The 115343-nt window shown below is 49.1% G+C and carries 110 protein-coding genes and 17 tRNA genes (2 of these 127 cut by a window edge); 41 read left to right on the forward strand and 86 right to left on the reverse strand.

Annotation, left to right across the window (positions count from 1 at the left end):
* The 3 genes from fadB to ACJJIR_RS13635 all read right to left on the reverse strand — a co-directional run.
* Positions 1-922, reverse strand: partial view of a fatty acid oxidation complex subunit alpha FadB gene (gene fadB / locus ACJJIR_RS13625; RefSeq protein WP_444905768.1) — the 5' end (the start) only. The gene continues 1235 nt to the left of window position 1, outside the view; 922 of the gene's 2157 nt are visible here — the first part of the coding sequence; it begins with the start codon at positions 920-922; the stop codon falls past the left edge of the window.
* 299 nt (positions 923-1221) lie between these two features.
* On the reverse strand, positions 1222-1806 hold the full coding sequence (locus ACJJIR_RS13630; RefSeq protein WP_444905769.1) for a type II toxin-antitoxin system RelB family anti-toxin: 585 nt from the start codon (positions 1804-1806) through the stop codon (positions 1222-1224).
* A gap of 76 nt (positions 1807-1882) precedes the next feature.
* The gene (locus ACJJIR_RS13635; RefSeq protein WP_444905770.1) at positions 1883-3739 is read right to left on the reverse strand and encodes a beta-ketoacyl synthase; all 1857 of its coding nucleotides are present in this window, start codon (positions 3737-3739) and stop codon (positions 1883-1885) included.
* A gap of 139 nt (positions 3740-3878) precedes the next feature.
* On the opposite strand from ACJJIR_RS13635, the gene ACJJIR_RS13640 reads away from it, so the two are divergent.
* Positions 3879-4865, forward strand: coding sequence for a GlxA family transcriptional regulator (locus tag ACJJIR_RS13640; protein WP_413665170.1), 987 nt, complete (start codon positions 3879-3881; stop codon positions 4863-4865).
* Here the strand turns inward: ACJJIR_RS13640 and ACJJIR_RS13645 are convergent.
* Positions 4845-5498: a class I SAM-dependent methyltransferase gene (locus tag ACJJIR_RS13645; RefSeq protein ID WP_444905771.1), complete on the reverse strand. Its 654-nt coding sequence runs from the start codon at positions 5496-5498 to the stop codon at positions 4845-4847. The two genes, ACJJIR_RS13640 and ACJJIR_RS13645, sit on opposite strands and share 21 nt — an antisense overlap.
* Before the next feature lies 1 nt (position 5499).
* The gene (locus tag ACJJIR_RS13650; RefSeq protein ID WP_444905772.1) at positions 5500-5976 is read right to left on the reverse strand and encodes an Hsp20 family protein; all 477 of its coding nucleotides are present in this window, start codon (positions 5974-5976) and stop codon (positions 5500-5502) included.
* Positions 5977-6122: 146 nt separating this feature from the next.
* Here ACJJIR_RS13650 and thpR point away from each other — a divergent pair, with 146 nt between their 5' ends.
* The gene (gene thpR / locus ACJJIR_RS13655; RefSeq protein ID WP_444905773.1) at positions 6123-6707 is read left to right on the forward strand and encodes an RNA 2',3'-cyclic phosphodiesterase; all 585 of its coding nucleotides are present in this window, start codon (positions 6123-6125) and stop codon (positions 6705-6707) included.
* Positions 6708-6799: 92 nt separating this feature from the next.
* On the opposite strand, the gene ACJJIR_RS13660 is transcribed toward thpR, so the two are convergent.
* Positions 6800-7732: a hypothetical protein gene (locus ACJJIR_RS13660; RefSeq protein WP_444905774.1), complete on the reverse strand. Its 933-nt coding sequence runs from the start codon at positions 7730-7732 to the stop codon at positions 6800-6802.
* Between the two features lie 539 nt (positions 7733-8271).
* Here ACJJIR_RS13660 and ACJJIR_RS13665 point away from each other — a divergent pair.
* Positions 8272-8628, forward strand: coding sequence for an HPF/RaiA family ribosome-associated protein (locus tag ACJJIR_RS13665; protein WP_413665165.1), 357 nt, complete (start codon positions 8272-8274; stop codon positions 8626-8628).
* 87 nt (positions 8629-8715) lie between these two features.
* Here the strand turns inward: ACJJIR_RS13665 and gorA are convergent, their stop codons facing one another.
* Positions 8716-10074 carry a glutathione-disulfide reductase gene (gorA, locus tag ACJJIR_RS13670; RefSeq protein WP_444905775.1) on the reverse strand — a complete coding sequence of 453 codons (1359 nt, stop codon included), beginning with the start codon at positions 10072-10074 and terminating at the stop codon, positions 8716-8718.
* 241 nt (positions 10075-10315) lie between these two features.
* Here gorA and ACJJIR_RS13675 point away from each other — a divergent pair, with 241 nt between their 5' ends.
* A complete protein-coding gene (locus tag ACJJIR_RS13675; protein ID WP_444905776.1) occupies positions 10316-10816 on the forward strand; it encodes a hypothetical protein in 501 nt (166 codons plus the stop codon).
* A 78-nt stretch (positions 10817-10894) separates the two neighbouring features.
* Here the strand turns inward: ACJJIR_RS13675 and ACJJIR_RS13680 are convergent, their stop codons facing one another.
* The 4 genes from ACJJIR_RS13680 to ACJJIR_RS13695 all read right to left on the reverse strand — a co-directional run bounded on the left by ACJJIR_RS13680 (position 10895) and on the right by ACJJIR_RS13695 (position 14976).
* Positions 10895-12019 (reverse strand): TIGR01620 family protein, encoded by a 1125-nt coding sequence (locus ACJJIR_RS13680; protein ID WP_444905777.1) that lies wholly within the window; start codon positions 12017-12019, stop codon positions 10895-10897.
* Positions 12016-13485 carry a YcjX family protein gene (locus ACJJIR_RS13685; protein ID WP_444905778.1) on the reverse strand — a complete coding sequence of 490 codons (1470 nt, stop codon included), beginning with the start codon at positions 13483-13485 and terminating at the stop codon, positions 12016-12018. The genes ACJJIR_RS13680 and ACJJIR_RS13685 overlap by 4 nt, the downstream gene beginning before the upstream one ends.
* Before the next feature lie 127 nt (positions 13486-13612).
* Entirely contained in the window at positions 13613-14422 is an 810-nt protein-coding gene (locus ACJJIR_RS13690; RefSeq protein ID WP_444905779.1) for a GIN domain-containing protein, read from the reverse strand.
* A gap of 131 nt (positions 14423-14553) precedes the next feature.
* A complete protein-coding gene (locus tag ACJJIR_RS13695) occupies positions 14554-14976 on the reverse strand; it encodes an HIT family protein (RefSeq protein ID WP_413665159.1) in 423 nt (140 codons plus the stop codon).
* Positions 14977-15312: 336 nt separating this feature from the next.
* Between ACJJIR_RS13695 and ACJJIR_RS13700 the strand changes: the two genes are divergently transcribed.
* From ACJJIR_RS13700 to tcdA, 4 genes are all read left to right on the forward strand, one after another.
* Positions 15313-15672, forward strand: coding sequence for a hypothetical protein (locus tag ACJJIR_RS13700; RefSeq protein ID WP_444896694.1), 360 nt, complete (start codon positions 15313-15315; stop codon positions 15670-15672).
* Between the two features lie 138 nt (positions 15673-15810).
* On the forward strand, positions 15811-16275 hold the full coding sequence (locus ACJJIR_RS13705) for an FKBP-type peptidyl-prolyl cis-trans isomerase (protein WP_413665157.1): 465 nt from the start codon (positions 15811-15813) through the stop codon (positions 16273-16275).
* 49 nt (positions 16276-16324) lie between these two features.
* Entirely contained in the window at positions 16325-16774 is a 450-nt protein-coding gene (locus ACJJIR_RS13710; protein ID WP_444905780.1) for a thiol-disulfide oxidoreductase DCC family protein, read from the forward strand.
* Positions 16761-17561 (forward strand): tRNA cyclic N6-threonylcarbamoyladenosine(37) synthase TcdA, encoded by an 801-nt coding sequence (gene tcdA / locus ACJJIR_RS13715; RefSeq protein WP_282933452.1) that lies wholly within the window; start codon positions 16761-16763, stop codon positions 17559-17561. The genes ACJJIR_RS13710 and tcdA overlap by 14 nt, the downstream gene beginning before the upstream one ends.
* On the opposite strand, the gene ACJJIR_RS13720 is transcribed toward tcdA, so the two are convergent.
* On the reverse strand, positions 17558-18442 hold the full coding sequence (locus tag ACJJIR_RS13720) for a LytR/AlgR family response regulator transcription factor (protein WP_444905781.1): 885 nt from the start codon (positions 18440-18442) through the stop codon (positions 17558-17560). The two genes, tcdA and ACJJIR_RS13720, sit on opposite strands and share 4 nt — an antisense overlap.
* Before the next feature lie 138 nt (positions 18443-18580).
* Here ACJJIR_RS13720 and ACJJIR_RS13725 point away from each other — a divergent pair, with 138 nt between their 5' ends.
* Positions 18581-19777: an acyltransferase family protein gene (locus ACJJIR_RS13725; RefSeq protein WP_444905782.1), complete on the forward strand. Its 1197-nt coding sequence runs from the start codon at positions 18581-18583 to the stop codon at positions 19775-19777.
* A 1-nt stretch (position 19778) separates the two neighbouring features.
* On the opposite strand, the gene ACJJIR_RS13730 is transcribed toward ACJJIR_RS13725, so the two are convergent.
* Together ACJJIR_RS13730 and ACJJIR_RS13735 are read right to left on the reverse strand one after the other, a co-directional pair.
* Entirely contained in the window at positions 19779-21437 is a 1659-nt protein-coding gene (locus ACJJIR_RS13730; protein ID WP_444905783.1) for an aminotransferase class V-fold PLP-dependent enzyme, read from the reverse strand.
* Entirely contained in the window at positions 21434-22222 is a 789-nt protein-coding gene (locus ACJJIR_RS13735; protein WP_444905784.1) for a TatD family hydrolase, read from the reverse strand. The genes ACJJIR_RS13730 and ACJJIR_RS13735 overlap by 4 nt, the downstream gene beginning before the upstream one ends.
* A 61-nt stretch (positions 22223-22283) precedes the next feature.
* Between ACJJIR_RS13735 and ACJJIR_RS13740 the strand changes: the two genes are divergently transcribed.
* Positions 22284-22904, forward strand: coding sequence for a LysE family translocator (locus tag ACJJIR_RS13740; protein WP_444905785.1), 621 nt, complete (start codon positions 22284-22286; stop codon positions 22902-22904).
* A gap of 65 nt (positions 22905-22969) precedes the next feature.
* Here ACJJIR_RS13740 and ACJJIR_RS13745 read toward each other — a convergent pair whose 3' ends face one another.
* A complete protein-coding gene (locus ACJJIR_RS13745; protein ID WP_444905786.1) occupies positions 22970-23449 on the reverse strand; it encodes a hypothetical protein in 480 nt (159 codons plus the stop codon).
* Between the two features lie 507 nt (positions 23450-23956).
* On the opposite strand from ACJJIR_RS13745, the gene ACJJIR_RS13750 reads away from it, so the two are divergent.
* Positions 23957-25081, forward strand: coding sequence for a M14 family metallopeptidase (locus ACJJIR_RS13750; protein ID WP_444905787.1), 1125 nt, complete (start codon positions 23957-23959; stop codon positions 25079-25081).
* 205 nt (positions 25082-25286) lie between these two features.
* On the opposite strand, the gene ACJJIR_RS13755 is transcribed toward ACJJIR_RS13750, so the two are convergent.
* A complete protein-coding gene (locus ACJJIR_RS13755) occupies positions 25287-26807 on the reverse strand; it encodes an MFS transporter (protein WP_444905788.1) in 1521 nt (506 codons plus the stop codon).
* A 298-nt stretch (positions 26808-27105) separates the two neighbouring features.
* On the opposite strand from ACJJIR_RS13755, the gene ACJJIR_RS13760 reads away from it, so the two are divergent.
* Both ACJJIR_RS13760 and ACJJIR_RS13765 read left to right on the forward strand, forming a co-directional pair.
* Positions 27106-28305 (forward strand): phosphatidylinositol-specific phospholipase C domain-containing protein, encoded by a 1200-nt coding sequence (locus ACJJIR_RS13760; RefSeq protein ID WP_444905789.1) that lies wholly within the window; start codon positions 27106-27108, stop codon positions 28303-28305.
* A 244-nt stretch (positions 28306-28549) separates the two neighbouring features.
* Positions 28550-30301 (forward strand): M28 family metallopeptidase, encoded by a 1752-nt coding sequence (locus tag ACJJIR_RS13765; protein WP_444905790.1) that lies wholly within the window; start codon positions 28550-28552, stop codon positions 30299-30301.
* Positions 30302-30484: 183 nt separating this feature from the next.
* Here ACJJIR_RS13765 and ACJJIR_RS13770 read toward each other — a convergent pair whose 3' ends face one another.
* The 13 genes from ACJJIR_RS13770 to ACJJIR_RS13830 form a co-directional block, all read right to left on the reverse strand.
* The gene (locus ACJJIR_RS13770) at positions 30485-32122 is read right to left on the reverse strand and encodes an AMP-binding protein (protein ID WP_413665144.1); all 1638 of its coding nucleotides are present in this window, start codon (positions 32120-32122) and stop codon (positions 30485-30487) included.
* A 150-nt stretch (positions 32123-32272) separates the two neighbouring features.
* Complete coding sequence (locus ACJJIR_RS13775) at positions 32273-32608, reverse strand: SCP2 sterol-binding domain-containing protein (protein WP_282933465.1); 336 nt, start codon at positions 32606-32608, stop codon at positions 32273-32275.
* Positions 32609-32689: 81 nt separating this feature from the next.
* The gene (locus ACJJIR_RS13780) at positions 32690-34483 is read right to left on the reverse strand and encodes an acyl-CoA dehydrogenase C-terminal domain-containing protein (RefSeq protein ID WP_413665143.1); all 1794 of its coding nucleotides are present in this window, start codon (positions 34481-34483) and stop codon (positions 32690-32692) included.
* Positions 34484-34661: 178 nt separating this feature from the next.
* On the reverse strand, positions 34662-35732 hold the full coding sequence (locus ACJJIR_RS13785; protein WP_282933467.1) for an AraC family transcriptional regulator: 1071 nt from the start codon (positions 35730-35732) through the stop codon (positions 34662-34664).
* Between the two features lie 3 nt (positions 35733-35735).
* Positions 35736-35936, reverse strand: coding sequence for a hypothetical protein (locus ACJJIR_RS13790; protein ID WP_282933468.1), 201 nt, complete (start codon positions 35934-35936; stop codon positions 35736-35738).
* A 261-nt stretch (positions 35937-36197) separates the two neighbouring features.
* Positions 36198-37583 (reverse strand): class II fumarate hydratase, encoded by a 1386-nt coding sequence (locus ACJJIR_RS13795; RefSeq protein ID WP_444905791.1) that lies wholly within the window; start codon positions 37581-37583, stop codon positions 36198-36200.
* 58 nt (positions 37584-37641) lie between these two features.
* Complete coding sequence (locus tag ACJJIR_RS13800) at positions 37642-38088, reverse strand: DUF4399 domain-containing protein (protein ID WP_282933470.1); 447 nt, start codon at positions 38086-38088, stop codon at positions 37642-37644.
* Between the two features lie 252 nt (positions 38089-38340).
* Entirely contained in the window at positions 38341-38775 is a 435-nt protein-coding gene (locus ACJJIR_RS13805) for a hypothetical protein (protein WP_282933471.1), read from the reverse strand.
* 177 nt (positions 38776-38952) lie between these two features.
* Positions 38953-41004: an NAD-dependent DNA ligase LigA gene (gene ligA, locus ACJJIR_RS13810; RefSeq protein ID WP_444905792.1), complete on the reverse strand. Its 2052-nt coding sequence runs from the start codon at positions 41002-41004 to the stop codon at positions 38953-38955.
* A gap of 151 nt (positions 41005-41155) precedes the next feature.
* Entirely contained in the window at positions 41156-42172 is a 1017-nt protein-coding gene (gene zipA / locus ACJJIR_RS13815) for a cell division protein ZipA (protein WP_444905793.1), read from the reverse strand.
* A gap of 26 nt (positions 42173-42198) precedes the next feature.
* Entirely contained in the window at positions 42199-45702 is a 3504-nt protein-coding gene (gene smc / locus ACJJIR_RS13820) for a chromosome segregation protein SMC (protein WP_444905794.1), read from the reverse strand.
* 303 nt (positions 45703-46005) lie between these two features.
* Complete coding sequence (gene ccmI / locus ACJJIR_RS13825; RefSeq protein ID WP_444905795.1) at positions 46006-47235, reverse strand: c-type cytochrome biogenesis protein CcmI; 1230 nt, start codon at positions 47233-47235, stop codon at positions 46006-46008.
* On the reverse strand, positions 47232-47759 hold the full coding sequence (locus ACJJIR_RS13830; protein WP_444896674.1) for a cytochrome c-type biogenesis protein: 528 nt from the start codon (positions 47757-47759) through the stop codon (positions 47232-47234). The genes ccmI and ACJJIR_RS13830 overlap by 4 nt, the downstream gene beginning before the upstream one ends.
* A 176-nt stretch (positions 47760-47935) precedes the next feature.
* On the opposite strand from ACJJIR_RS13830, the gene ACJJIR_RS13835 reads away from it, so the two are divergent.
* The 6 genes from ACJJIR_RS13835 to ACJJIR_RS13860 all read left to right on the forward strand — a co-directional run bounded on the left by ACJJIR_RS13835 (position 47936) and on the right by ACJJIR_RS13860 (position 49271).
* Positions 47936-48011, forward strand: a tRNA-Val gene (locus tag ACJJIR_RS13835).
* Between the two features lie 49 nt (positions 48012-48060).
* Positions 48061-48137: transfer RNA gene (locus ACJJIR_RS13840), tRNA-Asp, on the forward strand.
* A gap of 397 nt (positions 48138-48534) precedes the next feature.
* Positions 48535-48610 (forward strand) — tRNA-Val (locus ACJJIR_RS13845).
* A 48-nt stretch (positions 48611-48658) separates the two neighbouring features.
* Positions 48659-48735 (forward strand) — tRNA-Asp (locus tag ACJJIR_RS13850).
* A 335-nt stretch (positions 48736-49070) separates the two neighbouring features.
* Positions 49071-49146: transfer RNA gene (locus ACJJIR_RS13855), tRNA-Val, on the forward strand.
* A gap of 48 nt (positions 49147-49194) precedes the next feature.
* Positions 49195-49271 (forward strand) — tRNA-Asp (locus ACJJIR_RS13860).
* Positions 49272-49341: 70 nt separating this feature from the next.
* Here ACJJIR_RS13860 and ACJJIR_RS13865 read toward each other — a convergent pair.
* The 3 genes from ACJJIR_RS13865 to ACJJIR_RS13875 form a co-directional block, all read right to left on the reverse strand.
* Positions 49342-49821, reverse strand: coding sequence for a GFA family protein (locus ACJJIR_RS13865; protein WP_444896673.1), 480 nt, complete (start codon positions 49819-49821; stop codon positions 49342-49344).
* A 142-nt stretch (positions 49822-49963) separates the two neighbouring features.
* The gene (locus ACJJIR_RS13870) at positions 49964-50473 is read right to left on the reverse strand and encodes a GNAT family N-acetyltransferase (protein WP_444905796.1); all 510 of its coding nucleotides are present in this window, start codon (positions 50471-50473) and stop codon (positions 49964-49966) included.
* Between the two features lie 63 nt (positions 50474-50536).
* Positions 50537-51427, reverse strand: a complete 891-nt coding sequence (locus ACJJIR_RS13875; protein ID WP_444894357.1) for a patatin-like phospholipase family protein — start codon at positions 51425-51427, stop codon at positions 50537-50539.
* A gap of 101 nt (positions 51428-51528) precedes the next feature.
* On the opposite strand from ACJJIR_RS13875, the gene ACJJIR_RS13880 reads away from it, so the two are divergent.
* From ACJJIR_RS13880 to ACJJIR_RS13890, 3 genes are all read left to right on the forward strand, one after another.
* Positions 51529-52044 (forward strand): PH domain-containing protein, encoded by a 516-nt coding sequence (locus ACJJIR_RS13880; protein ID WP_444905797.1) that lies wholly within the window; start codon positions 51529-51531, stop codon positions 52042-52044.
* 59 nt (positions 52045-52103) lie between these two features.
* The gene (locus ACJJIR_RS13885; protein ID WP_444896671.1) at positions 52104-52820 is read left to right on the forward strand and encodes an esterase/lipase family protein; all 717 of its coding nucleotides are present in this window, start codon (positions 52104-52106) and stop codon (positions 52818-52820) included.
* An 84-nt stretch (positions 52821-52904) separates the two neighbouring features.
* Positions 52905-53363, forward strand: coding sequence for a GNAT family N-acetyltransferase (locus tag ACJJIR_RS13890; RefSeq protein WP_413665131.1), 459 nt, complete (start codon positions 52905-52907; stop codon positions 53361-53363).
* A 72-nt stretch (positions 53364-53435) separates the two neighbouring features.
* On the opposite strand, the gene ACJJIR_RS13895 is transcribed toward ACJJIR_RS13890, so the two are convergent.
* The 6 genes from ACJJIR_RS13895 to ACJJIR_RS13920 form a co-directional block, all read right to left on the reverse strand.
* Entirely contained in the window at positions 53436-54944 is a 1509-nt protein-coding gene (locus ACJJIR_RS13895) for a PepSY-associated TM helix domain-containing protein (RefSeq protein WP_444905798.1), read from the reverse strand.
* 27 nt (positions 54945-54971) lie between these two features.
* Positions 54972-55550 (reverse strand): hypothetical protein, encoded by a 579-nt coding sequence (locus ACJJIR_RS13900; protein ID WP_444905799.1) that lies wholly within the window; start codon positions 55548-55550, stop codon positions 54972-54974.
* Positions 55551-55660: 110 nt separating this feature from the next.
* Complete coding sequence (locus ACJJIR_RS13905) at positions 55661-57796, reverse strand: TonB-dependent siderophore receptor (protein WP_444905800.1); 2136 nt, start codon at positions 57794-57796, stop codon at positions 55661-55663.
* A 347-nt stretch (positions 57797-58143) separates the two neighbouring features.
* Positions 58144-59712: an AbgT family transporter gene (locus ACJJIR_RS13910; protein ID WP_444896666.1), complete on the reverse strand. Its 1569-nt coding sequence runs from the start codon at positions 59710-59712 to the stop codon at positions 58144-58146.
* Positions 59713-59792: 80 nt separating this feature from the next.
* Positions 59793-60800 carry a tryptophan--tRNA ligase gene (locus ACJJIR_RS13915; protein ID WP_444905801.1) on the reverse strand — a complete coding sequence of 336 codons (1008 nt, stop codon included), beginning with the start codon at positions 60798-60800 and terminating at the stop codon, positions 59793-59795.
* Positions 60801-60921: 121 nt separating this feature from the next.
* Positions 60922-61920 carry a helix-turn-helix domain-containing protein gene (locus tag ACJJIR_RS13920; RefSeq protein WP_444905802.1) on the reverse strand — a complete coding sequence of 333 codons (999 nt, stop codon included), beginning with the start codon at positions 61918-61920 and terminating at the stop codon, positions 60922-60924.
* A gap of 324 nt (positions 61921-62244) precedes the next feature.
* On the opposite strand from ACJJIR_RS13920, the gene ACJJIR_RS13925 reads away from it, so the two are divergent.
* Together ACJJIR_RS13925 and ACJJIR_RS13930 are read left to right on the forward strand one after the other, a co-directional pair.
* Entirely contained in the window at positions 62245-62655 is a 411-nt protein-coding gene (locus ACJJIR_RS13925; RefSeq protein ID WP_444905803.1) for a rhodanese-like domain-containing protein, read from the forward strand.
* Positions 62656-62689: 34 nt separating this feature from the next.
* Positions 62690-63136: a GNAT family N-acetyltransferase gene (locus ACJJIR_RS13930; RefSeq protein WP_444905804.1), complete on the forward strand. Its 447-nt coding sequence runs from the start codon at positions 62690-62692 to the stop codon at positions 63134-63136.
* Between the two features lie 256 nt (positions 63137-63392).
* Here the strand turns inward: ACJJIR_RS13930 and csrA are convergent, their stop codons facing one another.
* The 5 genes from csrA to ACJJIR_RS13955 all read right to left on the reverse strand — a co-directional run bounded on the left by csrA (position 63393) and on the right by ACJJIR_RS13955 (position 68880).
* A complete protein-coding gene (gene csrA, locus ACJJIR_RS13935) occupies positions 63393-63572 on the reverse strand; it encodes a carbon storage regulator CsrA (protein WP_444905805.1) in 180 nt (59 codons plus the stop codon).
* A 1367-nt stretch (positions 63573-64939) separates the two neighbouring features.
* Positions 64940-65494, reverse strand: coding sequence for a hypothetical protein (locus ACJJIR_RS13940; RefSeq protein ID WP_444905806.1), 555 nt, complete (start codon positions 65492-65494; stop codon positions 64940-64942).
* Between the two features lie 419 nt (positions 65495-65913).
* On the reverse strand, positions 65914-66081 hold the full coding sequence (locus tag ACJJIR_RS13945) for a hypothetical protein (protein WP_444905807.1): 168 nt from the start codon (positions 66079-66081) through the stop codon (positions 65914-65916).
* Positions 66082-66597: 516 nt separating this feature from the next.
* On the reverse strand, positions 66598-68307 hold the full coding sequence (locus ACJJIR_RS13950; protein ID WP_444905808.1) for a histidine kinase: 1710 nt from the start codon (positions 68305-68307) through the stop codon (positions 66598-66600).
* 372 nt (positions 68308-68679) lie between these two features.
* Positions 68680-68880, reverse strand: a complete 201-nt coding sequence (locus ACJJIR_RS13955; protein WP_444905809.1) for a hypothetical protein — start codon at positions 68878-68880, stop codon at positions 68680-68682.
* Positions 68881-69321: 441 nt separating this feature from the next.
* On the opposite strand from ACJJIR_RS13955, the gene ACJJIR_RS13960 reads away from it, so the two are divergent.
* The 3 genes from ACJJIR_RS13960 to ACJJIR_RS13970 are packed head-to-tail and all read left to right on the forward strand — an operon-like array spanning position 69322 to position 71650.
* The gene (locus ACJJIR_RS13960) at positions 69322-69756 is read left to right on the forward strand and encodes a hypothetical protein (RefSeq protein ID WP_444905810.1); all 435 of its coding nucleotides are present in this window, start codon (positions 69322-69324) and stop codon (positions 69754-69756) included.
* Between the two features lie 15 nt (positions 69757-69771).
* Positions 69772-70494 (forward strand): 4'-phosphopantetheinyl transferase family protein, encoded by a 723-nt coding sequence (locus ACJJIR_RS13965; RefSeq protein WP_444905811.1) that lies wholly within the window; start codon positions 69772-69774, stop codon positions 70492-70494.
* 52 nt (positions 70495-70546) lie between these two features.
* A complete protein-coding gene (locus tag ACJJIR_RS13970; protein WP_444905812.1) occupies positions 70547-71650 on the forward strand; it encodes a 3-deoxy-7-phosphoheptulonate synthase in 1104 nt (367 codons plus the stop codon).
* A gap of 188 nt (positions 71651-71838) precedes the next feature.
* Here ACJJIR_RS13970 and ACJJIR_RS13975 read toward each other — a convergent pair whose 3' ends face one another.
* The 7 genes from ACJJIR_RS13975 to ACJJIR_RS14005 all read right to left on the reverse strand — a co-directional run bounded on the left by ACJJIR_RS13975 (position 71839) and on the right by ACJJIR_RS14005 (position 77526).
* The gene (locus tag ACJJIR_RS13975) at positions 71839-72330 is read right to left on the reverse strand and encodes a GNAT family N-acetyltransferase (RefSeq protein WP_444905813.1); all 492 of its coding nucleotides are present in this window, start codon (positions 72328-72330) and stop codon (positions 71839-71841) included.
* A 94-nt stretch (positions 72331-72424) separates the two neighbouring features.
* On the reverse strand, positions 72425-72913 hold the full coding sequence (locus tag ACJJIR_RS13980) for a GNAT family N-acetyltransferase (RefSeq protein ID WP_444905814.1): 489 nt from the start codon (positions 72911-72913) through the stop codon (positions 72425-72427).
* Positions 72914-73155: 242 nt separating this feature from the next.
* Complete coding sequence (locus ACJJIR_RS13985) at positions 73156-73662, reverse strand: GNAT family N-acetyltransferase (RefSeq protein ID WP_444905815.1); 507 nt, start codon at positions 73660-73662, stop codon at positions 73156-73158.
* A gap of 152 nt (positions 73663-73814) precedes the next feature.
* A complete protein-coding gene (locus ACJJIR_RS13990; RefSeq protein WP_444905816.1) occupies positions 73815-74426 on the reverse strand; it encodes a DUF998 domain-containing protein in 612 nt (203 codons plus the stop codon).
* A gap of 1115 nt (positions 74427-75541) precedes the next feature.
* The gene (locus ACJJIR_RS13995) at positions 75542-76060 is read right to left on the reverse strand and encodes a MaoC family dehydratase (RefSeq protein WP_444905817.1); all 519 of its coding nucleotides are present in this window, start codon (positions 76058-76060) and stop codon (positions 75542-75544) included.
* A gap of 30 nt (positions 76061-76090) precedes the next feature.
* Positions 76091-76618 carry a MaoC family dehydratase gene (locus ACJJIR_RS14000; RefSeq protein WP_444905818.1) on the reverse strand — a complete coding sequence of 176 codons (528 nt, stop codon included), beginning with the start codon at positions 76616-76618 and terminating at the stop codon, positions 76091-76093.
* A gap of 56 nt (positions 76619-76674) precedes the next feature.
* Positions 76675-77526: an HpcH/HpaI aldolase/citrate lyase family protein gene (locus ACJJIR_RS14005; RefSeq protein WP_444905819.1), complete on the reverse strand. Its 852-nt coding sequence runs from the start codon at positions 77524-77526 to the stop codon at positions 76675-76677.
* A gap of 279 nt (positions 77527-77805) precedes the next feature.
* On the opposite strand from ACJJIR_RS14005, the gene ACJJIR_RS14010 reads away from it, so the two are divergent.
* Positions 77806-79005 carry a CaiB/BaiF CoA transferase family protein gene (locus tag ACJJIR_RS14010; protein WP_444905820.1) on the forward strand — a complete coding sequence of 400 codons (1200 nt, stop codon included), beginning with the start codon at positions 77806-77808 and terminating at the stop codon, positions 79003-79005.
* 5 nt (positions 79006-79010) lie between these two features.
* On the opposite strand, the gene ACJJIR_RS14015 is transcribed toward ACJJIR_RS14010, so the two are convergent.
* The 8 genes from ACJJIR_RS14015 to ccmA all read right to left on the reverse strand — a co-directional run bounded on the left by ACJJIR_RS14015 (position 79011) and on the right by ccmA (position 85068).
* Positions 79011-79610, reverse strand: coding sequence for an IMPACT family protein (locus ACJJIR_RS14015; RefSeq protein ID WP_413665109.1), 600 nt, complete (start codon positions 79608-79610; stop codon positions 79011-79013).
* The gene (locus ACJJIR_RS14020; RefSeq protein WP_413665108.1) at positions 79573-80157 is read right to left on the reverse strand and encodes a DsbE family thiol:disulfide interchange protein; all 585 of its coding nucleotides are present in this window, start codon (positions 80155-80157) and stop codon (positions 79573-79575) included. Before ACJJIR_RS14020 ends, ACJJIR_RS14015 begins: the two co-directional genes overlap by 38 nt.
* A 15-nt stretch (positions 80158-80172) precedes the next feature.
* Entirely contained in the window at positions 80173-82164 is a 1992-nt protein-coding gene (locus ACJJIR_RS14025; protein ID WP_444905821.1) for a heme lyase CcmF/NrfE family subunit, read from the reverse strand.
* A complete protein-coding gene (locus ACJJIR_RS14030) occupies positions 82161-82610 on the reverse strand; it encodes a cytochrome c maturation protein CcmE (protein ID WP_413665106.1) in 450 nt (149 codons plus the stop codon). The genes ACJJIR_RS14025 and ACJJIR_RS14030 overlap by 4 nt, the downstream gene beginning before the upstream one ends.
* Positions 82611-82697: 87 nt before the next feature.
* Positions 82698-82940, reverse strand: a complete 243-nt coding sequence (gene ccmD, locus ACJJIR_RS14035) for a heme exporter protein CcmD (RefSeq protein WP_444905822.1) — start codon at positions 82938-82940, stop codon at positions 82698-82700.
* Position 82941: 1 nt separating this feature from the next.
* The gene (locus tag ACJJIR_RS14040) at positions 82942-83685 is read right to left on the reverse strand and encodes a heme ABC transporter permease (RefSeq protein ID WP_444905823.1); all 744 of its coding nucleotides are present in this window, start codon (positions 83683-83685) and stop codon (positions 82942-82944) included.
* Between the two features lie 14 nt (positions 83686-83699).
* Positions 83700-84413, reverse strand: coding sequence for a heme exporter protein CcmB (ccmB, locus tag ACJJIR_RS14045; protein ID WP_444905824.1), 714 nt, complete (start codon positions 84411-84413; stop codon positions 83700-83702).
* On the reverse strand, positions 84400-85068 hold the full coding sequence (gene ccmA / locus ACJJIR_RS14050; RefSeq protein ID WP_444905825.1) for a cytochrome c biogenesis heme-transporting ATPase CcmA: 669 nt from the start codon (positions 85066-85068) through the stop codon (positions 84400-84402). The genes ccmB and ccmA overlap by 14 nt, the downstream gene beginning before the upstream one ends.
* A 304-nt stretch (positions 85069-85372) precedes the next feature.
* On the opposite strand from ccmA, the gene ACJJIR_RS14055 reads away from it, so the two are divergent.
* The gene (locus tag ACJJIR_RS14055) at positions 85373-86065 is read left to right on the forward strand and encodes a 2OG-Fe(II) oxygenase (protein WP_413665103.1); all 693 of its coding nucleotides are present in this window, start codon (positions 85373-85375) and stop codon (positions 86063-86065) included.
* 339 nt (positions 86066-86404) lie between these two features.
* Here ACJJIR_RS14055 and ACJJIR_RS14060 read toward each other — a convergent pair whose 3' ends face one another.
* Positions 86405-86584, reverse strand: coding sequence for a PA3496 family putative envelope integrity protein (locus ACJJIR_RS14060; protein WP_108735213.1), 180 nt, complete (start codon positions 86582-86584; stop codon positions 86405-86407).
* A gap of 410 nt (positions 86585-86994) precedes the next feature.
* On the opposite strand from ACJJIR_RS14060, the gene ACJJIR_RS14065 reads away from it, so the two are divergent.
* A tRNA-Arg gene (locus ACJJIR_RS14065) sits at positions 86995-87070 on the forward strand.
* Positions 87071-87371: 301 nt separating this feature from the next.
* Here ACJJIR_RS14065 and hdeA read toward each other — a convergent pair.
* The 3 genes from hdeA to ACJJIR_RS14080 all read right to left on the reverse strand — a co-directional run bounded on the left by hdeA (position 87372) and on the right by ACJJIR_RS14080 (position 89699).
* Positions 87372-87800, reverse strand: coding sequence for an acid-activated periplasmic chaperone HdeA (gene hdeA / locus ACJJIR_RS14070; protein ID WP_282933522.1), 429 nt, complete (start codon positions 87798-87800; stop codon positions 87372-87374).
* A 338-nt stretch (positions 87801-88138) separates the two neighbouring features.
* On the reverse strand, positions 88139-88819 hold the full coding sequence (locus ACJJIR_RS14075; RefSeq protein WP_444896640.1) for a hypothetical protein: 681 nt from the start codon (positions 88817-88819) through the stop codon (positions 88139-88141).
* A gap of 379 nt (positions 88820-89198) precedes the next feature.
* Positions 89199-89699 (reverse strand): HNH endonuclease family protein, encoded by a 501-nt coding sequence (locus tag ACJJIR_RS14080; protein WP_444896639.1) that lies wholly within the window; start codon positions 89697-89699, stop codon positions 89199-89201.
* A gap of 263 nt (positions 89700-89962) precedes the next feature.
* Between ACJJIR_RS14080 and ACJJIR_RS14085 the strand changes: the two genes are divergently transcribed.
* The 8 genes from ACJJIR_RS14085 (at position 89963) to ACJJIR_RS14120 (ending at position 95252) form a co-directional block, all read left to right on the forward strand.
* On the forward strand, positions 89963-90661 hold the full coding sequence (locus ACJJIR_RS14085) for a hypothetical protein (RefSeq protein WP_444905826.1): 699 nt from the start codon (positions 89963-89965) through the stop codon (positions 90659-90661).
* Between the two features lie 678 nt (positions 90662-91339).
* Complete coding sequence (locus tag ACJJIR_RS14090; RefSeq protein WP_444905827.1) at positions 91340-91636, forward strand: hypothetical protein; 297 nt, start codon at positions 91340-91342, stop codon at positions 91634-91636.
* Between the two features lie 102 nt (positions 91637-91738).
* On the forward strand, positions 91739-92218 hold the full coding sequence (locus ACJJIR_RS14095) for a CPBP family intramembrane glutamic endopeptidase (protein ID WP_444905828.1): 480 nt from the start codon (positions 91739-91741) through the stop codon (positions 92216-92218).
* A gap of 88 nt (positions 92219-92306) precedes the next feature.
* A complete protein-coding gene (locus tag ACJJIR_RS14100) occupies positions 92307-92804 on the forward strand; it encodes a T6SS immunity protein Tdi1 domain-containing protein (protein WP_444905829.1) in 498 nt (165 codons plus the stop codon).
* 73 nt (positions 92805-92877) lie between these two features.
* On the forward strand, positions 92878-93495 hold the full coding sequence (locus ACJJIR_RS14105; protein WP_444905830.1) for a LysE family translocator: 618 nt from the start codon (positions 92878-92880) through the stop codon (positions 93493-93495).
* Between the two features lies 1 nt (position 93496).
* On the forward strand, positions 93497-93805 hold the full coding sequence (locus ACJJIR_RS14110; protein WP_444905831.1) for a hypothetical protein: 309 nt from the start codon (positions 93497-93499) through the stop codon (positions 93803-93805).
* A gap of 24 nt (positions 93806-93829) precedes the next feature.
* Positions 93830-94459 (forward strand): HAD-IA family hydrolase, encoded by a 630-nt coding sequence (locus ACJJIR_RS14115; RefSeq protein ID WP_444905832.1) that lies wholly within the window; start codon positions 93830-93832, stop codon positions 94457-94459.
* A 277-nt stretch (positions 94460-94736) separates the two neighbouring features.
* Positions 94737-95252 (forward strand): hypothetical protein, encoded by a 516-nt coding sequence (locus ACJJIR_RS14120; protein ID WP_444905833.1) that lies wholly within the window; start codon positions 94737-94739, stop codon positions 95250-95252.
* Positions 95253-95949: 697 nt separating this feature from the next.
* On the opposite strand, the gene ACJJIR_RS14125 is transcribed toward ACJJIR_RS14120, so the two are convergent.
* Positions 95950-96037 (reverse strand) — tRNA-Ser (locus ACJJIR_RS14125).
* An 885-nt stretch (positions 96038-96922) separates the two neighbouring features.
* Positions 96923-97010: transfer RNA gene (locus ACJJIR_RS14130), tRNA-Ser, on the reverse strand.
* 889 nt (positions 97011-97899) lie between these two features.
* Here ACJJIR_RS14130 and ACJJIR_RS14135 point away from each other — a divergent pair.
* A complete protein-coding gene (locus tag ACJJIR_RS14135; RefSeq protein WP_282933535.1) occupies positions 97900-99297 on the forward strand; it encodes an adenylate/guanylate cyclase domain-containing protein in 1398 nt (465 codons plus the stop codon).
* Positions 99298-99326: 29 nt separating this feature from the next.
* Here the strand turns inward: ACJJIR_RS14135 and cyoD are convergent, their stop codons facing one another.
* The 19 genes from cyoD to msrB form a co-directional block, all read right to left on the reverse strand.
* Positions 99327-99647 carry a cytochrome o ubiquinol oxidase subunit IV gene (gene cyoD, locus ACJJIR_RS14140; protein WP_413665090.1) on the reverse strand — a complete coding sequence of 107 codons (321 nt, stop codon included), beginning with the start codon at positions 99645-99647 and terminating at the stop codon, positions 99327-99329.
* Positions 99640-100266: a cytochrome c oxidase subunit 3 gene (locus ACJJIR_RS14145; RefSeq protein ID WP_444894403.1), complete on the reverse strand. Its 627-nt coding sequence runs from the start codon at positions 100264-100266 to the stop codon at positions 99640-99642. Before ACJJIR_RS14145 ends, cyoD begins: the two co-directional genes overlap by 8 nt.
* Complete coding sequence (locus ACJJIR_RS14150; protein WP_444905834.1) at positions 100267-102342, reverse strand: cbb3-type cytochrome c oxidase subunit I; 2076 nt, start codon at positions 102340-102342, stop codon at positions 100267-100269.
* On the reverse strand, positions 102339-103304 hold the full coding sequence (locus tag ACJJIR_RS14155) for a cytochrome c oxidase subunit II (protein WP_444905835.1): 966 nt from the start codon (positions 103302-103304) through the stop codon (positions 102339-102341). Before ACJJIR_RS14155 ends, ACJJIR_RS14150 begins: the two co-directional genes overlap by 4 nt.
* 255 nt (positions 103305-103559) lie before the next feature.
* Positions 103560-104141, reverse strand: coding sequence for a hypothetical protein (locus ACJJIR_RS14160; RefSeq protein ID WP_444905836.1), 582 nt, complete (start codon positions 104139-104141; stop codon positions 103560-103562).
* Positions 104142-104176: 35 nt separating this feature from the next.
* Positions 104177-105709, reverse strand: a complete 1533-nt coding sequence (locus tag ACJJIR_RS14165; RefSeq protein WP_444905837.1) for a DcaP family trimeric outer membrane transporter — start codon at positions 105707-105709, stop codon at positions 104177-104179.
* A 179-nt stretch (positions 105710-105888) separates the two neighbouring features.
* Positions 105889-106719, reverse strand: a complete 831-nt coding sequence (gene queF, locus ACJJIR_RS14170; protein WP_444905838.1) for an NADPH-dependent 7-cyano-7-deazaguanine reductase QueF — start codon at positions 106717-106719, stop codon at positions 105889-105891.
* Positions 106720-106726: 7 nt separating this feature from the next.
* On the reverse strand, positions 106727-107500 hold the full coding sequence (locus tag ACJJIR_RS14175) for an ABC transporter permease (protein ID WP_444905839.1): 774 nt from the start codon (positions 107498-107500) through the stop codon (positions 106727-106729).
* Entirely contained in the window at positions 107497-108432 is a 936-nt protein-coding gene (locus ACJJIR_RS14180) for an ABC transporter ATP-binding protein (RefSeq protein WP_444905840.1), read from the reverse strand. Before ACJJIR_RS14180 ends, ACJJIR_RS14175 begins: the two co-directional genes overlap by 4 nt.
* Before the next feature lie 203 nt (positions 108433-108635).
* Positions 108636-108711: transfer RNA gene (locus tag ACJJIR_RS14185), tRNA-Gly, on the reverse strand.
* Positions 108712-108744: 33 nt separating this feature from the next.
* Positions 108745-108820 (reverse strand) — tRNA-Glu (locus ACJJIR_RS14190).
* A 118-nt stretch (positions 108821-108938) separates the two neighbouring features.
* A tRNA-Gly gene (locus ACJJIR_RS14195) sits at positions 108939-109014 on the reverse strand.
* Between the two features lie 33 nt (positions 109015-109047).
* Positions 109048-109123, reverse strand: a tRNA-Glu gene (locus tag ACJJIR_RS14200).
* A 118-nt stretch (positions 109124-109241) separates the two neighbouring features.
* Positions 109242-109317 (reverse strand) — tRNA-Gly (locus tag ACJJIR_RS14205).
* Positions 109318-109350: 33 nt separating this feature from the next.
* A tRNA-Glu gene (locus ACJJIR_RS14210) sits at positions 109351-109426 on the reverse strand.
* Between the two features lie 118 nt (positions 109427-109544).
* Positions 109545-109620 (reverse strand) — tRNA-Gly (locus ACJJIR_RS14215).
* 1 nt (position 109621) lies between these two features.
* Positions 109622-109697, reverse strand: a tRNA-Glu gene (locus ACJJIR_RS14220).
* A gap of 159 nt (positions 109698-109856) precedes the next feature.
* On the reverse strand, positions 109857-110633 hold the full coding sequence (locus ACJJIR_RS14225) for a DUF1499 domain-containing protein (protein WP_282933544.1): 777 nt from the start codon (positions 110631-110633) through the stop codon (positions 109857-109859).
* Entirely contained in the window at positions 110630-111046 is a 417-nt protein-coding gene (msrB, locus tag ACJJIR_RS14230; protein ID WP_413665066.1) for a peptide-methionine (R)-S-oxide reductase MsrB, read from the reverse strand. Before msrB ends, ACJJIR_RS14225 begins: the two co-directional genes overlap by 4 nt.
* Positions 111047-111232: 186 nt before the next feature.
* Here msrB and ACJJIR_RS14235 point away from each other — a divergent pair, with 186 nt between their 5' ends.
* Positions 111233-112447, forward strand: coding sequence for a pyridoxal phosphate-dependent aminotransferase (locus ACJJIR_RS14235; RefSeq protein ID WP_444905841.1), 1215 nt, complete (start codon positions 111233-111235; stop codon positions 112445-112447).
* A complete protein-coding gene (locus ACJJIR_RS14240) occupies positions 112447-112848 on the forward strand; it encodes a hypothetical protein (protein WP_444905842.1) in 402 nt (133 codons plus the stop codon). The genes ACJJIR_RS14235 and ACJJIR_RS14240 overlap by 1 nt, the downstream gene beginning before the upstream one ends.
* Before the next feature lie 34 nt (positions 112849-112882).
* Here the strand turns inward: ACJJIR_RS14240 and ACJJIR_RS14245 are convergent, their stop codons facing one another.
* The 3 genes in view from ACJJIR_RS14245 to ACJJIR_RS14255 are tightly spaced (at most 3 nt apart) and all read right to left on the reverse strand, a layout consistent with a single transcriptional unit that may run on beyond the window.
* Positions 112883-113824 (reverse strand): class I SAM-dependent methyltransferase, encoded by a 942-nt coding sequence (locus tag ACJJIR_RS14245; RefSeq protein WP_444905843.1) that lies wholly within the window; start codon positions 113822-113824, stop codon positions 112883-112885.
* A gap of 3 nt (positions 113825-113827) precedes the next feature.
* Positions 113828-114979: an ATP-NAD kinase family protein gene (locus tag ACJJIR_RS14250; RefSeq protein ID WP_444905844.1), complete on the reverse strand. Its 1152-nt coding sequence runs from the start codon at positions 114977-114979 to the stop codon at positions 113828-113830.
* A protein-coding gene (locus tag ACJJIR_RS14255) for a 4-phosphoerythronate dehydrogenase (protein WP_444905845.1) crosses the window boundary here: on the reverse strand, positions 114970-115343 show its 3' end. It continues 748 nt past the right edge of the window; the window shows 374 of its 1122 coding nt (coding positions 749-1122); its start codon lies off the right edge, out of view — the gene reads right to left on this strand; it ends in the stop codon at positions 114970-114972. The genes ACJJIR_RS14250 and ACJJIR_RS14255 overlap by 10 nt, the downstream gene beginning before the upstream one ends.

The following is a 115343-nucleotide window of genomic DNA, read 5'->3' on the forward strand; positions in this document are numbered from 1 at the left end:
CCCAACCTTTGGCAACTTTACCAATTGCCTGGTCAGCCAGGAACAGCCCTACCAGAGACTTCGCAGTGCCGGTCTGCGCGCAGAAAATGAACTTCTCCTGCTCGATTTTCAGCGCTTCATCACGGGTCAACTTGTAACCCTGCTCGATTGACTCAACCGCAGCTACGGGAGAGGGGTAGTTTTTACCCGCCTGCTGACCTACAAATGCCTTGGTGGTAAAGAAGGCCATTAGCGCTTCAGTATCATTCAAGGGGATTGGAGATTTCTTCAGCTCGCGAGTGGCTTTGTAGTCCAGCTCGCCATTAATAGCGCGCTCAAGCAACTTGACCGCTGCATCTTTGAGCTTGGCAGTGGGGATCACCGCATCGACAGCGTGAGCTTCCAGAGCGGCGGCAGGCTTCTGCTCTTTACCCGCTGCAATCCACTCAGCAGCAACATCAACACCCACTACACGCGGCAGGCGAACAGTGCCACCCCAGCCCGGAATCAGACCCAGCTTAACTTCCGGAAGGCCAACTTTGGCCTCTTCGCCCATCAGGCGGAAGTCACAGCCAAGACACACCTCAAAACCACCGCCGAGCGCGTAGCCATTAATTGCTACCACGGTCGGTACCGGAAGGTCTTCCAGGCGGTTGATATTTTCGTTGTTCTGATTCATCAGATCAGCAACGCCCTCTGCACCTGCAGAGAAGGCACCACCAAACTCAGTGATATCAGCACCAACAATGAAGACGCCTTTACCGCTGGTCAGCAGTACGCCTTTTACACCATCCGCTGCTTCGATAGCATCCAGCGCTTGGGAGAATTCAGAAACCGTCTGACGGTTAAATTTATTGACGGATTCGCCTTGCAGGTCGAATTTGAGCTCGGCGATGCCGTTGTCCAGCATCTGTACCGTGAGCGCTTTGCCACTAAATAACATTGATTGACCTCTTTTATTCTGGGCCGCGATCCTGGGCCCGGGGTCGGAATTTTTGTGCAACCAAGGGCCGCCCCGCACAGCGCGGTGACACTTAGGCCCAATTTGGTCAGCCGTAGTATAGCCAGATTCAAACGATTGTTTGAATACTATTTCTTACAAATGGAGTGGCACCAGGAGTGCCAAAGTACAGAAATTCGCCAGTTTGCGAACGGAAAGAAATTAAAGCTGGGCTAGTCTATCTCGGATCGTGCCGCCTTATCAGCCACTTGGCACGAACTCCCTCTTTTCTAAACCACCTTTCAGGAATTGGACTCTTGAAGGCCGGGATGCCCATAAGCCGGCATCATTGCGCTGACAACTACACAGTCACAGCGACCTGTATTTCGAAAGCGGTGCGGACGCTGAGCATCAAAATAATACCCATCACCGGTACTCAGCAGGGCAAAATCGGAGCCAACCGTAACCTCCAGGTCACCACTGACAACCACTCCACCAATCTCCCCCTCAGCAGACTCGAGAGAAAAGCCGGTGTCATCCCCAGCGGGAAATACTTTCCACAATAGCGACATGCCGCAGTTTGCCTTTGCCCCTCCAAACAAACGGCAGGACACAGAGCCGTGACCGATCTCAGGCACTTCATTTCCGCGAAAAAAAATTTGCTTTGCGGCCGATATTTCCAAGGAAAAAAAATCGGTTAGCGGCATAGGAATGGCGCCCAATATTTTTTTTAAGGAGCTTACGGAAGGGCTAACCTTTCCCAATTCAATAAAAGAAATGGTTGCGTTGGTTACCCCAGCCCGTCTCGCCAACTCCCTCTGTGAGATACCGTAAATGTGGCGCACCATTTTCAAGCGGGCGCCAACATCCTCTTCAGGATCATCCATGCTCCCCATTAGCTCCTTTTGTGCAATCTCCCTTCAGGTAAAAATCACCGAAATTGAGGCATTATGTAAAAGCCAATCACACCATATCTTCAAAGGGATTTCCATTTGGCAGCTTCACCGGCGGCATTCCGGGTAAACAAATTTCTTCTTCTGAGATAGTGATCTCACTTTCATTGATCATGCCCTCACCAAATCGATAAATAACATCAAGCTCACCACGAGAAGCCTTGGTGTTGTACTTTTCGCTCTGCTCTACAACCTTCTCGTTCAACGCTTGAGACGCCACAATGGCCGATTTGCCATGACGCTTTTCCATCATTGATTTTGTGATCTGCGGGGACAAAATTGTTGCCGTCGCATTATTTCCGCCAAAACCTTTCGAGTTTAAGAACGCTAAATCAAGCGCACCCCTACCCCTATCGGTATGTTCAAGGGAAATATCCAAATGCTTACAATGAACATCATCGGCGATGTGATCAACGGTAGTCACTCCCGGGAGAATGCCGCGATCAAATACACCTAACGCTGTAACTAACTGATCTCCACTGGCTGAAGCGACGGTATGCCCCAAAAAGGCCTTGACCGCACAAATCGGCCACTCGGCAATGCCAAATGCGCCGGCCAAACGATCAAAAATAGCGGACTCAGTAACCCGATTTTGCGGCGTACTGGAGCCATGGGCCTGCACAAAGCTGCGACGCCGCAAACTATCCTCGCCCACAATTGCCCGCGCCTCCGCCATTGCCCTGGCCATCGTCAGGTAATTCCCGGGACCCGGCGCAGAAATCGATTTCTTTGTACCGTCGGCATTGGTAAACACACCGGCAACCGAACCATATACGGAAGCACCCAACTCAAGCGCCAGAGCATCATCCATTAAGATGACCCACTGGGTACCCTCACCCAAGGTAAAACCACAGTTCTCACCGAACGGGCGACTGGTGCGTCGATAATCAATCTCACCAGGGAAAAGCTTGCGTAAATTCTCGGTAGTTGCAAGAGCACCCATCGTTGAATAGCCATCGACAACTTCAGGCACAAGGGGCGCCTCAGCCGCACCAATTACAGCGACCCGCGCCCTACCCGAGCGAATATCTTCAACGCCAGCGCGAAGGTTGTACAGGAAGGTTGCGCAAGCACCGGCAACAGCGCCAGTAGAACCGACATTTCCGAGCACATAAGCGTTAACAAAATCCGCTGGCATACTATTTAGACCAAGCGCTAACTGTTTAGAGCTTACGCGACCACCTCGCAGGCGGGACTGCAATAGACCACCGTTACCAAATGGGTCCAGTTGACTCATTGCCGAGGCGGCATAGAGTGAAATATTTCCCGGCCCAGCCGCAGATACAACGGTATCCCAATCAACCCCCAAAGACTGCACAGCATCTGATGCGCCCAAGAGGGCCAACTGCAGTCCCCTCGGGTGAAATCGAGAGTTATATTTAGTGCCCGGTTCAAATCCGGTTGGGAGCTGGCCGGCAGCAGCCACACTTATCTCGCGGTGGCTATCCAACAAAACTGACAGCTCAGCTGTGGTGACCCGAACCCTGCCGCCCTGGATATGCTCCAAGTGCCAATGAGCGGGCACAGGCTGCGGAAGCTGCCGGGTGGAAATTTCGAATGTCAGGCCCTGGGGGTTTGCGAGCTGGGCAGACTGATGGAAATGGCACTTGCGGTAGTCGTAATAGCGACTCTCTAGTTCGCGCACCAAAGTACCATCCAACACCTGCTGCTCAAGGGCAGGGTCCAAAATGCCTTCAGCGTTGTCTCCGGTACGCAAGCCCATCAGGGCGGCCAGGTCGGAAAGAGTGCTATCCCTCTCTTCCTTACCCAGTTTATCTAGCACGAGGCGAGAGTACCCCCTATGGAAAGAACTACGTCCAGCAGGGTTGAATCCACCGAATGCGGTGATTACGGGAAGGCGCTGCATCCTGACCTCCAGCCAAGCACTTAACACTATAAAAATAAGAGATGCGAGTGTAGGGGGTGGCGATTCTGTCCAGTTATGGGCATACTGGCCAGCAAAATTGAGTGTTTTGGCCAATAGCGCAAGTGCGCATAGATGTGTAATGCGAACAGTAACTTTTCTACTTATCGACCAGATGCTGGCAACCGGTACCGTTCTCCCACTTGAGATGCTCCGCGGTGCGGAGAGTCGCGCCAGGGTTGAGGGCATCAAGGGCAGCCTAAAACTGGTGACCGCCAGTTTGGATGGGGCACCAGTAAATACCCGCTGCGGGTTTACCCTTCAACCGGACGTCGCTCTTAGCGACGCACCAGATAGCGACCTAATCTACATCCCGACCATGTGGCGCAACCCCCGCCCCGCCCTTAAGCGAGGCGGAAAAATATTGGAATGGCTGCGCCAACAGGAAAAACAAGGAGCTGCAATTAGTGCTGTGGGTACCGGAGTTTGCTTTTTGGCCGAAGCGGGCCTCCTTAACGGAAAACCTGCAACCACCCACTGGCATTATTTTGATCAATTTAGCTCAGACTATCCAGAGGTAAAGTTAAAGCGTCAGTATTTTATTACCCAGGCAGACAAACTTTTCTGTGCGGCCAGCGTCAATGCCCTCGCCGACGTAACGGTTCATATGATCCGTCAACTGTATGGACCGGCCATCGCCAGTCATGTGGAGCGCAATTTCTCTCACGAAATTCGCCGCCCATTTGAAGAGATAGCCTACTCAGAAGGATCTGTTCACCTACACCCAGACGAAGATATCGTTCAAGCCCAGGCCTGGCTCAAAGAACATTGCAATACCGAGGTACGCCTTAGCGAAGTGGCACAACTTTTCGATATGAGTGTACGATCGTTCAATCGCCGGTTCAAACTTGCTACAGGACAGACACCACTGCAGTATTTGCAAAATGTCAGGGTTGACATGGCGCGCGAGCTTTTACAATCAAGCAATTTATCAGTCAATGAAATTGCTGAAAAAGTTGGTTACCAGGATATGGGGCATTTCACAGCGCTATTTAAAAAATTCCTGGCAACAACTCCAAGTGAATACCGCACCACGGTGCGAGCCAAGCTATTCAGGGTCAATACTTAATTTTCTTAGAAAAATAACATCACTGTGGACAAACTGGAGCTCGGCACCTAGTGACCGAGCCAACCATTCAAATGTCTTCACGCTAAAGAAGCAAATATGTGTAGGGTCTCTGATATAGTGCCAATTGGCGAAGCGCTCTGCAGAAATAACCAGTTTCGTCATCAGGGCCATAACTCCCCCTGTGCGAAGCCTTTGCCAAAGGTTTTCAAGTTCCTCTCCTGGCCTCACAAGATGTTCTATCACTTCTGTAGCAACAATAAAGTCGTAGCTCCTATGCAGCGCCTTCCTGGCCGGCATGTAAAAGTGATCATACAGGTCCACCCGGTGTCCACTCTCCGCCAAAATTCTGGCCAATAAAGGCGCCGGGCCACAACCAAAGTCCAGGCCACGGCAGGCCCCACTCAACTCTTTCAGTAACGGCTGCGCGCAACGACTGAGAAATTGATGGTAACCATCATCCTCCATCGAATTCTCATGAAGGTCGTAATAAGCTCTCTCTTTTTCAGGTGTCAGATGGTATTGCGGCGGCACAAAAACGAGCGCGCAGTTATCACACTGATGATAACTGCGGAATTTATCCTGATGGTAAAGCTGTACCGCACTTTGGCGGCACAGCGGGCAATGAAGTGACAACTTACGCTACTGCAGCAGTGGACTTAGTCTCACTCTCTTTGTGCTGCAGCATATTACCTTCTGTAATCGAAATTTTTCGTGGTTTCATCGCTTCAGGTATTTCGCGTACCAATTCTATATGTAACAACCCATTAGCCAGTTTTGCATCGGTCACTTTCACGTGATCGGCAAGCTGAAAGCGCCGCTCAAAATTTCTTGCGGCGATACCCCTGTGTAAATAATTTCCCTGGCTATTACTTTCTGGCTTAGTACCGCTAACCACTAAACGATTTTGCTCCACCTGAATATCGAGTTCAGACTGCTCAAAGCCAGCGACAGCCATGGAAATTCGGTAGCTATCCTCGCCGGTCAACTCTATATCGTAAGGGGGGTAAGAGGGCTGTTTTTGCTCGCTTGTGGTCATTGCATCGAGCAGGCTGGCCATACGGTCAAAACCAATTGCAGAGCGATAAAGTGGAGAGAAATCAAAATTACGCATTATCATATCCTCAATTCAGAGCAATATTTAAAACTACGTCCGTCAAATGACCGGACTCTATTCAGGGGCACTTTTCATTGAAGCTACCACCTGTACAACAGAGATATGGGCAGAGGTTTCTAATTCAAGGGTGACAGATAAATTTTATGCCAAAAAATTACAAAAAACCTTTAGAGCCCGCTTGTCGAATCTTTATCGGCATCCAGCTGGATAAAACAACACAAGAATTTTTAAATTATTTAACAAACCTCATCACGGAAAAACAAAGCGCCTCATCCTTAGCCAGCACCCGTTGGATCGCCTATAAGAATCGTCATATCACCCTTTGTTTTTTAGGCCAGGTTCCAATTAAAACAATACCGTCACTAAAAACCGGGTTGACCTCAATCGCTCGAAACACAACTGAGACGAAAACCCGCCTATTTAAACTTGATACCTTCCCGGGCAATGAAGCTCACCTGATCGCCGCAGAAATCACAGCCACCAAACAATTGGCGACCTTGCATATGTCTGTCAAATGCCTCGCAGAGAGCCTATCCATACCGACAGAAAACCGGCGCTATCGCCCACATATCACCCTGTGCAGAAACAGGAAACAATTTCACGGATTTTCTCCAATCGACCTAGAACACCCAATAACAATTAACAATATTACTCTCTACCAAAGTCAACCAAGCCCGACTGGAAGCCTTTACACCCCCCTACTAACAACTATTCTACAGTCGCGGTAAAACTCATCCCCACCGGTAACATCTATTTTCTGGAACCCCAAAAGCAAAAAAGCGAGCCTTAGGCTCGCTTTTTTTACTTGTTCACTGAAGAATTAATTCAATTCTGACAGCACATACTCTGGGTACATAACCAATCTTGGTCGAGACAGGCGACGCGCATCAAAAATAAAGACATAGCGAGCCCCGTCATCCTCAGCCGGAATTGTACGGCGGAATTTCCAAGTGTTAATTTTATAAGTTTGGCGACCTGACTCAACGGTAGTCACCAAGCGATATTGATTTTCCCCCAAAAACTCAAAGGGCACTCTTTCCCCCCCAATTGGCCGCAACTCAAGATCCCGGAACGTTTTTCTATCGTTACCTTCTTCGTCAGCCAGGAGATCACTCAGGCGTGCTGTTTCCCGCTTTACATAATCCAACAAGTCGGCATCGATCTCTCGCTTAGCAACAGCTTCCACTTTTTTAGCGGGCTCCTCGCGCTTTGGCGGCTCGACCTGAGCTTTAATTTGCGGGGGCTTTGGTTTCTCATTAGTAGCAGCAGCTCGCGCCATAGCTGCCCTTCTCTCGGATGCTTCAGCCTTTGCCAGCATATCCTCAACCATCTTGCTGATTTTATCCTGCTGGGCAGAAATCTTAGCTTTGGCATCAGCAATTGCCTGTTTCTCTTCAGCCAGTTTTTGTTGAAGCTGCTGGTGATTTTCTTTAATAAACTCGAGACGACGTGAACGGCTATCGACACCTCTCTCTGCCATAGCGAAGGCATGCTTAGCCTTCTTCAGGCGACGCTCAGTATCTGAGCTGGGGGTTGACTCATGAGCCCGGGTCGCCTGATTGAGTTCCTGGCGACTCGCTTCGTATTCCAGGCGCAGGTCATCGAGAGATTTCTGGGCCTGCTCGAGCTTATATTCATAGGAGAGCAGCTCATTTTCGACATCCTCGAGCCCAACACTCCGATTTTCAAGAGACTGTTCCAATCGCGCAAGACGGTTCTTCTCCGCCGTGAGGGGCGTCTGCGCTTGTGCCACTGCCCCACCCATAACTACTAAGCCCGCCAAAAGGAGCGAGCAACACCGCTTTACCGCCATCGTCGTGAACCCATTTCTCGAATTGATGTGTTTCGTGTTTTGGAAGCGCAGCGACTCTGAATCTACGACAGAGTGAAGCTACTGCGCAATATGGTCAATTTTACGCAGGGAGCAAGCTATGAGCAATGACCTTGCGTTCACCTGAGCCAAGCAGCTGATCAATAAACCTTCAAATCCACAATATTGAGTCACCAGAGTGACACCACTCCAAAATTTATATGAAATTTTTCTGCGATAGCGCTTGATTTTTTTTTTGGCGGAAGCATTATGGATACCAGGGAGAAGATCGCTGGACTCAGCGGAAACCCGACCCGGACGTAAAACACCCTAAGCTGCTTTGTCAGCAAACAATCGTTGCGATTCCGGCAGCTCGGCGCTTCAACTGCAGCCTCGAACCCTCCCACTAGGGCGCCCTACCTTCTTTACAGCAAACCGCAACAGCGGCCTGCATGGTTTCTTTTAACCGGAGGTATGTGCCCATGAAATCAGCGCCTAACGATAACATTGTGTTCCGCGACATTGACAAGTCAGCCGCCCTGGCGACTACCGTATCCAAGAAGTTAAACAAGCTGGAACGTTATTGTGGCGACATCATACATAGTCGCGTAGTCCTCGAAGCTCCCCACCAACACAAAACTAAAGGCAGACACTTCAAGGCATCACTAGAGCTTGCGATTAGTGGCAATCCCGTGACTATTAGTAGTGAGAACGAATCCATACACCGAGCGGTAAACGACACATTCGCCTCCGCCGAGCGCTGTCTGAAAGAGCGTAGTGAACGCAAGAAAACACGGCGGCACCAAGCCCTGCAAGAGGTTGTAGAAGAGCCCAGCTAAAAACTGGGAGTCACAAAAAAGGCGGCAAAATGCCGCCTTTTTCATTATTCACAACTGCAACTTATATCTACAACGTAACAACAGCACCTAACCTGCAACAGGAGTTCTCATAGTTACAAACTCCTCAGCAGCGGTGGGGTGAATTCCAATCGTTGAATCAAAGGTGCTTTTGGTAGCTCCTGCCTTAAGTGCTACGGCCATCCCCTGAATAATCTCCCCTGCGTCATCGCCAACCATATGCACGCCAATCACCTTGTCGTTGGACGCATCTACAACCAGCTTCATCAATGTCCGCTCTGTATTCCCACTCACAGTGTGACGCATTGGTCTGAATTCCGACTTATAAATAGTGACGTCGAGTCCAGAGTCCCGTGCCTCTTCTTCAGACAACCCCACAGTTCCGATATTCGGTTGACAGAAAACTGCTGTAGGAATGTTGTTATAGTCAATCTCAGCCGTCTCTCCCGTGCGCCAATGCTTAACCAAGGCCATAGCCTCCGCCAAGGCAACAGGAGTAAGCTGAGGCTCACCCGTTACATCTCCCAGCGCATAGATTGACCGCACACTAGTTCTAAAATTATCGTCCACAGAGATTGTGCCATCCTTGTGCAAGACAACACCCTGCTCCTCTAGCCCCAACCCTTCAACATTTGCTACGCGCCCAGTAGCGTAAAGCACCATATCCACATTAATACTGGAACCATCATCGGCATGAGCGAGCAAACTGCCATCCTGAAGCTTCTCAATAGAAACAACGTTGTGGTTAAACTTTAAATCAATATTTTTCTTCTGCATCTCATCGCGAACAAAAGTGCGAATATCCCGATCGAATCCTCGCAAGAATAAATCTCTTCGATAAGAGAGGTGCACGTTTGCGCCGAGGCCAGCAAAGATGCCTGCAAATTCAACGGCAATATAACCCCCACCAACAACCAAAACTCGCTTGGGAAAGTTCTCCATTGAGAAAACTTCATTGGACGTCAGCGCAAATTCCCGTCCCGGAATATTCGGAATAAATGGCCATCCGCCTGTCGCCACCAAAATACGCTTTGCAGTAATTTCTTTGCCGTTAACAACAACACTGTGAGGACCTTTGATGCTGGCTCTGCCATTTAGGGTTTCCACCCCAGAGTTATCCAGCAAATTGCGATAAATCCCATTGAGTCGAGCAACTTCTTTTGCGTTGTTATCCCGCAGTGTTGGCCAGTCAAACTCAACTCCCCCGCTATTCCAGCCATAGGCTCGAGCATCAGAAAAGCCTGCGGAATAACCACTCGCATAAACAAATAATTTTTTGGGAACACAACCTACATTTACACAGGTCCCCCCCATATAGCGGTCTTCAGCCACCGCGACCTTCATTCCTTGTGCAGCAGCCATCCTACTTGCACGCACGCCACCAGAGCCGGCACCAATAACAAACAGATCAAAATCATACTCAGCCAAAATAAACTCCCACTCAGCTATGCTTCGAATAATTTTTAAACAGCCCGACAATAAGTTTTCTGTGAACAACCATCTCAAGCTGACAATTCTTACTTAATAACCGTTGACACTTGACTTCGCTTTGGATATTCATGTGACTGCTGTCACAGATATCAGCCCGCCAGAGGAAATTGCACAACAAAAAAACCTGAGGCGGATAAAATAACAGTCATTAATAAGAGCAAAACCTATGGGCAATAATATGAAATACCCAAATGCAGTGATGCAGCGCGCCCTATTGCTTACCTCTCTACTGCTCATCAGCAATTTAAGCAGCGCAAAGTCTCATCCATCCTATCTGTCAGAAAAATACTGTGGCGATGTGGTTGAACAATTTGTCGGCTCGGGCATGCGTAGCCTCGACAAGTATATCAACCATAACTTCAACCCCGAATACACCGGGGGAATTCGCAATACAATACAGTTTCTCGAACAGAGGTTGGACTGGCTGAGCGAGTGCGATGATTACTTGACAGACACCACAAAAAGCTCAGTATTTCACAGCAAAGACGACACACAAAAGATCTTCACCGCCATCAGAGAGTTAGCCAAGGAGCTCCAACACGTCCGGTCTGGTGTTGAATATCGGGATGAATCGGGAAATAACAACCCCGCCCCCTTCATACAGCGCCGCTATGAAGCCCTGGCCCAGCTGGTTGATCAACATCACACCCGCATGTTGATGAAAAAACAGTTTCAATAAGTTGCTGACTAAGGGGGCAGATTTTCGCCCCCCTACATCAAATAGTCAGCCCAAGAGATTTGCTTACGATCCCAGTAGCTACTCGGTACCCGCCTTCCGAACCCTTGCTTCCTTTCGCGAGCTAAGCCCAACCATAGAAAACAACTCGGGCATCCTCTCTTTAAGGCCACCCCCAATACGGGCCATAACTGATCTCAGGCGAGGGCGCTGCTTTTCAGTAAAAGGGATTGGCCGACAGCTTTGCATTGTCGCCAGGCCGATACGCGCAACAAACAGACTGGCTCCGACCCCCTGCCCCAAACGCACAGATACTGTGCTCAGCATGCTATCGCCAACAAGTTCCGGCCACATTTCACTGATCGCATACTCACTCGCGCCAGTGTAGGCGACCAAAGACAAAACCCTCTTGAACAAGCGCCATCGCACCACAAGAGACGGCTGCACGCCATAAATCTGCGCTACATCATCAATCATTCGCAGTGACTGCCTCAGGGCAACCAGAATATCGATACTGGCAAAAGGGCTCAGCCCAACCAGTGCACCAGTGCTCGTTGAGTGGCGCACGACTCTCCTTAGAGCTTCTTGGTCAAGGGCGTTTAAGAAGGTAACCTCTAAATGCTCTAACAACTCACTGCTATCGTAATAGTCAGCTGCCTCATCTAGAACTCGATTGAGCAGTACACCTTGGGGCTTACCGGCAAAATGCTCCTGCAAATTGCGCCTGAATACTTGCGCCTCTTGGTGACTGCGGCAGTCTCGGGCCTCGGCAGCCATTGCCTGAGTTTTTTCAAGCTTGTTCAGTGGGCGCCCCGCTCGGAAAAACTCCCAAACGGAACTACCAATGATTGCACTGAAGCCCGCCATCAAAACAGCCACAAAAAGTCCCAATCCCCAGTGTTTATCGACCGCCCATTGATAAAGTCCATAAAACTCCCATCCGATCACGACCACCACTACTGCAAGCGCAGAGAGCACTGCTGGCTTTAGCCACTTAAACCGGAAAGTGGGTAGGCGCAACTCGGAGAAAGCAATCCGATCAGGAAGAGACTCTCCAGTGGTTATTGACCTAGGAATCTCCGCTGACTCATCCGCAAGCGGTTCCACCCGCGTCGCATCTCTTTGCGGGACCTCCTGTCCAGGCTCATCTAGCGACTCGATACGTGTTTCGCGACGGTACTCAGTATTTTTATCACTGTTAATCAAACCTTATCTCCCAACAGAAGGTTCAAAAGAGCATCCACCCGTATATGTGGAATATGTCCTTCCTGCATTCCCACTGGAGGCCGCAGCTGTGGTGGTGCAGCTCCCGCATAGTGGCTCCACCCCTGCTCTTCATAGGGCGCCTGGGCAAAAATTTCCGCATTCTCAAAACCCAAATACTGCCCTTCGAGGTCATAACCCATCAGCATTCTCCGTCCATTCTTCTGCCCCTCTCTAGAGCAGCGAACCGCGGCAATCGCCTCACTAAATACCGGCAAACCCCGGTGACGGGCATCGGAGAAAGTCTGTTGTAACTGCTGGCCTAGAAGCTGCCTCAAAGCATCGTGGTCGGCAGCAAGTACCTGATCGACTTTAGTCGCAGCAAAAAGGAGTCGATTAACCTTTGGGCGCCATAGCTTGCTTAAAAACCCCGATTCGCCATAGCGGAATGTATCGGCAATATGAGCAAATGCCAGACGCATATCTTCCAGGGACTGTTCACCAGCAAATAGAGTGCCAATCATATCTACCAGTACTAGTTGTCGATCGATATGTCGAAAATGGCTGTCTACAAAGGGTTTTACCTGCGCTTGCACATAGCGTTCGTAACGCGCCTGCAAAACCTTAAAAACACTACTCTCAGACAAAGCAGCTAACTGCCCAGCATCTAAACCACGCAAATCCAGGAGTGGAACTACCCCGTACGCCTCCTCGTCTAGCAGCGCTCTACCAGGCTGTAAATAACTGAGATTCAACTTGGTTCGGCAACTCAGGAGATAAGCTCGGTATTCCCCCCATAATTCGTCCAAATTTACTTCACTGGCATTCGCCTGGGGGGACAGTGCTGCCAGCTGAGCTGTCAAGCGGGGGGCCAGCATTGATCGCGCATCTGTAGAAAATAGGTGTGCTTGATGACGACACCACTCTGCATAGTCCATACGCAATAGCGGCAAGTCCATCAACCATTCCCCGGGGTAGTCACGCAACTCCACTACCAACGTCTTTCTACCACTACCCCGGAAACGGCGCCGGCTGCGTAAATGGATGTGTAACTCCATAGCCGAAGCATCTCTAGTGCTCTGTGGCCAACTAGGTGGCTCAGCCATCAGTGCCGATAGGCAGGTCTGATAATCAAACGGCGCCAAACCAGAGTCCAGCGCTGGCTTCAACTCTGCCCCCAACAGATCGCCATTGAGTGCAGGGGCAAAACCAGGTAATTGAGACTTCTCCGGATTGCAGAGTTGGTATATTAGACTGGTGAGAAACGTTGACTTGCCAGCACCACTGAGCCCAGTGATACCGATACAGATGCGTCGGTCCAACAAGCGCTCGGCGGCCCAGTGGGATTTATCTTGGGCCTCTCGGCTCCAGCGCCGCAGCTTTTCTTTTAAATGTGGGCGAGATTGGCTCTCGCGAGACATAGAATCTTCGCGGTCCAGCGACACACACTCTGTCACTTTGGGTTCCATATAAAGCTGACTTCCAGAAATGGGGATAGAGAGGACGATGGAGGCTCAAGAATGCCCCCAAAAAGAAATAGGCGTACAGCCTTACTGGCCGAACGCCTTAGATGCAAAGGGGCTCAGGAGCCGCCGCTTAGTCAACCAGCGCTACGTCTCCCGACCCCATTACTGAGAAGGAGTCAGTTCCCGGTCGTTTCAAGACAATATCACCCGATCCCATTATTGAACCGCTGGCATTATCGGCGCGCAGACTGCGGCCAATAAAATCACCAGAACCCATAAGGCGAACGTTCACATCGGCAACTCGCCCGCCAACCAACATATCGCCGGAACCTTGTATCTCCGCAAGTAAACTCTCACCGGTAATAGTACTTATCTTCATGTCGCCAGAGCCTGTCACCGCTACTTCCCCTTTGACAGTCAATGCCTTGTTGAGGAACAAATCACCGGAACCAGTAACATACGCTTTCAAGGATTCTGCGGCGACCTTGTCGATATTGATCATTCCTGAGCCCGTCACCCCCAAAGTTAGGCCTTCACTCTCAACACTTGAAGATCTAGCCTCACCAGAGCCAGTCACCTTAAGAGCCTCAATTTTAGGCATCGTCACGGTGAAGTTAACTTCATCTCCCTGCCCTCGGGATATGGTGACAAATCCAAAAAGGTTCTGGGTGTTTTCCTCAACGGATAACTCCAACCTTTCCCCTTTCACCTCAACTTTGACGTAGGGCATTGTGCTGACAGGGCCGACAGCGACAACTTCAAAACTGTCCCCCTGAATCAACTTCAAGTGAGAACTTCCCTTGAGAGACACCTGAGTGAACCCTTCCATATCGAAACGCTTAGTTTCCATTTCTTCTGCCTGGGCATTAGTGCAAAACGCAGCGACTGTGGCGAGGACTACTACCAGCGGGGCAAAGAGTGTCTTCTTCAAAATCATCATTAGAGGAATCTCATCGTTATTACCAGTTCATACCTATGTGACTCAGTAAGCGGGGGACTTGGATGCAGTGTCCCACAAATATTTTGGGGACACCATATGACCATGCAGTCTAAAAAATCAATCTTAACGACCTAGCCGCACTCCGCCTCGCTAAAGCCCAGCTCCTTTAGGGATTGTCGAATCTTTTCCGCCTCATGTGCCAACTGCTCTGAAGAAGCAGGCTTTTGCTTAGAGAAGTCAAAGTCTGACAATTCATCTACGGGTATCAGGTGGATATGGGTATGTGGCACTTCAATCCCAGCGATCATCACGCCCACTCGCTTCGGTGAGTAAGTTGCTTTCAGCCCTTTCGCCACCTTTTGCGCAACCAGCATTAGATGACTCGCCAGCTCCTCCGGAACATCATCCCAATGATTAATTTCCTCAACAGGGATGACCAAACAATGACCAGCCTTAATGGGTGAAATGGTCAAAATAGCTACGACCTTTTCATCTCTCCAAATAAAATTGCCAGGTAAATCGCCATTAATTATCTGAGTAAAAATACTTGCCATAAATTATCTCAAAAGGTTGAAATTTATTATTTGGTGCAAGCGTGCAGTCTAACACCAAGAAGAAAAAATAAAGTGTAAAGGCTTAGAAAATACTTGCGCAAACATAGATTTTCTTCTTTGGCGAAATAAACCCCCAATATGTGACAACCTGTCGAACAGAATGACAATTTTCTTAAACCAAGTTGGCATACTGAAAGAATATGTCTTAGGCTCGTCACCAATTAATGTTGTACCGCCATTGAGCCAATGCACATTGTGCTTCTCGTTACCAAAATACTTTTTCGGCTCTGCGGATAAACTTTAAATCAGTGCCAACTGCTCACCGGGGGGAGAGATATGGAAAGCCTGTTGGATCAGGTCGGTGGTGCTAAATTTGTCAACCGTACAGTCAGTGAATTTTACGGTGCTCTCAGCCACCACCTTTCAGCCTACGAAACTTGTGATTTCCGCAAACAATTAAGTCGTCAAGCTCAGTTTTTGAGCCATGCGTTGTCATCTACACCGGAACCAGACCGGAGTAGTCGCGCCCGTTTTTTAGCCAGGGGGTTAAACCCAGAGCTATTCGATTCAATGCTGGAGTATTTCGAGGGTCGCCTATTGGAGTTGGGCTATCGCCCTGACTTCAGCACACAACTGGTTGCGATCGTAACCAATCTCTATGGAGGTTGTGAGCAGGACCTGTCAATCGCTTGCTAATCTTTATCAGCGGCGCGCACGCACAAGTTGCGGCGCGCCCGCCCTGTCAATACAATTGCGCTTCACAGCCTTTACCCCCCGTTTTATTGCGCAGCGGTAAGCGCTCATTCACATACTCTTTTATATCAGAGATTATTCATGAAGATTGCCAACCACACAGTTGTGGAGATCCACTACACCCTGAAAGATGCTGACGGAACAGTCATTGACTCCTCAGCCAATGGAGAGCCGCTCAAATATCTGCAAGGGGTTGGTAATATCATTCCTGGGCTTGAGCGCGAGATGCTGGAAAAGGCACCCGGTGATAAATTTACTGCGGTAATCGCACCAGAAGACGGTTACGGCGAGCAAAACCCGGAGCTGATCCAAACCATGCCGCGCAGTGCCTTTGGTGGTGTTGAAGAGTTATCTGTAGGAATGGCATTCCGTGCAGAGAGCACCGAAGGTCACCCGATTGAAGTCGAAATTATCGACATCGACGGCGACGAAGTCACTATCAATGGCAACCACCCCCTCGCCGGCGTTGAGCTGCACTTCGAAATTGAAGTTGTTTCTGTACGCGAAGCGACTGCCGAAGAAGTTGATCACGGCCACGTGCACTGATCCCATGATATGAAACGCCGCCAGCCGCGCGGCGTTCCCCCCTTCCCCAATGTCATTGCCAAACAACATCATCCTGTTTGATAGCATCTGCAACCTGTGCAATAGCTGGAGTCAACTAATACTCAAGCGCGACAGAGAGCAGCGCCTTACCCTGTGCCGAGTGCAGTCCAATGCAGGCCAGCACTTCCTTAAACAGCTGAACCTGCCGCTGGACACTTACCAGACCATGATTTTGCTGGAACGACATGGTGGCACTTACCAATCCTTTTACAAAAGTGAAGCGGCACTGAGAATTGCCAGCCGCCTACCACAACCCTGGCGTTTATTGGCCATTTTGCGCTACATTCCCCGCCCGGCAAGGGATTGGCTCTACGACTTGGTTGCTCGAAACCGCTATCGCTGGTTTGGTCAACGGGAAAGTTGCCTATTGCCGTGTGACGCTGACAAACAGCGGTTTTTGGAAGATGTACCTGAAGAGACCCCAGATGAGCTTGTCTGACCAGTATTTACAGCGATTTGGCGGCATTGCTCGCCTGTATGGCGATAAGGCCCTCGAAATTTTATCCTCTGCTCACATATTGGTGATCGGTATTGGTGGCGTAGGGAGCTGGACCGCAGAGGCCTTGGCGCGAAGCGGCATTGGCCAGTTGACGCTAATAGACTTGGATGACGTCTGCATCACCAATACCAATCGTCAGAGCCACGCACTCGCCGATACTGTAGGCCATATCAAGGTCGAGGTGATGGCAGAGCGCCTACGGCAGATTAACCCGGAGATTACAGTTCATACGGAAGAGGACTTTATCGCTAATGACAATTTCTCAGAGCTGATCAATCCTGATATACACCCTATCGATGTGGTGATTGATGCAATAGACTCCGCACGGGTAAAAGCCGCCCTGATCGCTTACTGTAAAGCCCGAAAAATACGCTTGATAACGGTTGGTTCCGCAGGAGGTAAGCGCTCCCCCGATCGCATTGAGTGCGCCGATCTCGGCCGTACAATTAATGATCCGATGCTGGCAAAAGTCCGCCAACATCTATACCGCTTTCACAACTTCCAGAAGAGTCGCAAGCGCCAGTTTGGCATCGATGCGATCTTTTCCACTGAAGCAATGGTATACCCGCAGCCAGATGGGCAAGTATGCCAGCAGAAGAGCGCTATGCAGGACGGTGTTAAATTAGACTGCAGTGGCGGCTTTGGTGCGGCAACTATGATTACCGGCACCTTTGGGTTTTTGGCCGCCAACCGGGCCATCGAGCGACTTCTCCAGGCAAAAAACTAAGCCGGGGTTAATTGAGCCCTCAGCTGATCGCGGTAGCGCCTGCTCACCGGGATCAGCTGGCCGCCAACCAAGTGAATACGCGCATCACCGCTCTCCAGGGGTTCAATCTCCGCAATAGAGTCCAAGCGCACAATATAGGAGCGGTGGATGCGAGCGAATGACCCTGGATCCAAACGCTCCAGTAACTTGGTCATAGTCTCTCTCAGGGGGTAAATTCTATCGCCCAGGTGCAGATTGACATAGTTGCCAGCAGCTTCCACCCATTCGATATCCTGCACATTAACCAGAAATTCTTTTCCCAGCTTTTTCACCAGAAGACGCTCCGGCCTTTCTACTGGCTCAGCAGCATCTCCCTCATCTGGCTCTTCTAGTAAGCGCGCCTCACCCTGTAAACGTACCAATAAGAAGCGGTACAAATAAACAGAGCTTAAAAGAGCGGCATAGGTTTGAATATCTTTGAGATATTCATAGAAAAATTCTACAGGCCAGTTACCAAAGTTATAGGAACCGTCATTAAGGTGGTAAATGACCGTCCTCATAAACACCATGCCGGAAACGTGGACCAAGGACCAAGGCAAAGTGAAAAATAAATGTATGGCCAAGTTCTGCCGAACTATCCCCTTGCGCAGGGGAAAATAATGATCAAGAAGCAATATCAACGGAAATAAGATTGCGATCATTAGGATACTGGTTCCCTCCCACACCAGAAATTCCCATGGCTGAAAAATAGAACCCCAGCGGCGGTGATCAAAGTATGCCAAAGCGAACTGAACAAGCCACTGGCCGACAAAAAACAACACCCAGAACCCCACCTCAAACTGTCGCCGGTGCGTCAAATACTGCTGAACCGTCATTGCTTCTGAACCAGTATAAAAATTCATCGGCAGTCTACCCCCGATTCACCCCCAAAAACCACCACTGGCCCCTAATACCCTACAAATCGGCACTTTGGGATAGCTAATGGCAAATACTAACGGGAGCATAGCAAGCGACTAAAACAGCCTCGAACGACGAAACCTATGCATTCAATAACACAGAGACGCCACGATATTGACGCCCTTCGTGTACTAGCCTTTGGCCTACTTATTCTCTACCACCTGGGAATGGCCTATGTCGCGGAATGGGGGTGGCATGTAAAAAGCAGCTACCAAAGCGAGCCACTACAACTGGTAATGCTAGCGGTTAACCAGTGGCGGATGCCGTTGTTGTTCCTGATTTCAGGTGCAGCCAGCTATTTTCTCTTCCACAAGCTGGGCACTGGGGGTTACTTACTGAGAAGAATGAAGCAGCTATTGATTCCGCTGGCATTTGGAATGCTGGTGGTGGTTCCACCCCAGGCCTACTATGAAGCGCTAAGCAACGGCATTATTGAGCCTGGATACTTATCTTTCCTGCTGAAGTACTTCTCGTTCAGCCCCTGGCCAGAAAATGCCTTTGCTGGAAGTGAGTTTGGCCTGACCTGGAACCACCTGTGGTATCTACCCTATCTGGCATGCTACACCCTGGCCCTTATTCCTCTAGCCCTGTGGTTTAAACACCAACGGTGGCTGGGCCGATTCATGGAGAATATTAAATCTTGGCAACTGCTAATTCTACCGCTTGTGCCTATGATGGTGTACGGCCTGGTCCTATTTCCGCGCTTTGGTGGAATAAACTATGCCGTCGTCGACGACTGGTACACCCATGCCAGATTTTTTACTTATTTCTTCTGCGGCTACTTGCTGGTCAGCAGTAACGCTCCCTGGGAAATACTGGCAAGGCTGCGCAATCGCTTGATTATTGCAGCGCCCCTCACTTTCGCCCTATATCTATTATTTGATCGAGTACTACCTGATAACAGTATTCCCGCGCAGAAAATACTGCTTTTTATTGTTATCTATACAAATCGATGGGTATGGCTCCTGGCTGTTTTAGCCTGCGCTTATCGATTTCTCAATAAGCAATTCCGTTGGTTACCCTATGCCACTGAAGCGGTTTATCCCTGGTATATCCTCCATCAAACCATTACCGTAATCGCTGTGTATCAATTGGGGCAACTCGCTCTGGGGCCCATCCTGGAGCCCTTGCTAGTATTATTAATCACTATTTTCGGCTGCTGGGCTTCATATGAATTTATCATCCGAAGAAATCCAGTTTTACGGCCGCTGTTTGGTTTAAAGCCTATTTCCAATATAAGGCCTATTGCGGTGGAGGCCCCCATACCCCGCTCCAGTTAAGTTAATGGGAGGTCTGCTCCACCAGATTCAAAGCACGTTGCAGCAATGCGTAAAAACCATTGCTGCGCGATTCACTTAAGTGCTTACCGAGTCCTAGCTCAGCAAATAACAGAGAAAGATCTCTCTCTCGAATCTCAGTAGCCGTGCGGCCATCAATTTGTGAAAGTAATAACGCACCCAGGCCTTTTACAACCCGGCTGTCGCTTTCCAATCCAAAATAGTGCCTACCACCCTCTGTCCGGTGCGCTAACCAAGCTGCAGACTCACAACCCCGCACCAGGTTTTCTTCGGTACGTATCTCGGGCTTTCGGGCAATAGTTTTACTCCACAGCATTAATTCTCTATAACGTCCCTGCCAGTTGCGCTGGGAAACCAAACTCTCTAGCAATAACGAGGAAAAATCATCCCTGGCCCATTCATCACTCTGAATACTATCCCCCTGTTCAATTGACTTCTGGATCTCACAGTACTCTTTCAGGGCCTGCAAAAAAGCCTGAATATCACTATCAGTATTGTAGGCTGCGACTGATGCTCGGACCGTCACCAAATCACCGCTCTCTTTACCTAACAATTGTGCACAGTGATGGCCTACTCTCACTGCAATATCGCGCTCGTCCAGCCAGTGCATCAAATCGGCAGCGCTACCATGAATAGGCACAAAAGAGACAATACCCAGATTGTGGCGCACTTGGCTGATAACCCTAAAATTGGGGGACGCTATCAGTTCGCGATGTATCCATCGCACCAATTTCTGCTCATGCGCCGCTATAGCGACCCTATCTTGCTGCTCAAGAAATTCCAGTGCCGCTCCAAGACCCGCTATTGCCGCCAGCGGAGAAGTGCCTGCCTCAAATTTGTGCGGCAAGCCTGCATAATGACTCGTTTCAAGTTCAACGTCGGAGATCATTTCTCCACCACCCAGCCATGGTGGCATAGATTCCAAAAGTGTTTCCCTACCGTATAAGAAACCAATTCCTGACGGGCCGTAAAACTTATGTGCGGAGGAAACAAAAAAATCACAGCCAATTTTCTGCACATCAATCAATTCATGGGCTGCCAACTGGGCGCCATCAACAATCCACATCAAGTGCTTTCTGCGCAGCAATTGCCTCACTGCAGCCAGGTCCGGACGCAATCCGAGTGCGTTGGAACCGCCGGTCAGGGATACAATTCTTGTGCGCTCATTCAGCACTTCTCCCAGGCGATCAAATTCCGGGACACCCGCTACATGGGGTACATAGCGTAAACTCAAATTGAATCGCTTGGCCGCCATCTGCCAAGGGATAATATTTGCATGATGCTCCGCTGTTGAGATGACAATTTCATCCCCAGCCTGCAACTCACTGCACAGGCTGTGCGCCAACAAATTCAGTGCCTCAGTAGCACCGCGACAAAATACAATTTCCCTTGTGCTGGCAGCATTAACAAATTGTGCCGCTTGGCGACGCACTCGCTCCACCATCTCTGTAGCCTTACGGGCTAGACGGTGACTGGAGCGGTGCGTATTGGCATTGCTGTGCACATAGTAATCGCGTACAGCATTAATCACTGTCTCTGGTTTCTGCGTCGTTGCAGCATTATCCAGGTATACCAACTCCTTATTCTCCTCTTGAGCAAAGAGGGGAAATGACTGCCTGAATGATTCAGCGGAAAAACTCATAGGGAAAATAACTTCTCAGTATTTCGACAGGTAGCATTGGCGATTTCCCGCACGGAAACTCCCCGTAAATCAGCCAGTGCTTGTGCAATTTTAGAAAGGTTTTCAGGGCTATTACGCATACCCTGCTGACCTGAAAGAGGCATATCCGGGGCGTCCGACTCAAGCAGCAAACTCTCCAGCGGCGCACGTGACACAGCCCGTCGGGTTTTCGCTGCCCGTGGGTAAGTAATTGTTCCACCGATACCCAGATAGAAGCCGCGCTTCCAGTACTCTTGCGCCATTTGCTCACTTCCACTGAAAGCGTGGATCACACCTCCCCGCGGGAGCTTGAATTGCTTTAACAGCCTCAGGAGTTCATTGTGGGCCCGGTGAACATGCAGAATAATCGGCAGTTCATGGTTACTAGCAATCTCCAAATGAAGCTTGAGAATATCTTCCTGCTTATTCAAGTCAGTGCCGATAGAGGCATCCAAGCCACACTCTCCAACAGCGACACATGAGTATTTCTCAAGGCTCTCACTAAGCCGTACTCCCAACTCCATCAGGTTTTCCCGCCAACGGGAATCTTGCGGGATTTTCTTCACCCACCAAGGGTGAACACCAGCAGCCATCATCCAACCGGGCTGTTCCGATACCAGAGCGCCCAACGACTGCCACTGAGCCTCGCAAACGCCGGGGATAATGACCCTATCTATTCCGGCATTGAGACATCTTTGCCACACCTGGTCCCGGTCCAGAGAAAAAACCTCAAAATCAAAGTGGCAATGACTGTCTATAAATTTCACTTGTGATACCCATTATTCGCGCGCATATTAGCATGAAGTCGCCTTTTCCTCTGGTACACCTGTGATTGAATCTCTTTTGCCGATCGCCCTTTTTGCTTTCTCAGCCAGTATTACACCGGGCCCTAATAACCTGATGATTATGTCCTCAGGACTCAATCACGGCATCTACAGTTCAACACCTCACCTACTGGGAATTTGGCTGGGATTTCCCGCCATGGTGGTTGCCATTGGCTTGGGACTGGGAACCGTCTTCAATCACTTCCCTTTTCTGCATGAAGTTATTCGCTGGGCAGGCATTGCCTATTTACTCTACCTGGCATGGATAATTGGTTCGACCCGGGAAATGGGTTCTGGAAATTCAAGCCAACCCCTGAGCTTTACTCAGGCGATGGCTTTTCAGTGGATCAATCCTAAAGGCTGGATTATGGCCACTGGAGCACTGGCTGCTTTCACCAGTCCCGGCACAGAAATATGGTCGGGAGTTGTTAAGGTTGCACTGGCATTTATCACCATTGGCGGGCCTTGCGTTGCCATTTGGCTATTCTTTGGCGTTGGGCTAAAACGGTTCCTGACTGAACCACGCTACTTGCGAAGCTTTAACATTGCTATGGGATTGTTGCTTGCTGCAAGCGTTATCCCCTTGGCCCTCGAGGGGCTTACCCCCTTTGGCGCAGCCACCTGAAAGGTCTCTTCTACAGCTTAAGCTCGGGAGCCTTCAACTCCCGAGGCGCTCAAAGCTGGGAAAAACTAGCGAGACGCAGCCTGAAAACGGCTTACTGCACGAAGCTCGGCTGAGTCCTGTAACCAAACAATATCTTCAGCATCTACTTGCTGCCCTGTTATCCCTGACAACTGATCACTGAGTACTTCTAGTCGGGTATTCTCATCGACGCCCTCCACCGGAAGTCGGATCCAGACCTGCCCCTCTTCGTCTGTAACCTCCGCAGGTGCCCCCTGGTCAGTACTGCTTAAATGGCGATCAAACACAGAGCTATGCCCTGGCGGCAAATAAATGGTGCCATTGGTAATATCGACAGCGAAAGCCACTATGCCCGGCAGCAAGCCAAATAGCAGGCCTGCGCCGTCCAAGATTACGACCGCAGGATCAACTCGCCCACCCGCCTGCCCTTTGCGCTCCGGGTACAGGAAATAGCCACAGGCGCTCAGATTCATCACTGTTACAAGCGCAGCGGATGCCACGATACTTCGTTTAATCACTCTATTCATGGTGTCACCTCTCACGAAAGCCCCCTATGCGGAGCTATTACTTGTTCTTTCTATTCCCACTAATGCCATGGGACCTATTCTCTATCTGTACAAATTCACGTCAGATAGCCCTGAGACAAAAAGATCATCAAATTTACGCCGATCGAAACGTTCGTACAACATCAAGCAGGCTCGATTGCCTAAACTTTAACCAGCACTTGCTGCGGGATGTTAAGGAGATTTACTAATTTCTGACAGTGTGGAGTGACGCACTTGTGATCTGACCGGGCAGTAAGCAGTCGCCTGGGGTCCGACACCGGAAATTTCAGGGAGCAGTAGTCGTAGCAGGTGCCGCCAGGGATTGGCTAAAGCACGGTATCCTTATCGATACCGTGCTTTTCTATTTCACTAAATAAAGGAGATTTCGTCCTATCGCACCCAAAATTGGCGAGATCCCCTACCTTTCTTCCTGGAAAATTCCCCCTACCGCTGTATCCTGCGCCCAAGAACAAGAGTGGAGCTCTCTACATGTATATCAGCAGCGCCTTTGACAGCGGCAATATCGAAGTTATCAATACCGACAGCAATCCAATTGAGCTAGCAATCCGTCAGGACAACAATTCTGACTTCTACCAATGGTTTCACTTTCGTCTGGAAGGCGATATTGGCACCAGCTATCCCTTGCGCATCGTTAATGCCGGCAAATCCGCCTACCCGGAAGGCTGGGAAAACTACCGCATCTGTGCCTCATACGATCGTCAAAATTGGTTCAGAATTGGCGCCAACTACGACGGCAATACTCTGGACTTCACTGTAACCCTGGATGAACCCAGCATCTATCTCGCCTATTTCGCCCCCTACTCCTGGGAACGCCACCTGGATCTGCTCGCTTGGGCGCAGAGCCACGACCTGGTCAAACTGCAAACTCTCGGTAAAACCCTTGATGAGCGCGATATGACCATGCTCACGGTTGGCAATGCCGACACCGCGAAACATCGTGTTTGGATGATTGCCCGCCAACACCCAGGAGAGACCATGGCGGAATGGTTTGTTGAGGGCTTCCTGGAAACCTTGCTCGACCATGCCAATCCTACTGCGCAAAGCTTGCTGGCAGATACCGTATTTTATGTAGTACCCAATATGAACCCCGACGGCAGCGTTCGCGGGCATCTGCGCACTAACGCTGCGGGCGCCAACCTGAACCGTGAGTGGCTCAACCCCACAATGGAGCGAAGCCCGGAAGTCTTTTTGGTCAGGGAGAAAATGTTGGAGCTAGGAGGGGATATCTTCCTGGATATTCATGGTGATGAAGCCCTGCCCTATAACTTTGTTGCGGCTTGTGAAGGTATTCCCGGCTATGACGAGCGCCACGCCAAGCTGGAAGAGACATTTAAGCAAGCTTATGAGGCCGTCAGCCCCGACTTCCAAACGGAGCATGGATATGAGCTGGATAAACCCGGCGAAGCAAATCTGACAATTGGTACCGCCTGGGCTGGACATCAATTCCGCACCCTGGCTCTAACATTGGAGATGCCGTTTAAAGACAATGATGACCTGCCCGACTTGATCGAAGGTTGGTCCCCGGCGCGAAGCCAACAACTCGCTCGCGATATTCTTTTCCCAATTCGCGAAGTGTTAAAAACACTCAAATAATCTCTATACGGTGAACCAAATTACCGTTACCAACAAGAGAAATTAATTTGAGCTGGGCTGTTTCAAACGGCAGCCCAGTTTTAGAGAGACTTTTCTTATTGTAATTATTGATTTACAAAAACCGAGTAGGCGTATATTTTTGAGCCAAAAATCACAGGACAGCCTCTATATTTCAAAGCTTGCAGAGACCATTAAAATAACATTTCTAACTTTCCTTCTTACACTGTGATTTTTTCAATAATACAGCTACAGCAACCAACAAAAGAAAAGTAAATACAACCAACCCCCACATCACCGACTGGAAAGCCTGGGCAAAAGCCTCATTAAACATGTTAGCGATGCGACCGTGCAGAGCAGCAGACACCCCCATTGCGCCACGCTCAATCCTTTCAGGATTAATCAGCAATGCATCGATATATTTTTCCAGTGCACTGGTAATCTGCACCCCACTTTCCTTCAATTGATTTAGCAAACTCTGTTTCTCCATTATCCGGAATACAGTACCCACTACAGCCAAACCAAGTGCTGCGCCTATGTTTTGTATGCCCCACAACATTCCGGTTGCTATACCTGCACTATTAGGCGGCAAAGCGCCAATAGCGATTGGGGCTGTTGCACTAAATACAAATCCCCAAGCCACACCGAAAGGTATAAAAGCCAGCAAAAGCGTCGAAAAATTGGTATCCACTGAGAATTGTGTCATTACGATTGCCGCAATCAAAATACATATGACACCAATTAAGATTGGAGCCGCAGGTGCGGAATTAGCCGCCATTCTGCCCGCCACAGGAGATACCAAAGCCATTACCAAGGTAATAGGGAGCAAAATCAAGCCGGACATTACCGTTGTATCCTGACGCACAATATGCAAATAAAATGGTAATAAAAAGAAAGCAGAAATGAGAAATATCAACAAACTAAAATTGGTTAAAATACAAGCGGAAAATAGCAAATTCTTAAAATAGGCAAAATGGATCAACGGTTGCTCCAGTTTTCGCTCAACACGAAAAAGGGCAATAAAACTCAATATAGAAATAACCAGTAACAACAGTATCGGCCAACTCAACCAACCCACTTGCGCCCCTTCAACTACTAACACCACTAGCGAACCCACACTAAGCGCAAGAAGTATCATTCCACGCCAGTCAATATAACTTTTTTCTTTATCTAAATTTTGCTGGCTCCGCATCACAAAAAGACCAAGTACCATACTAACCAACACAAAGGGGATATTAATAAAAAAGATCGACCTCCAAGACAAATACTCACATAGGACCCCACCCAATACCGGACCAAGAGCAAAGCCGACAGCCAATACCGACATCCACCATCCCATTGCAAATCCGGCTTCTTTTTCTACAAAAGTGTGGGACAGCAAAGCAATATTATTCGGCACGATTATGGCAATGGAGACACCTTGAAAGGCCCGCCAGACAATTAACCAAAGTGGATCCTCAGCCAATCCCGCGAAAAGGGAGCTAACTGCAAGTAATACCCATCCAATATTGAGCATCTTCAGGGAGCCCACAATATCCCCCAATCTCCCCATACTGGCCATCAGGATACATAGCATCAACATAAATATATTCATAACCCACTGGGTTTGAATAAAGGATGCACCTAAACTCTGCTGGATTGTCGGCAGCGCAATACTGACAATGGTGTAGTCCAACCCCAAAATAAAGGTGGCTGGAAAGGAGCCAAGCAAAACAACCCACTTATTCATTAGTCGCATAATTCCCCTTATACAGCTTGTTAATTAAAGCAAGGAAAGACCCTGAATAATTTATCGGCATTTATTGCTGAGAGAGCTACACAACCCATCCATTATCAATAGAATTATGATGCCACCAGAAAACAACAAGAAACCAACCCTCTTCACATAGACAAAAAAGTCCAATTCGTAGTAAAAAGCAAAAATAATAAAAACGGTACCTTAAGGCACCACACACCAATAAAAATTAAAAAATATTCACTAGCGTCTACTGCAAAGGTAGCGTATCTACTCAGTCCGGAGAAAAATAATGAAACACACTATCAGACAGATGATCCTATCGATTCTATTTGTACTTTCCTTCGCCTCTCTCCCCCTTTGGGCCGATAGCATTTCTGATTTCCAAAACAGCTGGACAGGCACAGCCTTGGATCTACAGCGTCAAATAGACAACCACACTCCCATGAGTGAAAACAATATTTTGGGGACACACAATTCTTACAACTCAGAAGTGTATCGCGCCTGTAACTTCTCAGTGGGATGCCGCTACCTGGACCCTCAACAGGAGCATTCCATAAAAGATCAATTGCGCATGGGAGCTCGCTTTATAGAGCTGGATGTCCATTGGACAACGAAAATGGAGAGCCTTTTTTCCTACCCAAAAAGATTACTTCTATGCCATGGGCTCTGCAGTATCAATGATAAGTATGCGACTGAAGGATTTAACGAAATAAAGGACTGGCTAAATGACAGCGCCAATCAGGACGAAGTCATCATTTTATATATCGAGGACCACTCTGATGGGCGCCATCAAGATCTCTACAGCCAAATAACCGATCGATTCGGGGATAAGATTTTCTACAGTGGCGGCTGCCAGAGTATCCCCAGCAGCCTTACAAAAAATGATGTGCTTGCTGCAGGGAAACAAGTCGTCGTGTGGAAAGATAGCGGCTGCTCTGGAAATGGTGACATGAAGAACATGGCCTTCACCGGATTAGGGGAAATCGGTCGAGTGTGGGAAGACAGCACCACTATTGGCACTATAGGAGAAATTTTTAGCGGTGGTATTGAACGAATCACAGCCGACGATGTGCGCAATGGCTTTGCTATAGGTCACAACATAATCAATCTCGATAATATGAATACGACTGATGGCCGCATCGCTGCAGCTATTTGGTCATGGGATCAGAATGAGCCAAATAACTTGAACAATGAGGATTGCGCTATGCAGTGGGGTAACGGGCGCTGGAATGATGCCAACTGCAGCAACCAATATAGCTTCGCATGTAAGAACACGGCTGACGGTAGCTGGCTGGTCAGCGCCTCAACAGGCCCATTCTCTTATGGTGCCGGGGTGTGCCAAGCACTGGGCAATGACTACGTGTTTTCCGCCCCCACCAATAGCCAGGACAACCAAGCCCTTAAAAGCGCCAAGGAAACCACTGGCTATGACAAGGTATGGATTAACTATCAGGACCAGATAACTGAGGGCCAGTGGCAGCACAATTAACCTCAAAAATCTCGACTTGAGGGTTTAGGCTGGATAGGAGGCTAAGCCCGAGCCTCCTATCCAAGGCGAGTTTTATTGAAACCTCTCAAACACAAACCCTGTCACCATATTCAACTAAATTACCAAAACGGGAATATAGCTCTGGGCCCAGCCACACTCTACTCTCCACTGATCGCTGATATATCGTTAGTTAAGACAAGATCAGGCATAATCTGCCTCCTAACAAGACTGTCAGGACAAAATTATGCGAATTCCTACCACCTGGCGCCGCCTTGGCTTGGCTATAGCCATCGGCGGTGTTATCAGCGGTTGTAGCAAGGGCAACGAAGAAGTCAGCTCACAAGCGCACTCCCATAAAGAACATATCGAGCACAGCACTGAAAAGCTCAATCTGGAAGCCGCTGAGAAGGCTCAAATTGATACTGTCGCTGCCGACCTGCACAAGCATGTCGCCGTATTGGCCTCCGATGAATTCGAAGGCCGCGCTCCCGCCAGTAAAGGTGAGGAGCTGACGGTAAACTATCTGGCAGAGCAATTTAAGGCGCTCGGACTTACCCCTGGTGCCGTAGATTCCGACGGTAACCCCAGCTGGTTCCAGGAAGTCCCCATTGTAGAGATGGATATTCAATCCACTCCCCTTACTATTCAGGGCGAGGGTGTAGGCCAGGTTCTAAAACCTATTGACGACATGGTCGCGTTTACCCAGCGCCAAACCAGCGCATCCAGCCTCAATGAAAGCGAATTGGTTTTTGTCGGTTACGGCATCGTAGCTCCAGAAAACAACTGGAATGACTACGCAGGTCTGGATATGGAAGGCAAAACCGCAGTCATTCTGGTGAATGACCCCGGCTATGCCACCCAAGATGAGGCTCTATTTAATGGCAATGCCATGACCTACTACGGTCGCTGGAGCTACAAGTTTGAAGAAGCTGCCCGTCAGGGCGCCGCAGGAGCCATTATTATCCATGAGAATGGCGCTGCCGGTTACCCCTGGGAAGTAGTGAGCGGCTCCTGGTCTGGCGCCCAGGTAAGCCTTGAAGCAGAAAATAAGAATATCGATCGCGTGGCGATTGAGGCCTGGATCACCAACCAGGCAGCGAAGGATCTGTTCCAGGCAGCAGGTCTCGACTTGGCCGAAGAAATGGCAGCGGCAAAAGCATCTGGATTCAAGCCTAAGTCACTGGAACTCAAAGCCAGCATCGAACTCAGCAACAGCCTTGAGAAGTCCAACTCTCGCAATGTTATTGCTAAGTTACCCGGCAAAAAGTACGCAGATGAAACCATTGTTTACACTGCCCACTGGGACCACTTAGGGGTCAACCGAAACGCTTCTGGCGAAGACCATATCTTCAATGGCGCAGTGGACAATGCAACCGGCACCGCTGGACTACTTGCTCTTGCAGCCCAAGCAGTGAAAGAGGATCAAGCTGATCGCTCCCTGGTATTCGTTGCAGTAACTGCTGAAGAGTCCGGTTTACTTGGCTCCAAATACTATGCCGCTAACCCAGTTGAAGCTCTGGAAAAGACGGTTGCCGGCTTTAACTTCGACGCTATGAATGTCTTGGGCCCCACCAAAGACATCACCGTCGTTGGCTTCGGCAGCAGCGAGCTGGAAAATCTCTTAGAAGCAGCCGCCAAAAAACAGGGCCGCTATCTGGCTGCTGAAGAGCACCCGGAACGCGGCTACTTCTATCGCTCAGATCATTTCAGCCTGGCAAAAGAAGGCGTGCCAATGCTGTATTTTGATTCCGGTAGCGAAAACCATGAGCACGGCCGGGAGTGGGCACAATCCAAGGACAAGGAATATCTCAGCCAGCACTACCACAAGCCGGGAGATGAGTACGACCCCAACTGGAACCTGAAAGGCGCCGCTATGAATTTGCAGCTGGGCCTGCAATTGGGCCTGAAGCTGGCAAACAGCCGCGACTGGCCCAACTGGTATGAAGGCAATGAGTTCCGCGCTATTCGCGACGCCAGTGCCGAAAGCCGCAAATAACCAAGCAGGATAAACATCCCGCTTTTCCTTGGTGGCACCTCCTCGGTGTCACCAAATTTCCCTCCCCAAACATCAACCCTGCATTAGCTGCAGGTGCCTCTCCGTGAATCGAAACCAATAAAAAAGCCCCACTGTCTCCAGCAGGGCCTTTTATGCGGTTGAACTCTTTAGCTAAATAGCGACTTAAGCAGCGCTAGTAGCCTCAAGCTTTTTCAACTCTTCATCGCGAAGTTCACGGCGCAAGATTTTGCCCACATTAGTTTTGGGTAAGTCCTCACGGAACTCCACATGCTTCGGCACTTTATAAGCCGTCATATGCTCACGGCAGTAGGCGACAACTTCATCTTCGGTCAAAGATGGATCAGCCTTCACCAGGAAGAGCTTCACCTGCTCACCACTTTTCTCATCCGGGATACCGATAGCGGCAGCTTCAGTGACCTTCGGATGCGCGCTGATCACGTCTTCAATCTCATTGGGATATACATTGAAGCCGGATACAATAATCATGTCCTTCTTGCGATCTACGATTTTGATGTAACCATCATCCTGAATAACGGCCATATCGCCGGTATTCAACCAACCTTCACTGTCGATGGTATCCGCTGTCGCTTCCGGACGCTGCCAGTAGCCTTTCATCACCTGAGGTCCGCGCACGCACAGCTCGCCAGGAGAGTTGTTTGGCAGGTCATTGCCATTCTCGTCGACAACCTTGACCTCGGTGCCGGGAACAGGAACACCCACCGTGCCCAGCTGAACACCATCAGTAGGGTTAAATGAAACAACCGGGGAGGTTTCAGTCATACCGTAACCTTCCATGATCATACAGCCGGTCATTTCCTCCCAGCGCTTAGCCGTATCGCGAGTTAACGCCATGCCACCAGAAGCTGTTGAGTGCAATTTGCTGAAGTCCAGTTCAGCAAAATCCTTGTTGCGCATCAGGCCATTGAACAGGGTATTGAGCCCAACAAATCCAGTGAAACGCAGGCCTTTCAGCATCTTCACAAAACCCGGAATATCCCTCGGGTTGGGCACTAACAACGAGTGGTTGCCCGTGGAGAAAAGGCACATGCAGTGGATGGTAAATGCGTAGATATGGTAAAGAGGCAAAGGTGCAATATAGAACTCCTCACCTTCTTTCATACCACTGGCAAATGCGATACGAACCTGCTCCATATTCGCAACCAGATTACCATTTGTCAGCATTGCCCCTTTGGCAACCCCGGTAGTACCGCCGGTGTACTGCAGAACCGCAATATCTTCTTTGGTGCGCTCAACATCCTTATGAGGACGCTCAGCGCCTTTTGCCATGGCATCGCGGAAGCTAACTTCATTGGCAAATGAAAATTCGGGCACCATTTTCTTAACGTACTTCGCCACACTGTTGATCAAGGTACGCTTCAGCGGACTGTGCAGATCCGCAATCTCAGTAACAATAACTTGTTTTACATCGGTTTCAGCAACCACCGCAGCAGCGGTATCGGCAATATTCGCCAGTACGACCAGAGCCTTGGCCCCTGAATCATTCAGCTGGTGCTTAAGCTCGCGCTGCGTGTACAGCGGATTGGTATTTACTACAACCAGACCTGCGCGCAGTGCACCAAAAACAACTACTGGGTACTGCAACACGTTGGGCAGCTGGACAGCGATGCGATCGCCGGGCTTCAAGTCGGTATGATTTTGTAAATAAGAGGCGAATTTTCCACTCAGCGTGTCAATATCATTGATTGAAAGTGTACGCCCCAGGCATGTGAAAGCCGGCCGGTCACCGAATTTGGCGCAAGCGCCTTTAAAGACATCAAGTATGCTGCGATCAATGTCCAACTCTCTTCTCCCATTCCTGATTGTTGTCGTCGCTTGCCCACACCTTCCGTCTCCATAGGCGAAAGCTGCCATATCTCTTGGCGAGCGAGAATTTATTTATTGTTTGTAGTATCTTTGAGACGGTGAAAAAGAAGGGTTTAAAACCTCTCTTTACCGATCTCCCTCTTCACTATTCGCAGGAAATAAACCTGCCAATGCTGCGGCCAATTCGCGATTTCCAGAATATTGAACATCCCCCAAAAGGAAGGCGTGACGCCCACTTAATTGACCGTCCAATATAGCACTGAGAGTGCTGTTTTCCATTTCCAATGTTAGTTCTGGATTATCAGTCTGACCAAATTCGGAAATCACTTTGTAATTTTTAGATACTTCGGTGACATAAACATAGAAGTCACAGGCATCTGGCAGCCGGAACTGTACCCGAGCCAGCGGGTACGAACAAGCTAAGTGACACAGGCGCTCTTGAACTGAATCCGGCAATTGCATCGGAAATTCTCCGTTTAAGCCGCTTTATTACTCACAAAAAAACCGCCGGCATTTGCCGGCGGTTTTCATTTCAGAGCGGGATCAGAATGCAAAATGCTCGGCATCCAATTCCATCAAGTTGCCTGCTCCACTCAACATGGACGTTGCGTGGCTGGAAGTGCGAGGAAGGATACGCTCGAAGAAGAAACGCGCGGTAGTAATTTTCGCCTTGTAGAAATCTTCTTCTCCAGTGCCCGCTGCCAGTTTTTCATTGGCAACTTTAGCCGCCTGTGCCCACAGGAAGGCCAGCACGGTGTAACCGGAGAACATCAGGTAATCTACAGAAGCAGCACCGACTTCGTCTGGGTTTTCCATAGCTTTGCCGCCAACGTGCAAGGTCAGGTCGCCCCACTGCTTGTTAAGCTCTTGCAATTTAGCAACGAAAGGCGCCAGTGCTTCGTTATCAATTTCCGCCTGGCAGAATTTGTGAACCTGCTTGGTGAAACCGCGCAGTAATTCACCCTGGGTCATCAGAACCTTACGACCCAACAGGTCCAGAGCCTGAATCCCAGTGGTGCCTTCATAGATAGTGGAGATACGCGCATCACGTACGTTCTGCTCCACGCCCCACTCGGCAATATAACCGTGGCCACCGAAACACTGCATACCCAGGTTGGCAGATTCAAAACCAGCTTCAGTCAAAAATGCTTTTGCAATCGGCGTCAGGAACGCCAGCATATCGTCAGCGGCTTTCTTCGCGTCAGCATCGCCTTTGTGAGTGATATCAACCAGCTGTGCGCACTTAACAACCAACATACGACCACCTTCAGAGAAGGCTTTCTGGGTCATCAGCATGCGGCGCACGTCAGGGTGAACAATAATCGGGTCAGCCGGGCCTTCCGGGTTTTTCACGCCGGACAGAGAACGCATTTGCAGGCGATCTTTTGCATAAGCCAGGGACTTCTGGAAACCGATCTCGGAGTGAGCCAGGCCTTGCAGAGCAGTGCCCAGGCGCGCAGTGTTCATAAAGGTGAACATATAGCTCAGGCCTTTATTCTGCTCGCCGATCAGGAAGCCTTTAGCACCGTCAAAGTTCAGCACTGCAGTGGCGTTGCCGTGAATACCCATTTTGTGCTCGAGGGAGCCACATACCACACCGTTGCGCTCACCGGCAGAGCCGTCAGCGTTCGGCAGGAACTTGGGTACGATAAACAGGGAGATACCCTTGGTGCCAGCAGGTGCGTCTGGCAGGCGAGCGAGTACGATATGAACAATGTTGTCAGTCATGTCGTGTTCACCGGCGGAGATAAAGATCTTGGTGCCGGTAATCGCGTAGGAGCCATCGTCATTTGGCTCGGCCTTGGTGCGCAGAATACCCAGATCGGTACCACAGTGAGGCTCGGTCAGACACATAGTGCCAGTCCAGCTACCTTCAACCAGCTTGGTCAGGTAAACCTGCTTCTGCTCTTCAGTACCGTGTTCTTCCAGGGTGTTCATGGCACCGTGGGACAAACCGGGGTACATGCCCCAGGACCAGTTGGCGGTGCCAACCATCTCGCTCATGATAGTGCCGAGCGAGGGCGGCAGGCCCTGGCCACCGTACTCAGGATCGTGGGGCAGCGCAGCCCAGCCACCCTCTACAAACTGCTGGTAGGCTTCTTTAAAGCCTTCCGGGGTAGTAACTTCACCGTCTTTCCAGGTGCAACCTTGCTGGTCGCCAATTTGGTTCAGCGGTGCAATAACGTTTTCACAAAACTTTGCACCCTCTTCCAGGATGGCATCCACGACATCAGGAGTAGCCTCCTCATATCCAAGTGACTCATAATGCTTTTCTGAGTCCAGCATCTCGCGCATTACGAAACGCAAATCACGCAGTGGCATTTTGATATCGGTCATCCTGATAACCTCAATTCGCTTATGTTTGGGACCGGAGGCAAAACCATCCAGTCATATTTATGACTAATTTCTAAGATTGGTTCATCATAGTAGTAAGCGAGCAGCCCCCTCTATGGCCAAACCCGTCCAAAGCGGTGACAAATCGAGGCGAGAGGATGAAAAAAGGTGACTGGCCCAGTCAAATATCCAGGCCAGCTGCGGCGCGACCACCCCGGCGATACTCGCCTGGCGTAATTCCCGTCCATTTTTTGAAGGCGCGGAAGAAAGCACTGGATTCATCGAACCCAAGCATCTCTGCGATCTGCCCATTGGAAAGATCCGGGCAGCTCAGGTAGTGGAAAGCCGCTTCCATCCGACATTCGTCTTTGAGCTTCTGGTAGGAGGTGCCCTCCTGCTGAAGGCGACGGCGCAACGTGGTCACCGACATATTGAGTCTCTCCGCCACCGCCTCAGCAGCAGGCATGGACTCGCTCACATCCCGGTTCAAAATGGTTTTTACTTTGGTTTTGATACTGTTGGCACTGCCGTCGCTGATCACCAGGTGGTAAGGAGCGGTGCGAATAAAGTCCTCGACCATCTGCGGGCTTTGCACCACAGGGTATTCCAGGTAGCGGGTATCGTATTCGAGCGCATTAAACGGCTGCTCAAATAACAACTCATTGGCCTCACTCTGCGCGAGACTGCGAAACTCTTCCGGGCAAGCAAATGAAAAGTGCAGCCTGGCCAGCGGAATCTCCCGCCCTGCCAGCCAGCAATAAAACCTGTGCCAAACCGCTAAGGTTGTACGCACCACACTGGGGCTCGTGTTATTCAGCAGCTGCTCAAATTCGCCTTTGCCCAGCGAACTGATCCCACAAATTTCAACCCGCTCGCGCCCATGGCCACCTTCTCCGAGTACCGGCTTCACCTTAAAACCTCGGCAGATTTCCATAAATTCGGCACAGAGCGTAATCGCCTGGCGGAGGGTTGCACAATTCACCACCGCCAGACACAACAAGCGAAAAGACCCGGAACGGACCCTTCCACCGCTAAGCATGCCAAACCACTCATTTTGCGCCAGCCACATCACGCGCTGGTACAAGCGGCCGTACTTCACTGCTGAAAATGCGGATACGCCCTGCAATTCAGACTCATCGATATCGACAGAAGCCAAAAGCTCCTTGCGATCACACCCGTGTTTGGTCGCCTCTTCGAGCAGTCGCTCGAGGTAGGCGATAGGGATGCGAATATCCTCTTCCGTTGACGCCATCTATTATTTACGCCTGCGCAACCAATTCAATAAAGCCCCGCACCCAAACGCCAGAGCAATGATGACAAGCAATATCACCAACAGAAGAATGAAATAGGTGACAACATCCTTAACGGGCAGATCCCAGCTGTAGACTGCCGCCACTACAAAGGCGACACAGGCGAGGACACTGGTAATAAAGGAGCGGCGACTTCTTTTAGCCATGACGATCTGGATACATTGATTTTCAAAACAGGTGAGACTGCCACATTTTGTGGCGCTACCATTGTATTGTCGGCACCCAGTACCGACGCGGCGTCGAATCGTGAGGGATTGGCCGGTTCCTGTCAACGCCGCAGGAGGCACCAATGAGCAGAAGAATGCTGGAACCAGAGGATCGAGCCACGCTGTTAAGGCTTTTGCACTGGCTTATGTGCCTGACCGCCATTATATCGTTAATACTGTTGGGAATCGCCTTTTTTGCCCCTAGCTAATCAGCCCACCCTTGGCCAAATGGGCGGGATCTAACAATTCCACAAGCGTTTCTCTATCCAGGTCCGTCATTTCAACAGCAACATCCAGCACTGGCCTACAGCTGGCATAGGCGGCCTTGGCAATCTCCGCCGCTTTCAGGTAGCCAATCACTGGGTTAAGGGAGGTCACTAAAATGGGGTTGCGGCCCAGGGTTCCCTCAATATGCGCCCGATTCACCGCGAAACTGGCAACGGCTCGATCAGCCAGTAGGGTCGATGCATTCGCGAGCAGGTTAATACTTTCCAGCAGCGTACTGCCTACTAAAGGCAACATAACATTCAATTGAAAATTGCCGCTCTGTCCCGCCACGGTCACTGTGGTGTCATTACCCATCACCCGGGCACAAACCATAGTAACTGATTCGGCAATAACCGGGTTCACTTTGCCCGGCATAATGCTGCTCCCTGGCTGCAAGGCCTCCAGGGCGATTTCGGAGAGACCAGCAAGGGGACCGCTGTTCATCCAACGCAAGTCGTTGGCAATTTTCATCAGGGAAACTGCTAACACCTTGAGCTGCCCGGACAATTCCACCGACGTATCCTGACTGGAAATTGCGGTAAAAAAGTTCTCTGCCGGGCGAAACTGATGAGATGTGTGGGCGCTGATTTTTTGCGCGAACAGCTCGGCAAAATCCGGGTGAGCATTGAGCCCGGTGCCAATCGCCGTACCGCCTTGAGCCAGCTGGGCAAGCCGAGGCATTACCGCGCGAATTCTCTCCCGGCACGCTTCTATTTGTGCAGCCCAGCCTCCAACTTCCTGCGCCATTGTCATAGGCACTGCATCCATCAGATGGGTGCGACCGGTTTTTACAATACTTTCAAGCTCCGTGGACTTGTCGCACAAGCCAGTGTGCAAATGGCGCAACGCAGGCAGCAGGGTGTCGCGCACTGCAAGCAGGGCGGACACATGAATCGCGGTGGGAACCACGTCATTACTGCTCTGACTCATATTCACGTGATCATTGGGACTGATGGTTTGATCACTGTGCTTTTCTGCGAGGTGAGCGAGCACCTCATTAACATTCATATTTGAGCTGGTACCAGAACCTGTCTGGTAAATATCGACGGGAAAATGAGTGGCATACTCCTCATCACCGAGACTGTCGCAGGCATTGATAATGGCCTCAGCCTGCGCTTTATCCAACAACCCCAAGTCCCGGTTGGCCTCCGCGGCAGATTTCTTTATCAGCACAATGGCGCGGATAAACTCTGCCGGCAAGCCGTGACCACTGACAGGAAAATTCTCCACGGCGCGCTGGGTTTGCGCGCCATACATCGCCTCAGTCGGCACCTGAACTTCACCCAGGCTGTCCTTTTCAGTGCGGAATTCACCACCCATTTCACTCTCCCCAGATGCGCTTAATGCATCGACAGAAGGTTATTTAGCCGCTGCAGCCCTACTCGACCACGACGGTAATTTTCTTGGACATCACAGGCTCTTTATGTGGCACATGCATATAGTTGCCCAGAACCAGTTGTAGCGTATGCTTGCCGGGCGGCAAGGTAACTTGAGTCTCGGTTTGCCCGCCGCCAAAGTGAATGATGTTCTTACTCGCCGGCAAAGGCTTGCTCATATCCGGCATATCATCCACATCAATCAGCAGATGATGGTGGCCGGTATTCTCTTGATTGGTACCCGCCGGTGCCACACCCATACCAGACAAACCAAACTTCACCGTAAATGTCTGGGGCACCTTCTCTCCATCCTTCGGCGAGATAATATAGACCTTGGCATCTGCTGGGGCCTTACTGCTCATATCCATTTTGCTTTCGTGCTCGGACGCATGTAACAGCGGCGATAGCATCAGTGCGCTGGCAAACAGCAGAGAACTGGATTTAATCATGTGTATTCCTTCCTGATAGGGCGCCCAGATCGCGCCAATTCTTATAATCTGGCTTTACAGCTTCTCGGCCGCGGCACCTTGGTACCGTTCGGCAAAGACACTTTAACAGACCAAAGTTTCAGTTCCAGAGACTATCAGGGAATATAGTTGCGGAAAGAAAAAGAGAGATAGGATTTGTGACAGGGCTACTTATTTAAATCTGCTTTGCGGCAATTAGGCAAGAGAGAGCCCGGACCAACCGGGCCAGAAAAATCAGATACTCACCCGACCCTCTTGGGTCCATTCGCAGCGAACCTGCATATCGCCGCTGCCAGGCTCGTGATAGAGGCCAGCGGACTCCCAGCTGAAAGAGTGAACGCCGGAAAGCTCAGTTTCCAAATGCACAGTTGCCGAAACCCAATACATACTCTTCAGCAACTCTTCAAACTTCTGTATCCACAAATCCCACTCGTATTCTACCGCCCGATAGGAAGCGCCAAAGTGGATAACATCGGTTTGATACTGGGATTGCTTCACCTTAATGGTGGGAATAGCAAACATATCCCGGCACAGGAATGGCCATTCATCAGCACTGGGCAGAGCGAGCACAGCATTGCGGTTCACCCTGCGCCGATCGCTGCCGCCAGCGAGGCTATTGCTGTCTTTGATACATCCGTAAACGATGGATTCCTGATCGCCCTGAAGCATTAATTCCATTCCTTACCACAGTGCCACTGGACATCAGGTACCCAGGGCAAAACAGATCTAAGGCATCAACTTTAACGGCGAAGCGACCAGAAAGCCACAAAACAAAACACGAACCTGCAAAGTGCTCAAAAGTTCGGCTATTCAGTTACTAATGGTGCCCCGCCTAAAATACCAGGACTAAATCTCAAAGCCCCTTTCGCGCAGCATATCCAGAAGCGCCTCTTCATCCATAACCGTGATACCCAGTTCCTGTGCTTTGGTCAATTTTGAGCCGGCGCCTGGCCCAGCAACCAGAGTGCCGGTCTTGGCGGAAACACTTCCTGCGACTTTCGCACCCAGCCTCTGTAAGTAGTCTTTTGCTTCACTGCGGGACAGGGTTTCCAGTTTGCCGGTGAGCACCCAGGTTTCCCCTGCCAGGGGCTGATCCTGCTCGTCACTCTCTTCCGCTTGCCAATGCACACCCGCCTGCTGCAGTGCCTCCACCTCTTCTTGGGCATGAGGCTGCTGAAAAAACTCAGCAACAAAATGAGCGACCACTGGGCCCACATCTTCAACTTCCTGCAAAGCCTCGACATCTGCCGACATTAGCGGATTCAATTCGCCAAAGTGCCGCGCCAAATTGCGCGCTGTAGCCTCACCCACTTCCCGGATACCCAGGGCATAGAGGAATTTAGGCAGCGTGGTCTCTTTACTGCGCTCCAGTGCATCAAGGAGGTTCTGGGCAGACTTTTGCCCCATTCGCTCAAGTCCCGCCACCTGCTCCAAAGTGAGGTGGTAGAGCCCGGACACCGAGTGTAACAAGTCCTCATCTACAAGCTGCTCTACCAGCTTGTCTCCCAGACCATCAATGTCCATTGCTTTGCGCGAAGCGAAATGCTTGATGGCCTGCTTGCGCTGGGCACTACAAATCAGGCCGCCGCTACAGCGAACCACCGCCTCACCGGGCGTGGATTCCACCGGCGAGCCGCATACCGGGCAATGCGTGGGGAATTCAATAGCGTGGCCACCCGGCTTGCGCTTGCTCTCCACTACAGAAACCACCTGCGGGATAACATCTCCAGCACGGCGAATAATGACGGTATCACCCACCTGCACGCCGAGGCGCTCGATCTCATCTCGATTGTGCAGAGTTGCATTGGAAACGGTAACGCCTCCGACAAAAACCGGCTGCAGGCGAGCAACCGGGGTAACCGCACCGGTGCGCCCTACCTGGAATTCAACATCCAATAATTCAGTCATTTCCTCCTGAGCGGGAAACTTATAGGCCATGGCCCAACGGGGTGCGCGGGCAACAAAACCGAGACGGCGCTGCAGGGGAATACTGTTGACCTTAAAAACAATACCGTCAATATCGTAAGCGAGGTCCTCGCGCTTCTCGCCGATTTCCCGGTAGTAGTCGATGCAGCCCTTAATATCTTTAGCGACGCGCATCTCCCGGTTTGTACGGAAGCCCCAATGTCCCAACAGCTGCAAAGTCTCAACGTGCTCTTCCGGCAGTTCACCGTCCTCTACAAGACCTGTGCCATACACACACAATTCCAGCGGTCTCTGCGCTGTTATGCGGGAGTCCAATTGACGCAAACTACCGGCAGCGGCATTTCTAGGATTTACGAAAAGCTTCTCACCCGCCGCGGCCGCTTTGCGATTCAATTCGGCAAAGCCCGCTTTTGGCATATAGATTTCGCCGCGCACCTCCAATACACCCGGATACTTTTCAATACCATCTGCTTGGCGCAAACGCAGAGGTACAGATCCCACGGTGCGTACATTCTGGGTGATATCCTCACCCGTCGTGCCATCCCCTCGCGTTGCCGCTCGCTCAAGTACTCCGTCGCGATATAAAAGGCTGATAGCGATACCGTCTAACTTGGGTTCACAGGCGTATTCCACCGGCCCTTTACTGTTGAGGCGCTCACACACCCGGCGGTCAAACTCCAGCAACTCTTCATCATTAAAGGCATTATCCAAAGACAACATCGCCACCTCATGGCGAACCTCCTGAAAAGAGGAGAGCGGCTCTGCGCCGACCCGCTGGGTGGGAGAATCCGGTGTCAGCAGCTGAGGGAATTCACTTTCCAGGTCCTGCAACTCGCGCAGGCGCCGGTCGTACTCAATATCCGGCAACTCGGGATCATCAAGCACATAGTATTGGTGATTCGCACGCTGGAGGATTTCATGTAATTCCTGAACACGCTCGCGCACTTGAGGGGAAATAGTTTGATGAGTCATCGGCAATTCGAGTGAATAAAAATAATAGTTAGAAAATTATTTCGATTTTACATGCAAATACGGCCCGAGCTTACGGCTAATTTCCAAAATGAAAATCAGCCGGCATCCCGGGCCGCATTAAAAATGGCAACAATTATTTAGAGATTGCGAGTTAGCTTTGCGCCATCGCTAAAGTCCTGCGGCGCTGGTGCTCCACAACCCGCTGACGATAATGCTCCGCCGTTTGCGCGGTAAATACACTGCGATTCTCATCCTTCAATTCGCCACCGAGCAGCTCGGCAATTTTGTATGAGGTGGAAAGCAGTTGATCGAAAGCTTTAATCGCCTCGCCTTCCACAGGTAGTGTCAGGAACAAGCTAACACCCGGCGTGGCAAATTCTTCCATCTGGGCCAGGTCGAAAACGCCGGGCACAACAATATTGGCGAGACTAAAGATAATGGCCCCATCAGCACCGCCGTGCTCATGGTAGTGAAAAATATTCATTTCACCAAAGCGCATGCCACAGGCAACCATTACCCGAAGTAAATCATTACCCTCGAAGTAATCCCCTTCTGGCGCCATTACATTAATCACCAGCACCTCACGGGTGGGAGCACTTTCACCAACACTGCCAGAGCTTGGAGACTGAGAAGATCGCTCGGGTTGAGAATCCTCATGCACCGCTTCATGCTCAGGACTGTGAGCACTATCCATCGCAGTTAGGCTTTCAGCCTCATCTAATGCAGGCTCATAGCGCTGCTCTTCACCGACCGACTCCATCAGGGTGGGGACTTGCTCTTCCAAATCGAGGATACCCTGCTCTTCCGGACTCCTCTGGGGATTGCTGCCAGCGAGCGGTTTGCGCGAGGAAATAAAGCTCTCCTGTACCTGGCGATTCACATGTAGCGCATCCTCTAGCGGACGGCGCTGAACAACGCGAGCCTGCCCGGGCAATTCGCTGTTTGCGGGCTTGGGCTCCCGCGTCTCTGGAGGTTTGCGGACCGGGGGCTCTTCTTCAGCCTTCTCTGAGACCGGGTCAGCTTCATTTTTTACTTCAGATTGCATGGCCCGCGACAGATTGCGGGAGACCTTAACTGCCGCGCGCTGCCGCAAGATCGCCCGGCGTATGCCATCGACCACAACGACCAGCAGAACGACAACCAGGATTGTAACCAGCCAGTTATCCATTTTTTAGCGCCTCTCCCTTTACGCCCTTATGCAGAAGCCAGCTCGGCTGCTTCTTCCACATTCACCGACACCAGTCGGGATACACCCGGCTCGTGCATGGTAACCCCCAGCAACTGATCCGCCATCTCCATTGCGATCTTGTTGTGGGTAATATAGATGAACTGAACGTGTTCTGACATTTCTTTAACCATTCGTGCGTAACGACCAACGTTAGCATCGTCAAGGGGAGCATCCACTTCATCCAGCATACAGAAAGGTGCTGGATTCAGACGGAAAATCGAGAATACCAATGCGATCGCCGTCAACGCTTTTTCTCCACCTGAGAGCAGATGGATTGTGCTGTTGCGCTTGCCCGGCGGGCGGGCCATGATCGCGATACCAGTATCGAGCAGATCTTCACCGGTAAGTTCCAGATAGGCATTACCACCACCGAAAACTTTCGGGAAGAGTTCCTGCAGGCCCGCATTTACCTGATCAAAAGTTTCCTTGAAGCGGGTTCTCGTTTCCTTGTCGATTTTCTTAATTGCATTTTCCAGGGTCTCCAGCGCTTCCATCAGATCCCCATGCTGGCGATCCAGGTAGTTCTTGCGCTCAGACTCCTGCTTGTATTCATCGATAGCGGCGAGGTTAATCGGCCCGAGGCGCGAGATACGCGCGGCTACCAATTCCAAATCTTCCTGTACCTGTTTAATCGTCAGATCGCCAGGTAACTGTTCGAGCAGCTGATTGATATCGTGCTCGCTCTCGCGCAGCTGCTCTACCAATCCGTTTCGTTGCACTTCCAGAGTCTGCGCAGCGAGACGCTCCTGCTCAAGCTGGGCGCGCACTCCCTGAAGAGCCGCCTCCACTTTATGGCGCTCCTGTTCCTGCTCACGCAGACCGGTCTCAACCTCTTCCAGCTTTTTGCGCGCATCGGCGAGTTCCGTTTCCACCTCAATGCGCTCACCGAGTTTTTCTTCCAACTCAGCCTGAAAATCCTGGGAGGGGTCCTGGGTCTCCTCCATTTGCTCCTGCAATTGCTGACGACGACTGCGCAACCTTTCCAGCTGCTCACTCATCACCTGCAAGGTGCGCTCGAGAGACACCATCTGGGTGCGCACTGACTGCTCGCGCATAGCCAGTTCATGAGCGCGATCCTTGTCCTCCCGCGCGCGCTGGCGCACGGCATCCAAAGCTTCGCGCAATTCCTCGCGGCGTGCCATTAGCGTTTCGCGACGATCGGTATCATCACTCATCGCCTCGACAGCTTCCTGCAGCATTAGACGAGCTTCCGACAGGGACTCCCCTTCCAACTCCTGCTGCTCACGCACCTCACCGATTTCCTGCTCAATTCGGATACGGCGCTCATTCATCTGCTCCGCACGCGCCCGTCGGGCGGACAACTGGCTGCGCAGCTCTGCCTCGCGACGCCCGAGCTGGTCGGACTCATTGCGAGCTTGTTCGATGGAGCGCTCGAGATCGACCGTTTGCGTGCGCAGGGACTCGCGTCGCTCGGCAATACTCTCTATCTGCTCCTCACACAGGGCCAACTCTTGCCCCAGGGTTTCAAGATCCTGCTTGCGCGCCAGGACCCCGGCCTCTGCATCACTGGCGCGATTCACTCGCAACCAGTTGGGGCCGAGCCAGAGCCCATCGCGAGTCACAATAGACTCATGAGCTTGCAAACTCGCGCGCCTGGACAGCGCCTCAGCCAAATCCTCTGCGATATAAATTCCCGCCAAGATGCCGGAGAGAGAGGCCGGCCCCTGAACCATATCCTGCAGCGAAGGAAGTGCTCCCTTCGCACTGCTATTTACAGCACTGTTATCGATCAGAACCGCTTGACCGCTTTCCAGTGCCGCCAATCCTTCAGCCACGGACTCAAGCTGCTCAACACATACCGCCTGCAATTGGGGGCCGAGGATAGTTTCAACTGCGGTTTCCCAGCCGGGCTGGGCTTTAATCTGATCGGCGAGCCGGGGCTTGTCAGCCAGGGCTTGCTGCTGCAGCCAATTCTCAACTGCCTTGCCCTGCCCTAAAGCAGCTTGCTGCAAGGCTTCCAGAGACGCCTGACGGCCTCGTCCGGTTTGCAGCTGCAAGCGTAACTGATCGAGTTCGGTAGCCAGCTCCCGCTCCTGCACACGGAGACTATCCAGAGACTCGCGACGCTCTGCCGCTTCCTCGCGGCGCTCTTCAGCCTGCATTTCCAGCTCGGCCATCTGCTCGTTCAGCTGCAGCGTCTCTTCATCGTCGTCGGAGACCTGGAGGCCAGACTGCTCCGCCAATAGTTTGTTGACCCGCTCCAGCAGCCGCTGACCAGAAGTTTCCAAGTGCTGGATGCGGGATTGTTGCACCTCAGCTTTCTGACGGGAGCCAGAGGCACCCTGGTTAAACTGGTCCCACTCGTTCTGCCAATTGCGCATCTGTTCTTCAGATTCGAGCAGTGCCGCAGCAGATTCCTCTTCTGCTGCCAAGACCATCTCCAGGTCCGGCAGAATAATCTCAAGCTCCTCCTCAAACTGGGCCGCTTTTTCGCGATCCACTTCGAGGTTGGTCTCTGCCTCGCGATATTCTTGTTCGGTTTGCGCCAAATCGGAATGCAGGCGAGTAGAGCGCTCACGGGCGTGGGCAATGCTCTGCTCCAAGCGGGCGATATCTCCACCGACGGCGTAAAAGCGCCCCTGGACTTCGTTAAAGCTGTCAGATAGCTCGTGGTACCCCACGCGCTTTTGCTCAATGCCTGTGTCACAGGTGACCTGGCGGGTAACCAGCTCTTCAACGGTGAGTTCAAGCTCACCTATTTGTTGCTGCTTGGCCTTGGATTGGTCATCCAGTTCGCGGTATTTAAGCGCCTGAAGATTAGCCTTGTGGCTGCGCTCTTCCTCTTTAAATCGGCTGTATTTTTCCGCTGCTGCGGACTGTCGCTCCAGTCGGGACAACTGGCGATCCAGCTCATCGCGGATATCCGTGAGGCGCTCAAGGTTTTCAGAGGTCCGTCTCATCCGGTTTTCGGTGTCCCGGCGGCGCTCCTTGTATTTGGAGATACCGGCGGCCTCTTCGATATAGACGCGCAGCTCTTCGGGCTTGGCTTCGATCAACTTGGAGATCATGCCCTGCTCAATAATGGCGTAGCTGCGCGGGCCCAGACCGGTACCTAAGAAGAGATCGGTTACATCGCGGCGGCGGCACTTCTCGCCATTCAGGTAATAGGTGTTCTGTGCTTCCCGGGTTACCTTGCGCTTGACGGAAATCTCCGAGAAAGAGGCATAGGCTCCAGAAAGCTTGCCCTCAGAGTTATCAAATACCAACTCAATCGAGGCCTGCCCCACGGGCTTGCGGCCACTGGAGCCGTTGAAGATAACGTCCGTCATCGAATCGCCGCGCAGGTTCTTTGCGGAGGATTCCCCCATTACCCAGCGCACCGCATCGATGGTGTTGGATTTACCACAGCCATTGGGACCCACCACCGAGTTGAGGTTCGTCGGAAAATAGACAGTGGTAGGGTCAACAAAAGACTTGAAGCCCGCTAGCTTGATGCACTTCAGACGCATGTATTTATAAACTCGATATTTTCTCTGCCGGGCGGGACACCAAACCTTCAATCTTACTTGGTGTCGCCAGAGCATTCAGCGCTATTCTTCACAGTAATGTTCAGTCGGGATTATCAATCCGACCAAGCAGCGGTCAAGTCAAACATGACGATCGCTACCAAATGCCAACTTGCCCCAATAGAACTCATCAATATCTGGGCAATGTGAGCTTGAGGCCAATTAGACGCAAGAATGCCATCCGGCCGCAAATAAAAATGAGGCCACAGCTTACACTGTGACCTCATTTTCGACAGTCACAGCCAGTTACAGCTGACTATCGATGGCTATTGACTGAGTTTCACTCCAGCGGGATTTAGGCAACTCGCTAATCATTCCCTGCCAATCCCCCGGGGCCGGACGTGCATCTCCCTTAATGGCCAGTCGCGCTACCAACTGCACAGAGTCGACAGTGGCGATGGAACTTCCAGGCATCATTGCTCGGGACTCATCCAGCACAACCTCTGCCGGTAACTGTCCAGCTGTGAGGCGCACGATAGCCAGAGGCATCGGGCTCGCAGCACTGCGTGCATAGATAAATACCGGGGTAGATTCTGGAGTTTCAACCCCCTCCCCCAAACTGACCTGAACTCGAATCTGCGGGCCTTTCTCTTTCGTTTCTACCTTTGCCTGCACCGCTACAGCCTCACCGCTGTCTGCCAAAGCGCTTTCGGCCCTGGCAACGCCAGCCTGAAGCGCCTCTGCTGCTGCAGATCCTGGGGGAAGCTGGCTAAGCGCTAGCTGCCAGTGTTGGCGAGCTTTGCGGTAGTCCCCACCTTCAAAAGCGGCAATACCCGCCAAACCCAGCACAGTGCCATTGGATGGCTGCACCTGTAACACCTGCTCAATCAAGGAGCGGATTTCATCGGTAATCTTGGAACCGCCTTCAAAAAACAGCGCTTGCGCCAGCTCAGCTTTAACATTGGCCGCCTGGGGCTCGCGAGCCACAACATAGCGATAGGAATCTACCGCCCCAGCCAAATCGCCACTCACCAGTAGCCGCTGCGCCAATATATAGCGACTGCTAAGATCATCTGGATGAGTTTTAGCCCGCTCCTGCAACTGACGGGTGATTTTTGCCTCTTCCTCCGAAGAGGTGTGCCCACCTTGGCTCGCCACCATATCGCGATACAAAGCTACTTCGGACGGTCGGTCGGAAAACCCGTAGGCAGCTGCTGCAATTGCAGGCACCAAAACCGCCAGCCCGATCAGCAATCGGCTGCCACCCTGCCTGGCTTCACCAGATTGACTTTCCTGCTGGGCCGCCAGCAGTTCCCGCGCGAGATCTGCCTCCAGCTGGGCAAACTGCTTTTCATCCATCGCACCGCTCTGCACCGCAGCGCGAAGTTCTTTACTGCGCTCCCGGTAGAGCGCTGCCATAGCCTCTCGCTTGCTACTACCGCTGCGACGTCTGCCTGCAGCTCTCAAAGCAGGAATCAGAAATACAAAAGCTACCAACAGTAGCAGTAGGGCTACACCAAACCAGATATCAATCATTTACCTTCCTTCCCGCTATCACCTTCATCTACAGCTCCTTCTCCCAACAACTGCTTTAATCGACGCCGCTCATCATCAGTGAGTTCCCCACTGCCGTCATCCTGGCGAGCCCCGGTACCACTTTTTGAGCGCATCACGATCACAATCAAGGCCAGAAGCCCGAAAATGGCAAAGACTCCCGGAGCCAACCACAGGATCAAGGTGTTTTTCTGAACAGGTGGACGGTAGAGCACAAAATCCCCATAGCGGGCCACCATGTAGTCAACGATTTCCTGGTCCGTAAATCCCTCCTCCAGCAAACGGCGGATTTCACGGCGCAAGTCCGAGGAAATAGACGCATCGGAGTCTGCCAGGTTCTGGTTTTGACATTTGGGGCAGCGCATCTCTTCAATAAGCACGCGATACCTTGCATCCAGCTCGGGAGAGGACAATTTTTGTGTCTCCACTACCGCATGTGCAGCGATGGACAGGCAAAACATACCGAATGCCAGTACAAGTTGGGCCAGCCAGGTCTTCTGTGTCACAGCTTTTCTCACGCTCTAACTAACGGGAATTGGGGCGATTATAACAGTGTCACCCCCCGGCGGACACGCCCACGAATTCACACAAAAGCGCGTTAACTCATTGAAAGACAAAAAAAAATTCAAAAAAGGCGTTGACGCCACGAAGAATATCATTAAGATACGCAGCTCCTGACACGGGGTGGTTAGCTCAGTTGGGAGAGCGACGGCCTTACAAGCCGTAGGTCACAGGTTCGACCCCTGTACCACCCACCACTCCTCTTACTCTTGCCCGGCAAGAGCAACCAAAGAGAAGCAGGAATGCGGACCGGTAGTTCAGTTGGTTAGAATGCCGGCCTGTCACGCCGGAGGTTGCGGGTTCGAGTCCCGTCCGGTCCGCCATATACAAAAAAGCCCTGCTCGCAAGAGCGGGGCTTTTTTGTTTGTGCCTCACATCTTTTCATTTTTCTAACATTTTATTTTCAGTTGCTTACGCTGGAAATTTGAAAGGGCCACAAAAAAATAACCAAATCTCAGCGTAAAAAAAATAGTACGAGCGCAGTGCCGACAAAATTTTTCTGCAACAATTTTCTCTAGCCTGAATTTTTATTTTCTGAATTTCTACGCAGCTGATTTTGATCGATAAAAACAACTTAAAGAGCCCTCAAAAAATCCTCTAATTAATTAATTTTTAAACAATTTTTGGGTGTTTTTTATCCTTAAAAAACTTTTTAAAAATCTTCCAACAAAATTGTTGACCGCAAAAAAAATATCATTAAGATACGCAGCTCCTGACACGGGGTGGTTAGCTCAGTTGGGAGAGCGACGGCCTTACAAGCCGTAGGTCACAGGTTCGACCCCTGTACCACCCACCACTTCTCTTACTCTTGCCCGGCAAGAGCAACCAAGAGAAGCAGGAATGCGGACCGGTAGTTCAGTTGGTTAGAATGCCGGCCTGTCACGCCGGAGGTTGCGGGTTCGAGTCCCGTCCGGTCCGCCATATACAAAAAAGCCCTGCTCGCAAGAGCGGGGCTTTTTTGTATATGAAAAATTCAAAACCACTTTTCAATACACAACCACCTCCCCGCTCCCCGCTCCCCGCTCCCCGCTCCCCGCCACAAACTATGCAGACCGACTAACAAAATTAATAGAAAACCGGGGCAATGAAAGTAGCACCCTGTTTTATTACCAAATATTGCCAATAGACGAGCAGCAATTTCTTCAAACACACCCCCGCTTCTCACACTTAAAGCCAGGCGCAAACTTTTTTAGAAAAACTTCCCTAAGTTGTTGACCTAAGTAAAAAAATCATTATGATACGCAGCTCCTGACACGGGGTGGTTAGCTCAGTTGGGAGAGCGACGGCCTTACAAGCCGTAGGTCACAGGTTCGACCCCTGTACCACCCACCACTTCTCTTACTCTTGCCCGGCAAGAGCGACCAAGAGAAGCAGGAATGCGGACCGGTAGTTCAGCTGGTTAGAATGCCGGCCTGTCACGCCGGAGGTTGCGGGTTCGAGTCCCGTCCGGTCCGCCATATACAAAAAAGCCCTGCTCGCAAGAGCGGGGCTTTTTTGTATGCGCCAATTAGAAAAGAGTTTGGGTTTTTAAACTTCAGCTGAAGCCGCCTGGCTCTCCTCCCATTCCCCATCCACTGCTTCTTCTCCGCCATGCAATAGATGCATCAATCGCTCCAGCTCCGGCATTTCGTTAAAGCACTCCGCTTCACCAGAAATTTCATCCCAGGATGCTTTGGATTCTGTGCAAAGATGGGCCACGACTTTCCCATCGATATCCCCCTCCAACAATCCCGCAGGCACCCAGAAGTGCGTTGTATTACTCATTAAGTGCGGAACTGTACTTCCGCATCCACTGCAAAAGTCAGATCGATAGCCCGTAGGAGTCCGGAATGAAGAGATTCTGTCTAAGCCCCGCACCCAGCGAAACTGATCCCGGCTAATAAACATGGCCGTATCCGAGGCGGAACCACTCAATTTGCGGCAGAGCGAGCAATGGCATTGGTAAAGGTTTGGAATTGGCTCTTCCAGCTGGAACTCAACCCCACCGCATAGGCACTTCCCATTCATCCCTTTCTCCTTCCGCAAAACTGTTATTCGAAGTCGTCCATGAAATCGCAATAGGTTAGCAACAATATCTCAGTCCTACCCAAGACTCCTATAGACACACAGTGAAGTAAATGCCATTTGGCGTCTCATTCAACGAACATCATTAAATATCCAAGGATCTGGGGTTTAGCTTCGCCGTGAGGATATGATCCTCCCAGCATCCATTGATCTTCAGGTATTTTGCCGCCCTACCCTCGACAACGAAGCCCAGTGCCTCCAGTAGAGCAGCCGACCTATCGTTGCCAGGCATGTAGTTAGCCATCACCCGGTTCAAATTTAGGGTGTCAAAAGCATAATCAACGACATGACGACACAAGCTCCCCATTAAGCCCCGCCCCTCGTGGGACTGGTCAACTGCATATCCCATATTACAGGCCTGAAATGGGCCTCGGATGATATTCGTCAAGGAGCAAACACCCAGTAACTGATCACACCCGGACTCTAATGCAGCAAACTTTAAAATTCCTCCAGAGCTGATGCGTCGAGTCCAGGACCCGGAACTGTGAAAACCGGGCTCGCGAATGGGCTCCCAGCGCTTCAGGTGCTCTTCATTAGATAAATAAAATGCAGATATGGCGGGCGCATCTGTCACTCCGAGCAAACGTATTTCCACCAGTCGATTACCTCACCATTCACATTCTGATTAAGCTCAATCAACCCATTTATACCGGAACTACTATTCAATTGACGGTAAAGAGTCCCGCTGACCGGGAAGCTCGCGAAGAAATTCCCAACCCCGGGTCCTCCCGCTCTCATAACCTTCCTCGAGCAACTCTGCTTCTTGAGTAAAACGCTTAACCGGGAAATTGTCTGGAGGCGCAATAACCGAAACCTGGCAACCCTCTGGAGGCACCTCGATAAACTCCAGAGCCCGATTATATTTCTCCCCTCTCTCTAGCACGGCCTCAAATAGCCGGGCATGATCACGGAAAAACTGTTTGATAAACTTTGGAGCAGGCCCCTTAATTTTCCGATACCCCAGAGGGCGCGAAAGAATAACGGTTATATTTCTGGCCCCCTGCTGATAGGCCTGAATAATCGGTATCGAATCAGCCAGGCCACCATCGGTCATAGGCTCCCCATCCACTTCAGGAAACCCCCGGTAAGCAACCGGAATGGCACAAGAAGCCGGGAAAACCTGGTGCATGTTTTCCGGAGTTACTTTCAGGTATCTAGCCTCCCCCGTGTTGATACTGGTAGTCACGGCATAAAGCGGTATTCCATTCTCAACATAACTATCAACACTGAGCGGAATATCCTGATATGACGCATGCCACAACCAGCCAATATCACAAAAATGACCGCCTCGGAGATAGCGGCGCCAGTCGATGAAGTCTGCCCGCCGGGCATGGTCCATTAGTATTTGCCGACTTCGCCCATGATTTCCCGCCAGATAACCAATCAAGTTGGTGGAGCCTGCGGATACACCGATCGCAAAATCAAATGGCCGATAGCCCGCCTCCAAAAATGCATCCAATACGCCTGCAGCGAAAATCCCCCGCATAGCACCCCCTTCGACCACAAGGGCTGACTGGGAATTCTCGTTAATCAAAATACAGTCTTCCATAGCGAGCAACCGTTAAAACCAAACCATCTCTACCTTTGCCAAGCAGATTCCAATAGCACTATGATTGAGGCATTCAGGTAATCCGTTGAGTTAAACCAAGTATGCCAACAATCGCGTTTAAAGCGCCGTGGAGCCGCCAGCTCCAAATTATCAGTGCCATATGCACATTACTCCTACTGGGACTGCCGCTCTTTCTGGCATCGAGAGCACCAGCTGCTCCATCTACCCTCTATAGCATTGCCATAGCACTTCCGCCTGCAATACTGGCTCTCAGTGCCTTCTTTGCCATCCGTGGTTACGCCATCAAAAATGGCAACCTCTTGATATTGCGCCCGGGCTGGAAAACCACCATCTCCTTGGAGGGGCTATCTGAAGTATTCCCCGACTCAACTGCCATGCAAGGATCAGTCCGCATCTTTGGCAATTCCGGCTTATTTGGCTATATAGGCCTGTTTCAAAACCAAAAGTTGGGGCGCTATCGTGCATTTGCTACCGATCAGCAAAAATCTGTCGTACTGCGCCTGGCCACACAAACTATCGTGATCACCCCCGATAAACCGGAGCGGGCAGCGGACATTCTCCGCCAACACTGCCAACTTCAACCCAACCCAAATTAATTGCTCCGACAACAACGCCACACGAATAGGTACAAGAAGTCGACAGGAAGTTCAAACCGATGAAAAAGTTCGCTTTTATAATTGCCGCCGCATTTACGCTGCTATCAGCAAGTGCTCACTCCGCTTGTGTGATTTTATTGCATGGATTAGCCAAATCAGATAGCTCAATGGAGAAACTGGCAAAAGCCATAGATGCCGAGGGTTTCCAAACGGTCAATATTGATTACCCTTCGACCAAGCACTCCATTGAAGCTTTGGCCAGCATGGCCATAGCGCCTGCTGTCGAGGAGTGCGGTAATGCGCAAGAAATCAATTTTGTCACTCACTCCATGGGCGGTATTCTGGTAAGGCAATATCTACATTCAGCTGAAATCAAAAACCTGAATCGCGTTGTCATGTTGGGCCCACCCAATAAAGGCAGCGAAGTAGTTGATAAACTGGGAACATTCCCCGGTTTCAAGTTTATGTTTGGCGATGCTGGGCTGCAGTTGGGTACTGGTGAGATGAGCGTCCCCAACAAGCTCGGTAGTGCAGATTTTGATGTAGGTATTATTGCCGGTACTCGCAGCATCAACCTGATTCTATCCCGCCTTATCCCAGAAACCGATGATGGTAAAGTCTCCGTATCCAGCACAAAACTGGATGGCATGAATGATCACCTGCAAATGCCAGTGACCCATGTGTTTATGATGAAAGATAAAAAAGTTATCTCGCAAGTTATCCATTACCTTAAGCATGGATTCTTTCATAGAGCCGGCAATCAGGCATCCAATTAAAATTAATCGATCTTATAAATAATCTATACCTTTTAACTCCAATCACAATACAAAATTAGTGACAATAATTTGGAATTCACCTTTATGCAGTGGCAATGGTGCAGCTTTAAAGAGCTTACGCTCAGTCAACTTTACGAAGTTTTGCGAGTAAGGCAGGAAGTTTTTACGGTAGAACAAGATTGCCCCTATCAGGATGCCGATGGCAAAGACCAACACTCCTGGCACCTGATCTGCTGGGAGGGAGACGAAAATAACCCGCAGGTTATGGCCTACCTGAGAGTTGTTTTCCCAGGCCTTAAATACCGGGAACCCTCGATAGGAAGAGTGTTAACCGCAGAAGCCAGTCGCGGAACAGGCCTGGGCAAGGAGCTGATTCGCCGAGCCGTAATGCACACATGCGAAGAATACCCCAACACTGGTATTCGCATTTCAGCTCAACAACATTTGGATAGATTTTACGGGGAGTTTGGTTTTGAGCAGGTGTCTGAGCCGTACCAGGAAGACGGCATCCCGCATATCGAGATGTTACGCCCTGCCAAGTAATTGAAAGGGATCTTATAGGTCCGATGGAAGTTTTGGGGCCCTGCAGAGGCACTGCGAGCCCCCCAAAAAAATCTAGTTGCTACCCAGTGGATTGGCACCGGCAGATACGGTCTCACTATCCGACTGACGCGCCCTGCTATATAGGCAAGAGGCCGCGATTCCAGCAGCAATTAGCAACCACACAACATTAACGACCAGTGATGCTCTCACAAAGGAATCCTCACCAAACTGAGCAACGTGCACTACAACTGCCCCGACGCAGGCGATAATTGTGGCAATACGCAGAGACATAGACCACTTGGCCACTGTCCCCATGAAGGCAGCCGCAACGCTTAACGCCAAGGTCACCAGCCAAAACACCTGCGCAGCATTTAGCTTAAACGCCAGATAAGTCACCGCACTCAGAGCAATCGCAAATGGTACACCCCATACCTGAGCCATCCAGACTCGCTCCAAACGTACGGCGGGATTGCCGCGCTGACGCTTGCGAACGAACCAGATATTGATGCCGGATACCACCAGCAAACACATCCCCACCCCCAGCAAGAAGTAAGCAACTTTCACTGGGAAACCGGAAAAGTGGCCAAAGTGTAAACGGTACGTAGAAAGGTAAACTTGTTTAGCCGCGTCTCCCTCAGACCAACCTTCTTTTTCAATCAGGCTGCCATCGGGATTAAAGTGGTAACGCTCACCCCAGACCAATCGCTCTGGAACCCGGGTCCACACCTCAACAACCTGGCCTTCACGTCCAGGAAATGCCACCTCTAAACGAGTGCGCTCTTCTTCCGGTGCGATACGATCCATTGTTGCCAGAATTGCAGCATAATCCGGATAATCAACTTCAGGGGCGTTTTCCTCCATCACCGGATGATCCGCGTAAAGCATGTGCTCTACCTTTTCCGTATCACCCTCAAAGAATACGCCGGCAATTGCAAAAGCGGCTACCTGGGACAACCCGATAAAAGCCCCGGTAATGGCTATGGCAAGATGAAAGGGAGAGGCCCAAACCCCCAGGCGATTGTGCAAATCCACTTGCTGAAGACGCTTGGAGCCAGAAAGACGGAAAGAGAAAGCGTCTTTAATAATTTTGGGATGGGCCAGCAAACCGGAGACGATCAGCGCGGACATCACCATCCCGATCAAACCAACCAGGATGACCCCATAACCAACAGGAAGGTTGAGCGCGTAATGCAGGTAGGCTAGGAAGTGGGTCCACTCATGCTCCACCTTGCCCAGCAGGGAACCATCTTCAGCGACATATCGCTCCATATCGCCAACTTCAACCATCAATCTGGGCTTATCCTGATTGGGGATGGTGAAGGTAATTGAATCGAGATCCTCTTTTTCCTGCTTGGCTAGCGCAATCGCATTTTCTGTAGCAGTCCGATACACAGAGGCTTCAACATTGAGATTCTCCAACTCGGAGGCCTGCTCCCAGCGTTCGAACTCATTGTAAAAAACCGCCAGTGTTCCGCTGACACAAACAATATATAAAAGAGTGGATACCGCCAGGCCGAGAACTGAGTGTCCATCGGTCATATCACGGACAAAGCCAGGGGTCGGTTTAAAGGAAAATTTCACGTTAAATTCCTACTCAAGTCCGTTGATCTATGCTGCCGAAGCGGGAAGCGCAAAGGTCAGTAACAAGCCGCTGACCACCGAGAAAGCCAACATGGCAGCCGAAGGGCGCAGAAGCTTTTTATCGGCACAGCACCAAACCATCGCCAGGGTCCAGATTATTACCGACAGGAAGGCTCCGCCGACCAAGCGGACAGTTTCAGAAAACCCGGTAAAACCAAAGAAAAGCAAACCGGCGATCAAACCACTGGCCGCGGGCAAAAGAAAGGCAGCCATAAAACGCAAGAAGCCCCGCAACCACAATGGAAGCAGGGCTTGCGTTTCGGGTGCTCCCGAGCGCTGTTTTTCAACGGGCCTAGGGCCACTGGGCCAGTCACCCTTAAGAGCCAATAAAGCAAAGGCTCCGAGCATCACTATTAAAGTGGCAATACTGATTCCATATTCCACCCCAACAATTGAGCTCCACCCAAAAGCCGACAACACCATGGCTCCCCAACCACCCCAACGGCGCACGGGCTCTGCCCCTCTGCGGGACCAGGCGGAATAAAGGAGCAGAATCCCGGCCAGAGCAAAGGCGCTGGAAGCTCCTGCAATCATATAAAAAGACATTGGCATAACCATAACTGCGAGAGACTCGCCTCTCGTCTGGTTGCTTAAACGTAAAAAAGGGAGCCCGCCCACAGACTCCCCCTGCGGACAGGCTCCCAGTCTACACTAACTTAGAAAATGTAATGTGCTTCTACCGTTACATAACGACGCTCACCGTAGAAGCAGTCACCGCGACTCAGGCAAGCTGTAGTATGTACTTCATCAGACAAATTTTTTCCTGTCAGCTGGAAGTGCCAGCTATCCAAGGTATATCCGATCGATGCGTCATATAAGGTGTAAGACGGGTTGTACGATGGGAAGGTTCCCGTGGGATCTTCAACACCGGTGTAGCTCTCGCCAACATGACGAGCGCCCATGCCAATACTCAGCCCCGGAAGCAATGCGCTCAGGTCATAGTCGCCCCAAATAGTCACTAGCTCCTCTGGAACGGCCTCAATCGCAATACCGACTTCACCGGCAACATTACTCTCGGTGATCTCGGTGTTGGTGGTGCTGTAGCCAGCTACCAAACTAAGGTTACCTAATTTACCAGTTACCTCTAGCTCAACACCATCAATTGAAACTTCACCGGTTTGAGTGTCAAAAGTGATATCAACCGGGTCTGTAGTAAGGCGGTTTTTCTGCACAATATCGTAAGCTGAAGCGGTAACCAGCAAGTTGGTTCCCTCTGGCTGGTACTTCACACCAACCTCTACCTGCTCGCCCTCAATTGGCTTGAAGGAGTCACCGTGGCGATCTGAACCGCTTACAGGCTCAAAGGATTCGGAGTAGCTGATGTAAGGAGAAATACCCATATCAAATGCATACATCACACCCAAGCGCATGGTGGTAGCATCATCATCCACAGTAACCGGGGAACCCTCAGTTTGCGACTCGGTGGAGTCCCTACGAACACCAGTAGTTACTATCAGGTTTCCAATTGTCATATGGTCTTGGAAGTAAAAACCCAGCTGCTCGGTATCTGTCTCCGGTCCATTCGCAATCACTATGTCTTCTGGAATATACCCATACTCCGGCTCGAAGATATTGATCACACCACCATAAGCGTAGCCATAATCATTATCCGTAGTAGCATCCTGGCTATCCAAGCCGAATGAAACTTGGTGATCGACAATACCTGTAGTTAACTCACCAGACATGCGTAAATCAAAAATCAACATGTCTGTACTGGCTTCACTGGAAAACGCAACACGTTGCATCTCAGTGATATTAGGGTTGAGGCGAGAGTAGTCGAAGCTGCCATACATGGTGTTGTAGTCTACTTCACCTTTGGCATAGCGGATGCTGGCATTTACACCCCAGTTATCACTAAAGCGATGATCAGCCCAAATGCTGTAAGCGGTCTGCTCTGTATTATATTTATCCCAACCTGGCTCACTGAGGAAAGTGTCAGTTGGGATATCACCGTTGGCGTTATCAATACGGGTACCACCCCAGGGCAAGAATGCTGTAGAGGTACCACTCTCATCATCCTGGTAAGTAGTCTGGAAAGTAATCTCGGTGTTCTCACCCGGACGCCATGAGATAGATGGCATCAGCAAAGTGCTGTCATTATTGACATAGTCTACTTGGGTATCCGCAGATCGCTTATAACCTACAACTCGGTAAAGCCACTCACCATCACTATCCATGGAGCCAGTGACGTCCGTAGCAAATGCCTGATGGTCATAGCTACCAGCTTGAACCACTACTTCTCCACCAAACTCTCTCTGCGGGCGCTTGGATACTAAGTTTACGATACCACCGGTAGAACCCTGTCCATAAAGTGCAGAGGAAGGACCTTTGAGAACTTCTATGCGGTCATAGGCGTAGAGATTAGCACGGGCACTTGTGTAGCTACCGAATATAGACTGAAGGCCATCAATAAAAATCGCAGGATCAACACCGCGCACCAGAGACCAATCACCACGGACATCAACGCCGTAGGTTCCGCCATTCACCCCTGGCGTATATTGCAGAACATCTTGAACCGTTTTCGAGCCGATATCGTTGAAAAAGTCATTGTCCAGTACAGTCACAGAAAAAGGGGTTTCGTGTACGGAAACATCCAGCTTGCCCACAGAGGTCTGACGGGAAAGGTTCAGATGTCCCGTAACATTAACCTCTTCAATACGCTCATCTGTGTTGTCCGCAGCGAACGCCACAGAAGAACCGCCCGCAGCAATAGCCAGCGCCAATAAAGAGCGGCTGATTCCAGAAATTACAGGAGAAGCTTTTTGCATACTTTTAATTCGAGCGGTACTCATGGAGATCCCTCAACGCCAACTGAATTTGGATGGATCACAGTCTAACTGTGACCCAGGTAACTGGGCGCGAATCCTAATAGGAATCGTTATCATCTACAACATTATTGGAACATTTTTTTATTAAAAAGAGCGATGACATGATTAGGGACAAGAAATACGGCATTAAAGGACAGTATTGCAGCCTACAAGCTGCACTTTCGTGCCATCAGAATGACTTGATGAAATGAGTAAAAGCAGATTCTAAGGCAGGAAAAAGACTAAGTGGCTGCTCAACAGCAACCACTTAGATTGGGACTATATATATCGGGATTTGATTTAGAGAGTTCTAGACAAAAATCCCTTATCTTTTAAGGGTAGGTATAACTAGCCTGCACTCCCAAAGGCATCCCCAGTGTCCAGTAAGCCACGAGGAACAGTGACCAGCAAATCAGGAACACAATGGAATACGGCAACATAATGGATACAAGTGTTCCAATACCCGTTCCCTTCACGTAGCGCTGGCAGTACACAACCACCAAGGGGAAGTAAGGCATCAGCGGGGTAATAATATTGGTGGAGGAATCACCTACCCGGTAAGCGGCCTGGGTGAGATCAGGGGAGAAACCGATCTGCATCAACATAGGCACAAAGATGGGGGACAGCAGCGCCCACTTGGCAGAGGCAGATCCCACAAATAAGTTGATAAAGGCTACCAGTACAATAATGCCCATCAGGGTGATCGGGCCCGGCAGCTCCATCGCCGCGAGCAAGCTCCCTCCCTCTACCGAAAGCAGCGTGCCCAAACCGGAGCGGGCAAACTCAGAGATAAACAACGCACAGAAAAAAGCCATCACGATGTAATAAGCCATGGAGCCCATAGTTTTGGACATCGCATCAATAACATCCTTACTCTGGCGGAAGGTGCCGGCCGCATAGCCAAATACCACACCGGGAATCACAAACAGCAGGAAGATCAGCGGCACAATCGACTTCATAATCGGCGCTGTAAAGGAGGCTAATTGCCCTTCTGCATCGCGCAAAGCCGAGGTTTCCGGCAGCATCCAGGCCACAAGCCCGACGATACCCGCCACCATCACAGTTACCGCCAGGTACATGGCTTTTTTCTCGCGGGCGCCCAGCTCCTGCATTACTGGCATATCCGCTTCATCGCCATCCACCTCTACATTCTTGAGGCGGGGCTCGATGACCTTATCCGTCAACCACCACCCCAACAGGGTCACCAGCAGGCAGGAAGCCGAAGTGAAGAACCAGTTATTAAGGGGGTTTACCTGCATTTCCGGGTTGGCGATTTGTGCGGCTGTCTGGGTAAAGCCTTGCAGTAAGGGATCAATCGCTGAGGGAACAAAATTGGCAGAGAAGCCCCCTGAAACTCCGGCAAATGCCGCAGCGATACCCGCTAAAGGGTGGCGCCCTGCCGCATAGAAGATCACCCCTCCGAGAGGAATTACCAATACATAACCCGCATCTACGGCTGTATGGCTGACGATAGCCACCAAAATCAACATAGGTGTCAGCAGCATCTGCGGCGTTACCGCCAGCAGCTTTTTCAATACCGCATTGATAAAGCCACTCTGCTCAGCCACACCGACCCCCAGCATGGCTACCAACACCACCCCCAGGGGCGCAAAACTGGTAAAGGTAGTTACCATACCAGATAGGAAGCGGGCCATTTCACTACTGGAAAGCAGGTTGGTTACCTGTATCGCCTCGCCGGTAGCGGGGTGTAAGGCTTCGAAGTTAACACCGGAGAGAAGCCAGGAGAGTACCCAGATTCCCACCATCAAGATCAAAAATAGAACAGCGGGATCGGGTAATTTATTACCGACAACCTCAATAAAATTGAGCGCTCGATTAATCCAGCCATTTTTATTATCGGCACTATTGCCGGCATCAGGATTTGCCTGAACGTTTTCCATGTTTGCACCCTGTACATTTATTATTTTTTATTAAAAAGGAGGCCGATACTCCATGGCCTCCTGCTTTTTCAGGAAAAGCTCTAACCTATCTTGCGGATACCAACCGCGTGACGCAACTTCTCGATAAAGGGCGCAGAGTAAGCGCGAGCCTTAATAGCCCCCTTTTCCAGCTCCGTTTCAATTTGTTCCGGGTTGGCGAGCAGCTCATTGTAGCGCTCGCGAGCTTCACCAATCTGTCCATTCACCAGCTCAAACAACTGCTTCTTGGCCTCACCCCAGGCAATGCCCTCTTCAAAAGCTTTACGCATTTCTGCTGTCTGTTCTTCGCTGGCAAATGCCTGCCAAACCTGGAATACAGTGGAAGTATCCGGATCTTTTGGCTCACCCGGCTCCAGCAGGTTGGTTTTGATCTTATTAATGTGCTTTTTCAGTTTCTTCTCAGGAAGGAACAGCGGAATAGTGTTGCCGTAACTCTTACTCATTTTGCGGCCATCCAGGCCTTGCAACACAGCTACGTGGTCATCAACTACCGCTTCTGGTAAAGCGAAGTGCTCACCGTAGTGGTGGTTGAAGCGCTGGGCAATATCCCGAGCCATTTCGATATGCTGTACCTGGTCTTTACCCACCGGCACCTTATTGGCGTTGAACATCAGGATGTCCGCGGCCATCAGGATCGGGTAGCTATACAGCCCCATGGTGACGCCAAAATCGGAATCTTCGCCATCGGCGCGGTTGGCATCTACCGCTGCTTTATAAGCGTGGGCACGGTTCATCAGGCCCTTGCCGGTCATACAGGTGAGCAGCCAGGTTAATTCAGGAATCTCATGGACGTCGGACTGACGGTAGAACACCACATTGTCGGTATTCAGGCCCAAGGCCAGCCAGGTTGCAGCGATCTCCAGGGTGGACTGATGGACCTGTGCCGGGTCCTGGCACTTAATCAGTGCGTGGTAATCGGCCAGAAAGTAGAACGATTGGTTGTTTTCATCCTGACTCGCGGCGATCGCCGGGCGGATTGCACCCACATAGTTCCCCAGGTGTGGAGTACCGGTTGTTGTAATACCGGTTAATACGCGCTGTTTCGTCATAATTCCTTCGTAGTCTGTACTGTCATCAGGCAATAGAGACCGAATCATACCCCTTTAGTGCCCGGGGGTGTATCAACCAAAGGTACCGACTCCCCATAGCCGTACCAACACGCGGCCAACGTTAAGCCTCAACCGCCACTTTGGCGGAAACTTGGAATTGGCGCTGATATTCACTGGGCGAAATCCCAAACGCCCGACGGAAATGGTGACGCAGTGTCGCACTACTCTCAAAGCCAGCCAGTTGGGCTGCTCTGTCTACAGACTCCTTACCGGACTCCAGCGCCTTCTGCGCTGCCCGCAAGCGCTGCTGGATCAGCCACTCCTTGGGAGCAATTCCCATCGACTGGCGAAACTTTCGGTCAAAACTACGGCGGGATAAATGAGCGCGCTGCGCCATATCATCAATTTTGATAGCACCATCCAAATTGCCAATCGCCCAATCCAGCGCGGCGGAGAAGTGGTCTGGCCGTTTGGCAACGGGCATCTCCACATATTGGGCCTGGCCACCCTGCCTATGAGGAGCCATCACCAGCCTCCGAGCCACCGAATTGGCCAATTCATAACCATGGTTGCGCCGCAAAAACTCAATGCCCAGATCGATGGCCGCACTACTACCCGCAGCGCAAGCTAGTGCATCCTCCCACACATAGAGAACGTCTCCCACATACTCCACCGCAGGAAAGCGCTCACGAAAACGATCCGCAAACAACCAGTGGGTAGTCGCCTGCCGACCATCAAATAGTCCCAGTTCCGCAGGCAGAAAAGCACCGGAGCAAAAAGTAAGAATTTGGCGGCCGGCAGCGGCAAACTCAGCCGCCGCCCTATGTACACGCTCCAAATAAGCATCTTGTGGTTGTGCATTGGTCGACCAACAGGGAATCACCAGCAGATCATAATCCATCAAACTCTCTACCCGCCGACAAGCCAGAGCCAGACCGCCGGTCGCCAGAGGGTTTTCCTCAGCGAAAGTCACAATTTCACCGGTGTAGAGCTCGCTAAGTTCAGGTCGGGGTAGGCAAAAGAGTTCGGTAGCGCAACCGAGTTCGAAGAGTGAGACCTGCCGGTGGGCGAGAACAGCCACTTTCTGGCTCTTATTAGGCTTTTGTGCCAACGTCGACATAGGTACCCCTAACCCTCAGCAGTTAATTAAATTAGGTTAACGAATAAATCCAACCCAGCATACTCAGTTGAGCAGTTTTTGAAAGCAGTGCCGGGAATAAAACCCTCAACCTTTGAAGCATTATTTAATAGATAAAACACCATCATCCTCAAATAAGTAAAGCCGCACCCCACTAGCCAAAGCCGACCCACAAGTTTGCACGCAGGATTGGCGCAAAATTAATGCTATCTGGCTCAGAGGCGGATCGCCCGGGAGGAGCCAAAAAGGGACACTATCGCCACTTGGAAACCTGACGAACCACCGAGAAATCACCGGGAGTAATTTATGAGTTCAGCCGTAAGTAGAGTGCCCGCTGCCAACAGCCAAGATGCGCTAAACCACTTCCAAAACCTCCTATCTTTTGAAACAGACTGCTGGGATGTACACCACGCAGTCAACCAAAATCGCAAGGATTTCGTGCTTTTAGATGTGCGAGGTGAAGAGGCTTATAAAAATGGACATATACAAACAGCCGAATCCTTACCATACAGCCGTATCAATAAAGACAGGCTGAGCGAATACCCTTCAGATACTTTATTTGTTGTCTATTGTGCAGGCCCACACTGTAATGCGACAGAAAAAGCAGCTATCAGACTGGCAACACTTAACAGGCCGGTCAAGAAAATGATCGGCGGCATCACCGGATGGCTAGATGAAGGGTTCACCCTCATCCAAGAAACAGCCAAATCAATTTAATTCCTATTGTTAGCCTCTTTCAGGATGACATAACTTGGCACAAGGATGTGCCAAGCTATCAAACGTCAACTCAAAGAAATACTGGTTAAATGGTACTGATATGTTTGTTCGCCATGCCCACCCCACCGACTGTTTCTATCTTTACAATATGATGCGCTGCTTAGCCAGGTATAATAATTCAACTGACTCTTTCCATATTACCCAAATTGAATTGCAAAATAGGTTGTTTCAGAGAAAAGAGCATCAAGTGCTGGTTGTAGAACAAGACCACAATCTTGAGGGGTATATCAGCTTTAATATTATTCCAGAAAATGAAAGCTCGGCGGCCTTAGCTATTATCAGTGAGCTATATATCGGGGATTGCGATACAAACCGAAAAGAAGAGATTACCCAAGCCCTATTGAGTGCAATTGCGAAAGAAGCTCGGAAGTATCGCTGCATGGATATAAGGTGGAATGTATCTTCAAAGGGGCATAAATAAAAACTGGCTTTTTAGCAAGGATTGCAAGTTCAACTTGTAATACAAAAGAAATGGAGAATTCTAAAATTCACCTGACAGAAAACAATTAGCCCTTCCGCCACCTAACTAGCTTTGATATTCAAAAGAGCCTTTTGGCAGCAAAGAGACACTCGAACCAGAGTGCGTATATCGCCTGCCAGCCAAAGGCTAAAACTTTATGTTTGGAGTCTAGCTTCTTAATCGCCTGCCCCCCGGAATTGTCCCCCTCACGACATATTCAAGCCTCCACTTTCTGTTTCTTTTTGATCCTCACATAGACTTCTTCACGATGAATAGGCAGTGATTTGGGTGCGCTTATACCTATCTTAACTTGATTACCTTTTACCTCCAGCACTGTGACTGAGACATTTGCTCCAATTCTTAGATATTCACCTGTCCGTCGCTTTAAAATCAACATACTCATTTCCTTCAATAATCAAAGTTTGGGCACTTCCGGGATGGGGGAACTTGTGATTCAACGTTTGGAGGAAATATGGGGTGGTGCGCGAGGGCGGTAGGCACAGAAGAGGAAAAGGCGGGCGCTAGGCTTCCAGAGCTTGGGAATAGACCCCAAACTGCTGAATGTACTCCACTTTATTGAAGATGAGCGGGTTTCTAGCGTATTATCCATATAGCCATTTTGATAGTCACGTTATCAATTTGGTTAGCTGGCCCCGGTGTTGGTAGCACCTTGGGTCAGCGCCTTTTACTTACTCTTATGTCACGCTACCGTTCTCCTTTGAGGGGATGGGTCTTTTAGAAAACTCTCGGTTCTCTCTAGGCTTTCAAGCCTGTAAAGCCGCTTTAATCAGCTCACTCAATTACGGTCAAAATACTAAAAACATCTACCAATTCTACGCAGCTTTGACATTAAAACAAACTTAATAAATTCCAATAAGATAATTTTCGTGCCTATATTTTTTAATGTTTCGGATCTGGGAAACTATTACCAAAAACCAACAGCAGCCGTTTAAACTGGACTTTACCTGTGCCTTTTCGAAAACAATAAAGAATAAAGTTCTCAATCACATAGCTACCTGGAAGAGAAAACAGAAGAAAGTAAGCGTTACCGAAAAGTTAAATAGCTCATCATTTCAATGCACATTGCGAAACAGTGAAGAGTAAGACTGAAATCATCAAGCAGTAAATCATCGCCCACATTAGCGCTCCTGCCTGGTTATTTTTAGGTTGAAACTAATCGTAACGGCAATGCCTGTGATGACTGATTATAATTCGATTCAATAGCGTATTCGTGCGTCGGCTTCAGGTGAGAAGCCCAAAGACTTCTTCCATTTACCGAGTCTTATTGCCAAAAACATACCTACTAACCAAGAGCGGCTCATCATATCACCTCAACACTGGCGATATCTCAACCAGAATTTTGTAAGCCACCTTAAAGGTGAGGAGGCGTCAGCAGGTTTAGCACAACAATCTTTTAGCAACTTCAATAATCGCCAGGAACTCGGTATTGAAGTGAGAATACATATCTAACCACAGAGAAATAAATTTAAGTAAATTAATCTTAAAGACACGTGAAAACATTAAGGCCGCACCTCCTTTAACATAGAAACCGGAACTCACACTCCAAAAACATCTAAACTACGCCCTTTAACTTTCCGACCAAAACTGTGCCGACCAATTAAAACTGACATCCAAATTTATAATTAGATTCTTAAAAAGTAGTATTCAAGAGGGATTTGCCTGCTTCCCATAATGGTATCTACATCAATGGGGAAACAGGCATATATTTATTTTGCACTTCAATATCATCCACTTTTATTCTGATTAGCTAACCTCACTCATTACGACACCTTTCAACCCTTTACCTCTTATTCTTGCCAAGAACTCTTCAGAAACAATTATGCCGTCGAGGCAATCAGGAATCCGGAAAATATTCACATCATCCGGAACAAGGTTAGAATGAATGTATAGTTCGGTAATGATGTCCTCACCTCTAATCCCTGGAGTCACCAGGGATCTGCTTTTATCTACACAACCTACTAAGCTTAAGATATTTAATAAGCGATACCCTTTTATCTCTCCACCTGTAGCCTGTGAAAAAAGAGGAAGATCTAAAACTTGCACATCAGAAAAGATTATATCTTTAATCAAATTAAAAAACTTATCTGACAAAGTAGGCCAACCAATCACACCTCCCATAAAATCAGCAAGCTGAAGATTCGTATCCTCAATACAAATCTTCACCCTGGAAAGCTCATCTTGATTACAACGTTTAGCCTGAATAATAGATAGTCGGTCAAAACCCCCTAAATAATAATTATCAACATATGAATAACCTTTTAAGCCCGCATCAGGCATTAGCTCAAAAAATTTTCTCATGGAATAAAAACCTACCTAGTGTTATGTGGCCTTACAATACCATAAGTAATACCTTATTGAATTGCTTGCAACGCTTGATGTACGCCCTAAAGAGTAACCTACTACCCCTAACCAGCACTGGTTAGCATTCTATTTACACCCCTGCTGTAAATACTAGAGTTTGGACCAGAGTGATTCCCTAACATAAATTGCTTGTAAAGACTTGCTCTTTAATTTACACCAGGCACCAAAGTGAGCGGGTTTTACTGATGGCTGTTTCATTTTGGTCAGAGATACTGTGGTGGTTTTGCAATGGTATACGCCCTTGCTTAGTCAACCCTAAATAGCATTGACCTATCTAACATCGAAACAGTGTCACTTGTAACTGCTAAACTCCTACATTTGAGTAGGGAGCATGTACACCATAACGATAAAATAGGTTATAAGCTTGTATTTTTTGAATATGACTGCGCACCAGTGCATTGATTACCCTCTGTAGAGAATTTGTAGTCGACGCCGAGACTCCCCCTCCTGCTCAAGCCACCTGAACCAAAGCACGCTACTGGATTGCTAGCTACATATGCATAGGCATTCGGCCCATCATCCAACCCAATCGAATCACTCTGGATAAACCACCCAAAATTCGGATCATAATTCCATTAGTAGCTACAATAATACTCAACCTCACCACCCTTTATCTGTGCACACTCGCTGGCTAAACGCAATATAGTATTAGGCGCCTTTAAATACGCTGCTTTCGTTATAGGCCTTAAAGCGATTGGTGCTGGCTTCATAACTATAAACAATACTGCTCTCATAATATTCGTGCTGGTCGCATCCTGCTGGGTGCGATTGCCCACCGAATCGTAGTAATAGCTGTTTTCTCCCTGGGCAAAGCCCTCATTCATAAGCCAGTTTAGCTTGTCGAAGATAAATTCCCGATCCTTTAGGTACTCACAGTTTCCAGCCGGTAATCCAAACCTAAGCTGTAACTCTGACTGATGCCATTGCCATAATCCATAGAGCTAAAAGCATCGAAGAACAGATGAGGTATAGTTGGACCCACGAACATGAGTCCAACTGATATAGAAGTATTCTTATAGATCAAGAAAGGTATCGTCTAACTAGTAGACATAAATAGCTCCCGCAGCATCCGCATCATTTAAATCTGGATCAGCCATAATCCCAGTATCCGAGCCCTGCTCTTCTGGGGCACCCACTACCAGGGTATCACCATCGCCACTTAAAGCGATTGAAGTTCCAAAGTAGTCACGCTCATCGGTGTTATTAGCTTTCAGGTAAGTGCTCTCAATCCACTGCCCATCAACCATCGAATACATATAGGCCGCGCCCGCCCTAGATGCCGAGTTGTCATTGCTATCAGCATAGAAACCTATACCAGCACTACTCTCCTGAGCACCTACCGCAAGTAGTGAGCCATCATTGTTCAGACTAATAGACGTACCAAAAGCATCATCTTCATCGGTGTTACTCGCTTTAAGGTAGGCACTTTGGTACCAAGAATCTTCTTCGTATGAAAATAGATAGACAGCGCCATTATTGAAGCCATCGCGATCATCAGGGTCCTCTGAAGCACCTGCCTGAAGTGGGGCGCCCACAGCGAGCAGGCTGCCGTCGCTACTAAAACTAACATCCCAACCAAAACGATCGCCCACTCTTGCGCTATCTGCAGTAAGTATCTGTTGCTGAGCCCAGCCTCCATTATTGGAGAAGATATAAGTTGCCCCCCTGCCACCATGCCCACCAATAGCACCAACCGCCAGAATGGAACCATCATCACTCCAGCTAAGGGATGAACCGAAGTCCATATTTGAATTACTATCACTTGCCTTCAAATAAGCTTCTTGACCCCACTCAACCCCAGAATACTGGAAGATATATACTGCACCAGAATCCAAAGCTTCGTCATTATCAGGGCCACTATTGACACCGGTAGCACTGCTATCTTCAGATGGGGCTGCAACTGCCAAGGTTGTTCCATTACCGCTTAAACTCAACGCCCGCCCAAAAAAATCATAGTAACCATGATTATCTGCTCTTAGTTTAGCGCTGTGAGTCCACTCTAAATCCTCACGGGTGAATATATGAACTGCGCCAGCCGAAAAGTTATCATCCTCACCATTTTCTTTGTAGGCACCAACAGCCAACGTATTTCCGTCGCCACTGAGACTCACTGCAGATCCAAATGCAGCTCCACTTTCAACCTCTAAAGCTTTTAAAACAGCTCGGTAAACCCAACCATCTTCACCATAATCAAAAATATATACAGCCCCTGACCCGCTAGCTGCATTATTAAATTCATTTAACTCATTACTATCTTCGCCAGTCGCACCAACAGCTATGGTAGAGCCGTCATCACTAATCGCAACGGACCAACCAAACTGGTCACCGGCTTCGGCATTATCAGCCTTGAAATAACCAATACTATCGACAACTTCCTCATCAATCGATATTTCATTTGAATCCAGGCAAGTTGTATCATCACAGCTTTGCAATATATAGCGAGCATTCAATCGCTCAAATAGAGGCACCTTAATTTCTACGACTTCAGAACCTGCAGAAATTTTATCGCTAACTACTTCATAGCCAGATTGCCCATCTTTGTTCTCAAGAAGTTGATAATAGGTAGCCCCTTCAACATCCGACCATTCAAAAGTGAACACTTTTGCTGAGTTGAAATATAGGTAGGGAGTCGCCGCTTCTGAGATCGAGGGACCTCCGCCACTATCATCTCCTCCTCCAGATGAGCCGCCCCCACAAGCGCTCAAGATCACACCACATGCAATAACTACCGAACTGCTTTTAAACTTCACAACATCCCTCCCCAAGGAATATGGATTGAATCGCGCGCAACCCTACCAAGCTTCAGTGAAAAGAAAAACCAGAAATAAGATAAAGTGAGAGGCGAAGGAGATTAAAAAGTAAAGTTATAGTTACAATGGTTGATGTCGCGACAACTTGGGAGGCTATATTTCAAGAAAAATAGTTTCTTGCACTCCCCCAAAAAACACATAAAGACAAAAGCACAGCAAAAAGAGACATATTGTCGAAAGCGAGCAATAAACCAGAGTAAATTAAAATAGAAACGCCAAATAAATTAGTCCATTCGTAATAGAAATTTTAAATGTGTAAAAATAAAACGATTGAAATGGTAATTTTTGGCCTTTGACAACTTTTTCACACTCTTAAAGTGGTGAACCAGCTCTTTCACAAAGTAAAGTGGCTGTGACACCTATCAATAAGCGGTCCTCCCGTTCATTAAATATCAGGTCGGTTATACCCAACCTAAAGAATACCACTGCATTGACCAGAATATCCGACCCCAAGCCATCAGTTAGCAAGCCCTTACAAATACAGGCAACCTCATTAGGGTTAATAATATCCATGGAAATGGTCTAATAACCATATTCAGCACACGGAAATTTAATATAGAAATCAAATACTGAAGCTCTATTTTTACAAAATAAATCGGCTATGGGGATTAGAGGGGAGCGCTCCCACAGAGTTGCGAATTCCTGCCATCTTAGCCATAACACCTACTCATAAAGCCACGTGATGCCACCAGTAGCAACCTGAGCTACCCGCCAGTTAATTTCTGCAGAAAATCCATTGCCTCACAATCCCAAACAGGAAATAGTGGATAAAAAATAGTCAGCACGAGAAGCCGGAAATCAACCAATTCCTGGACTCGGAAGAAAATGTGGCGCCACTTCACCAAGGCCACAAATGATAATAATTTTTATTTGCGTTTAGCGCCTAACTGAGGTAGCCTGTGACCCATCATTACTTCTTCTTAAAAATTAATATTGGGGATAGACCTGTCTATATTGCTCAAGCTTAAAAACACAGGGACTGTCATTACAGCTGTCATGCACTCAAATTTATTTTCATTCACCGCTCCAATTCTTTTTGGGCTTGGCAGCCAGCCGCAGAGTTCGGAGGTAAAGAAGCAATGGATAGGCAGCTATCGCCTAATTCACATTGATGATAAGAATCAAATACGACACCATGGTCGAACAAACAACCTATGGGTTACCCAATATTTCACAGGCAATACCTTTGATAATTTTGGGGTTAGTATTCTAGATAAAATACTTGCCTCTATGACCGGGACTCTTTATTTTTTCTCTGCAATAGTTGGTATTGTTATCGCTAGCTCTCTAGGATCAAATGGCTTAAAGAGTGCTGTATATGAAAAAAATCACAGAGAAGAACCTTTTCGCCAAGTACCTCCCCCCAAGACGAAAAAATATAGATACTGAAGAAGCTACAACATCATGAATCAGGACTCCTTTAATGATAGTTACAACTCAATATCTGCGTTTTTAGGTGGGTTTCAAAATATCGAGTCCAATCACTTTACTGGTTGCCTGATAGAAACCACTTTTAGCGTAAGAAACTATTGTGACTCATTTTTTGAACTGCTTAATATTCCTTTTTCAGATGTATTAAACAACGCAGTCCCATCCCGACAGGCCGAATTTCTTGCTGGGCGGGCCTGTGCTCACTTTGCCCTCAGCAAGCTGGGTATGCCCGTAGAGGAAATCCCTGTAGGAAAAAACCGCTGCCCGGTATGGCCAAAGGGTGTGCAAGCTTCTATTACCCATGCTGGCAACCGAGCAATCTGTGCAGCCAGCACTACGTCTAAAGGGCTTGGAATTGATTATGAAACAATTATTTCAGATAAAACTGCCGAAGAAATCAAACACAATATAGTCAGCAACTCAGAAGTAAGACTACTATCAGAGAGCGATTTTCCTCTGGAACAGTGGCTAATAATAGCTTTCTCAGTGAAAGAAAGCCTTTTCAAGGCGCTATACCCAAAAGTCGGAAAGTACTTTGACTTTCTGGATGCTGAAATTACTGCACTATCGCCCCAGCAACAAAAGTTAGAACTAAGAATTTTGCAGGACCTCTCCCCCAGAGTTCTCAGTGGAAGCACCTATACAGCCACCTATCAACCCCATCAAGGCGGCATATTAAGTATCGTTGAATATTAATCACCAACGACTATACCGACAGCACTTCCGTTAAGAAGAGAAGGACAATTTTATGTCTGACGTTCCAGCTATTCTGAGCGCACGGACTCATATGAAACTCCCGGGTAATGACGAGCTGATCCAAAAAATGCCCTGCCCGTCTGATACCGCTTTAGCGATCGAGCGAACTCGCCACCAGGTTGCCAGAATACTAAGCGGTGAAGATGACCGCCTACTGGTTGTGATCGGTCCATGCTCAATTCACGACCCTGAAGCTGCGCTAGACTATGCGCAAAAACTGTCCGAAATTCAAAACCAGTTTGAAAGCAGTCTTTGTCTTGTCATGCGTACATATTTTGAGAAACCGCGTACTACTGTAGGCTGGAAAGGTTTTATTTATGATCCTCATTTGGATGGCAGCGCCGATATGCATACCGGGCTTACCAAAGCCAGGGAGTTATTACTCAACATCAATGCACTGGGACTAGGTACTGCCACTGAATTCCTGTGCCCTCTGAATGCACTCTACATAGCAGACTTGATTTCCTGGGGAGCTATCGGCGCTCGTACCACGGAATCACAAACACACCGGGAATTAGCCTCTGCACTTCCCTGCCCTATCGGATTTAAAAATAGTACTGACGGAAATGTCAAAGTTGCAATGGATGCGATTCAGGCGGCTCAATCTCAACAGATATTCTGTACCACAATCCACAATGGAAAACTTGAAGCTGTTCAGTCTACAGGCAACCCTAACTGCCACTTAATTCTTCGTGGAGGAATAAGGCCCAATTACCATACTGAGGACATAGAACAGGCGATATCTCAGCTTGACTATGCATCGCTCCCCACCGGCATTATGGTTGATTGCAGCCACGGCAACAGCCAGAAAATACACAGTAATCAAATGATTGTTGCGGAATCTCTCTGCAATCAAATCAGTACAGGGCAAAGAAATATCTCAGCAGTAATGATTGAGAGCTTCCTCGAAGAAGGAAGCCAAAAAATTGGCCCCTGGGACAAAATGAACTACGGGCAATCGGTTACTGATGCTTGTATCGGCTGGAAGGATACTTATCAGGCGTTAGAGATGCTTTCTGAAGCTGTTGTCAGACGTCGCCATCTATTCACCACCTCCCACAATATGGGAATGGAATTAAATCAAAGTGCTATGTAATAGTACTTCAGATATATTTAAGTTACCGATCCCCTGAAGTTTTAGCGGCACTGGCAAAACAGTGCCAACTTTTTCAGTTTTTGGCGCAGATTCTATTTGCAAGCAATTCATTCCAATAGATATGGCCTGAATTCACAACGATCCCAGAAAGAAAATAAGAAACCACAGTGATGTTAAATTTATTTACTTTAGAGCGTAAGAGACATCTCATGCCAACTCAAGCCACCATGAGTAGAATCAGATTTACCTTGATGAATAAATCCATATTTAGAATACATACCAACAAGTTCATCCTGACATATCAGATAAATTCTCTTTTTCCCTAGCTCACTCATTGAGCTAATAAAGCTGTTCAATAGCTTATTTGCCATACCCTTACCTTGATATTTGGGGTGAACCACCAGGGACATAATAACAACATTTTCTCCATTCGAATCATGCCCCACCAGCTCTTTAAACTCTTCGTTAGATAATTCTACGTCGTGAGTTGCTCCTGAATTAATAAAACCTATAACTTCCTTATTATTCTCTATAACAAGGAAACCTTCGGGGTAAGTCAAAATTCGCTTTAAAATCTTTTCTTTTGTTGCTGCCTCGTTACCAGCATAAGATACAGATTCAATCTCAAAGCACCTAGCTAGATCCCGCTCATTCGCAGAGCGAATATTAATTTCAGACATCCTTGAGCAAAACTCCATGTTCATAAACCAAAATAAAGAAATACGCTATATGTAACTGATACCAGAGAGCATACGTATCAGCAGTTATATTGAGCTAAATCACCTTAGCCATTAAATAGACATCCGCATACTCACCATTTCTAAATGCATAATTTCTTGCAGTGCCTTCGACCTCAAATCCATACTTCTTATATAGACCTATAGCCTGTTCATTATCAGTATAAACCTCCAACTCTATACGGCGAACGGCAAGCCAGTTAATAGATAGGTTGAGCATCGCCTCCAAAAGCTTTGAGCCAATCCCACTCTTTTGATGCTCTTCACTTACTGCCATACCTATATTTGAGACATGCTTTCGCCTTGGATTCGAGAACACCTCCATTCCAATTTGGCCGACGATCATCCCATCCAGGACAGCTACAATGCTATAAAAGTTATCGGGGATATTTCCCAGAAACTTTTCCCATTTATCTATTGAAGGGTATGGGACTTGAAGTGTTCCCGCATAGCAGGAAGACTGAGCATATATATCTTTAATTTCAGGAATATCTTCTTTTCTACTATGTCTAATTTCTATACTCATGGACCGACTCACGTATCACTTAATATAAATTCTACCAGCTTATTAATTTCGGTAGAGATAACTTTCCTATTCTGACGCATATCCACAACCACGCCCCCACCTGAATAAATTTAGCGTCTCTCAAAAGCTGGATACGCATTTGCTCGTATATTCATTGTCATGCCTATAGAACATACAATTTTACTCATCCGCCCTTTTCTATCTGTAAAATGGTGGAAGGTCCATCGCAGTGCAGCTGACAGTTAAGCTCGTGCCGAGAATGCTTTGTGATATACAACCTCTCCACTTGGAAAATCGTCATCAAACGATAGTGCCTGAAAGTACTCTACGGGTACATCGGGTAAAATCAGCCCTTCGATAACTTTGAAGCCAAAACGCCCGTAATAAGCAGGCTCCCCCAGTACAACGCAGCCTGCCGCACCTTGTTCTTTGAGGCCAACCAGGGCGCTCCGAACAAGCTTTGAGCCAACTCCTCTTCCTTGATACTCAGGTAGTACTGAAATCGGCCCGAGCCCGAACCAGTTGGCTGAGCCATCAGAAATAACAACTGGAGAAATGGCAATGTGTCCTATAATTTCTTCATCCACTTCAGCCACCTTTGATATAAATAATGCATCAGCCTGGCGAAGGGCCTTCACGATAAACTGCTCAGAGTGATCAGTATACGGAGCATCCCGAAAAGCCAAGGTAGTGACTCTGTGGATTGACTCAATATCTCTTTTACTCTCTTTGCGTATCTGGATATCCAAATTTTTCTCTCTCTAAATTTTTTAAACTATTTTCCCTGCTTTGTTATATTGAAATTTTTTTAAATTGACACTCTTTCTGTCTCCCACAAGTATATTACTTTTTGAGTAAATTCCTACGATTCTTGATTCACCTGATTTGATACCTTAACGCATTACGTAACAGGCATAGAATGTGACGCAACTTGTCCATGCACCTTCTTTTTGGCCGACGATGAAAGCTGATAAGCTGCCAGGCCATACCATATCAAAGTAACTGCCACCCAAATCCTTTGTGTAACTCCTTTGTATTCAACAGGCATATATCCGTAACTAAAGAACCAAAAGAAAACAACGTGAATCAAGGTTACAAGTACACATAAATCTTGGAATTTCTTTGAGATATAATAATTGCGCATCTCTAAAGCAAATATAACAGGAACAACCATTAAAATGCTTGTTAGCCCATATACATCATGTAATGGACTATTCACAATAAAGAGCCCCGCAAAAATCCATGTCACACCAAATGCAAACATCGTTAAAAAAGTAAATTTAGCCTTTGCGAGAGACAAACAAGGCAGTGAAAATATACACATAGAAAGACCAATCAATATATCTGTAAGCCTATGTGAATATGAAAAGAAAGGTGACTCCAGAGCTAGCTCACTAATATGCTGAGTCACAATACTATAGCCAGGCAAAAACAACCCCAAGAAAATATTATACAGTGCAAACACAGGTATCAGCATTGCCTGCCTAATGAATATCAAATCCCGATTACCCAAAACTCACTCCATCTTGTAAAAAAATTAACATCCACATCTCAGACAAGCCAGCGCTACCGGATTGTCCAATACAGACTCATGTGGTCGAAAAATACGGCATCAACTTGCCAAGTAACACCCTACATCGTGACGTAAAGCTGCCGGGAATACGCATGATAGCGATTTATAGCCAATAAGGCATTTTCCAGGACAGTCTCTTCAACACTATTGCCAAATAAGAGCGTGTACCTAGAGATTCTCCGAATCTTGTATTTTGAACTCGTACTCAATATCGAAGTGCTCAGCTAAAATATCCTCGATATAATCGAGATGATCCCAACTGAAAAGCTATAAACACATGCCAAAATCTGGATCACAGGAAATTCTAAGCTCTTTCAACAATGTCGATCTATCTACCATAGTCGCTTAATGCCAATCACTCATGAGGAGGCTCGAAGCGCTGACCACCAGAAAACATGATAGCCTTAGCACTTACCAGGTGTATTCTGCTTAACAGGAACTTCTAATCTGTAGTACTTCATATGCATATTTATCTAATTCATCTTCATTTGAATAAATATCAGTGTAAGCTACCCTGTGCTTTTTTATCAATTTGAAAATCTCACACGTGGCTTTCTTACTTTCACTATCTACAGACGGTAAGCACCCATCACTAGTCATGACAAATGTGTCAACTGACATTCACAGTATCTCTGAGTAACTGCGTAATTCCCTATGTCTGTTTCTACCAGCGTTCTATTACTACCTACTGAATTAAGATATTTATCTTTAAGGGTATACAAAGAAGCTATTTGTCACACTGTACAAAGGTACCCCTAAAGACACCTTGCAGCCGCACAATATATCAACATTCTCCTCGTTTTTACGATATATGCAAATCTGTATAAGTCAAACCAGTTACACACATTTTACAATGGATGTAACCATCCCCCCGAGGTATTAGCAACAGGCGGAGACGGTACAGGCTACATTTAAAATAGTTAAAGCAGGGAGATATTAGAATGCTCTTTTCGATCCATCGCTATACTGGAGGACCTCTTGAATTTCACTACTTGCGCTATACCACTCTCGACAATCCAGAGTAGGAAAAAGAAGCCATTGGCTAGGTAACGAAATCAGTATCCAGCAGCCTTATAGGGACCAAAGTTCTTACGATAAACAAGTAACGTTCGCTTGTAGGCACAAACCCATTCACCATGTTGATTTTGAGCGCGGGAATATATGCTGAGCAGCCCCTGTTGGGGCCTTGATTTTGACTCCCTTTTGGAAAGTATCTCAGATTCGAAGTATAAAGTATCTCCTACGTAAACTGGCTGCAACTCACAGTCACTCATCTCCAAGTTGGCCACAACCTTTCCAAACGTTCTAGTTGTATGCGCCATTGCACTTAAAACAAATGTCTCCAATACTCGCTGCCTATCACCATAAACTCGACGCGCATAAACCTTATCAGTGATAAATGGGCTGAGATCGAATGAGCGAAGTGCATAGTCGACACAGCTAGCTTCCGTAAAGGTTCGGCCTGGACGATGCTCGAATACTTGCCCCACTTCAAAATCTTCAAAGTCTATTCCGACCGTTTCTATATAAACGTTATCTTCTACTTCCCGCAAAAAATTAAATGACTCTTTCATTGAGGTCACCTAAATATGGAAAATGAAAATTTAGTAGCCGTTCGCAGAGAAAGGCAGGTGATTGCGCTTGAAAATCAACATATCACACTGCATTTCGCAAATAGTCTTCTTGTCTTGATTCTTTCCATATATAACAATTTCTACCAGCCCCGCGTCGTCATACTCACTACCTGCCTGGACATCGAGAACCTTACTCTCAGAATACAGGGTATCACCGCCATAAGCTGGTGCCACCATGGAAATTTTTCTCCAACCAACAATTTTTTTCCGTCGATTGTAGGTCTTCCAGATCAAGCCCATTAGCTGTTGAATCGCTAAAGTAGTATCGATTAACGGCTTACCGAATTCAGTTTGGGCGGTGTAACACTCATCAAAATGCAGCATGGCTTGATTTAAGGTCTTGATGCACTCTTCCTTATTATCGTGCTGACTAATGGTAACGCCGGGCCTATGGTGAAAAACCTGACCTACCTTAAAGTCTTCAAAATCGAGACCGTAACGCTCTCGATAGCGATTTTTACCGGTTTTTATATACGCAGGAAAATGATAGCGGGGCATAGAAACCTCTTGCCTTACCGAAAGGCTCCGGTGAGTTTGGCTCTGCTACAGTACGGTCACAATCCCTTCGAGGCCGCCACAGTTTTCAGTGCCCGCTCAACCACGGGCATATCCACCATCTGTCCATCAACTACAAGAACTCCACCATGATTTTCTTTATAAGCTTTCAGTACTCGCTGAGCATGAGAGAGCGCCTCACTAGATGGTGCCAACCCTTGGTGAATCGGTTTAATTTGCTTTGGATGGATGGCTATTTTTCCAGAAAACCCCAGGGCGGAGACCCTCTGTGTTTCCTCAATTAGGCTTCTTTCATCATCCAGCTCCAAATAGGGGCCATCTACAGCATCAATGCCTGCAAATGCGGCAGCCTGAACCAGCCGCCCCCTGCCATATAAAAGAGCATCCCAGCTCATATCTGACCCCACTGTTGCACTGTAATCAGCCGCGCCAAAGGCCAGGCAAACCACCTCCTCTACCTGGGCAATACTCAACGCATTCTCCAAACCTTTTGGGGATTCAATCAGGGCTATTATTCGAATCGTTTTATGGGAGGGGGCCATAACCTGGCAAAAACCAATCACTTCTTCTGCTGATTGAACCTTGGGAAGAATCACAACATCTGGCAGTTGCGGCAGATCTAGCAGCATCAACATATCCTTGATGCCGCAATCGCTGTCGAGCTGGTTGATTCTCAACGCGCGCTGAGTGGGAACAATATCCTTTCCTGTAAAGAAATTGACCACCTGCTCCCTTGCAGTATCTTTATCTTTCAGGGAAACGGCATTTTCCAAATCCACACAGGCAATATCAGCTCCGCTGGCCATTGCTTTTTCATAGCGATCCGGCCGGGTCGCAGGGACAAACAGGACGCTGCGAAAATACTTGCTTCTCTTAGTCGCACTACCCATCTGGCGGCACCCTCTCAACAATTTGACACATAGCCGGATATCCGTTTCCGGTGCCCTTCTCCGCACCCGGATTCTGAACAATCCAGTAGCTCACCAAAAGACTAGCAACTCTGTATTAAATCGCGACACTCACCTTCAGTGAGCCCCGCCTGTCAGACAGGTCACCAAAATACGAGTGACCAGTTATCCCCAATATCTACCAGCCAATCCCGCCGAATTTACAACTCTTGTTCTATGCTGAGGGATACGGCGTATCTATATTTAGTGGAATATTCCGACATGTTACCTCTCGCAGGCTTGCGGATTGTCGCAGTAGAACAATATGGTGCCGGCCCTTTTGGTACCTTGTATCTGGCAAATCTTGGAGCGGAAATCATCAAGGTCGAAGATATCTCCCACGGGGGGGATGTAGGCCGTACCGTAGGCCCTTACTTCTTGGAAAATGAACCTGGGGATAATAGCAGCCTTTTTTTCCAGGCTTTCAATCACAACAAACGCAGTTTATCCCTCAACCTGTCCTCTCCCCAAGGGCAGGAAATCTTGCACAAATTAATTCTTAGTGCAGATGCACTGACCGACAATCTACGGGGAGACGTACCGGGCAAGCTGGGTATTACTTACAAAACACTGGGAAAGCTGAACCCCAAGATCGTTTGCGCCCACCTGACTGCCTACGGCCGCAGTGGCGATAGGGCCAAGTGGCCGGGATATGATTACCCCGTGCAGGCAGAGGCAGGCTATTTCAAGCTAACTGGTGAACCTGACAGTCCACCTGCCCGGTGCGGCCTGTCCCTGGTGGATTTATCCACCGGGGTAGCTCTCGCGTTGGCCGTTGTTTCTGGTGTACTTAATGCCAGGGAAACTGGCAAGGGGCGAGATATCGATGTCAGCCTTTTTGATAACGCTTTATATAATTTAAGTTATGTGGCCATGTGGCAGTTAAATGCGGGGCACAACCAAAAGCGGGTGCCGCGATCAGCACACTTTTCCCTAAGCCCTTGTCAACTTTATAAGACAAAGGACGACTGGATTTACCTGATGTGCAATAAGGAAAAGTTCTGGAAATCCCTGTGTCAATGTATTGAACATCCGGAATTAGCTGACGCACCCAAGTTTGTAAATTTCAGGGAGCGCAGGAAAAACCAATCGGAGTTAACCGAAATACTGGATGAGATACTGTCAAAAAAAGATACCGTAGAGTGGCTAAAAATTTTAGCTGGCCAGGTGCCAGCCGCACCGGTATATGACGTTGAGCAGGCGCTAACAAACCCCTTTGTTTCCGATACCGACCGCATCCAAACAATACCCGGTGATCACGGCAAGGATATTAAAATACTGGCACCGTCAATTCGCTGTGATGGAGAGATGGTTAATTTCAAGCGGGCACCTACCCTGGGAGAAGACACCAAGGATATCCTGGCTGAGCTTGGCTATTCCGGGGCTGAGATAGCCAAGCTCGCCAAGTACGGCATCATTTGAAAAAACTATTGATCATCGAGAAGCTGAAAGCCCTCTGCCAATAGTTGCGCCTGCAATTGCGACCACTGATCCTGGGGGAGTGAAACTGGCACAGTGACATCACTGGCATATTCCGCCTGCCCACAACTCCCCTGGTGACGCCCCACCAAAAAGCGCAGGCGGGCTTCCTGGGAAAAATCACAGCAAACCGAAACATGCAGCAGGGGAATAAAAGGCTGTAAAGGAATATCTTGCAGCGCTGCACCTACCGCACCGCGATAGGCGCGCATCAAGCCACCCACCCCAAGCTTGGTACCACCAAAATAGCGGGTCACTATAGCGCCCACATTACCGACACCCTGTTTCAACAGCAATTCCAGCATTGGTCGCCCCGCGCTACCACCGGGCTCGCCGTCGTCATCTGCTTGCATTACTTCCGGGTTGGAAGGGTTGCCGATCACCAACGCGGTACAGTGGTGGCTTGCATCGGGATATTGAGCGCGGACAGTATCCAGCTGTTGTTGAAAAGCCGCTTTATTCTCTACTGGCCCCAGCCAACAAATAAAACGGCTCTTCTTTTCTTCTGTCTCACTGACAACGGGAGATGAGGGAATCTGATAACTCACCGACAATATCGTCCCAGCGCTGGTTTTTTAATTTTTCGTACAAAGGCTGGAGCTTGGTCTGCCAGACTTTATTGTCGACAACGCCTACGTGCTTGCAGCGAATAGTCCCCTCGGAATCCACCAGGAAAGTTTCCGGCGCACCGAAAACACCAAGGTCCAGCGCCAAACGGCCATCTCTATCGGCGAGGCTATACAAGTAGGGATTGTGGAATTTTTCCAACCACTTGATTGCTGCGTCATCCTCATCTTTGAGGTTAACGCCAACGATCGGCACACCCTGCTCAGCCAGAGCATTCAAATAGGGGTGCTCTACCCGGCAAGCTACACACCAAGTGGCCCACACATTCATCAAATGCGGGCCATTGGGAAGATCTTTCTTCTCTACAATTTGGCTGTTATCCGCCACTTTTTGCAAAGAGAATTCCGGCACCGGTTTATTCAGCAAGGCCGATGGCATTTCCTGTGGATTCAGGTAGAGGCCCCGCCAAAATAACAGGGCCAACACGACAAATATTACCAGGGGCAAAAAGAGTTTGAGTCTAGACATTATCCTTTCCAACTATTACGCCGTAGCAACATTGCCTGTAACTTCTACATCTACAGGTTTAGCGGCCTTCGCTTTGCGATAGCGCTTATCCGCTACAGCAATAGCTCCACCAATCGCCATCAGAAGCGAGCCCAGCCAAATCCATACCACAAAGGCTTTGTACTGAAGTCGTACAGCCCAATCACCGCTTGGGTTAGACCTGTCCATCGGCTCACCGAGGGCCACATAAATATCGCGGAAGAGTCCGGTATCGATCGCCGCCTCTGTCATGGTGTTGCCACCAGACAGGTAATTGCGTTTCTGGGGATGCAGCTCTGCAACCGGCTTCCCGTCCTTGCTGACATGCAATACACCTTCAAAGGCTCGGTAATTAGGCCCCTGAACCATACGAACACCGTCAAATTTGAAGTCGTAACCGGAAACCTGGAAACTGTCCCCAGCACCCATACGCACATCTTCCTCAATGCTGTAAACGGTAGTCAGTACTACCCCCAACACCGAAACTGCCAGGCCGATATGTGCGATATGCATACCGTAGTAACTGGCTCTCTGACGCTTAAGGCCGGCAAAGAATGAGCTGGAGTTGCGGGTTTTAGCCACGATATCAGCGATGCTGGAAGCAAAGACCCAGATACCAATAAAGATTCCGAGCGCCGCTCCCCAGTGGAAATCTCCCAGGGCCAGGGTCCACAGCAACGCAACTACCAACGAAGCGACAAATGGCAAACGCCATGCGCTCAGCAGTTTGTCCCAGCGGCTGTCTTTCCAGTTGGCGCGCACGCCCATACCCACCAACAGGCAGAGAACAACCATCAGTGGCACGAAGAAAAGATTAAAGAAGGGCGGGCCCACACTCACCTTGCCCCAGTTCATGGCGTCGGCCAGAAGCGGGTAAAGAGTACCGGTCAAAACCATGCCCATAATCAGCATCAACAGGATGTTATTGCCAAGCAGGAAGGTTTCCAAAGAGCGGAAAGAGAAAACACTGCGGGCGCTGACTGTCGGTGCGCGCAGGGCGAACAACAGCAGCGAAGTGCCGACAATTACAGCCAGGAAGCCCAGAATAAAGCTGCCTCGCAGTGGGTCAGTAGCAAATGCATGTACCGAGGTAATCACCCCTGAGCGCACCAGGAAGGTGCCGAGCAGGCTGAGACTGAAAGCGAAAATCGCCAGCAGGATAGTCCAGCTCTTAAACAGCCCACGCTTCTCAGTTACCGCCAAGGAGTGCATCAAGGCAGTCCCCACCAACCAAGGCATCAGGGATGCATTCTCAACCGGGTCCCAGAACCACCAGCCACCCCAGCCCAGCTCGTAATAAGCCCACCAGCTACCCAGGGCAATACCCAAGGTCAGGAAGCCCCAAGCCACAGCCGTCCAGGGTCTTGCCCAACGGGCCCACACCGCATCCAACTGGCCACCGAGCAGTGCCGCAATGGCAAAAGCAAAGGCAACCGAGAAACCCACATACCCCATATAAAGCAAGGGCGGATGGAAAATCATACCCGGGTCCTGCAACAGCGGGTTCAGGTCAGAACCTTCCATCGGTGGGAATGGCAGGGTGCGATCAAATGGGTTGGAGGTAAGCAGAATAAACAGGAAAAACCCGATCAGTACAAAACCGAGTACGGATAAAACCCGCGCGGAAAGCTCTGGGGGCAGCTGCTTACCAAACAGCGCTACTGCCGCAGCCCAACCAGCCTGAATCAAAAGCCACAACAGGATGGAGCCCTCATGCCCACCCCATACAGCGGTAACTTTATAATAAACCGGCAAGATACTGTTGGAGTTCTGTGCTACGTAATTAACCGTGAAATCACTTTGCACAAAAGAAGTGGTCAGGCAGGCAAAAGCGATCAGAACGAACGCAAAAATACCCAGAGCCAGCGGACGCCCCGCATCCATCCACACAGGGCGCGATGAATAGCTACCGGCCATCGGCACTGTTGCGAGAGCAACCGAAAGCAGCAAGCCGACAATTAACGCAAAATGGCCCAGCTCAGGGATCATATTTTCGCTCCATCGGAACAACCTTCATGGGAAACCATGGTGTCGGCTACTTCAGGTGGCGTATAAGTTTCATCGTGCTTGGCCAGAACCTGGTCCGCACGCAGAACACCGCTCGGCATCAACTGGCCGGTAATCACTGCCGCTTCGCCTTCGGCAAATAGATCCGGCAGGATTTTGTCAAAGACTACGGAGAGTTGAGCCTCGCCATCGGTAATCACAAACTGGACTTCCAGGCTATCAGTAGCTCGCTGCACACTGCCCGGGACAACACAGCCTCCCGCGCGAATCCGCTTTTCCATCGGGACTTCACCCGCTGCAAAGGCCTTGGGGGCATAGAAATAATCGATATTGCCGCGCATCGCATAGGCTACAAAACCTACTGCTGCACTGGACAATACCACCAGGACAAGTACGAGTATCAGGCGTTGCTTGCGTACAGGGTGCATTGTCTAAGTCCTACTCCATAACTATTTAATTCTGTTGCGCTGATAGGTTCTCCATCGCCCTATCCGCTGGGACCCGGCAAATTGAAATTAAGCCGGTTCCTCTGCTATTTCTTTCTTTGTGGTTACTGTGCGCTCACTCACTGCCTGGCGGCGGCGCTGGGCAATTTTCTGCTGTCGCACCAGCTCTGCCTTCAGGCCGCGGCGGGCAATGTAAGGGTAGAGAGCCATCCCCGCGAGACTCAGAAAAGTCACCGCGTAGGACACCCACACAAATACACCGTGGCCGTCCATCGTTAGGAAATCAGCCAGGTTGGTAAATTGAAACTCCACTTTATCGACCTCCCGCCAGTTCTTCCTGTACCCACTTGGTGCGCATCTCGCGCTTGAGCAGCAGAGTGCGGGTGTGAGTCAGCAGGGTCCAGGCATATATACAGTAGAAACCGATAATCATGGTCAGCAGCGGGTAGAACATGCTCGGATCAATACTGCTGGATTCGGTCAGGCGAATGGTCGCGGGCTGGTGCAAGGTAAACCACCAGTCTACGGACTTGTAAATAATCGGGATATTCACGGTGCCCACCAGGGCCAGCAACGCAGAAGCTTTGTCGGCGACTTGCTCCCGGTTCACTGCGTGGGTAAGTGCCATAACGCCGACATAGAGAAACAGGAGTATCAGCATTGAAGTAATGCGGGCATCCCATACCCAGTAAGCACCCCAGGTAGGTTTACCCCACACAGCACCGGTAAATAGCGAGACAAAGGTCAATACCGCACCGATCGGCGCGGCAGCGCGCATCACGGCAAAGGAGAGCTTCATCTTCCAGATCAAGCCGATAGCACCGCTGATCGCCATAATGTAGTAACCGGCCAGCGCCAGGAAGGCGGCGGGTACATGGATAAAGATAATGCGGTAACTATTGCCCTGCTTGGCATCTTCTGGGGCAAAACCCAGGCCCCAAACACTGCCTACAGCGAGCAATACAACACTAGCCAGCGCCAGCCATGGCAGCCAGGCTTCAGTTTTTTGATAGAACCAGCGGGGCGAACCCAGGCGGTGAAACCATTGCCAAGCCAAGAAAGACCTCCAAATCAATTATCCAGGCTAATACGTATTGCACCCGCAGCAGCGAGTGGCGCCAGTGCCGCAGCAGCCGCTAGGAGTGCTGCCAATATCGCCAGTTGGGCGCTGTAGGCATAGCCATCAATTGCCGCCTGTACTGCGCCGGTGCCGAAGATTAGCACGGGCACATACAGCGGCATAACAATTAGTGCCAAGAGCAAACCGGGGCGGCGCAAGGCAACAGTGAGTGCTGCACCAATGGCCCCGATCAAACTCAAACTTGCAGTTCCCAGCAATAGGGAAACCAGCAAACAAACATAACCATCCACGGGCAGATTCAGCATTAAGGCGAGCAGCGGCGACAGCAATGCCAGCGGCAAGCCTGTGGCAATCCAGTGCACCAGGGATTTTGCAAGAACCGCAAAATAAAGCGGTTGTGGTAACAGGGTGAGCTGCTCCAGGGTGCCATCTTCGAAATCACCTTTAAAAAGGCTTTCCTGGGATAGCATGGTGGACAGTAGGGCCATTACCCAGATCATGCCCGGAGCCATCTTTGCCAGAAGTTCGGGCTCAGGTCCTACCCCTAACGGCAAAAGTGCTAAAACCGTCACAAAAAATAATAAGGGGTTGGCAATATCTGCTCGTTTTCTCAACGCCAAGAGCATTTCAATCCGGAACAGCGCCATAAAACCGGGGCCACTGCGCACTTCGCTCACCGGCGTTTGGACATCAAGTGTCGACATGCTCTCCCCCAAAATCCTCAAAAGGCTCAGAGACTGAATAGTCAGACAAATTAACCTCGCTGAGTCCGGCTAATGACAGAGGTTGGTGTGAGGTCAGCAGAATTGAACCGCCGCTATACAGATGGACCGCCATTTGCTCTTCCAATGCAGCAACACCCACAACGTCGAGGGCGGTCAGTGGCTCATCGAGTATCCACAATCGAGGGGAATCAGGTAGAAATAATCGCGCTAGGGCAACCCGGCGATTCTGGCCGGCGGAAAGGGAGTGACACAAGCTGTCCTCAAAGCCGGTCAGATCGACTTTATCGAGGGCATTGAGCGCATCCTCATGGTCAGCACCATACCAGGTGAGGTTTTCCAGCGGAGTCAGGCCACTGCGCACTCCGCCCCTGTGCCCGATATATAGTAAGGATTCACGCATCGCCGAGAGCGATTGCGGGTAGGCGGTATCACACCAAAGGATCTCCCCAGTGAAATCACTACTACTGCCAATCAAAGTGCGCAGCAAGGTCGTTTTGCCCGCGCCATTACTGCCTTTGATTTGAATTGCAGCGCCGGCTTGAAGAGAAAACTGAAGGCCCTCAAACAAGCGCCGACCATCCCTTTCGCAGGCGAGATCTCTCACTTGCAGCACAACTTGGGACTTAGGGGTCACAGACATTCCAGGATAAAACCGCTCTGACAAATCTGAACGGCATTATACCGGCACCAGCGCTAATTGCATTGTCTCAGCGAGCAACATTTTAGCAACCCTTGATCTTTCGCAAGAATGCCCACTGATTCACACTGAAAAGCGCTATTTAAATTGGCACTGAATTATAGTTTTGGTATTTTCACACCGTCGTGAGATTCAGTACCTGTTTCTCGCTGTACCCTCAAGGAAGTGGGTAATCTCAGAAGTCGACATAAAGCTGGACCCCCAAAAGGGCCAATTCTTCTGCTCGTAAGGATGCGTGTCTATGAACAATCTCGCCACCCATATCGATCCCTGGCTCGACGCTACTACTTTAATTGGCCAGGAAAGCCAGATTCACCAACAGCCATTTCCTTTCTTCGTTGCCAAGAACTTGCTGGCCGAGAACCTGATGGCATCCTTTATCAAAGACTTCCCAAAGCTTAAAGGGGCCGGCTACCTTCCCTACGATAGAAGCAGTTGTGGCACCACAATAAATGAACTGATTGAACAGTTTAGGGCTCCGGAATTTGCAGATGCCATTGGCAACAACCTGGGTATTGAGAATCTTTCTCAATACCCAACCTATGTTTCCATTAGCCGTACACTCAAGAAACGCCACGGCCGCATCCATACCGACGGACAGTCAAAAATTGCTACCGCCCTGCTCTACCTGAACCCGGAGTGGTCCTTGGACGGCACAGGCTGCCTGCGTTTCTTAAAAAGCGGCGATAACTTTGAAGATACCGCAGCCCCAGAGGTAAAACCTTCGTACGGTACCCTGGCCGCATTTAAGCGAGCCGATAACTCATTCCACGGACACTTGCCTTTCGAAGGTAAAAGATTGGTTATCCAGGTAGCCTGGTTAGTCAGCGATGCTGACAAAAACAGAAAGGCCAAGCGCGGCAAGTTAGCTTCAAAACTCAAGCGTCTGCTGGGTTGGTTTGGAGGCAACTCTGCAGCCACACAAAATATGTAGCTACAGCCAACTCAATACCTACGATAGAGCCCGCATCCCTTACGGGCTCTGTACATACATACCTTCTTCCCTATCTCCATAGCACCCATTGCAAAAATAATAAACCTAACAACTTTAATTAGTGGAAAATACAATACAGGGAAACAGAGCCTAACGATTTAAAAGCACAGAGAAGAGCCAGGGGAAAATAGAGGTGACTTGGGCAGAAAAGGCAAATTTTCAATAAAATCAATTAACTACGCAGAGTACAGTTTAAGCAATCCTATTTTTAGATTACTTTTATTTATTATCTGCACCCTGCATAGCTGGCTGTAGCCGTTAAAGTTTCAGCATATTTCGTTAGTCGAAGTCATAGTCCATTAATTCACGCCTTAAACGCTTTTCCTCCAATTTGTCTTCTACCATTCGACGTGCGTCGCGTGGTGGCTGAGAGGTAGCTTCCTTCAGCACTTCAGTTGCAATTTGTGGAATACCCACATTATCAAAATCTAGGCGTCTTTCGTTAACGTGGCCGCTCATACGAAACTCCATAATCTTGATTAGAGAAAGCAGAAATATCCTTATCGCACCAAGGGTGCAATTGCAGGTTATCCAGCTCAATCAATCGTGGTCAAGCAATAATTTATCAAGTGGAAATGCGGCTTTTACGTCAAAACTTTCCAGCTGATCCCCGAACAAAGCTATCCGCAAAAACCGCCATTTCGAAGTCAAAGTAGCGAAGAAAAAAGACAGATTTATGAAGGTTTTTCGAAAATTTTAAGAAAAGGGAACGACGGGAATAGCAGTAACCGAGTGGCGCCAATGTTACCCTCAGTGACACAGCAACTTGGTACGATTTGATGGAAGGTGAGTTAATGGTGAAAAGCATGACATGACACAGGGCTTTCCACAGGCTAGAATAGCGCCGCTCTTCAGCAGTGCTGACACCCGCCCCCGTCGGTTAACAGGATAAACCACGGACCTCCTAAGTCCGGACTGGTGGTTCGAGTCCACCCGGGGGCGCCATACATATCAAGGCAAATTAGCAAACGACTGCCTTTGACGAATGCATAAACAACGCCAGGAATAACCCAGCCAACAGCACCCCACCCCAGAAGAGCCTGGTAGAACGGCTAATTGTTCTCCCCCGCCTGGCTTCGTTTCTTACAGTCTTTCCCATATCACAAATCCATTTGCCTACATTTCGTCCATTCACCATAAATACTAACCGAAACCATTTCGCTGGTGAATCTCCATCTCAGGATAGACAAAGCCCGGCACAAGCCGGGCCCAGAACAATAGCAATGCAAGTATTGACGAACAGCGCCTACTGGTTAGTCCCGTTTGTGCCACTGCCACCATTACTATTGTTCATCTGAGTGCCATCCTGCATTTTTTTCTGCATCTTCATCATCTGCTTTTCAGCTTTGTCCTTCTTGTGGTGCATCCCCACCTTGTGCCACTCATCTTTGAACTTAGCCCAGAAAGATTCTTTTGGCGCTTTGGTGCAGGCGGTAATCACCATCGGCGTCACTTTTTCTGTGCCTTCAATATCCAGCATATCCCCCTCTTCCGTGCCTTTCTTGGCGTAGGCGGCAGCCCAATAAACTGCTTTAGGTTTAAACTCATCGTCGATAGCCAGGAAATCCGCACAGGTCCAGTCTTTCGCCGGCTTCTTGGGATGGTTATCCGCGAAGGCAGCAGAAGCAGCAAGACTGGCAATTACCAAAGGAAGAATGAACTGCTTACTTTTCACAATTAGATCTCCAAAATATCCAGGGTTATCACCCCGTGAATCAATTGCAGGTAATGTGCAATCCGCTCGCTACCCACGGGCCGGGGAGGACTGGCCGGCAAGTCACTAAAATGACTGCGACAAACAGCGAGGCAAGGAATAGCCCCGGATTCACCAGCCTTACGACAGCGGAAACGCAAGCCAAGACACTAAATCAACGAATGCTTGGCCCATTGAAAGGATAGACGCATTTTTCATTTTTTGGGGAAAATCAAAAACACTTTCTTACCCACTTGCATACAAACTTTATTGTCCAGACGCATTCCATGTGAAGAAGCAGGCTTTACCTATATACACCTTTAGCTATTAGCGCTCGGAATAGAGTTTGCTGCCTCCCATTTTTGACTGTGCCTACCCAGCCTTAGCAAAGAGAAACCTAACCAAATAAACCAGACTATTTGGGAAATTCCGAATATTTCTGTAAAGATATCGTCCGGATAGATAGTCGCAATTCCCGCCACTCCCACTAGCACACCGATAAAGTTTAATGGCCGGGAAAAAAGACCAGCTTGCAATGCAGCAATACTAATTAACAAAACCCAAAGTCCACCCACCAACTCATTGCCACCACCAAGACTTTCAACCATCAAGTATATTATTCCCCAGGTATCGAAAGCCTTCTGAACACTGACCTCCATAAGCCCCAAAGCATAGGCGAGCCCTATATTTGCGATCATACCGCTCGCTATGACAAGGCCCACCCAGACTGCTCCAAACAAGGATGCCAATACAGCAATCTCCCTCCTCTTACTTTTTAGCTTTTCATATAAGTTAACTACCACACAGCCCAGTAATATCGCAAAGACCAAGTACATTAGGGTATAGGCAATATTAAAAATCAGTTGATTTTCTGCCAAGAACGTCATTTTTTCTATGGGGCTCCCATCCGATGGAAAAGACCAAAAAGTACCAAAGAATACAAACGCACTAATATAAATTAACCCCATGCCAAACGCCGAGATACCAGCAACTCTATCCATAGCTCTCCCCTATCATCTTTTAACTCAATTCAATGCCCGTAAATATCACTTTAATTATGTAACCCAAGGAAGCCAAATTCGTAACACCCCACCCTATCTAAGCGGCAAGTAATCGCAGAAATGAATATTCAGCAAGAGAAGAAAGTAACAGTGCTTTAACCGAAGTGTACATTAATGCCATTTCTGACTAGCGCTCATACCAGGACCTGTTGGTTAGGTGGATAGCTAAATATCACTATTGCCAATTAACCCGAAGGAGATAACAGGATGGGGAACAAGGAGTAAAGGATCTAAATAATCCGGAGATCAGCGATTTCCATCAGGAGCCGATTTCCTTAAAAATCAGCTGCATGTCAGCTCTAACGGTAGAGTGTCGTATTCAGTCGCCAAGCCGATACTTACGGGCCACAACCTCAAACTGACGAATATAAATGGCTTGGGCTGGCTTATAGGGCGGCAGCCACTGATCGGGCCCTTTATCTCCCTTACTGCGATTGTGGCCATCATCAACCAGCCACAAATTTGCAGGGTCTTCTGCAAAAGCTTCGCGCTGCTCCCGGCTCCAGCTAGCACCACCGTACTTATGAGCCCAAGATAGCGGTACTATATGCTCCACATCCAGATCCGAAGCTTTTTCAAAAAACTGTCCCGTATAGGGGTCCATCCACAGGCCTGTAACCACTGTACAGCTCTTCTCATTGCTGAAGGCGACAGGAGCCAAAGAGAGACGGATCAATAGCTCCTGGCGAGTATTCTGGCAATCACCATCGACATCAGACCACCGTGGCAACCACTCACTGCGATCATAAGATTGAGGGGTTACTTCATAACACCCGCTGAGGGTCAGCATGGACACTATTAATAAAGACTTGAGTCGCATAAAGCTAAACTGCGGCTAATTACTGCTGGGGGAGCATTTTGATTATAGCTTTGAGCTCCGTCAAGAAGCCAATCCACTTTGACATGAGCACAAATCGGTACAAGTGTGCTGTATCCACCCACTCCAACGAATGAATATCATTAAGCTAATATACGACTGAAAAAATTTAGATGGTTAAGAAATCGGTATGTAGTAACAATAGCTATCCCCTATACTACTTAAAGGTCGAGAACCATTACAGCAAGGATATAAGAGGCAGAATAATGAAGTTATCTTTAGCACTAATTTTCATCACACTTCTTTCTGCCAACGCTTCATCTCAAGTCAACATCCCTGGCACCACACTCCAAGAACGGATATTTGAACTAAATCCCCCAGTAATAGATTCACCCACGATGTCCTTTTCGGAGATTAGACAGAATATATTAAAACTCAATCAGTTTATTGGTGGATACCCACCCAGTTTTACAAATGATAAAGAAAGAGAGTTGATCTATCGAAAATGGCTTGTATTAGTTTCCGAAGCAGAAGCTTTTTACACAGTACATAATGGCTCAGAAGAGTCGCTTTACCTGCTATCAGAACTTTACCGACAGGGCCACAACATGGATGTAGAGGGTAGCGCGGAAAAAGCATTCAATAACCTAAGTGCGTGTCTTCACACTTTTAAAAAGTCCGTGATGTGCAACTTTTCAGCATCCTATTTCTACCTGTCAATTGACCCCGCATACTTAGACAAAGCAGAGCTAAGCTTATCCATACTAAAAGAACATTTTAGTCCCAATCTTAACAGTGAGGTCGAATCTGGTTATGTATTCTTGCATATCTATCGCCAAGACATCCCCAAAGCAAAACAGCAAATCGACTTCTTTATCCAAAAATTCCCCAACTCTAGCAGAGTCGCAATGTTTGAAAACATAAAACAAAATTTAGGCGATACCATAGAGTGGAAACAACATTAACCAATGCCCTTTTATAACTCAGGAGCAGCACAGCGCTTCACATTAAACGGCTCAATAACTAAATCGCCGGACACTACCTATACGTCACTTTCCGAGCGATGTCTTACCCTCTAGGTTACTTAACAACATTAAGCTATAGAAAGGAGGACGTAGCCCCTTCATTGTACAAGTGTACAGGCATTCAACCACATATAGCACCTCAACTACTTCGGTTAGCAGTTATTAACCTAGCGGCTACAGTCATGGCCTAACTTCTATCAAATACAAAATACTTACCTGAGGCGAATACACTTGTTTTAACAACTCTAAACATCCCATACAGAATGTCATTGAACGAATCTACAAGAAAATACAATGACCCGTCTGGTAAGATCAAAACCGCTTAGGTAAAAGTAAGGAAAAACTGATCGAATTCACTATAATCGAATAGCTCAGTAAAAAATCCAAGGAACATTAATTCGAGAGACAGTTAATAGGCTATTCCTCCCACATTTAGAAAATATGATTCAGAAAATGTAAATTTTACCTTACCTCAATAACAGTACTCTGCAGGGCAACCTTCAAAACCTTACGCCTCTTGTAATCCCCACTCATTAACAGTACAAAAAATATCCTATTTCGCACATAGACATACTACAGATTAGCCATTTTCAAGATAACACGGAGTTAACGATCTAGATGAAAGAATCGCTGAGTTCGATCAAAATTATCGTTGTTTTTTTAATTCTCACAGCGAGCCTCTACCCTATCGGATACTGGCTAATTTTTCACATGGAAAGCGCAGTACCCTTAATGCTTTCTGTTGGGCTTGCCACGGTCACAACATGCTTGATATTCAAGAAGAGCCTGGGCTCCTTAGGATGGTCTTGGGGAAGCTGGAAATATCAGTGGTTAAGCTATTTGGTACCCTTGGGCTATGTAGCAGCTGCCTACCTCATTATGTGGATCTTAGGTTTCGGGGAGTGGTATAACTAAGAATACGTTACGGCACTAAGAGAAGGGTATAAAGTAGATGGCTGGAGTGATACCAGTGTAATCCTCTTTAGATTCTTAATTACTGCGAGTATCAGCTTTATATTGATACTGCCTGGAGTTTTAGGAGAGGAGATTGGATGGCGTGGATTGCTTGTACCTGAGCTCTCAAAGCTTATGTCCTTCTCAGGGATCGCACTAACCTCTGGGTTTATATGGGCCGCCTGGCATTGGCCCATGATGGTAGCAGGTGTCTACGGGAATGAAACAGCCCCTCTCAGCTATCAGTTGTTTTTCTTTACGCTAGGCTTAATGTCAATGTCAGTCATCATGACTTACGTAAGATTAAAGACTAACAGTGTTTGGCCTGCCGTTATTTTCCACATGAGCCACAATGCATTTATTCAAAAATTCTTCAATCCATTGACCCTACAAAGCACAGATTCAGGTTGGTATCTCAATGAATTTGGTATGGTTTTACCTGTAGTTATTTTTTGTATCAGCATTTATTTCTGGAGAAAGGGCCAACAAGAGTTCGGCTCCGCTCAATCTGCAAGCGAACTGCTGTCTCCACAAAAATCTTGACGTAGCGCCATGGATGTGTGACAGAGGCTTGGATTAAGAACAATCATGAGTTTTGGGCAATTTTACCGCAGGCATATAGAAATACATTATGGATAATGAAGTAGATATTTTTGCTCCAGTTACTGATCTAGGAAAAAGAGATGCCCTTGAATGCTGGAGATGGCTAGTTGGCAAAAAGGCCTCCATGTGTCTTCTGACCTCCATGGGGGATTTATTCTTCAAAAGGAAGGAAGGCCTACTGAACAAGGAACGTGTCTATTTCCTAGATACTGGCACAGGAGAAATGGAACTTGCCGCTAAATCCTGGAATGCATTCCGAGAGATGATGGCAGCAATGAAAGATATTCCGGGCCACTGGTTTAAATATAGATTATTACTTGAGTTAGTGGAGCAACCATTAACTCAAGGTTGTTGCTATTCACCAATCCAACCACCGATAATGGGCGGGGAGTACATTACAGAAAATTATCAATCTATATCTTGGGAAGTCCATCTAGATCTGTTAGGACAGATACATGAGCAACTCAGCGGCCTTCCCCCAGGAACACCAATAGCTAGTGTAAGCTTAAAAATTGAAGAAGATTGAGAGGCCACCATTCAAAAGGGTTATCCCTAAATCCAGTATTTAAATCTATAATTTCATGTCAGGACTTGTCCTTATGATAAGCATTGAGTTTTTGATTACCTCTTTTATCGTTGTGTTGATACCGGGAACGGGAGTTCTATATACAGTTGCTGCGGGGCTATTCATGGGTAAAAGAGCAAGTATTTCTGCAGCGTTAGGTTGTACGCTAGGCATCATCCCCTCTATCCTTGCTTGCATCATGGGGCTGTCCGTAATTATTCATACCAGTGCATTAGCATTCCAGTTTGTAAAATATGCAGGGGTCGCGTACTTATTGTACTTAGCTTGGTCAATGCTTAAATCTAGCAACTCCCTGACTCTAGAAGAAAATCAAAAGAAACAGAGTTTAACCTCAATTGCTTTTAAGGGATTCATGATTAATATCCTGAACCCAAAGCTAACCATCTTCTTCCTGGCATTCTTACCCCAGTTTATTCCCTCTCAAATACAGAACCCCGTAGATAGTATGCTGATTCTTGGACTTGCCTTCATGGCTATAACCTTTCTGGTTTTCATTGTTTATGGCTTACTAGCAACAGTCATTCGAAATTATGTTATTCACTCAGAAAAAATTAGCATTATCATCCAACGAGTCTTTGCTGGCAGCTTCGCAGCTTTAGGACTCAAACTCGCCTTTACGAGCAGAGATTAACATGTCTTTAACTTGGGTTGTTATTGGTTCATTTCTCCAACTATCATTTTCCAGTTTTCTTTTTATGATGGCTGTATTTGCTGTAGGCGGCATTAATAATAGAAGAAACTTATCAAAGATCTCATCATTCATACTTGCGGCCTCCCTGTATTTCTTACCCTCATTAAGCGTACTTGCTACCGGCATTGTTATATACCAATACAACCTCGGAGGGGACGCCTCCTCTTATTGGTGGCACTTCATGCCTGTTGCGGCGGCGGCCTTATATATGATTTATATAAACGCACTATGGAAAAATAGCGCAACATGAAAAAAATCAATACGAGCTTCGTCCGTGAGTAAATGCCTACTTTTTGATAACGACGGCACCTTAGTCGATAGCGAACATCTCTCCAGTATTGGCTTAGCTATGATGTTCGAAAATTACGGAGTAAAACTAGATGCCGATGAATTGGTCATAAAATTCAGAGGTTGGAAACTGGCAAGCATTCTATCCCTATTAGAAGAAGAGAATAATATCAAACTGAAAAGCAATTTTGTTGCAGCTTATCGCGATATAGTCACAAAACTCTTTACCAGAGAGTTAAAACCTGTTGAAGGTGTAGCAGACGCTCTTGAGGCACTTGATGGTGAGAAAGCGGTAGTATCTAGCGGCCCCCTGCAAAAAATCAAGCATGCATTAGATATATGTGGGCTATCTAAGTATTTCGGAAATAATTTATTCAGTTCATATGAAGTAGGCATATGGAAGCCTGATCCAGGCATATACCTACATGCCGCAAAAAGTATGGGCTACCACCCTGAGAACTGCTCCGTTATAGATGATGGGCCAGTGGGAGTTCAGGCTGGTATAGAAGCAGGCATGAAAACTTACTTTTTTAATCGTCTTAACGAGGAATCTAAAACCGTTGGCGTAGTCTCCTTTCAAGTGATGAGAGAGTTACCAAAACTAATAGGTAACTAATCCCCCAAGAACACTATACCTTTAGTTTATTAACATCATTCATTCAAGCTCATGCTACAACCGGTCATCATGGGCGGCAGAGAAAAGATGGTTCCCGACAAGCAATATCTATTTGGCTCTTTGCCCATGGGAGGTACAATTTAGCCATTAACAGTAGTGCAAAATATAGACAGAAAACCTATCATTCCATGTCGAATAGGATGTCGGTTTCACACGACACCTTCAGCACTAACACTTGCACCCACCCTCACAAAACCTACATCTGGCTACAGCAAGAATGTTCTCAAAGTTATTTAAAAAGAGTAAACCACGAGTCTATCTGGATAAAATGATTGTCGTCTCACAGAATGAATTTAGCAAGATTGGTGCTTGGGGGGCTTTTAAGGGCGAAGATTTAGAGGCGGGCATTCGGCATAGGCTGGTAGAAATTTTCTCCTTACCACATATATCGAGTCGAATAGAACCTAAATCCAATGATTTAGCACTAGAGGTTGTAGTCTTAAAAGTAAGAGGGGGTGAGTTTGACACCGCATGCTTTGGAGAATTTGGTGCAATGCCTGTATTCTGGCGGCCAAAGATTGAAGTCGCAGCTCGACTCTATTACGCCGACTCCAAAAAAACACACTCCTCTTATAGGGCTCGAGAGAAAATGCCATGGAGAGAATATTTTTCAGGAGTATTCAGCCTAAGAGGGGTGCTCAGATATAGGCCTGTTTTTGGAGCAAAAGAGCTAGAACCTATTCTCTATAGAGCATGTGAAAAGCTGCTTGCCAGTATGGTGAAGTCAGTATGAAATGCTGTAAATTTAGGCAATCCGCTACTACTTACGGACTTATTTTTTCCTGCGATAGAGATATCACAGCCTAAGTCAGGATATTAAAGTAACCAGGAGTTTTGAGAGTTATTGAGAGGGTGATTTTTAGGTATAGCCAGATTTGCAGATAAGCTACTAGACTGAAGGGGCTTATCAACCCCATACCCTTTCAAACTTAATAATAATATTAAAAGACCCACTTGAACTGGCCTTGAAGTAACGATTGGGCACGGCTTGTGAAGGGTACTGCACTAAATCGTATACTTAACAATAACCTTAACTTTCTGGTGATTGTAATGCTCAAAATCAAAGAAGCCGCCGCTTTTATCCTAGTCGCGTCCCTGATGGGGTGCTCCTCAGATACTCCAGAGGATCCCAAGCCCACCACACCGGTCGGTTCAGACAAGGATGCCCACGGGTGTATAAACTCAGCCGGCTACCTTTGGTGTAGTAAAACTAAAGAATGCGAACGACCATGGGAACTTGCAGAGAAGGCTGGCTTTGCTAACACTCCCAGCAATTTTGATGAGTATTGCGGTAATAAATAGGGTCTCTGCCTAGCAGCCTCCTCCGTCTATAGGAGAAAGCAGTGACAGCTAAGGACTTTGATACTCAAGACTAAAGAACAAAAGCTTCAGAAATAAAAAAGCCCGGCATAAGCCGGGCTTTTAGAAGATGGCGGTGAGGGAGGGATTCGAACCCTCGATGCCTTGCGACATACACACTTTCCAGGCGTGCTCCTTCGACCACTCGGACACCTCACCAAATTGTCACCCTCTGCGAGGGCATTCCGCCTTAAAGCGGCCTCTCTTTCCAGCAAAACCCTTAAGTAAATCAATAGGATAGCTGTTATATCGTCAAGAGAGTGCGCACTTTACCCAAATGTCGAAGAAAATTCCAGTGGAATCTGGGGTGAATGTGTACTTACCTTTTTCTTAGTGCTCATGCTCAGCTACTAGCGGCTTCCCTGGGGGGCTACATAAACCATTGGAGGGCACCCTAAGTATCTCCTACACCACCGCCAAACTGCCAACTTTGTTTGGAAAAAGCTTTGCGCCCGTCCCTGTTAGGGTTTGTTTATTGCGTTATAGCTGATTGATACCAGCAGTGTAACTCTCACTTATATGACCGACGGCACAAACTTCCAACAAGCCACTCTAAGTGAAAGAAAAAATAGGAAGCAGAGAAGGTTGTTGAATAAGAAGTTTTTACTTAGTAGGTACAAATTTTTTTTAGATAATTTACCTCAATAAGAGCCAAAATATAAATGTGTATGAGTTTAACCCTAAAAAAGTAGACGGTGGGGCTGCAGGAAAAAAGCAAGGAGAAGAGCCAATTTGCAGTTAAAATTCTCTCAAAACCAACTTAGCCCACAAAATTTTGGCGGCAGGGAAAATAGCAACAAAAATGAGGATCTATATAAAACTACTACAGCAGAATGAGTAAAGAGGCCTTTTTGCCCCCCTTAAATCGAACAGCTCATCAATTATAAACGCAGTAATATTTGGCAAACCCTTCTAAGATGAGATCCCCCCTTAGCAAAGCCCAAAAATCTCTGGGCTGACGAGTAGAATCGCCAAAAAAGACATAGAGAAACCAATTGAAAGGCAGAATCAAAAAAGCCCGGCATAAGCCGGGCTTTTAGAAGATGGCGGTGAGGGAGGGATTCGAACCCTCGATGCCTTGCGACATACACACTTTCCAGGCGTGCTCCTTCGACCACTCGGACACCTCACCAAATTGTCACCCTTCGCGAGGGCTCTCCGCGTTGTAGCGGTCTCTCTCTTCAGCGAAATCTTCAAGGAAATCAGGAAGATAGCTGCTGTGTCGTCGAGAGAGCGCGCACTTTACCCAAATGTTCCTTGTTGTGCAAGTACTAATGCGAAAAAAGTCTCTCTGGCTGTTAAAACAGGGCATCATGAGGGAACTCAGACTATCCGCTACAAGTCACCACGGCTATTTGCCCCTTCAAATGAGCCCCTCAGCTATCGCAGGTTTGGTGGCTAGACTCTGTGAGTCGATTGATCCAGGCTCTATATTAATCCGACCAGCATTAGTTTTCCGGCCTGCTCTGCCCCTCCAGCTCTCCAATACAAGGGCTGTACAACTTATGTAACCCCTTGACTCAAAGGTGAATATAAGCCCGGCTTTATCTGAGGCCGATACCCACCCCCTTAAAGCAGCTATAGGAAAACTTGTCTTTTGCTGACGCCCCCCCTTTTCTCTTCACCTGGTACAAGTCACCCGGATTCCTGAGCTCAGATTGATCTAGGTTAATAATGCCGGAAAGCACCCTGTCATACTCCCTGGCCTGCTGTAGAGTCAGTGGTCGCTATCTATATAAACCTTGATACGTAAAGCCCTAAGGTACCTTCCCTGCCTAAACTGCAAATCTGCCATGAAAATTGGGAGGTTCTGAGGCTGGAGGTGCGGTAATATCACTGGCAACAACAACGAGAAAAATATCACTTGCATGCACAGTTTTTTCGCATTCTGTTCCTCGGAAGAGTAAACTGCGCTGCTGGAGTCACGGCGTGGCTATACGGTGGATGGGGAAATCGGAGCCACCCTATCGCCAACGCGCAAGGTGTTCACTTTCTGCTCAAACGGACAAAGAACAACACAAATGCAGGACCAGCTTGAGGAGAGCACGGGGCGGAATGTTAACCCTCGCTACTCCACCTATTTTCGCACCCTGATTTTATTTGCCGCTGCCGGTACCCTGGCAAACGCGGTGAATTGGGATGCGCCATGGCAATCAGACAAGCTGGTTATTACCGGATCTGCTCTTTTTATCATTGCTTATACCGCTCTCGCCCAATTTATCCTCTACAAAACTGGCGATAAAAAAGCACTGAAAACCCGCCGCTGCCTCTCTTTCCTGGATACAGTACTGATCGGCATCACCATATCCCTGGCAGACTTCAGCATGCTGCCCTCGCTGCTGCTGGTTACCATGGTCCAGCTGAATGCCCTCACTGGGGGCGGCGGTGGTCGCGCTTGGTTTGAGCACAATACCGGCTTATTGGTTGGGGTCGTTATCGGGTACCTGATGCACGAGCCATCTCTGCTAGTGAGCGCTGACCTCACTATCAGCACCGTGAGCCTGATCTGTATTCTGGCCTATTTATGCGCCTATGCATTCTTTACCCACCGCCAGATTGGCCAGCTTAAGGAAGCCAATCACTCCCTGATGGTTGAGCAACGCGTTAGCAAGGTTCGCTCCTACAAGCTTTCCAAATATCTGCCACAAAAGCTGTGGCGCTCTGTCACTACCGGGGATGAAGAAGCTCTGGTGACCCAGCGAAAGCTCCTGACCGTTTTCTTTTCTGACATCAAAGACTTCAGCCAGCTCACCGAGGAGTTAGAGGCAGAGACCTTTACCCAGCTGCTCAATAATTACCTCTCTGAAATGGCACGCATCGCTGGGCAATACGGCGGCACTATCGATAAGTTTATCGGCGATGCGGTAATGGTTGTTTTTGGGGACGATGAGAGTAAAGGACCAAAGTCAGACGCTCTGCGCTGCGTAGCTATGGCCCTGGCGATGCGTAAACGCGTACGTGAAATGAAGCAGGAATGGTATAACAAAGGTATCTCGCGCCCCCTGCAGGTTCGTATGGGTATTAATACCGGCTACTGTACTGTCGGCATTTTTGGTACCGCCAACTACCAGTCTTACACGGTGATGGGTACCCACGTTAACCTCGCCTCTCGATTGGAAGGCGCCGCCCAGCCGGGAGAAATCCTGATTAGCCACGAGACCTGGGCCATGATCAAACACACAGTAATGTGCCGGGACAAAGGGCATATCACCGTAAAAGGTATTAGTACTCCGGTGAAGGTTTACCAGGTTACTGATCTGCGTAAGAACCTGGGCGGCCAACAGAGTTACCTGGAGGAGCATGCCCCCGGATTCTCAATGCATTTAGACCTGGATAAAATCCGAAATTACGATAAGGAAAAGGTCTTACAGTCCCTGCAAAAAGCAGCATCCAACCTGAAGAGCAAAGTCATTATCTAGTTTTATAAAAGGTGTGTAGGCTCAAATTTCTACATAGTGGTATGCATACGCACCGCCAGATTCCCCATAATCCAGACTGTACCCATCACAATAATCAAAAGAATTAAGCTAGAGAAAAGAATTAACGCCAGGTTATCCCTACGGTCCCGCTGGGTTGTTACGTTTAAGAAATATTTTAATTGCACTACCAGTTGCGCAACCCCTAGTAATGCAACGAGAATCAAGACACTTTTATTCTCCCTACCGATCGTCAGCACTGCGGCAAAAGCCGCTAGAGTGAGCACAATAGACAGGATATAACCTGTGATATACAGCCGCAGGTGTTGTGCAAAAGTCGGTTCTTTAGCCATAGACCCAGCCACCGAAATAAACCACGGAAAAAATTCCGATCCAAATCAAATCGAGGAAATGCCAGAACAATGCCAGGCGCAGAAAGCGCAGCTTTACGACATCCCCCAATCCCATAGTGAAAACCTGAACGATCAAAACGATCATCCACAGACAGCCGAAAGTGACATGGAGACCGTGCAAGGGCACTAAGCCAAAAAATGCTGACAGGTAACCACTGCGCTGTGGCACCCCTCCCTTCTCGGCCATCCCGGCAAAGTCGTACAGTTCCAATGCCAGGAAACCCATGCCCAGCAACAGGGTTATCACCACCCAAAATAGAAAGGCAGCGCGACTGCGTTCATGCTTAACAATAACTGTCGCAATACCCGCAGTGAGGCTGCTGGTTAGAAGAAGCATCGTTTGGGCGAACAAGCTGCCGAAATCAAAAAGCTCTTTCGGGCCCGGCCCTCCGGCGGTAGCGCCCACCATGGTGATATAAATCGCAAATACCACCCCAAAGAAAATTAGGTCGCTCATCATGAAGACCCAGAAGCCAAAGATCACCATATCGGGATCTCTGTGGATGGCTTCGTGGGGATTGATGCTGCCCGGGCTTTTCGGTGAAGAGACGGGATTCATTTAGATCTCCAGCTTCGCAAGGCCGACATTTCGCGGGGAATCTTCCAGGTCCCGGCTCACTGCCTCGCTCGTCTCGACCAAGGCCAACCAAGCTTCCGTATCCTTCTCTAACTGACTGGCAGGAATAATATATTCCGTTTCTCTGCGGAAGGTGGCCGCGATAACTGCAACCAAAATGGTTAATGCGGAGATCAGTGCAAGCCACCAGATGTACCAAACCAGGGCAAACATCAAAATTCCACTGACAACGCACAAAATAAATCCGAGAGGATTATTTTTAGGAAGCTCTATGTCTCGATAGACTTTAGGCCGCTTATAGGCTTCACCGTGCTCCTTAGCCTCAGTAAATGCATCCCGATCAGTAACCTTGGGTATTTCAACAAAGTTATAAGCCGGTACTGGAGCGGGAGAGTTCCACTCCAGGGACCGTCCATCCCAAGGATCACCCACAGGAACCTGGGTTTTCTTTCGGTCCCTGATACTTACGATAAATTGAATAACCAGCGAAATTAAGGCCGCCAGAACAATCATTGCGCCGATAAAAGCAACGATCATGTACGGCTTGAATGTGAGATCGGCATAGCTGAATGATCGTCTTGGCATCCCCAATAAGCCGGCGCCATAGAGAGGGAAGAATGTCACCATAAATCCTGCAAACCAGAGATAGGCTGAGCGTTTGCCCCACTTATCATTAAGGCGAAAACCAAATGCTTTGGGGAACCAGTAGTTGTACCCCGCCAAAATTCCAAACAGCACGCCGGGAATCAGAACATTGTGGAAATGCGCCACCAAGAACAGTGTATTGTGCACTTGGAAATCGACAGTAGGGTTAGCCAGGATAACCCCAGATAGACCACCTATCACAAACAGGATTAAAAAGCCGATGGCATAAACCATTGGAGTGGTAAAACGTATTCGACCTCGATACATGGTCGCCATCCAGTCGTAAACTTTCACCCCGGTCGGCACCGCGATCAGCATAGTCGCTATACCAAAGGCAATATTGATCGTCGGACTCTGCCCCATGGTAAAAAAGTGATGTAACCACACCGTAAAGGACAGGATCGCAATACACATGGTGGCAATCACCAGGGATTTATATCCGTACAGGGTTTTTGCCGAATAGGTGGAAAAGACCTCGGAAAAAATACCATAGGCTGGCAGCACCAACAGATAGACCTCAGGGTGACCAAAGAGCCAAAACAAATTGGCATAGTTCATCATATTTCCACCAAGGTCATTGGTGAAGAAGTGGAAATCCAGATAGCGATCCAAGCCCAACATTAGTGCGGCAACGCTGAGAGGCGGCATTGCGAAAATCATTAGAATGGACGCGCAGAGTACGGTCCAACAAAACAGTGGCATACGGAATAGATGCATTCCTGGACCACGGCATTTATACACGGTGACGGTGAAATTAATTCCTGTTAATGTCGTCCCCGCCCCAGAAAATACGATCGCCCATATCCAGTAGTCAGGCCCAACCCCAGGACTAAAATCCGCCCCCGTATAAGGCGGATAAGCCGACCAACCCCCTGTAGAAAACTGCCCCACCACCAGAGAGACCATCAACAAAATACCGGAGGAAACTGTCACCGCCAGGCTGATTTGATTCAGTACCGGGAAGGCCACATCACGGGCACCAATTTGCAGCGGCATAGCGAAATTAATAAGGCCCACCAAAAACGGAACTGCCACAAAAAACACCATTATGGTGCCGTGCGTACTGAACAACTGGGCAAAGTGATCTGCATAGAGGAAGCCTTCCGGTGCGGCGGCTTGCTGGGCACGCATTACCATTCCCTCCAGCAACCCTCGAACCAACATCACGATCGCAAAAGCGATATACATAATGCCGATTCTTTTGTGATCAGTGCTGGTCAACCAATCCCGCCAGAGTGTTCCCCAAACTTTAAACCAGGTCAATAAAAACAGGATTCCCACTGTTGCCAGTATTACTATCGAGCCCGCCACACTGGCGACTGCCTCACTGACAGATGGCCGCTCAAGAAATCCGCTAAACACCAGAGAATCCCAATTGAGCTTACCCAGCCAACCGTAATCCAAATTGTTCATGGCTGCGCTCCCTCGACATCATCCTCGCCCCGGCCGAATTTTCGGGTGCCGGGCTGCTCTTCGATACTCAGCGGTTTGCCGGAGTGGTAACGCATTACTATTTCGTGGAAAAGATCTGTACTTGGCAGGTTAAAATACAGCGTATTTTCCGGCATCTGGCTATTTCCCAAGGTCTTGTATGCTTGTTTTTTGGTATTTCGTTGTGCCAGCCGGTTATAATTTTCAGCGTTTAGGACAACCCCTCCAGCTCGCACACCTTGGACCCAAGTCTCGAAGGATTCATCATTCACCACTCGGACGACAAATTTTTGATCAGCAAAACCATCGCCGGTATATTGGGTGTTCTCTCCCTCCGTCTCTCCCGTCTTGGATGCAATAAAATTAAGCTTTGTGGTCATTCCCGGCATCACATAAATCTGCCCTGCCAGTGCAGAAATAAAAAACGACTGCATTACAGTATCACTGGTCAATATCATTGAGACTGGAGTGTGTACGGGCACAACCAATTCACCGACTGTTGCAATATCCAGCTCCGGATAGATAAACAACCATTTCCAGTCGAGCCCCACTACCTGCACTTTTACCGGGGGAACAACACCCTGGATTTCCTTGTAGGGATCGAGCCGTGCCGTTGCACGCCAGAGCATCACTGACAACACAATAATGACCAGAAATGGCACACCCCACATAATCACTTCCAGCGGGCCATAAGTTTCCCATTTTGGCGCGTAAAATCCTCGACCTTTTTTCCTCCGGTATTTGAACAGGATCACTGGGACCAAAATAAATACCGGGAGAACGGCGACCATGGTAAGTGCTATTGCCCAAAAGAAGTGTACTTTCTGCTCTTCCGCCACTGGACCCAGTGGCATCAGAAAGGTTTCAGAAGCAATGGCTGAATAAGGGATTAATATGACTGAGAGAAAAACTGGCAGGAAAAATAGTGTTCGCAGAGTGTGCATATCAACACACCGCCACCATCTTAAATACGCTCGCAAAAAAACCACAGGGGCTTTTAGATTCCAATCCATGGTAAAGCCTACCGCCAAAAGTAGTTAGCCGGCATCTATTCCTGCTAACGCTTTGAATTCCCTTTCGAACCATTGAACGCGCACTCTTTGATAGGCCCATCAACGGTTTGTCTCACCAGAATAGCTGAATACAACAGCTCTATTGGCCTGGAGAAAGGTTCGATAAAAATCACGATAAATTAGCGGCTATAAAACGCCATTGCCAGACATAGTGCGAATCATCACCTCTACAAACTCGCGTAAATCTCTCTCATTGGGATGGCGCAGCTCCTCCCCTGAATACTTGTATAAAAAAGTATCCGACTGAACCGACCAATAAACTTCGTCACTGGGCGCCGAATATAAACGTGTCTCCACAACAGCAACCTGGGAGTTGCGGATATTCGGGTTGATCCGTTTTAATGCCAACAATTGGGTAACCAATAAAGTGTCAAATCCCCTCTCCCGGAGCAAGGGTGCAATCTCCCCCATTGAGGGAACACCAGTTATTGCCCCCAGAGCACTCCAGGAATGCGCATCAATACCCGTATCCTGCAGTTGCATGACCCACTCCCTTTCTACCTGCCCACCGACTATCGGCCTCGGTACCAGGGTATATGCGAGTACCAGGGTTTTTCCTAAGCTTTGAATACCAATATATGGGGACTGCCATACCCGCGTAACCACGGTACTGGCTGAAGTCCATCCGAGTAGAAGAGAAATCAATGAAAGGCTGCATAGCAACCTAATAATTCGAGCTTGAAATACCTTCTCTCGTTTTACTCGCATATACCTGAACACCTCTTTTAAATACATTGCTGTTTTTAGAACGTCATTCGGGTCGTAAATTGTGTCCGCACCAGAGACCCCCTATCACCATTCTTGTCTTTGCGAGCGCCGTAGAGCACCTCGATTCCAGTCAGCCAACGGGGAAAGGGTAACCAAACAATATTGATACTGCGGTATTGGGTTGCTTTGTAGGAATCACCGGGTTGGAAGTCCAGATTATCCTGTCTCACCCTGCCATAGGTCGCTACGGTATACAGGCAAGGAGTCCACCAGTGCTGGTACCCCAGATACCAGGCTGTAGTGTTTAGTGCCTCTACGGAGTTATCAAAAAAATCATAAGCTGCATCTGGTGGCGCGTCATTAAGTAGACCGCTATATCCCGCACCGAGGGACAAAGAGTAATAAAGAACATCCTTGGAAAGTACGCCGGGCATATTGAAAGTGCCGCTTAAATTTAATCCCCAGCCGGTAGTTGATACGGCTGAATCCGGATCGCCACTCGCGCGCAAATCCCTTAATACCAAACCCGCTTGTACCTGGGACCTAGGCAAGTCCGACTCCAGCGCAAATACCGCATCGGGCCAGCGGGCAACCTCGGTTGCATCCTCGAATATTTGTGAGTCCGGCGCTTCAATAGCCACCTTAAAGTAATACTGTGGCCCGTACCTCTTAATCCATCGGACCATTGAATGGCGCAAGCCAAATGCCGAATTAGGCCCCTGGAAATCCAGGGTATTGGGGACCGCTTCCAAGTTCGCAAATGTTGACCACTGCTGCCCCACAAGAATACTGCCCCCCCATAGCGCATTGCTCACTTCTCCATAAGCTTTGCGCATACGGGGATTGGGAGTGGTAACACTGGAGTCCTGCAGGAAGTCCATCGAAATCAGGGTTTTAAATTCACGTCCCTCCCAGTGCTGCAGGGTCTCAAATACCAACCTGGAGGTTTGCACGGTAAATTCTGTCTGCCCGTCTGCTCCCTCTGCAGCCGTTTTGTCGAAAGTCACAATATCGGCAGGTACAAATTGTGCGGGGCTGATGATCGCGTCGGTATCATAATTGACATCCAAGTCCGCAAAGCCACTGATCTTCGCTTTCATCGTATTTCCCAACAAAGGAATGGAGCCAGGCCACTCCGTTGTCGCATTGGCAATCACATCTTCGATATCACTGGGGTCAGGTACCGCCTGATCAGACTGGGCCCGCGGCGGAGGCAGCGAACCAGGTGGAACTTCCTGGCGTATTTCCTCAATCTGTCGCTGTAAATCATTCATGTCCTCCTTGCTCACCGGTGCTTCAACGGGCTGTACAGGAGTTACTTCCAGAGACGGTCGGGATGGTGGTGCCCGTTGCATTTGCTCAATTTGCCGACGCAGGACTTCGAGGTCTGCCTGTTGTTTCTGAATCTGAGCCTGCTGCTCTTCCAGCTGCTGTTGCTGGGCCTCAATCACCCGTATCAGATCATCAGCTTTAACATAAACTTCTGCAGTGGAGGATTGGGAAAAAAGAAGTGGGGCAAAACCGATTACTACGGCAGGAATTACTGGGGACTGGGTATTAATCTCCATCTGTCAGCCTCAACTCCACCTCCTGTGGGGCGGCCAACACAACTACACTGTCGGTTTCCCCGGCCTATCTGGAAAGCGTAGCTTAAGAGTCCGCAGCGCCAACCCAGGCCGGCACCAAGCAAAGATTGAAATTGAAGGACCGTACCACCGGGGACTCCGGTGGCACTTAAGAAAGGAAATTACTGACGGGCAAAACGCGAAGGCATACGTTTCTCAATGCGAGTCGATCTCAGCGGATTAATATCCAAGCCGCCACGGCGGGTATAGCGGGCACATACAGTTAACTCGGTAAATTCCGCCAGCTGTTGCAAGTCGCAAAAGATACGCTCGACACAGTGCTCGTGAAAATCCTGGTGTTCGCGGAAGGAGACAATATAAGCCAACAGTGCCTCTCGCTTTAGTGCCGGTCCTTTATAGTCCACAACCACTGTCGCCCAATCTGGTTGTCCCGTTACCGGACAATTACTGCGCAGCAAGTGGCTATAAAGAACCTCACTCACATCTTCCTCACCGCCTTCGAGGGCGAGGAGTGCGGGGTCCGGTTCGTAATTATTCACTTCTATATCGAGATGATCCAGACAGTAGCCCTCTGGCTTCTCAACTGCCAGCGCTGCATCTTCCACATCCATCAGGGTAACGCCGACATTTGCCCCCGCCGCTGCAGAGAGATCCCGCACCAGGGCATCCTGTACCAATCTCCAGGATTCAAACTTGCTCTGGTTGAAAGAGTTTAAATACAACTTGAAGGATTTTGACTCCACCATGCAGGGGCTTTCCGCAGGAAAACTAAAACGAGCCACCGCCACCTGTGGTTTGCCCCTGGGGTTCAGCCAGGAAAGCTCAAAACCCCACCATTCGTCCTCTCCAAAGAAAGGCATTGCGCCGGCAGAAAGCCCCAACTGGGCTCGGGATACTGAGCGCTGAATTGGATGGAGCAACTCGGGGTTGTAAGTGGATTCGTAGGTGGTCTCCTGCCCCAGGGGGAGGTTTTGCCAGTCTTCTCTTGTCATAAATTTCTCAATGTCTCAGTCGCTTACCGTGGCTCATCAGATAAATGGCCCAGGATGCCAAAAGCGTAATAAATACCAGGACGCCAAAAAATGCCCCGGCAACATTAATATCGGAAACACCCAAAATGCCGTAACGGAAGGAGTTCACCATATAAAGAATGGGGTTCAATTTCGACAACCCCTGCCAAAAAGGCGACAGCAGGTCGATAGAGTAAAACACGCCTCCCAGGTATGTGAGGGGAGTTAATACAAAGGTCGGAATAATAGAGATAGCATCAAAACTATTGGCAAAAATAGCATTGATAAACCCAGCCAGGGAAAACAGCACCGCCGTCAAAAATACAATCGCTACCGTGACAAAGATGTGCTCTACCGTCAGTGAGGTAAAAAACATCGCTACGAGAGTCACTATCAACCCCACCATTAATCCCCGTGACACGCCACCGAGTACATAGCCCGCCATAATCACCCAATTCGGCGTTGGCGAGACCAGAAGCTCCTCCACACTGCGCTGAAATTTAGCGCTGTAAAAAGACGAAACTACGTTGGCGTAGGAGTTGGTAATCACCGACATCATGATCAAACCCGGCACAACAAACTCGATATACGGATAGCCCCCCATATCACCAATTCGCCGACCAATCAGGGAGCCAAAGATCACAAAGTACAGTGACATAGTGATTACCGGCGGCACCAGGGTCTGCGGCCATATACGCATAAAGCGCCGGACTTCCCGACGGTAAATAGTGCTGAATGATATCCAGATTAATCTGCCCTTCACTCTTCTAGCCCCGACATTTTTTCTTCCGACAACATGGACAGGAACAACTCCTCCAAGCGATTGGCGCGATTGCGCATACTGGTGACTGTGATGCCCTGCCGCTGCAATGACGCAAATACCTCGGTCAGAGATTGTCCCTTTTCAATAGTGACTTCCAGTGAGTGATTGTCCCGCAAACGCCCTTCATAACCGGACAAGTCCGGGCACTCAGTGAGAAATTCTGCGCAATCCAGGATAAAGGTTTCCCGGTTCAGGGTTTTCAGCAGTGACTTTATCGAAGTATTCTCGACAATAGCGCCCTTGTCGATAATCGCTATATTGCGACAGAGGCTCTCGGCTTCCTCCAGATAGTGGGTGGTGAGAATAATTGTGGTGCCCTGCTGGTTTATTTTTTCCAGGAAACTCCACATGGAACGCCGCAGTTCTATATCCACTCCGGCTGTGGGTTCATCCAGAATCAGTAATTTCGGCTCGTGAATCAGCGCGCGGGCAATCATCAATCTGCGTTTCATACCACCGGAGAGCATGCGCGCCTGGGTAGCGCGCTTATCCCACAGGCCCAACTGCTTCAGGTATTTCTCAGTGCGTTCTTCAGCCAGTTTGCGCGGCATACCGTAAAAACCGCCCTGGGTAACGACAATGTCGAACACTTTCTCAAACTGGCTGAAGTTAAATTCTTGTGGCACAACACCTAACAGGCGCTTGGCCGCAGCAAAATCGACATCGATATCCTCACCAAAAATCGACACTGAACCACCGCTTTTGCGCACCAGGGAACAGATGATACCGATGGTGGTGGACTTCCCCGCCCCATTGGGACCCAGCAGCGCAAAGAAGTCTCCCGGCTGCACGTCAAAACTGATGCCTTTCAGGGCCTGGAAACCATTGTCGTAGGTTTTCTGTAAGTTATGGATCGATAGCGCAGCGCTCATCTTGCACTCCTATAGTGGGGAGCGTTATTCAACGCGCTTGCCCGAATAATTTCAACCTGAGGGGAGCTAGGGTTTTTCATACACGTCACTTGGTGGGATGAACCGGAACTTGCAGGAGTCCCGGGCAAAAGTAACCGTGCAGAAGATAAGAATTACTATATCGGAAAAACAAAAAGCCGCTCGATTGAGCGGCTTTTTATTTTTGGAGCGGGAAACCGGGTTCGAACCGGCGACCTCAACCTTGGCAAGGTTGCGCTCTACCAACTGAGCTATTCCCGCAATTGACCTGGTAGCATTGCTACCGGGTCGTATTGGCATCCCCAAGGGGAGTCGAACCCCTGTTACCGCCGTGAAAGGGCGGTGTCCTAGGCCTCTAGACGATGGGGACAGAAACTTGCACTTCGACCTTTCGATCCGGTGCTGCCATGCTGTCCATGGCAATGCCACTGATTTCTCGGTGGCGTGCTTTCCGAGTTGACTAGAGATCATCTCGCAAAGCAGAAAATTGGAGCGGGAAACCGGGTTCGAACCGGCGACCTCAACCTTGGCAAGGTTGCGCTCTACCAACTGAGCTATTCCCGCAATTGACCCGGTAGCATTGCTACCGGGTCGTATTGGCATCCCCAAGGGGAGTCGAACCCCTGTTACCGCCGTGAAAGGGCGGTGTCCTAGGCCTCTAGACGATGGGGACAGAAACTTGCACTTCGACCTTTCGATCCGGTGCTGCCATGCTGTCCATGGCAATGCCACTGATTTCTCGGTGGCGTGCTTTCCAAGTTGACTAGAGATCATCTCGCAAAGCAGAAAATTGGAGCGGGAAACCGGGTTCGAACCGGCGACCTCAACCTTGGCAAGGTTGCGCTCTACCAACTGAGCTATTCCCGCAATTGACCCGGTAGCATTGCTACCGGGTCGTATTGGCATCCCCAAGGGGAGTCGAACCCCTGTTACCGCCGTGAAAGGGCGGTGTCCTAGGCCTCTAGACGATGGGGACAGAAACTTGCACTTCGACCTTTCGATCCGGTGCTGCCATGCTGTCCATGGCAATGCCACTGATTTCTCGGTGGCGTACTTTCCGAGTTGACTAGAGATCATCTCGCAAAGCGGAAATTTGGAGCGGGAAACCGGGTTCGAACCGGCGACCTCAACCTTGGCAAGGTTGCGCTCTACCAACTGAGCTATTCCCGCGTGGCATCCCCAAGGGGAGTCGAACCCCTGTTACCGCCGTGAAAGGGCGGTGTCCTAGGCCTCTAGACGATGGGGACCCAGAAACCTTCTGTCGTTTCGCTCCACCTTTGAGTGTAGCCCTGCGTCAGAAGTGGGGCGCATTCTATGGACCACCGCTAAACCTGTCAACACTCTTTTTGATTTTTTTTCTTTTGTTGTCAGACACTTACAAAACCCAGCCATTTCTGGAGTGCATTCTAGTACCGCTCTGTGCCAGTTCCCTCGAGCACCAGCGCGTGCAGGTGCAACTCTTCCAGAAATTGGCGGATACGCTTCGCATTGGTACCCAAGTCACTGACCCCGACTCGGGAGCTGGAACGCACATCGACTTTGGAGCCACCACCCACGTCAGCGCTGACCCGTACAACGATATCGTCCGTAAAACCGAGGATCGGTGTTTTCGCTACAGCCTCCAGGTGACCCCGCTGAGGCTCATAGGAAACCACTTTCCAGCCCAGGTCTTCGGCCACTTCAGCAGCGATCTCAGTGGTACGAGCTATCGGGAAGTCCACGTGCAACGGCATTATATCGGCATATATATCCGCCTCCCGCTGCAATTCGGCCACCTTCTCTCCACCGTATTCGGCACTGTTGTCGCCTTTCTGGCGCAACTTCAATACCTCTTGATACTGGGGGGGATTGCGGGTATCGGTACTGATATCGTGGATTCTTGGCACATCGAAGTTGCCCTTGCCTACGGTTACCAGAGGTATTGCCACCGGCAGCAGTCCGAGCAACGCCGCCCACAGAGCATTGCTGCGCACCAACGGCTTGCTCTTGCTCACTCCCCAGACAAAAACAAACAGGCTCAGTAGCGCAATTGCCAAGGCTGCACCGCCAGAAAACACAAATATTTTGAAAACCACAGAGAAGTGCAGCAGCCCGTAACGCAAGGCGGCAGCCGCAAGGACGATCAGCAGTAACAGAATCCACTGCACCCGCAATAGCCAATTACTCCAGTGTGATTCCGTCACTCAGTGTCATCCTCCGTTTCATCGCTGCCCTGGTCCAGCTTCACCGATAGAGAGTTCACACAGTAGCGAAGTCCCGTATCGGTGGGGCCATCGTCAAAAACATGGCCGAGATGGGCATCGCATTTACTGCAGCGAATCTCTACACGCTGCATACCGTAGCTGCTGTCAGGCAGCTCCTTCACTGCACCTTCATAATGCTCTGCATCAAAGCTAGGCCAACCACACCCGCTCTCAAATTTTGACTGCGAGCCGAATAAAACCTCGCCACAGCAACGACAACGATAGACGCCATCGTCAAAAACATCCCAATATTCGCCGCTAAACGGCGCCTCTGTCCCACCTTCCCGGCAGACCTCAAACTCCTCATCTGTAAGCTTATCCCGCCAGTAGTTCTCATCCATCTGTTTTGACATACTCTAGTGTTTCCGTAATCAATTGGGGTTTCCGGTCAGGCGCCGCCTTGTGGCAATGCCTATGTGTATCGGTTCCCGGTTTCCCGCAGGAGTGGTACCTACCGCTGGTGGACATTACCCGGTTTTCGCGCACTGAACTCGCGGCCCTGGGCCGCTCCTGCTCTGCAATAGAGCTTCCAGGTCACCATGAAGGACATCAATAAATCAGAAAAACTGCACGGCGTCTGCTACGAAATTCGCGGCCCCGTGATGGAGCAGGCCCAGCGCATGGAAGAGGAAGGCCACCGCATCCTCAAGCTGAATATTGGCAACCCTGCCCCCTTCGGTTTTAACGCCCCCGACGAGATTATCCAAGACGTCATTCACAATCTCTCTGAGGCACAGGGCTACGTCGAGTCCAAAGGGCTCTTCGCTGCGCGTAAGGCCATTATGCAAGAGTGCCAGACCCTGGGTATCCCGGGTGTCGAGATTAACGATATTTACCTGGGCAACGGCGTCTCCGAACTGATTTCCATGAGCACCCAGGCCCTTCTCAATAATGGCGACGAAATGCTGTTGCCAATGCCCAATTACCCCCTGTGGATGGCCGCCACCAACCTCACCGGTGCCAAGCCAGTTCTCTATCGCTGCGACGAGGAGTCCGGGTGGCTGCCTGATATTGAGGATATCAAAGCAAAAATCACTTCAAAAACCCGCGGGATAGTGGTTATCAATCCCAATAATCCCACTGGCGCCGTTTATCCCCGGGAACTACTGGAGGATATTGTCGAGGTTGCCCGCAATCACAACCTGGTGATCTTCGCCGATGAGATTTATAGCAAGATTCTCTACGACGATGCGGAATTTACCCCGATGGCCAAACTCGCCCCGGACGTGCTCTGCCTGAGTTTTAACGGCCTGTCCAAGTCATACCGCCTGGCGGGCTTCCGCTCTGGCTGGATGATTATCAGCGGCACCAAACACCGGGCCAAGGGTTTTATCCAGGGGATGGAGATACTCTCTTCTATGCGCCTGTGCGGCAATGTACCTGCTATGTTCGCAGTACAAACCGCTCTCGGTGGCTACCAGAGTATTAACGATTTAGTCTTGCCCGGCGGGCGCCTGCGCCAACAGCGAGATATGGCCCACCGCATGCTCAATGACATTCCCGGTGTGAGCTGTGTCAAACCTAGCGGTGCTATCTACTTGTTTCCCAAGCTGCATCTGGATCATCATAAGATCGAAAATGACGAGCAGCTGGTGCTGGATTTCCTGCGCCAGGAAAAAATACTACTGGCTCAAGGCAGTGCCTTCCACTGGGATGCACCGGACCACTTGCGCATTGTCTTCCTGCCCCGTGCCGACGACTTATCGCATGCGATGGAACGCCTGGGCGAATTTTTGGAGCGATATTCCTGCTGATGCTGGACGATTTACATATTCATGATTTTTACCGGGATGCCGGCAGGGTACTGCTGGCAATGTTTAATCAATTCCCGGTACCGGCAACCGTTTACGTGGAAGATATTTCCGGCCCTGACTCACCGGATGAGTACGGGCTGCACTCCCTCCGCCATTTAGCCTGCCTGGGGTCCATGACCTGGCTAAAGCAGAGTGGCTATATCAGCTTTTCCCAGCTGGTGCGCCAGGAGGCGATGGAGGATGCGGTATTAACCCACAAGGGTTTCCTGCTAATGATTAATGCCGGAGCTGAGTCCGGGCAGAGCAACGCCCAGTTGCTCAACAGCGCTGTGCGCGAGGGATCATCAGGCCAGTTGCAGGCGCTAATGGAGCGCTTGATGCGGGAGTTTGCCGCGCTGTAAGGAGCCCCTTAATGCGCGGCATTGGCAATCGCCATTACTGGGATTGGCGACGATATTTAACGTGCAACATTTTTAAGGCAGCATCCGGGTCCTGATCAGGGAAATCCGGGTTCTGCTCCAAGCGCGCTACAACTTCATAACCGTTGTCAGATCCGAGGATTAACTCCCTAAACTGGGCTTCGCTGTGCCGGGGCGAGTTGATCACCATCAGCAGATCCGCCTCAGCGGCGAGACAAGCGGGCAGCTGCCTCAGCAACTTTTCATAATTCTGGCTGACATCGAAGCGACCTTTTTGTCGTGTCGGCGGATCGACAATGCCCAGATCAAAGGGGCCGCGACGGTCGAAGCGCTTGAATTGACGCAGTGCATCGAATTGCAGGAACTGAATCCCTTTAAGAGACAGCCCATTAACTTCGTGATTTTCCCGTCCGCGATTTAAAACACCGCGATTGACATCCACATTTACAATACCGATATCACCTGCCGCTCGCGCGACCGCAGAAAAGGCACAGGTGAAAGCGAAAAGATTGAGCATTTTTGCTGACGCCTGCCCAGCCCTTGCTCGCACCTGCTCTTCAAGCCAGGCCCTGCCCGGCTCAATATCCAGGAAGAAACCAACATTTTGTCGATCAAACGTGAGGGGGAATTTAAGGTCTCCACGCTGCGCGACCGGGTCTGTTACCGGCTCACCAAAGTGCCACTGTAAAGGTGCCCCAGGGAGATAGCGTCGCTGTGCAGCAACCCCCTGATAACCTCGCGCCTCAGCCATTTGCCAGAGCTTTTCACACAGCTCTACTTCACCTTCATATTCTTCAAAAAAAGTCACCAACAAAGCGGGGAAAAAGCTGTCAACGCAGACCTGCTCCAAGCCCTCATAGCTGCGACCCCGGCCGTGAAAAAAACGGCAGCTGTCGCCAACATTTTGCCCTAATTTATTTTCTACCTGCTCCAGCAGTAACTGCCAATCTGCACTCATCGCTTATTGAATATCCCCGTTACTCAGTGGATAAAGAATGGCATCCCGGTAACCGGTAACCACTCGAATAAAACCACTCCACCGTTTATCAAGCTTGGGGTTACCGCTATCGATTAATAGCGGGCGCCCATGCAATTCCGTAATTTTTGTCTTAGTCGCAACCACGATTAAATTATCGCGCCCAACGCGCCGCAGTACATTGGCCGACAATTGTTGGTTACCCCGGCCAATTAAATGACCCTGGCCACCAATGGCGGTGAGAATGATTTTTACCGGCCCGCTGTGATCGGCAATAGACTGTTCAATTTGCGGCGCACTGACATCCAACTGCAACAACTGGCCATCCAGTAATAAATCCACCCCCAACAGGGTTCCCTCACAGCCCAACTCGCTGAGGATTGCCAATGTAGTAGAGCCTGGGCCAACGACATACAGGGTTTGCGGGTCCAGGTCTTCGGTAATCTCTGCGGCGATATCCGCAACTGCCAGCTCTTCCACTTCACGGCCGGCATTTTTTACCGCCTGTAAAAACTGACCTTCCTGGGGCACCAGCAATTCGCCGTAGTAACGCGTAGTTACCCGCCCACTGCGGAATGACTGCTCATCAATATCCCGCACTTCACGCTCAGCGAGGTCCACCAGTTGCCCCGCCATCAGTCGGCGCAAAACCTCGCCACCCGCTTTAGGGGAAATCGCAAAACAGGCGGAATGCATTTTCACTCCGGCGGGAATACCGAGTACCGGGAAATTATCTCCCAGGGCATTGACGATATTTCTCGCAGTGCCGTCACCGCCGATAAAAACAATGAGGTCTGCACCATTGTTGCGGATAGTAGCTGCTGCACGCTCTGTATCCTCCGGGGAGGATGGCGAGCACTCGGCCACGCCCACTTCACAGACAGAAAAACCGAGTTTACGCGCTGTACTGGCCCCCATATCGCCGGCAAAGCACAGGATTTCCAGCTCATCCTTAAAGGGTTTTAACTCCTCAAGGGCCAGCGCCGCACGCTGATTTGCCTGGGGTTCGATACCTGCGTCCAGCGCGCGTTGCACAGTTTCGGCACCATCGCTCCCCTTAAGCCCTGCCGGGCCACCAATGCCAGCCCAGGGGTTAATAATTAAACCAAGCTTTTTTACTTGTTTACTTAACTGCACGCCAACCCCAACACTTCCAGTTGCCGCTTCTCTTCGTCACCCAAAGTCTGGGCTGAAGTTTTGTAGTGACTGAACTCCAGGCGCTCGGGGTACTCTTTACGCAGCAAATCAAAAGCCTTCTCCATCGGCACATCACCTGCTGCCGCCGCGCGCAGGCGGCGATCGTCCGCGCGGGGGTTGTACATCTGCAACAGTAATTCTTCTGCTGAGTCTCCCCTGATCTCTTTAGAGGTAACAGCCGGCTGACATTCCGCAGACATGGGTGCAATACCCAGTTCCCGGCACAAGGCCTCGCGAATCATACGGGTGCCAGCCAGCTTCCCATCCAGGCTGTAACCGGCAATATGCGGTGTCCCCAGGTCAA

The organism is Microbulbifer maximicatervae (SeqCode) (genome assembly GCF_052467385.1).

Coding starts and splice junctions, on each gene's coding strand:
- ACJJIR_RS13880 (WP_444905797.1), top strand. CDS start 51,529: ATGCCAACAATCGCGTTTAAAGCGCCGTGGAGCCGCCAGCTCCAAATT.
- ACJJIR_RS13910 (WP_444896666.1), bottom strand. CDS start 59,712: ATGGAAAACGTTCAGGCAAATCCTGATGCCGGCAATAGTGCCGATAAT.
- ACJJIR_RS14165 (WP_444905837.1), bottom strand. CDS start 105,709: ATGGAGATTAATACCCAGTCCCCAGTAATTCCTGCCGTAGTAATCGGT.
- ACJJIR_RS13885 (WP_444896671.1), top strand. CDS start 52,104: ATGAAAAAGTTCGCTTTTATAATTGCCGCCGCATTTACGCTGCTATCA.
- ACJJIR_RS13865 (WP_444896673.1), bottom strand. CDS start 49,821: ATGAATGGGAAGTGCCTATGCGGTGGGGTTGAGTTCCAGCTGGAAGAG.
- ACJJIR_RS14120 (WP_444905833.1), top strand. CDS start 94,737: ATGTTCTCAAAGTTATTTAAAAAGAGTAAACCACGAGTCTATCTGGAT.
- tcdA (WP_282933452.1), top strand. CDS start 16,761: ATGAGCTTGTCTGACCAGTATTTACAGCGATTTGGCGGCATTGCTCGC.
- ACJJIR_RS13980 (WP_444905814.1), bottom strand. CDS start 72,913: ATGAGTATAGAAATTAGACATAGTAGAAAAGAAGATATTCCTGAAATT.
- ACJJIR_RS14240 (WP_444905842.1), top strand. CDS start 112,447: ATGCTGGACGATTTACATATTCATGATTTTTACCGGGATGCCGGCAGG.
- ACJJIR_RS13890 (WP_413665131.1), top strand. CDS start 52,905: ATGCAGTGGCAATGGTGCAGCTTTAAAGAGCTTACGCTCAGTCAACTT.
- ACJJIR_RS13640 (WP_413665170.1), top strand. CDS start 3,879: ATGCGAACAGTAACTTTTCTACTTATCGACCAGATGCTGGCAACCGGT.
- cyoD (WP_413665090.1), bottom strand. CDS start 99,647: ATGGCTAAAGAACCGACTTTTGCACAACACCTGCGGCTGTATATCACA.
- ACJJIR_RS13730 (WP_444905783.1), bottom strand. CDS start 21,437: ATGAGTTTTTCCGCTGAATCATTCAGGCAGTCATTTCCCCTCTTTGCT.
- queF (WP_444905838.1), bottom strand. CDS start 106,719: ATGACAAGAGAAGACTGGCAAAACCTCCCCCTGGGGCAGGAGACCACC.
- ACJJIR_RS14235 (WP_444905841.1), top strand. CDS start 111,233: ATGAAGGACATCAATAAATCAGAAAAACTGCACGGCGTCTGCTACGAA.
- ACJJIR_RS14100 (WP_444905829.1), top strand. CDS start 92,307: ATGGATAATGAAGTAGATATTTTTGCTCCAGTTACTGATCTAGGAAAA.
- ACJJIR_RS14155 (WP_444905835.1), bottom strand. CDS start 103,304: ATGCACACTCTGCGAACACTATTTTTCCTGCCAGTTTTTCTCTCAGTC.
- csrA (WP_444905805.1), bottom strand. CDS start 63,572: ATGTTGATTTTAAAGCGACGGACAGGTGAATATCTAAGAATTGGAGCA.
- ACJJIR_RS13875 (WP_444894357.1), bottom strand. CDS start 51,427: ATGGAAGACTGTATTTTGATTAACGAGAATTCCCAGTCAGCCCTTGTG.
- ACJJIR_RS14135 (WP_282933535.1), top strand. CDS start 97,900: ATGCAGGACCAGCTTGAGGAGAGCACGGGGCGGAATGTTAACCCTCGC.
- ACJJIR_RS13915 (WP_444905801.1), bottom strand. CDS start 60,800: ATGACGAAACAGCGCGTATTAACCGGTATTACAACAACCGGTACTCCA.
- msrB (WP_413665066.1), bottom strand. CDS start 111,046: ATGTCAAAACAGATGGATGAGAACTACTGGCGGGATAAGCTTACAGAT.
- ACJJIR_RS13780 (WP_413665143.1), bottom strand. CDS start 34,483: ATGACCGATATCAAAATGCCACTGCGTGATTTGCGTTTCGTAATGCGC.
- ACJJIR_RS13755 (WP_444905788.1), bottom strand. CDS start 26,807: ATGAATAAGTGGGTTGTTTTGCTTGGCTCCTTTCCAGCCACCTTTATT.
- ACJJIR_RS13710 (WP_444905780.1), top strand. CDS start 16,325: ATGTCATTGCCAAACAACATCATCCTGTTTGATAGCATCTGCAACCTG.
- ACJJIR_RS13695 (WP_413665159.1), bottom strand. CDS start 14,976: ATGGCAAGTATTTTTACTCAGATAATTAATGGCGATTTACCTGGCAAT.
- ACJJIR_RS14025 (WP_444905821.1), bottom strand. CDS start 82,164: ATGATCCCTGAGCTGGGCCATTTTGCGTTAATTGTCGGCTTGCTGCTT.
- smc (WP_444905794.1), bottom strand. CDS start 45,702: ATGCGTCTGAAGTGCATCAAGCTAGCGGGCTTCAAGTCTTTTGTTGAC.
- ACJJIR_RS13690 (WP_444905779.1), bottom strand. CDS start 14,422: ATGATGATTTTGAAGAAGACACTCTTTGCCCCGCTGGTAGTAGTCCTC.
- ACJJIR_RS14145 (WP_444894403.1), bottom strand. CDS start 100,266: ATGAATCCCGTCTCTTCACCGAAAAGCCCGGGCAGCATCAATCCCCAC.
- ACJJIR_RS13785 (WP_282933467.1), bottom strand. CDS start 35,732: ATGGCGTCAACGGAAGAGGATATTCGCATCCCTATCGCCTACCTCGAG.
- ACJJIR_RS13940 (WP_444905806.1), bottom strand. CDS start 65,494: ATGAGAAAATTTTTTGAGCTAATGCCTGATGCGGGCTTAAAAGGTTAT.
- ACJJIR_RS14020 (WP_413665108.1), bottom strand. CDS start 80,157: ATGTCTAGACTCAAACTCTTTTTGCCCCTGGTAATATTTGTCGTGTTG.
- ACJJIR_RS14005 (WP_444905819.1), bottom strand. CDS start 77,526: ATGGGTAGTGCGACTAAGAGAAGCAAGTATTTTCGCAGCGTCCTGTTT.
- ACJJIR_RS13750 (WP_444905787.1), top strand. CDS start 23,957: ATGTATATCAGCAGCGCCTTTGACAGCGGCAATATCGAAGTTATCAAT.
- ACJJIR_RS14000 (WP_444905818.1), bottom strand. CDS start 76,618: ATGCCCCGCTATCATTTTCCTGCGTATATAAAAACCGGTAAAAATCGC.
- ACJJIR_RS13920 (WP_444905802.1), bottom strand. CDS start 61,920: ATGTCGACGTTGGCACAAAAGCCTAATAAGAGCCAGAAAGTGGCTGTT.
- ACJJIR_RS13720 (WP_444905781.1), bottom strand. CDS start 18,442: ATGAATTTTTATACTGGTTCAGAAGCAATGACGGTTCAGCAGTATTTG.
- ACJJIR_RS13630 (WP_444905769.1), bottom strand. CDS start 1,806: ATGGATGATCCTGAAGAGGATGTTGGCGCCCGCTTGAAAATGGTGCGC.
- zipA (WP_444905793.1), bottom strand. CDS start 42,172: ATGGATAACTGGCTGGTTACAATCCTGGTTGTCGTTCTGCTGGTCGTT.
- ACJJIR_RS13685 (WP_444905778.1), bottom strand. CDS start 13,485: ATGGAACCCAAAGTGACAGAGTGTGTGTCGCTGGACCGCGAAGATTCT.
- ACJJIR_RS13965 (WP_444905811.1), top strand. CDS start 69,772: ATGAATCAGGACTCCTTTAATGATAGTTACAACTCAATATCTGCGTTT.
- ACJJIR_RS14030 (WP_413665106.1), bottom strand. CDS start 82,610: ATGCACCCTGTACGCAAGCAACGCCTGATACTCGTACTTGTCCTGGTG.
- ccmI (WP_444905795.1), bottom strand. CDS start 47,235: ATGATTGATATCTGGTTTGGTGTAGCCCTACTGCTACTGTTGGTAGCT.
- ACJJIR_RS14055 (WP_413665103.1), top strand. CDS start 85,373: ATGAACAATCTCGCCACCCATATCGATCCCTGGCTCGACGCTACTACT.
- ACJJIR_RS14060 (WP_108735213.1), bottom strand. CDS start 86,584: ATGAGCGGCCACGTTAACGAAAGACGCCTAGATTTTGATAATGTGGGT.
- ACJJIR_RS13905 (WP_444905800.1), bottom strand. CDS start 57,796: ATGAGTACCGCTCGAATTAAAAGTATGCAAAAAGCTTCTCCTGTAATT.
- ccmB (WP_444905824.1), bottom strand. CDS start 84,413: ATGTCGACACTTGATGTCCAAACGCCGGTGAGCGAAGTGCGCAGTGGC.
- ACJJIR_RS13795 (WP_444905791.1), bottom strand. CDS start 37,583: ATGGGTGGTGAATTCCGCACTGAAAAGGACAGCCTGGGTGAAGTTCAG.
- ACJJIR_RS13745 (WP_444905786.1), bottom strand. CDS start 23,449: ATGAATAGAGTGATTAAACGAAGTATCGTGGCATCCGCTGCGCTTGTA.
- ACJJIR_RS14085 (WP_444905826.1), top strand. CDS start 89,963: ATGAAGTTATCTTTAGCACTAATTTTCATCACACTTCTTTCTGCCAAC.
- ACJJIR_RS13995 (WP_444905817.1), bottom strand. CDS start 76,060: ATGAAAGAGTCATTTAATTTTTTGCGGGAAGTAGAAGATAACGTTTAT.
- ACJJIR_RS13765 (WP_444905790.1), top strand. CDS start 28,550: ATGCGAATTCCTACCACCTGGCGCCGCCTTGGCTTGGCTATAGCCATC.
- ACJJIR_RS13705 (WP_413665157.1), top strand. CDS start 15,811: ATGAAGATTGCCAACCACACAGTTGTGGAGATCCACTACACCCTGAAA.
- thpR (WP_444905773.1), top strand. CDS start 6,123: ATGCCAAAAAATTACAAAAAACCTTTAGAGCCCGCTTGTCGAATCTTT.
- ACJJIR_RS13700 (WP_444896694.1), top strand. CDS start 15,313: ATGGAAAGCCTGTTGGATCAGGTCGGTGGTGCTAAATTTGTCAACCGT.
- ACJJIR_RS14080 (WP_444896639.1), bottom strand. CDS start 89,699: ATGCGACTCAAGTCTTTATTAATAGTGTCCATGCTGACCCTCAGCGGG.
- ACJJIR_RS13800 (WP_282933470.1), bottom strand. CDS start 38,088: ATGATTAAATCCAGTTCTCTGCTGTTTGCCAGCGCACTGATGCTATCG.
- ACJJIR_RS13675 (WP_444905776.1), top strand. CDS start 10,316: ATGAAATACCCAAATGCAGTGATGCAGCGCGCCCTATTGCTTACCTCT.
- ACJJIR_RS14105 (WP_444905830.1), top strand. CDS start 92,878: ATGATAAGCATTGAGTTTTTGATTACCTCTTTTATCGTTGTGTTGATA.
- ACJJIR_RS14180 (WP_444905840.1), bottom strand. CDS start 108,432: ATGAGCGCTGCGCTATCGATCCATAACTTACAGAAAACCTACGACAAT.
- ACJJIR_RS13900 (WP_444905799.1), bottom strand. CDS start 55,550: ATGTCTTTTTATATGATTGCAGGAGCTTCCAGCGCCTTTGCTCTGGCC.
- ligA (WP_444905792.1), bottom strand. CDS start 41,004: ATGACTCATCAAACTATTTCCCCTCAAGTGCGCGAGCGTGTTCAGGAA.
- ACJJIR_RS14010 (WP_444905820.1), top strand. CDS start 77,806: ATGTTACCTCTCGCAGGCTTGCGGATTGTCGCAGTAGAACAATATGGT.
- ACJJIR_RS13650 (WP_444905772.1), bottom strand. CDS start 5,976: ATGCGTAATTTTGATTTCTCTCCACTTTATCGCTCTGCAATTGGTTTT.
- ACJJIR_RS13665 (WP_413665165.1), top strand. CDS start 8,272: ATGAAATCAGCGCCTAACGATAACATTGTGTTCCGCGACATTGACAAG.
- ACJJIR_RS14075 (WP_444896640.1), bottom strand. CDS start 88,819: ATGGATAGAGTTGCTGGTATCTCGGCGTTTGGCATGGGGTTAATTTAT.
- ACJJIR_RS13725 (WP_444905782.1), top strand. CDS start 18,581: ATGCATTCAATAACACAGAGACGCCACGATATTGACGCCCTTCGTGTA.
- ACJJIR_RS13760 (WP_444905789.1), top strand. CDS start 27,106: ATGAAACACACTATCAGACAGATGATCCTATCGATTCTATTTGTACTT.
- ACJJIR_RS13975 (WP_444905813.1), bottom strand. CDS start 72,330: ATGTCTGAAATTAATATTCGCTCTGCGAATGAGCGGGATCTAGCTAGG.
- ACJJIR_RS13955 (WP_444905809.1), bottom strand. CDS start 68,880: ATGGATATTATTAACCCTAATGAGGTTGCCTGTATTTGTAAGGGCTTG.
- ACJJIR_RS14160 (WP_444905836.1), bottom strand. CDS start 104,141: ATGCGAGTAAAACGAGAGAAGGTATTTCAAGCTCGAATTATTAGGTTG.
- ACJJIR_RS13805 (WP_282933471.1), bottom strand. CDS start 38,775: ATGCTTCAGGGCGATCAGGAATCCATCGTTTACGGATGTATCAAAGAC.
- ACJJIR_RS13775 (WP_282933465.1), bottom strand. CDS start 32,608: ATGCAATTGCCGGATTCAGTTCAAGAGCGCCTGTGTCACTTAGCTTGT.
- ACJJIR_RS13970 (WP_444905812.1), top strand. CDS start 70,547: ATGTCTGACGTTCCAGCTATTCTGAGCGCACGGACTCATATGAAACTC.
- ACJJIR_RS14110 (WP_444905831.1), top strand. CDS start 93,497: ATGTCTTTAACTTGGGTTGTTATTGGTTCATTTCTCCAACTATCATTT.
- ACJJIR_RS14245 (WP_444905843.1), bottom strand. CDS start 113,824: ATGAGTGCAGATTGGCAGTTACTGCTGGAGCAGGTAGAAAATAAATTA.
- ACJJIR_RS14090 (WP_444905827.1), top strand. CDS start 91,340: ATGAAAGAATCGCTGAGTTCGATCAAAATTATCGTTGTTTTTTTAATT.
- ACJJIR_RS14150 (WP_444905834.1), bottom strand. CDS start 102,342: ATGAACAATTTGGATTACGGTTGGCTGGGTAAGCTCAATTGGGATTCT.
- ACJJIR_RS13925 (WP_444905803.1), top strand. CDS start 62,245: ATGAGTTCAGCCGTAAGTAGAGTGCCCGCTGCCAACAGCCAAGATGCG.
- ACJJIR_RS13790 (WP_282933468.1), bottom strand. CDS start 35,936: ATGGCTAAAAGAAGTCGCCGCTCCTTTATTACCAGTGTCCTCGCCTGT.
- ACJJIR_RS13635 (WP_444905770.1), bottom strand. CDS start 3,739: ATGCAGCGCCTTCCCGTAATCACCGCATTCGGTGGATTCAACCCTGCT.